The sequence below is a fragment of the Sporolactobacillus sp. PKPK-6 genome, assembly GCF_056678885.1.
The window spans coordinates 1,612,980-1,728,322 of sequence record NZ_JBWXPA010000001.1 but is presented as its reverse complement, the minus strand read 5'-3'; the positions used below and the strand labels follow the sequence as shown (position 1 = coordinate 1,728,322).

Genomic DNA, 115,343 nt, shown 5'->3' with positions numbered 1-115,343 from the left:
GTATAAAACGCTCTTTATACTATAATTATATCATAAATTTATAATTTACTCAAAAGAGCTACCTTGTCAGACATTATTATTTGTTGAGTTCATGGAGCTTTCTGAATGGCACTCCTTTTCGTCCAATAATGAGTGAATACGGATAGTAGTAGGGCAACGACGAACATGATGATCGTTCCCGTTATTACGACCGCTCTTATTGAAAAATAGTCTGCTGTCAGGCCAAAAATGATCGTTGTCATGATGACGAGGACGGCTTCGATTAAGTCATATAAGCTGCCGACCCGCCCCATAATTTGCGTTGGTATGCTCTTTTGATAAAAGGTTAAGAACCCGGCATTCGCGAAAGCCATGAAAAAGGAAAGAACAAAAAACCCTGCTGCGGCAACAGAAAACGAGTGAGAAACAGCATAAAGAATGTAACCCAATGAGAAAAATAGAGCACCTATTTGAATTAAAAACGAAATCGAAAGTTTCCGGGCAAAAAGTGAAGTGACAAACGCGCCGCAAGCAATGCCAGCTCCGGCAATGCTGACAAGGAAACCATAACGTGTATTGGAAAGGCCTAAAACGGCTTTTGCAAAAGCTGCTTCAAGTGAATCAACAGATGCCGCCATGACCATCATGCAGCTGAATAAGAAATAGACAGTCATGACTAGTGAATTTTTTAGGCTGAATTGAATGACAACCTGCCAATCCATTTTAATGACCTGAAAAGACATTTTCTCTGCGATGGCAAAACGGGTATGCTTTTCTACATTAGGCAGGAATAGGATGACCAACGCTGATAGAACAAAGGACAGCCCGTTAATATAAATTGCGAACATGGGAGAACCGATTAGAAACAGTAATCCGGCAATAGCCGGACCAATTAAGAACCCTCCGGATTCGATTAAACCTCTTAGAGAATTAAATTGTTTTCTTTGCTCCGGTGGCGTGACTTTTGTAATGTAGGTCATAGAAGCCGGGTTGAACATTGAACTTGCCATGTTAATCACAAAGACGACGAGGAACATAAAGAATAGTGATGGTATGCTGGGCAAAAGGATAATTAATCCCGCGCGCGCCAGGTCGAGCGTAATCATCAGTTTACGCTTATTCAGCCGATCAATGAAACTACCCGACCAGAAATTTGTCAATAAAGTTGCTGTCGGTTTCAGTATATAAAGAATAGTTACTGCCAGCGGTGAGTGGGTCATGTCAAGAACAATTAGGTTGAGGGCAATAAGATAGATCCAGTCTCCGATATTAGAAATGCCGATGCCAAGTAACAGGAGCGATGAATTTCTCCAAAGTGTCAACCTTTTGCTGATTTTCATAACGATTACCTCCGTTTAACCTATTAATAATAAATGCGGTTAATCGAGGCCAGGAAACATCGTTTCTTCATGAAAAAGCTCACCTCCAAGACAATCCAAGTCTTGGGGACGAGATTAACTTCGTGGTGCCACCCCAGTTTGCAAATAGGTCACCCATATTTGCCTTATCAGGTATTAACTACCTGCGCTCGATAACAGGAGCATCTGTTGCATGATCATTTTTTAGAATCCCATGAACAGCTCGGAGGCTTGTTTCAGCACGCTGCTCTTGGTCCTTTTCACCCAACAGGACCTCTCTGTAAAGAGCAAATATTGCTTACTTTTCTCGTCATCGCTTTTCGTGTTTAGCAACGAATGTAGCATAATTTTATATGCGTGTAAAGGGACACCGCGTAACACCTCAAAGGTGGTATTCTCATTTTCCAAGTCTTCTTGCGTGAGTTATGGAAGTTATTCAGGTATATTAGTTGATGCATCAATTAGTTTTCGGGAGGAATGATTATTAAACGGTGTTCGGAAGCAGATGAATTATTTTATCACTTGCATGTGGTCAGCAAAGAGATGAATCGGGCGTTTGAGTCGATGGCACAGACCAGTTTAACGAAACTGGAAATCTTGTTTCATATTGATTTATCGGGCGAAATCGGGCAGATGGAGTTGATCAATAGGTTGAAACTCGATGCAGCGGCGGTCACGAGGCATCTAAAATGTTTAGAAGCTGAGGGGTTAATCAGCAGAAAAAAGGTAGACCGAGATAAACGACTAATCGTGCTCCGCTTAACAGAGCAGGGACGGCTGGAACGAGAACGTCTGACAAAAGTTAAGGGAAAGCTTCAAGAACAGATTTTAGCTGAGTTTACCAATAGTCAAATCATTGAAGTATCAAAACTAATTGAGCATATTTCACAGAAGATAAGAGAGGTTTAATAAAATGGAAAAAACACAATCAACGGATTTTTTTGATGTTATGAATAATAGGCATTCTGTAAAAAATTATGATCAATCGGTAAAAATTTCACATCTGGAAATGACTGAAATGTTAATGGAAGCGGCTAAAGCACCCTCTTCAGTGAATCTCCAGCCTTGGCGTTTTGTCGTTGTCGATGAACATAAGGAGCGGCTGGAGTCGCTTGTACGATTCAATCAGAACCAGCTCAATACATCCTCAGCAATGATTTTAATTTTGGGGGACATGAATCATCCGGATTATGCTGAGGAAATTTTTGCCGATGCGGTGGAGAAAAACCTAATGTCCCAAGAGGTTAAGGACTATTATATGAATGCACTTCCCGGTGTATTTTCCAAGATGACAAAGCAGCAAATAAGAGAAAATACATTAATTGACGGCGGTTTAGTGGCGATGCAACTGATGCTTGTGGCAAAGGCTCATGGCTATGACACAAACCCGATCGGCGGTTTTGAACGAAAAGAAGTCATGCAGGCATTAGGTGTGGATACGGAACGCTATGTACCGATCATGCTGCTTGCCATTGGCAAGGCGGCAAAGCCGGCTCATCCGAGTGTCCGTTTGCCAATCGAAAAATTAGTTTCTTGGAATCATGCAGATGGTGTTGTGGGAATGCCCGCTAAGAAAGTTGAGGCGCGTAAATGATGATACAAACTGCAGCGTTCACCGTTGCCCTGCTTGTTGCTTTAGAGCATTTTTATATAATGGGACTTGAGATGTTCTTTTCAAACAGCCATTTAGCACAAAAAACATTTCATTTAGATCAAAAATTTGTTCAAGATCAACGAGTTCAAACTTTATTTAAAAACCAAGGCTTATATAATGGATTTCTGGCTGCGGGTATTGTTTGGGGGATTTTTTCAGCACAGCTCCCTGTCGTTCTGTTTTTTGTTGTATGTGTTGTCATAGCGGCAGTGTATGGCGCAGTCACTGTATCAATAACCATATTGTGGAAACAGGGACTTCCGGCACTACTCACGCTAATTCTATTAGCAGCGGTCTGATGAGACGATCTATTTTTGTTAAGAGAGGCGGTGAACGTCTCTTTTTTTTACACAACTATGAAACATCCGTGACCATCGCAACGGCGGCTTCGTCTTCACCGGAGACTTGGCGAAGATAAGTTTTCTAAGCAAACAAAAAAGCACCGAATGGCCGGTGCCTGGAAGAGTTGAAGACGGATTACGATTGAATCATTTTGCCGATCTGTTCTCTTTTTTCTTCAAGCAGGGTGAACCGATCGCTGTCGATGCAGCGTGAACCGGGAACAGAACCGGTATCTGTATAATAGCCGTGAAAGTCCGACCCGCCGGTTTGAGCGAGATGATAGGTTTCGGCTAATTGCAGTGCCTTCTCCTCGTTAGCTGCGTCATGGAGCGGATGAAAAACCTCAATGCCCTCTAGGCCAGCCTCGACAAATTCGGGAACAGCGGAGAAGTTGTCGAATTGGCCGGGATGAGCAAGAACCGGAACGCCGCCGGCTTTTCGAATCGCGTGAATCGCATCAATTGCATCAAGGTAATGAACAGGGACAAATGCAAGCCCCGGAAGCGTCTGGCGATCGCCTCTGAAAAATAACTTTTTATAGAGCGGGCCATAAATGGAGTCGGTATAGCCATTCAAAATAAGTGCGTGCATGATGTGCTGCTTATAGACGCCGGTTCCGTTTTCAGCCAGCTTGGATACTTGCTCCCAAGAAATGTGGTATCCCGCTTGAATGAGTTTCTGAGTCATGAGACGTGATGCGTTGTGCCGCTCCTCCCGCATCGGGCGGCAGAGTGCTTCAAGTGCCGGATGTCCGGGCGCGACAAAAAGGCCGAGAATGTGCGCGCGGCGATGACGCTTATAGTCATAGGCGGAAATTTCAATGCCGGGAATGATGCCAATGCTCAGTTCCTCGCCAAGAGCGATTGCCCGTTCAAGACCGATTGTTGTGTCGTGGTCGGTGATGGCCAGCTTGTTGATCTTATTTTGCAAGGCCAGCTTGAGTACTTCCTCGATTGAGTACGAGTTGTCGGAACAGTTTGTATGGCAGTGCAGATCGATAATCATGGGTTCAACTCCGTTCTAAAACTGATACCGTGCTGCTGAAATCCGAGGCGTTCATAAAAGGCGTGCGCGCCTTGCCGCTTCAAATCGCTGGAAAGCATTAGCTTGTAGCAGCCTTGATCGGTCGCACGGTTCATCGCGTCATGCATCATTGTTGTACCAATTCCCAGCCCCTGAGCTTCAGGCGCGACGACGACATTTTCCACAATCGCAATTTTTAATCCGCCATGGCCGAAATTATCAAGGATAATCAATGAGTACGTGGCAAGCAGTTTATTTTCAGACCAAACACAAAAAATTTTGTAGTAAGGATATTGATCCATTTTTCTGAATAACGTTTGAGCATCTTTCATGGTCATTGAATGCTGCGCGTCAAGCTGCTGCAACAGGTGCACATAACGGTCGATATCTGCCAATGTCAATTCCTGAATGGTGACAGTCACTTTACAAGACCTCCTTGAGCAATCCGTGTTCAAGTTTATACGTACAATCAACAACCGATTCCATAAAATCCAGGTCGTGAAAGATGCCGATCATTGTGGTTCCGGATTTTTTAAGTTCATAAATGCGTTCTTTAACGGTTTCTTTAGATGCTTCGTCCAGTGAAGCGGTCGGTTCATCGAGTAGCAGCAGTCGGGATTTTCGAGCCATGGAGCGTGCCAGATTCAGTCGAAGTTTCTCGCCGCCACTGAAGGTTTTCGGATAGGTATCCCACAGTGTTTCACGCAGATTGAAATGGTCGAGCATATCCTTCGCACGCAAACGGGCTGTGGATTCATTTTCGCCCATATCCAGCAACGGTTCCATCACAAATTCCAAGGCGGTCATGCGTGGCATGATGCTGAGAAATTGAGAGACATAGCCAATTTCTTCTTTGCGAATTGCAAGTACTTCGCGCTCCGGCGCATCGGCAAGATCAAGCGGACCGAAGCGTTCGGACTGATAACGAATGTGACCGCTGCTCGGGAGATAGGTGCGGTAAATACACTTAATAATGGTTGATTTTCCGCTTCCGCTCTGGCCGGTAATGCCGAGAAATTCGCCTTCATGCGCAGTGAAACTGATCCCACGGCAGCCGGTAATTCTTTTTTCTCCAAACTGGTGCATCAGAAATGTTTTTTCTAATTGATCGACCTGAATCAGTGCGGTCATCGTGTTTCCCTCCATTTGCGAATGAGGCGGATAAAAGCCTGGGGATCGCATAATTCTTCATAATGGTTCTCGATCGTTTGTCGATCCCAGTCCCACCAGCGGCTGTCTGTGATTTCCTTGATCAATTCATCGCTGAATCGTTTCCGAATCGGTTTAGCAGGGACACCGGCGACAATAGTGTAGGGTGCCACATCCTTGGTGACTACAGAGCCGGCACCGATCACCGCACCGTTCCCGATTGACACACCGGCCATAATGGTTGCCGAATGGCCGATCCAGACATCATTCCCAATCGTTACCCAATGAGCACGGCGCCAATTGAAGACGCGCTGATCGTTCGTGTCTGCCAATTGGTAGCGGACCCGGCGGTAGGTCAGATGATGCTGGGTGACGCGATCCATCGGATGGTTTCCCGGGTTGATCCGGACATGCGAAGCGATCGAACAAAATTTACCGATGGTTGAATAAATGATATTCGCGTCTCCGTCGGTATAACTGTAATCACCGAAGGATGTTTCCTCTATGCGGCTATTCGGTCCGATGTCCGTCCAGACACCAAGTTTGCTGTTGATGATGATCGCACTCGGTGAAATGGTTGGCCGTTCGGATAATGTTCGTTCCGCCAAATGGTTCACCTTCCCTCGACTGTTTGCTGCGGCTCGGGCAACAGGTAGTGCATGCGGCAGACCTCCGCTCCGTCGACAAAAACATGGGTGAGCTGCGGCCCGTTGGTCTCACTGACGCCGACGACGAGCAGATCGGCTTTCTTGCCTAATTCAATTGATCCGGTCAACTGATCAAGATGCAATGCCTTGGCTGGATTAAGTGTCACCGTGTTAAATGCCTGAGATGCGCTCATTCCAAGCTCATAATGCAATTTGAAGGCGGCATGCAATAGCGATGCCGGATAATAATCCGAGCAGAAGATATCGACAAGCCCTTCATTAACGGCCTCATGGGCGGATAAGTTATTGCTGTGTGATTTTCCAAGTACAAGATTAGGTGCGCCCATCACGGTGAGCATACCGAGTTGACGTGCGTATCGTGCCGCTTCGATGGTTATTGGAAATTCGCTGATGCCTGCATTCCAGTCGCGGACGATCTCAAGCTTTTCGATCGTGTCGTCATCGTGTGAGGCGACGGATACACCGTATGCGTTCGCTAATTGTGTCAGTTTCTCAATACTGTGCGTATCGAGCTTTGGAAGCTTTTTCGTTTCTTCAATAATCTGTTCCGCTTCTTGCTCGGTATAGTGGCGATGATCGATCAACAGGCGCCGCTGGACCTCCAGATCACGGTACTGTCCTTGGCCGGGTGTATGATCAGTCAAAGATAATTGATCGATTTTGCCGTTTTGGATTAATGCGGAAACAGCATCCAGTGCGTTGATGTTGGCAATCTCGTAACGCAGATGCGTTTTGTGGCGGATCAGATGCGGTCCGTTCGCTAGACGATTTAGTGAGTTGATCAGGGCATAAACGGTCTCGTTATCACGGCCTTTACGCACGGTATTCTGTTTCATTAAAGAAACGGCGTGGAAAATGGTTGTGATCCCTTCGGCAGCTAATTTTTTTTCCAGTTCGGCAAAAGAGAGTTCAACGGTAAAGCGGCTTGTCGGACGCGGCTCGATCTCTACTTCAATCGCATCACTGTGCGAATCAATCAGGCCGGGGGTCAGCCATTTGCCGCCTGCATCAAGATCCGCACTCTCCACAATGTCCGGTTCACCTTGCTCAATTTGAACGATCCGATCCGCTTCAATTGATACATAACCATTCTCAATGACTTGGTCGGGCAGCACGATTTTTGCATGATAAATTTTCATTTTGACACCTCACAATAAAGAGTGGACGAGCAGTTGCGTGTAAGCGTGATGCGGATCTTCGAGAATCTGGTCGGTTAACCCCGCTTCAATGCAGCGTCCTTGTTTCATCACCATTGTCCGATCACACAACATACGGATCACACCGAGATCATGCGAGACAACAATCATCGCTGTTCGACTCTCTCGCTGAATGCGTCGTATCAGATCAAGGACACGTGCTTGAACCGACAGGTCAAGACTGGTGGTTACTTCATCCAACAGTAGGATCGGCGGATGATTGGCCAATGCTTTGGAAATCTGAACGCGCTGCTGCATGCCGCCACTGAAATGGAGCGGCGCCTCATCCATTCTCGTGACCGGAATCTCAACATGCTCAAGCAGTTCCTTGGCGCGTGCGCGTATATTGTGTACATTGAACTGCCCGGCGGCAATTAGTTTTTCAGCAATATTGCCGCCGCTTGAGAATTGCATTCTCAGACCGATCCACGGATTTTGGTAAACCATCCCCATTAAATGATTGCGAATATAGCGCTTTTGCTGAGAAGATGCACAAAATATATTTGCCGCTCCCTTTTCATAGGTTGCGATGGTCGCTGAGCCATCGGTGACCGGATTGTCAAAATAAAGACATTGGACTAGCGAACTTTTCCCTGATCCGCTTTCACCAACGATGCCAAGAATTTCTCCTTCATAGAGATCAAAGGAAAGGTCATTGCACGCCCAGACTGTGCCGCAGTGCGGGCAATGGTTGCTCCCTTCAGGTAGCTGTTCCGGATGGCTGCAGGCAGCGCAGCCTTTCCCGAACCGCTTTGTCAAATGCCGAACGCTGAGCAGCGGTCGGCTTGCATCATGGATCATGGTGTATGCCTCTTTTCTTGTCGTTTTCGGCAATTGCCGGTATCCGAACATTGGTAGAATTTCTGACCGGTTTTTTCATCAAAAAGTTCGTCAAGAAAGGTATCGCTGCTGCCGCACAGCCGGCAGGAGCATCCCTCGAAATGTTCGACCTCAAACGGATAATCGTCAAAAGCAAGCGGCTCTATTTCTGTGTAAGGCGGAATGGCATAGATCTTCTTCTCGCGGCCGGCACCGAACAGAAACAGCCCATCCGCATGATTCAGCTTTGGCAGATCATAGCGGGGAATCGGGCTTGGCGCGAAAATGTATCGTTTGTGCGCGAGTGCCGGATAGTCGGCACCGATGCTGATTTTCCCCCATTTGACAATGTCTTCATATAAGCGCAGCCAAATTCCACTGTAATCCATTTCCGCATGCAGCTGCTTCGTTTTGCGCTCCTTGGCTTCAACCATCCGAAGCGGTTCCGGCAGCGGTACTTGAAAAACGAGAATTTGATCGCTGCGAATCGGCACCTCGGGAATCCGGTGGCGGGTTTGAATGATGGTTGCACGCTCTGAGTCGGTCGTGACCTCGGCTTTCGTGCAGGACTGGACCAACTTTTTGATACTGACGGCATTGACACTGTCGTCGTTTCCTTGATCAATCACTTTAAGACAATCCTGATCACCGATCAGTGACAGAGTTAGCTGCAAGCCGCCGGTTCCCCAGCCGCGGCCAATCGGCATTTCTCTGGAGGCAAACGGCACTTGATAACCGGGAATGGCAATGGCCTTAAGCGTTGTGCGACGAATTTCTTTTTTGGATCCCTCATCGAGAAAGGCATAATTGTATGTTTGTTTCAAATGTGCCTGCATGGTTGCGTCACTCCTTTCGCATCTCTTTCTTTTCGGATTCAGCTATTTTCTGTGTTTGCCGCAGGACATCGAGTTTTGATTGAAAGGTGATATAATGCGGTAATTTTAAGTGAGACACGAATCCATTGGCTTCAATGCTGTCGACATGGAGCAGAACGAATTCTTCATCTTGAGACGGGATTGATCCCTTTGTCTCCAGACCTTGCTCAAGAATCGCCATGGCGATTGCTTTAGTTTCGTTTTGCCCGAAGGTCAGCCCGTAGCCAAGCCGCAGTTTTACATCACCTTGATCATCACGTTCGAAGGCATTGATCGTTTCGATCTCGGTCAGCATGATTTCGCCAAGACAGAGACTTTCATTGGAATCAAGCGGATAGGCAATGGTTAGTTCTGTATAGCCGACGCGCAGTTCGCCGATCGTCGGATGATTGGTGATATGGCCGCGCATGCTGCTGTAGGCAAGTGCTGTCATGGCACCTGTCTCTCCGCGGGCCAAAATCTGAAGCTTGGCGGATCTCGGAGCCGGGAAGGTCAGTTTGTCGCGTGTGATATCAAACAAAACGCCTGACGACTTTGGCGGAAACAGCAAGCCTTGTTCCCGAAGTAAACCGGCAACTTTTGGGAAGGAAAGCGGCTGATCTGCGTTAAGCTCCGGTATTTGTTCTTTCAACAGGTTCTTTAGGGCTTGTGCATTTTCATTCTCAAGGGCAAAGTTGAGCAGCCGATGGGTGTAGTCCATGGTTGGTCCGAGCATTTGACCGCCCGGGATATCTTTGAAGGCGGAAGAAATGCGGCGGATGACGCGCATTTGACCCGGATCTATGACTTCTGACTCATAATTTCGTTCGAGTGTGGATCGATAAGCACGCATGAGAAAGGCCGCTTCGCAAAGATCACCTTCTGCCTGCTTGATGGCAAGTGCAGCATATTCCGGAGCGTAAAGGCCGCCTTCACTCATCACGCGATCCGTAAGATGACGTAATTGTTTCGCAATTTCAGTGGTCTCCAGGCTATGCTCTGCGTCTTTAATCCGATACCATTGATTGAGCCGGTTGGCAGCCTCGATGGCTTTTTGTCCGCCGGTTACTGCAACATATCCCATTTAGAAATCCCTTCTTTCGATGCGCGTTGTTCTTGGCAGGGCAGCGATCCGTCCATCATCGTCGAATAGGATGAAATCACAGCCGGTCGGATATTCACGGTTACGCTCGGAACGCAGGCGCAGCCATTCGCTGTTCATTCCATCTGCTGAAAGAATATGCCAACCATTGATTCCCGGACCGCGCAGCACCATTGGCAGTGCCAAATCATCGGCACCGGACAGTTTACGGACATGAAGGGCAATCGTTGCACTCTTTTCCGGTTCGGTCAGTGTGCCGATGCGGACGGATTGCATGATCGAATCGATTTCATCGATTTCCGGAGGTGTGTCGATGAATAAATAATCAGCAGCATGCGAAGCCGTATGACGGCTCCCAGTTGTCCATTCGATCGCGTGTTCCGCATCGTCAGCGTTTATCTCCTGTGAATAGTAATAGAAGCTGACTTGTTGGTCCAGCAGGGTTTGTGCAAGTACATAGGTGCCGGTTGAGCACGGACATGTTTCGGGAACTTTGTGCAGAAGGACGGAAATGTCATTGATCTTTCCCGGACGTGCCATACTATCAAGTAAATGGCGATACAGTTTACGTGTGTCATGCACATGATGAAAGGTTTCAGCGTTTGTCATTGTATTCCTCCATCGTATTGAAATGGACTTGGGATTGCGCGTTGCGCGCGTATTCTAAGGCATGCGTCTCCTGAATACGCTGTTCTTCCGCATGGAATTGGGAACCATATTGGTCGAGCAGCGGCAGCCCCGCATTATGTGCCGCGTCGATGACAGCCATGCAATAGGCGCGTATCGGTTTTCTTCCGACAACGATACCGATACCGAACTGTCCATGGACGGATGCAGTACATTCGGTGACGAGTACTTCACCAAGATAAAAGGGCTGACTTGAAACGGAGTCCTTTGTTTTGGTCATGACAAGTGAGGTTTGCGGCTCGCGCTCCACCTGTACCTTTTGTTCCTGTTCGATTTTGTATGTGATTTCTTCTAATAGAGGAAGCGAGCAAGCGCTCATGATTCGACTGAGCTGCTGCTTATTCATCAACATGAAACGTCGACTCCTTTGTTAAGACTAAAGTAGGTAAAACACGTGTCCTGTCCTGTGCTGGAAAAACGTGCGTCTTCAGCAGCCGGAAAGAATTACTTTTCAAGAAAATAAGAATTGGCAAGGTATATAAAGCTCGTTACATGTGTCACTGTAACTTATCGATAAGTACAAATAGTTAATGCACTGTAAAAAGACTGTAAAAGAAGGGACAGATTTGAGATATAATTCATTGAAAAAACAGAAAAATAAGGAGGGATTGGCGCTGCGGGCTCGAAATGTGTGGCAGATATCCGCTTTGGAGTGCCCAAAAATGAACACAATGGAATGGATGGAGAAATGACGGGTGATCCAATCAAACTAATGGTTACGGAAAAACAGGAATTAAAAATCGATAACGTAATGGCATGTATCGCTGCGCATTTTGGATAAGGTGTATTCAAAGGGATGCCCGTTTGGATGATTGGCAAAACTTCTAATTTGAACCAGTGGAACATTTTCAGGGAGTTGCAGCATGAGCACGTCTTCTAAATTAGGAAGGATTGCCTGAACAATTGATTTCGTGCGAACCGGAGAAATCCGGTAATGGTCGGATAATATCTTATACAATGATTTAAAGTTTGTTAAATAGTTCTCGAGATTCGGGATGTCCTTTTCACAAATGATCGTCTTGGACAGTGAGACCGGTGTTTCATTAATAAATCGTTTAATCCGCAGATCATAAATAAATTCATGGGTTTCAAGGTTCAAATAGCGGCATTCTTGCTGCGTGGGATGACGCCGGTCATGGTGCAGTAGCTGTCCGCGGTGAGGGACGGCTTTCTCTTTGAGGTTCTCCGAAAATCCGGTCCGTGCAGATAACTGATAGGGGAACACTTCAGGCCGAGAGATCACAAATGCACCTTTTCCTTGATGAGCGGTGATCCAGCCCATGTTGATCAAACGGGCGACGGCAGTACGAACAATATGGTGATTTGCTTGGAATTTGTCGCATAGTTCGTGTTCCGAAGGAAGTTTATCTCCAATTCGGTACGTTCCTTTTTTTATTTGAGCGATCAGATAGTCTGCAATTTGCAAATGGCGTATGTCTGATTTTGACATTGCATGTTCACCTCGGTGTTCCCTTTTCTATTAAGTTTACCGCGAAGCAAGGATTCTGTATATGAGCGGCATAAGTTTTCGTTTTTTATAGGTATCTTTGTTGGCTCTTCTACTATTTCACCTTCTTTGGAATGTACATAATTCTCAAACTTTAAATTTTCTCAATAGTATATTAACATTCTATAATTATTCGCTCGCTACAATGTAACCTGTGAGCCAAAATGAATCGACCACAGCGTTAAGGGAGCTTAGTAAACTCAATCAAGGTGTTCGTATACTTTTCGAGTTGAAAAATCAAAAGTTGATATTCGTAAAAGATTATGCTGCGAGTAGATTCTCCTTTTTTCGCTCAACCAAAGTATATTTACATAAAATAATCACATATCTCGAGGGGGAAATAGCAAAGTGAAAAAGGTTGCAATGATTCTGTTGCTCGCAATGTTGACCATGGTCTTCAGTGCCTGCAGTTCATCGTCAGAAAATGGAAAGAGCGGCAGCAGCGACAAGAGCAAAGAAACGATTACAGTGGTTTGGTATCCAAACGAGTCTGCTGATGACTTAAAGGATTCGCGTGCAGCGATTGATGAAGTCATTGCTAAGGCAACGGGTAAGAAGGTCGTAGACAAGCTGACGACGGATTACAACATTGCAATTGAAGCACTTGTCAGTGGAAATGCGCAACTTGGACTTATGGGAGGCGAAGGGTACACTGAAGCACATAAGAAAAATGCTGATGTCGTCCCTGCAGTCGTTAATAGTGGTGCGTCTGGAACGCTGAAGGATGCACTCTATCACAGCTGGATTTCCGTTCAAACCAAAGATGCTTCTAAATATATGAAAGATGGCAAGCCTTCAATTGACAATATTGTCGGCAAGAAAATGTCTTTTGTCTCTCCGAGCTCGACTTCTGGATTTGCAATTCCGACAAGCAGAATCATCACACATTTCGGTGATCAAGATAAATATAAAGATTTGAAAGTGGAAGATATGCAACAAGGCGGCAAATTTTTCAGCCAAGTACTTTTCGGTCAATCACATCAAGGTTCTGCGGCAAATCTATTAATGGGTAAAGCCGACGTTGCCGCTTTCATGGATCTGCTTACACCAAATTATTTTTCACTTGTTAGCGGCAAGCTAAATGAAGAAGGTTCCGTACTCAAGGTAAGAGATAATGCAAGTGATCCATTCACTTCACTGAAAGGCAAAGAATTCACAGTACTATCTGTTACTCCGGTACTGAACGGACCGATTGCAATGAACTCGAAGGCATTAAGCAAAGAAGATCAAAAGAAAATTCAAGACGCCTTGACCTCTGATGAAACAGCGAATAATTCAAAAGTATTTGCCCCAGAAGGTGAAAAAGGTATCTTCTCAAAAGATGGTAAATCTCGTTTCGTAAAAGTTGAAGATTCTTGGTACGACGCAATCCGTGACCTTCATTAAATTAAAATCGAATAGAGGGGTTAGCGATGACAACGTTACTGGAAATGAAAAACGTTTCGAAAAAATACGGAAACGGTACTGTAGCGTTATCAGATGTGAGCTTCTCCGTCAATGAGGGAGAGTTTGTTTCCGTTATCGGTCCATCCGGTGCAGGGAAATCAACGCTCCTTCGTTGCATTAACCAAATGATTCAGGCAACAGACGGAGAAATCATTTTTGATGACGTCAATGTAATGGGATTTAAAGGGCGCGCACTGAGACAAATGCGGACGAAGATGGGCATGATTTTTCAAAACTACAACCTTGTCGAACGACTGTCCGTCATTGAGAACGTGCTGCACGGCAGACTCGGCTATAAATCAATGCTGGCAGGATCTCTCGGTTTGTTTACTGATGATGAAAAGCGGCAGGCTTACCGCTTATTGGAAAAGCTCGGGCTCAAAGAACAAATCTATCGCCGTTGTGATCAGCTCAGCGGCGGGCAGAAGCAGCGTGTCGGTATTGCCAGAGCATTGATTCAGAATCCGAAACTGATGCTTTGTGACGAACCGATTGCTTCGCTTGATCCAAGCTCATCGAAGACAATCATGGATCATCTCAAAGATATCTCGGATTCATTGAAAATTACTGTGTTGATTAACTTGCATCAAGTGGATGTAGCGATGAACTATGCAGATCGCATAATTGGTGTTAGTAAGGGAAGCATTGTATTCAATGGTGTTCCATCTGAACTGACGAATGACAATATTAAGGCAATCTATGGTTCCGATGCGGAAAAATTGATGATTAATGTTGAGGATCAGGGCCGGATGAAGGCGGCGGAGAAATAATGAGTCAGACGTTTTTTTTTAAAAAAAGAGTTCGATCGCTCGTCATCTTTTGTGTCGTTGCCTTAATATGCTTTGCTTCATCGGTGATGACTCAATTTGATCTGTCACAAGGAATCGCTGCTATTCCAAAAGCGATTGTATGGGGATTTTCTAGTTTCTATCCGACCGCGGATTCATTTGTCTATCTCTCGGAAATCTGGGTAAAAATGCAGGAGACTCTGCTTGTCTCTATTGCTGCAGCAGCGACAGCAGCCATTTTTGCCTTCGTCTTCGCCGTTTTCGGTTCAAGGATTACAAAGGTGAATGGTTTTATCGCAATGTTGAGTCGCGCTTTTGCAAATCTTTCCCGAAATATTGATGTCAGTGTCTGGTCGATTGTACTGCTGCTTACCTTTGGGCAAACACCGATTACCGGATTTTTTGCGCTTTTTATTGCGTCATTTGGCTTTCTGACCCGTGCTTTTATGGAAACCATCGATGAATCGGGAACCGATCCGGTCGAAGCGCTAAAGGCAACCGGCGCGGGGTATGTCCCGACAATTTTTCAGGCAGTCGTCCCCTCAAGTATTTCACAAATCATGAGTTGGATCTTGTTTATGATTGAGACCAATATTCGAGCAGCAACGTTGGTAGGCATTCTGACTGGTTCCGGTATCGGTTACATCTTTGATTTGTATTATAAACGGATGGACTATCACACGGCGAGTCTGGTGGTCATTGTCATCGTGATTTCAATTTTGCTTATTGAACAAATATCCAACTATATAAGAAGGGCGATGTTGTAATGAAAGCATCACCAAAACTGACTAACGATGTGTTTGCCGCCACGGATCGTTTGCCGCCAATTAAGCTAAAGAAACTGACTAAGTCGAATATCGTCATTCGAACAACAATGATTGTTTTGGCAGTTTTAACGGTTTATGGATTTGTGACTTTCAATAATCAGAAACTAAATTTCTGGCAGAATTTGTTCGCAACATTTGCGAATTTCAGAACAATTTTTTTCCAGCCGCATTTTAATCATTTTACTTTTTCTCAAGCATTCGAAGGTGTGTTGATAACATTGGCACTTGGTTTACTGACAACCATTGTTGGTGCTGTGGTCGCTTTTTTTCTATCGCTGCTTGCTGCTGAGAATTTAACGAATAAAACGATCTCGAATAGTGTGAAGACGCTGGTTGCTATTATTCGTGCGGTGCCAACCGTTCTATGGGTGTTGATCTTTGCCATTGCGGCAGGACTAGGCAGTGTCGCCGCTGTTATTGGCATGTCCTTTCACTCCATTAGTTATTTAACAAAGGCGTATTCGGAATCATTTGAAGAACTCGATGAGGGAGTGATCGAGGCGTTAAAGGCAACCGGTGCCGGTTGGTGGCAGATTGTCTTTCAATCGATTGTCCCGAACTCCCTCACGTCACTAATCTCATGGACCTTTATGCGATTTGAAGTGAATTTTGGTGTCGCAGTTGCGATGGGTGCGGCAGCCGGAGCAGGGGGTATCGGCTATGAGATGTTTATGTCCGGCGTGTTCTATTTTGATATTAGAGAAATGGGGACGATCACTTATTTTATTCTTGCCATTGCGATTATTCTTGAGATTATCTCAATACAAATCAAAGCAAGAATCAGAGCATAATCGATTGTTTTCATTTGTGTTCAGTTTATGTCTAGATACATGCGCTAAAGTGATTCGTGGGTAAAGTCATTTGTTTACCCCCGAGTATTGAGCTGTTTTATTGGCTCTTTTTTTATACCGAAATGTCTTGATCATGGTACAGGTTCAGATGTTCAGATTGCGAGCAGATGGAGCATGTACACTGATTTCGGGTAGTTTTTATGATCTCTATCCCATAATTTGGGCCTATATAATAGGCTCTTTTTTTGTTTCAACATTATATAAAGAAAAATTATTATAATAAAAATATTTTTTGATTATCGTCTAGCCAGGGCCAATTGTTTTTCATTATAATAGAAGCATGTGTTAAAGGAAGAGATACAATTAGAGAGACTCTTCGTAAATCAAATCATCGGACAGGTTGCTGCATATCAGAAGTACCTTTAGGAGCAGGAGAGGATCTATTAATGAGGAATCTGGAACCGTTTCGTTTTTCAAAACGCTTTAACGATGTGCCGTTAATCGGATCAGCTTTTGCCGGTGAACATCCGGGGCTGATCCCGCTTGCTTTTGGCTTTCCCTACCCCGCTTCCTTTCCAATCGACCGATTGGCTGAATCCGCTGTGACCGCATTGAAATCAGAAGGAACAGAGGCACTTCAATATTCGGGAGGTCCGGGTCAGAAGAAAATTTTGGAGTGGATTCGCGAGCGCTCGCGGCTGCGTTCGATTGAGGTTGAAACGGATCATATTATGATCACTTCGGGATCCAATCAAGGAATTGATCTGGTTGCGCGAACCTTGACGGATCCCGGTGATTCGGTGTGGGTAGAAGCGCCGGTTTACTTTGGCGCATTGCGTGCTTTTTATTTGGCACAGAATGAATTATCCGCATTTCCGGTCGACGGTGACGGTCTGCGTGTCGATCTCGTTGAAGAAGCATTGATTGAAGCGGCTGCCGGCAGACGTCCAATGCCGAAATTCATTTATGTGCTGCCGAATTATCATAACCCGGCAGGCGTAAATCTCTCGGTTGAGCGACGTAAGAAATTGGCTGCACTTGCTTACAAATATAATTTTTACATTATTGAGGATGACGCCTATGTGGAATTGAATTTTGATGGCGGCTTTCTGCCTTCCATTTATTCATTCGGGCCGGAACGCGTCATCTATATGAGTACCTTTTCAAAAATTATCGCTCCGGGTATACGAATGGCTTGGGTGATTGGCGATCCGGAAGTTCTGAACCTGATCAAAATTGTAAAAACTGAGGGGCTGACCAGTGTTTTGATGCAGGAAACGGTCAGTACGTTCCTTGAAACATCGAACTTCGATGATCATTTGAAACCGCTTGTTGACGGTTATCGAACCCGCCGCAATGCGATGGTGAAAGCGATCAGCGACTTCTTTGGCAGTGAGGTATCGTTCGAAAAACCGGAAGGCGGTTTCTTCCTGTGGCTGACGTTCCCGCCGGACATTGACACGACTCGATTGCTGCATGACGCTGTTGAAGCCGGTGTCAGCTTTGTCGACGGCAAGTCGTTTTATCTCGACCGCAAGCCGACCAATCATCTGCGGCTTGCCTTCAGTTTTTGCGATGAATCCCAGATTCGCGAAGCCATTCGTATCCTTGCCAAAGTGTACCGGAAACAGAAGAATGCTGTCTGCTGATTGACGCCAACCTGTATTGTTAGGCCGTTGTCACGAGAAATTGCTCCTCATCATATCTTAAGAGAAGCGGAAGCGATGAGGAGGTCGATTTCTTATGTACGGCAATAATCCCGCATATCGAAATGAGAATCAATACGTGAATGGATATCGACAGCGAATTACGGCGCAACAGGCGGCGGAGATCGCTGTAGCCAGAGTTCCCGGCCAGATTATCCATGTTGATCTAGAATTAGATAATCATCTGCTGAAATATGAAGTATATGTGTTGACCGATCAAGGCGTTGTTTATGAGGTGGAAATCGCCTCGAAGGACGGCCGAATTTTAAGTGTTGAAATGGAAAATTAAATTGGGAATAAAAAAGATGCCGGCCCGGAAATGGGTCGGCATCTTTTAGAAATTTATCTGACGTGCGCAGTATTTGTGCCTGCGACAGCCTTAAGCTGCGATTGTTTCTCAAGCTTCGCCTGACGATTGTCTGAGATCAACTCAACGCATGATCCGGCAAGAATCAGTACAATACCTGACAGAACATTCAGCGTGATGGCTTCGCCAAGAATGAATAGAGCGAGAATCGGAGCCAAGGCCGGCTTAATGAAGAAAACCAGCGAGGCTGTTGATGCCGACGTTTCCTCCATCGCGAGAAAATAGAAGCTGAATCCAAGTCCGGTAACAAATACACCAAGGTAGATCAGCGCCGGAACTGTACTCCATGAAATGCCCTGAAGCACCGGAATACGTGCGAATTGACCAAACCCCGCGCTTTGCAGCCAGTTGGCTACGAAACCGATTTTGGTAATCAGAATCAACACGAGCAGTTCCATGCTTCCGGTTAAGAAGCTGAAGCTGCTCTGAACAACGCCGTCAAATCCGTACTTCAGACTGCCCTTACGTCCAATGATGCCATACAGCGCGAAAGTCACTGCCGCAATCAGCGATAAGGTGATACCGGTGACATTCGTCAGATTCTCAGGATTGACGATGAAAATCATACCGATCAGGCTAATAAGGAGTGACACAATGGAAAGCTTCGTCAATTTTTCCTTCAAGAAGAAGTAAGCGAATGGGATTACGAAGACGGCGTTGCAGCTAAAGAGAATGGCAACGGTAGACGCCTTCGAGTAAACAATGGCCATTTGAAAGAATGTCATGCTGACCACAACGCACATAAATCCCGAAAACAGAAAGTAAAGCACCTTGCTTTTATCAAGTGTAAACCCACTTCCCTTTAAATGACGAAGAGCAAGCGGAGCCAGAATAATCGAACCGATTAAGAATCGCAAAAAGTTTAACTGCATCGGGTTAAACTCGGTAGCCACCAGCTTAATGGCAATTTCCATCGTACTAAAGAACAATGTAGAAAAAGCAATAAAAATTAACCCTTTTTTCATGATATAACCTCGATTTCTCACCATATTTTTAACACTATTAAGAAAGAAATAGTGTAAGGCTAACTATAGCTCTGCCCACGCCAAAGGATGGACTTCGCCAAGTTAACTTTAGGTGATCTGATCGCTTTACTAAGAGCCGCGAAAGACCGGCATGCACAAGACTAAATGAAAACGATATCAACTAATACTTGCTGCATCTGTTTCATCACCTACTAATATAACGCAGATATGAGAAAATGGTAAGAGGCGAATGCAAAAATGTACACTTAATATCAGTTTCATCATGATTGCTGCGCTTTTTTTAATGAGGAAACTTGTGGTAAAATAAAAGGGGCAGGGAATGTTCAAGAACAGGGAAACACAGTTTCACCCGTTAATGATGGTCCATGGTTGTTCGTCAAAGAATGACGCATAGATCCCCCCATTTTGAGCAGCTCTGCGTCTAAATGTGAGAGGGGCGGTGACCGGTATGTTATTCTCGAAAATCCTGGTTTCCTATGATGATTCTGATCTGGCAAAGAAAGCATTGCAAAGAGCAGCTGATCTGGCACGGCTCGATGAACGTACGGATCTGGATGTATTAAATGTCGTGACGGTTCCAACGAATCAATTTATCGTCGGCGATGTCTATCGCGAGGTCCGTGAATCAACACTTAAGTATGGACATGAAGTGGTGAGCCGGACAGAGAGTGTGCTTGACGCACTTCCCAATGCGACACATACATTCGTGAAAGAAGGTCAGCCGGTTCGGACAATTCTTGACTTCGCAAGCCAGAACGGCTACGACCTTATTGTAATCGGCAGCCGAGGTTTGAGCGGTGTCAAAGAATTTCTGGGGAGCGTCAGCCACGGAATTGTTCAACGTTCAAATGTTCCTGTATTGATTGTTAAATAAACGGGTACAATCGTTTTAGAAACGAACAGAAGCTCGTATTAAGGAAAGAGGCACTTCCTATGGGGATTTCTAGTCAAGGGAGTGCCTTTTACTTGTTGCACAAAAAAGTAATATAAAAGGATGGTTATCAGTCATGTCCGAGGCGGAAGTCATTCAGCAAAGCAAGCATGCGATTACGCGCTCATTGCTGATTAGGGATTTACGAAAAATCGGTTTAGGGGCAGGAATGACAGTTATCGTCCATTCTTCTCTGAGCCGGATGGGATGGATCTGCGGCGGTTCTGTATCACTCATCTCGGCACTTCAGGAAGTGGTGACATCGGCGGGCACACTGGTCATGCCGGCTCACAGTGCCGATGTGTCCGATCCGGCGGATTGGGAGAATCCTCCGGTGCCATCGACATGGTTTCACAGCATTTATCAAGAGATGCCGGCATTTGATCCGCGCCGGACTCCGACGTTCGGAATGGGGCAGGTCGCAGAGGCCTTTCGCTCGTTTCCGGACGTACGCCGCAGCAATCACCCAATCTATTCCTTTACCGCTTGGGGCGAGGGCCGCGATGCAATCCTTGCGCACCATTCGCTTGACGACGGGTTAGGAAAAGAATCGCCGCTTGGGAAACTATATGAACGAGATGGTTATGTTCTGCTGCTTGGCGTCAGTTATGGTAACAATACATCAATGCATCTTGGCGAATACATGTCCGGAAGGCTTGAACGGGTAGAGCGATCAAGCCCCGTGCGTATAAAAGGACGTCGGCAGTGGGTGACGTACCAAGACGGTGAGTACCATGAAGAAGCGTTTGACGCCATCGGTCAAGCGTTTGAGGAAAGCCAACTTGGAACAGCCGCACTTCACAAGAAGCATGTGGGTCAGGCTCCGTCTCTTTTAATGTCGCAACGTGCCATTGTGAATTTTACTTCAAGCTATATAAGGAAAAATGCTGAATGAAGAAAGCGCCCAATCTGAAAAATAAGCGGATAAATTCCGCTTAATTAGAAAATGAAGGGAAAAGCCGCTTAAATAGACGGAGGAATTCCGCTTATTGAATCGAAAAACGGGAAAATGGCGGGTTTTTCTTTGAATAAGCGGAAAAATTACCCTTATTTACCTATGAAACGAGCGCCAAGATGCAAATAACCGGAAAATCTCCGCTTAATTTATCCTTAATGAAGGACCAGAATGCTTAATGAACCAGAAATGTTTGCTCAAGTACAAGGTTGATGAACCTAAACCGCATTTGGAGTTAAGGAGAGTTTTCGTATATGGTGAGAAACGTTCGCTAAGTACGTCCTCAGTACGCAATGCGTGAGCCTCCGCGTGCTGCGGAAGTATGGACCGTGGCCCGATTTTTCTCAGTTCTAAAAGAAAGTAAAAAGAAACGAAGATCTGGCAGATATCAGAGAAATTGACCGAATTAAGCTTTTTACATGATCTTAAAAAAGACATCATATCTTCTTAATAGTGATGGCCTATGATTAACGTATCAAAAGGAATGATTGAGGAGATGAAAATCATGGATTTTAAACAATCGAATGATTTTTCCCAAAATGAAGCATCCGTCAAATTGAGTCGAAAATTGTTGCTTACCAACATTGCCTTGGTTCTGTCCATTATCATTAATGTAAAGCTTTTCCTTGGCTAATTTTATATATTTCAGCAATAACCCCTATAACTCACACTTGCAGAATCCAAAATTTGGATTCTGTTTTTTATATATTTTCGGCGGAACATTTCATCACGCGAGGGACATTCTCCCGTTCCCATTTTTTCTATATGCCTTGATATTCATGGCCCATTTCGAATACATTAAAAGGTGTACACAAAATTCGACACGATTCCACATAAATTATTCCTTTCAACTTTAAACCAAATACAATAATGGAGTGCTCTATGAATAAAAAAATCTATGCTGCAGGTGCGATAGCAGCTTTATTAGGGTTATCTGCATGCGAACAACTTCCTTGGACACATCCATCGGGATCCGGTTCATCGCAGCAGCAAAAACAAAAGCAAAATTCATCCTCATCTCAAGGCGGGACACTGAAAAAAAGCAGCAACACCGATTCATCAAAAAATACGGTGTCTGCAATGAGTCAAAGCGGTGTGCACGTTGTCGCTGATCCTGAAAGCACGCTTGTTTTGGTCAACAAATACTTCAAGCTGCCGGATAATTATGTACCAAGCGATCTTGTTGATCTTGATATCCCATTTATTTTTTCAGGGAAGTCGGAAAAGAAGAAAATGCGTGCCGCTGCCGCAGAACCGCTAAAAGAAATGTTCACGGCGGCAAAACAGGACGGTGTGCAGCTGGCAGGCGTGTCTGCGTACCGCTCGCATAAAACGCAAGTTGCTTTATTCAATTATTATGTCCGACGGGACGGTGAAAAAAAGGCAGTGAACTACAGTGCGCGTCCTGGGACGAGTGAGCATGAGACCGGACTTGCGATTGATGTTTCAGGGATTAATGGAAAGTATGCTGCCACACAGGAATTCGGAAAAACACCTGAAGCAGCCTGGTTGGCGAAGCATGCACAGGATTACGGTTTCATTGTCCGCTACCCAGAGGGCAAGAAAGCAGTCACCGGATATGAACACGAGGCATGGCATCTCCGGTATGTCGGACTTCCTGCATCAAAAAAGATCGTGGAGAAGCACCAAACGCTTGAAGAATACCTAAATGAAGTGCCGGTGAGCGATTAAAAAATTGGCAGTGATTGACGTTCATTGAATGAGCCGTAGAGGTTAAGCTATATCTGTCCGGATCGAAAGGACAAATTCTTAATGGTGGTGGACAGAAAATGAAACAGGGAAACGGAATGATGCCGCTGATCGCATCGATCGGCATCGGTGCGGCTTGCTATCAGATGATGAAGCCGAACAACAAGGTCGGACAAGCAGTAAAAGGCCGGATGGACAAAATGATGCATCAGAAACAAATGTTTCCTGAGAACAACTGACTTGTGGGAAAAGGAATCCATAAAAATGGGTTCCTTTTTCTTTAGTGATTGAGTAGGTATCAAAGAATAAAAAAACGAATTTTGTGCCATGATGAGAACACATAAAGAGGGAGAATAATGCGAGTCCACAAACAGGAAGGTCAGTAAATGCATTTCAGTTTGGTGACGATTGAACTCAGCTAAAGCTGAATCAGGTAGGCTCATTTGCTGCTTTTTGAGCGATCTCTGGTTCTAAAAAGAACTCGAAACGACTATAAATACTAGGTTTTAGCATGTCGATAAATAGTCTGAATAAAATGGCTTCTTATTTTTGCTTTACAAGGAATGGGATTCTGTATATAATAAAAAACGTCGATTGCGGCGGACAAGCATGGCCCGTTCGTCAAGTGGTTAAGACACCACCCTTTCACGGTGGGTTCATGGGTTCGAATCCCGTACGGGTCACTTTGGAGGATTAGCTCAGCTGGGAGAGCGTCTGCCTTACAAGCAGAGGGTCATAGGTTCGAGCCCTATATCCTCCACCATATTAAGCCGATCTAGCTCAATTGGTAGAGCAACTGACTTGTAATCAGTAGGTTGGGGGTTCAAGTCCTCTGATCGGCACCATTAGCTTTACGTTTTTATTTTTCTGGAGGGATAGCGAAGAGGCTAAACGCGACGGACTGTAAATCCGTTCCCTTAGGGTTCGAAGGTTCGAAACCTTCTCCCTCCACCATAATTCATTAATTTGTGTTGTGGGCCATTAGCTCAGTTGGTAGAGCATCTGACTCTTAATCAGAGGGTCGAAGGTTCGAACCCTTCATGGCCCATTTATTTTTTTCTCTATTTTGGTTTTGCGGGTGTGGCGGAATTGGCAGACGCGCTAGATTCAGGTTCTAGTGGGCTTTACGGCTCGTGGAGGTTCAAGTCCTCTCATCCGCATTTAATTAATTTCATATTTGTTTGTTTTGCGGAAGTAGTTCAGTGATAGAACATCACCTTGCCATGGTGGGGGTCGCGGGTTTGAATCCCGTCTTCCGCTCCATTATATGGGGCCTTAGCTCAGCTGGGAGAGCGCCTGCTTTGCACGCAGGAGGTCAGCGGTTCGATCCCGCTAGGCTCCATCAAAGCTTCATACATACAAAAAGGGATTTTTGCTTAAGAGCAAAGATCCCTTTTTTGTGTATAACAGAGAATAAAATAGTAGTAGTCATTAGAAATTATTGGGGTTCGTTACAACTTTATTATAATCCAGCTGATTAACAATTTTTTTCAATCCTATCTTTATTAATTCCGAACCAGTTCCATAACATCTTGGCGCATACTTTGCGGGACATTTTTCGTTGGTGTTCCGATTCGGACAAGCATTTGAATGGTTTGTCCTTTTGGTGCGTAGCTCTGGTGAATGCCTGTATATTGCGTGTTCATTTCAGGGTACTCTTCTAACGCTTGGCTGACCGGCTGTGCGGCGAGACCGAGGCTTGCAGCGGTCAGCGTCAGCCTGCTGTAAATCATGCCGCTTTTGACCTGGCTGACACGACTGTTGTCATCGGATGAAATCATGGCATATGCGGGTGTGTGCTCAAGTGCCGCCTTCGTCGATTGAATCATGAGATCAGAAGAAGCCTTGGCATTATTAAGGGAAGGAAAAAGTGTGATCAGGCCCTGCATGAAGTAGAGCTTGAATCCGGAGGTACCTTGACCTTCAAATGAAAACCCATAACGCATTTTGTTTTTTTGCGATTCATTCGCACGAAAAATGGCTCCGGCCTCGTCCATGACGCGGCGAGTATCTGCCTCAATTATTGCACTGTCCAATGCGAATTTTCCGAGTGCTTTCACATCGGCTTTGTCTTGATAAATTTTTGTTTCAATTCTACTGTCATTGAGGGCTTCCAAGGCGTCAATCTGTGCGGAACTCAGTTTTGTCGATTTGTAGGGCTCTCGGTTTGTGTCCGGAATATAAATAGCACGGAAAAGCGGGTTCTGCTGCGGTTGCGCTCGTTTCAAGGTAATTTTTGCAACGGGTTTGACGGACATACTTTGTGCGAGCTGCTGTTCGTTGTATGAACCGTCAGGAAACAGGGTAATGGTTGCGGGATAACCAATCGATTGACCCGCGACCGCAACGTAGTCCAAAAAGGTGCCCTGCGTCACCATCATTTGGCGCGCATAAGGATCGGCTTTCGGTGACATTCTGCTCGCGTCTGCATAGAGGTAGAACGTCATGGGATCGTCTTTGTCGAGCTTAATGATCCAAGGCTGCATGTTGTGCCCGTTGGCGGCGAGAAGCCCGTAAGCTGCCAACCGAATACGCGGGTCTTTGAAATGGGCGGCGTAATTTTTGTTCCATGGCTGCAGATACGTCTGATTCTGAAACAAGCCGCCGGCAAGAAGGATGGCAGCGAGCGCCAGTAAAATGAGGATGATGAAGCTCGAAATGCTGATGATGATCATTTTTTTCACGCCTTTTCTTTTCACTTAAGCACCTCCATGGTCATTGCAAATGGACCGGATGATCAATTCAAAAGCGTTGTCAATGAGCGTTCCGGATGATAGGGAATGGTAATTCTCCAAATAATTTGTTTTCAGCTTTGCCGTGTTCAAGACTCCGCTCATACAAGACCATAAGATAAGGGCTGTTTGTTCGGAATCCAAATCGTTACGGAATACACCTTCCTTCTGTCCTTCTTGAATTAAGAGTGCCAGCCTCTGAAAGACGACCTCACCAAGCGCATAGCATTCTTCTTTGGAGGAATCCGGTACACCTTTTTGGAAATCGGCAGCGCTGTTCTCATATGAAAAGATGGCTGTGAAATACTCCGGGAAGCTTTGGCTGAACTGATAAAAGGTATCCGCCATTTGTTTAAGACGCTCAATGACGCCTAACGTTTGATTTTCGTCATCAAGCATAGAGATCAGCTGTTTATAACCGCAAATCATGATCTCAAAATGAATCTGTTCCTTACTATTAAAGTACATGTAAAGTGTGCGTTTGCTGAAATGCGCTTCACGACACAGGTCGTCCATGGTTGTACGGTCATAGCCTTTGGAAAAGAATAGGTGTTCAGCAGCGTCGATGATGGCTGTTCTTTTCTTTTCCTTCTGCAGTGTTCTTTTTGATGGCAAAATATCGCTCCTGATCACATAAAAGTAAACTGTTGGTTTACTTTTATTGTTAAATAAAAACTTGCTCCTGTCAAGAGGAACAAGCCGCTTGTTTGTTTTAGAAGGCTTGAATTATGTTATAATTTTAATGTCTGCAGACTGCAGGAAGTTTTTTGTACAAAAAAAGCATAAAAGATTAAAGATAAGCGGTATCTAGTATAAGAAAAACTAAGGCCTAACCGGAGCTTGAAGACTTGACCTCGTCAAATTCTGTCTTCGGACGAGCCGATCATACTGATTCAATAATTGATCAAGATGATGGCTCATATGCTGGATTTCCGGCGAGGTAAGCGGTTGATAACGAGCAGCTTGTGACATCACATTGCGCAGTGCTTCGATTTTTTTGATGAGTTCTTGCTTGTCCATATGTTCCACCTCCAGGCTTCGGTTCTTGCTTAACTATTGAATTACCCCAACAGAATTTTTTCAAACGAGCGGCAACATTTGAAGGATTGACGGCCGGATCCTTCGTTTTTAAGACGAATAACAGCTCATGAATAAAGTGATAAATAAGCCCTGTCCAGCGACTAACTATATGAATTCAAGAACAGACTGTTTGCGAAAAAGCCTCATGACATCAATGAAACTTGGTACGAATGAAATGCGTAGTAAATAATGCTTCAAATGAGAGGTAAAAATGGATCAAAGTGAGAAGCGACTGATTAAAAAAATCAGAAAAGGGGATCAGCAAGCATTTGCCGAGCTTGTGGAACGGTATAAAAACAGCGTGTTTGCCATCTGCCTGCGCATGGTCGGTAATGCTCAGGAAGCTGAGGATTTATCCCAGGAGGCGTTTATACGCGCCTATAACCATATCGATCAATATGATCACGAACGAAAGTTTTCAACCTGGCTGTTCCGAATTGCGACGAATCTGTCTATTGATTTTTTGCGGCGCAGAAAGAATGTTGTCTCGCTTGATGCTGTCGTTCCAGGTACGGAAGGTCTTTCACTGAATGCAATGCTGCCTGATGAAGGTGAACAGCCGGAAGATCGGATCGTGCGCAAAGAGACTGAAGAAATGGTGCAAGGTGAAATTAAGAAGCTGCCTGAGAAATATCGCTCGGCAGTCGTCTTAAAATATATTGAGGATTTGAGTTTGAAAGAAATCAGTGAAATTATGGAAATACCGGTCGGTACGGTTAAGACGCGCATTCACCGTGGCCGCGAAATGTTAAGAAAAAATATGATGGCTGAAGGGGGAGGGCGAGCGTGAGTTGCGCCAGTAAAAAATATGTATCTTTAATGAATAAGGTTCTGGACCAGGAGGCAACCGAACAGGAGAAACAGGTATTGTTTGAGCATCTTGCCACTTGCGATGAGTGCCGCGTTCATTTCAATGAATTGAATGATTCAACTGAATTGCTGCGCAGGCTGACCCACCCGCAATTGCCGGCCGCTTTTACGAAAAGTGTTTTAGATCATCTGCCGCCTGACAAGCGGAACGTGATTCGCAAATGGGGAAGCCGTCATCCGGTTCTGACCACGGTTGCCATCTGTGCGCTGCCGATGTCGCTGGTCGTGATTGGTGCCAGACGCCAGACAAGAGACAGAAGCGGCTATGCACTTGTAAAAGTATCGGGCGATCAGACCTGAGACTGCCTGTTCATTTTTTTGAACGGCAAGTCATAAGATAAGAAAGACGAGCCGATGCGCTTATTAATTTTTCGAAAATTAGGTTTACACCCAGGATATACAGAAACAATAAGATTGTCGGCGCGGTTAGAGAACTACGGCTGATTTGGAGGATGAAAAGCCATGTCTTTGTGGACTCATTTCAATATTCTAAACTACTTGACAGATATCATTGACGTTTTGATTGTCACCTACGTGATTTACAAAGTGATCATGATTATTCGAGGCACAAAGGCAGTTCAGCTGGCGAAAGGTATTCTTGTCATCATCGCAGTGTGGTTTCTGAGCAGCCTTTTGCAGCTGCGGACGCTGGAGTGGATTTTGAACAATGCCATTACCTATGGATTGTTCGCGATTATCGTCATTTTTCAGCCGGAATTGCGCCGCGTGTTGGAACAACTCGGTCGAGGGCGTCTGTTCTCTAGAGGCGTCGTAGTTGAGGAAGAACATAAACAAATGGCGGACGCAATTGTCAAAGCGTCCTCTTATATGGCAAAGCGCAGAATCGGAGCGTTGATGTCCATTGAACGCAAAACAGGACTTAATGATTATATTGAAACCGGAATTCAGCTTCATGGGAACCTGACACCTCAACTGCTGATTAACATATTTATTCCGAACACGCCACTGCATGATGGTGCGGTTATTATTCGTGGCAACGAAGTCGTTGCGGCAGCATGCTACCTGCCGCTCTCGGAGAGCCCGTTTATTTCGAAGGAACTTGGGACAAGGCATCGAGCGGCCATGGGCGTCAGCGAAGTAACCGATTCTTTAACCGTTGTTGTGTCTGAAGAAACCGGGGGCATCACGGTGACGAAGAACGGAGAAATGTTCCGCGAGATCGGTGAGGAACGCTTGAAAGAAATGCTCCAGCATGAACTGGATGAATCGGAGAATCAGCCGACCGTTCGCTGGAATTGGAGAGGTAAGCACAATGGATAAACTTTTGAATAACAATTGGTTTGTCAAAATTGTATCCTTTGTCATGGCTCTTATGCTGTACGCCATTGTATCATCGGGCGACGGTACATCATCGGGAAGCCCTTCCAATGTGGCTGTGAATCCGTCACAGCAATCGGCAGTGGTGACACAAAAGCTGTCTGTACAATATAATCAGAACAAGTATGTGGTCAGCGGGGCGCCGCAGACGATCAGTGTCCGTCTGACCGGCTCCAATGAATCAATTCTGAAGGCAAAATTGCCGAGCACGAAGAGTGCCTATTTGGATCTGACGGATATGAAGCCGGGCACCTATGATGCCCGCGTCCAGACACGCGGCTTTCCGTCAGGGCTGACTGTCCGCCCGACTCCGAAGACTGTTCGGGTAACGATTCAGAAGAAAACGAGTAAAGAGCTTCCAGTTGCCGTTGATATTATCAATAAGAGTTCGGTTGCAGACGGTTACGCAGTTGGTGATCCGGTTATTGACACTCAGAATGTCACAGTTACCGGCGGTGAAGACTCCGTGGACTCGATTGCGTTCATTAAAGGCGTAATTAATGTTAAAGACGCGAATGCAACGATGGATAAAATGGTTACGCTGCATGCATACAACAGCAACGGTGATCAAGTGAATGTGACGATCAATCCTTCATCGGTTCATGTTCGCGTGCCGATTGATAAAGTGTCGAAACAATTGAGTATCAAGGCAGTGACGACGGGTACGCCGGCTAAGGGATACAGTGTTTCATCGGTCGAACCCTCTGCGAGCGATGTGACCGTAACGGCTCAGGATGCGGCAGCACTTAGCCAAATTACAGCACTCGATCCGTTGTCTGTGTCTGTGGATGGTTTAAAAAAGAACAAGACGTTCTCGGTAACAATTCCTGTTCCGTCAGGGGCAAGCAAAGTAGATCCGGAGAAAATAGATGTTACGGTTCATATTGTTAAAGAAACAGCGGCTGATAGTGACGAAAGCAGCAGTTCCGATTCTGGTTCAAGTTCAAGTACGGACGAACAAACGAAAAAACTGACGAATATTCCAATAAAGGTAACCGGGCTTAAGGATGGCTTGAAAGCGACCTTCAGCAATGAAGATCATGTAAGCGTCTCGGTAACCGGCCCTTCTCAGGATGTCGATCAATTGTCCGAAAGTGATGTCCAGGCGCAGGTCGATTTGAGCGGATTGGATGCGGGTGATCATCAGGTTACTGTTGCAGTTAGCGCAGCGGACGGTTTAACTGCAAAGGCAGATCCGAAAACGGTGAACGTCAGCATCAGTTAACGGTTCACGGCCTGTTACTTTTTGAGGGGTTAGAACATCCCTTTGACAGAATGCGGCACGGAGTTTACAATAAAGCGGCGGAATTTGGACGAGGAAAGATAGGAGCGATCGAAATTATGGCAAAGTACTTTGGAACAGATGGAGTCAGAGGTATTGCAAATCTCGGCTTGACACCTGAATTAGCTTTTAAATTGGGGCGGGCAGGCGGTTATGCATTAACGAAGACGACTGAACATCCGAAGGTTCTGGTTGGCCGGGACACGCGTATTTCCGGATATATGCTGGAAGGCGCGCTGATCTCCGGACTATTGTCTATCGGCGTTGAAGTGATGCGTCTTGGTATTATCTCAACGCCTGGCGTTGCCTATTTGACGAAGGCGATGGACGCAAGTGCCGGCGTGATGATCTCTGCATCGCATAATCCTGTTGCCGATAACGGCATCAAGTTCTTTGGCAGTGACGGATTTAAGCTGAGCGACGAGGTTGAGGAAACCATTGAAGCATTGCTGTCTAAAGAAAAAGATGATCTGCCAAGACCAATCGGCGGTGACTTAGGCACATCCAGCGACTATTTTGAAGGCAGCCAAAAATATCTTCAATTTTTGAAACAGACGATACAGGAAGACGATTTTTCCTCGCTCAAAATCGCACTCGACTGTGCCAATGGATCGACGAGCTCGCTCGCCCCGCATCTTTTTGCTGATCTGGAAGCAGACATTGTCACAATAGGGACATCACCAAATGGTAAAAATATCAATGAAGGCGTCGGCTCGACACATCCGGATGCTTTATCTGCACTTGTTGTGGAAAAGGCAGCCGATTGCGGACTTGCATTTGACGGCGATGGCGACCGCTTGATTGCTGTTGATGAGCTGGGAAACATTATTGACGGCGATAAAATTATGTATATCTGTGCTACCTATTTGAAATCAAAAGGAATGCTGAATAAAGATACATTGGTAACGACCATTATGAGTAATCTTGGCTTGTACAAGGCACTTCAAGCGGAGCAAATTGAAACAAAACAGACGAAGGTCGGCGACCGTTACGTTATGGAAGAAATGCGCGCCGGCGGTTACTCACTTGGTGGTGAACAATCGGGACACATCATCTTCCTTGAACATTCGACAACGGGAGACGGAATGCTGACAGCTCTGCAGCTGGTCAGCATCTTGAAAGCCAGCGGTAAAAAGCTGTCCGAGCTTGCCGCCGGAGTACAAACATATCCGCAAAAATTGGTCAACATCCATGTTGCCGACAAATTCCATGTAACGGAAAATCCGGAGGTCGCTCAATCGATCAAGGATGTTGAGGCCGATATGGCCGGCGACGGACGCGTTCTGGTGCGACCTTCAGGTACGGAGTCACTTATTCGTGTAATGGCTGAGGCACCGACTGAGGAAGCATGCGATGCTTATGTCGACCGAATTGCTCAAAAGGTTGTTGAAGCAGTTGGCGGCGAAATTCAATAAAATAAGACGAAATAAACCAGCGGTCAAAGTCTCCACTTTTGGAAAATAATTTTTCTGAATTTGGGCGGGCATTATGATCGCTGTTTCTGCGAATTTATAACTGTTTGCCATTTTCAACTGAGACGGGAAAAGATGACCATAGAAAATTTAATCCCGTGGTTGCCGGACATGGCTTTGCTGAATAGATATATTGAGTAAGAAAAAGAATCCCACTTCGAAGAAGATTGACGCACAGATCAGATTAAAGTAGTATGTGGGTAACTCGAGAAGGAAAGCGAGGGTCGGATAACTGAATATTAAGCGCCTGGACTATTCTCTCGAACGGAGATTTACGGAATAGTTGACGAGGAAGAGGTTTATCGAAGGATTCGGCGGATACCTCTCGGAATGCTTGCAACCGTTAGCACGCGCACAAACCAGGAAGGCAACTTTCTGTACAGAACCCGTGCTGCAGGCACATAGGCAATAAAAATAAAAAAAACAAGTGGGGCAAGACTGCCCTATCTGATGAATAGAACATCTTTGAAGCACCTTGCCTCACAAGGAGGACGATCCTATGTGTGGTATTGTAGGCTATATTGGCAACGAAGATGCACGTGACATTTTACTTAAGGGACTCAGCAATCTCGAATACAGGGGCTATGATTCAGCAGGAATCGCGCTTTTGAATGCAGATGGTGTCCATGTTTTCAAGGAAAAAGGACGGATCGCCGTTCTTCGTGAATCCGTGGATCCTGCCGTTCACGCAACGCTTGGTATCGGTCATACACGCTGGGCAACACACGGCGAACCGAACAAGCGCAACGCGCATCCGCATCAGAGTGCTTCAGGCCGATTCACCCTTGTTCACAATGGTGTAATTGAAAACTACAGTCAGCTGAAGGCAGAATATCTGTCCGACGTTACCATGAAAAGCGAGACGGATACCGAAGTCGTTGTACAGCTGATCGAAGTTTTCGCAAACGAAGGTCTGAGTACGGAAGCAGCTCTGCGGAAAACGCTGAAGCTGCTTGACGGCTCATATGCGATTGCACTGGTTGACGCGGAAGACAGCGACATGCTCTATGTAGCGAAGAACAAAAGCCCGCTTCTGATCGGACTCGGAGATGGCTTCAATGTCGTAGCAAGTGACGCGACAGCGATGATCCAGAAGACGAAGCAGTACGTTGAGCTGATGGATGAAGAAGTTGTCGAATTGACTCGTGACAGCTACACGATCATGGATCTCGACGGCAACAAAAAGACGCGCGCGCCTTATACGGTTTCCTTCGATGCGCATGACACGGAAAAAGGTGCTTATGCTCATTATATGTTGAAGGAAATCGACGAACAGCCGGCCGTGATGCGCCGTCTGCTGCAGGAATACAGCGGCAAGGACGGAGTCGTTACGCTTGATCCGACGGTCACGAAGGCCGTCAGTGACGCAGACCGAATCTACATCATCGCCTGCGGCACGAGCTATCATGCCGGACTCGTCGGCAAGCATCTGCTTGAGACCGTTGCCGGAATTCCGACCGAAGTGCATATTTCGAGTGAATTCTCCTATAATATGCCGCTTCTCTCGAAGAAGCCGCTGTTCATCTTCATCTCGCAGAGCGGCGAAACGGCCGACAGCCGTGCCGTACTCGTCAAAGTGAAGAAGCTCGGCTATCCGACACTGACCATGACGAACGTCGAAGGCTCGACTCTGTACCGCGAAGCAGATTACAAAATGCTGTTGTTCGCGGGCCCGGAAATCGCTGTCGCATCAACCAAAGCGTATACAGCTATGATCGCCGTCTTTGCATTTATCGCCGTTGCTTCTGCTCAAAAGACAGGCAAGAAACTCGATTTCGACCTTGTTCATGAGATGAGCATCGCCGCACAAGGCATGGAGCAGATGATCGATGAAAAAGCGCTGCTGAAGGAAGTCGCACGCGAATATCTCTCGATCACACGCAACGCCTTCTATATCGGTCGCGGACTCGACTACTACGTCTGCATGGAAGCCTCGCTGAAGCTGAAGGAAGTTTCCTACATCCAAGCAGAAGGCTTCGCCGGCGGCGAGCTTAAGCACGGCACCATTGCCCTGATCGAGGACGGCACACCGGTCTTCGCTTTTGCGACCCAGAAAAATGTCAACAACAACATTCGCAGTAATGTTGAAGAGGTAGCCGCTCGCGGCGCCCACACGTGCATCATCAGCATGGACGGAGTCACGAATCACGCGGAAGACCGCATCGTGCTTCCGAAAGTGCACCATGCCCTGACACCACTTGTTTGCGCAGTTCCCCTGCAGCTGATTGCGTACTACGCAGCCCTGCAGAACGAATGCGATGTCGATAAACCAAGAAACCTGGCCAAATCGGTTACGGTGGAATAAAAATAGAAACAGGCAAGTACACAAAATCGTGTACTTGCCTGTTTTTTATAAAATGTTTCCTGAGGATGATCTTGTTACGCAGTAAAGACGGACTGGCAATTATAGAGCGGGAAAAGTTAAACAGGTGAATCGATTATCTAGCAGGTGAGGCGGTTATTCAGCAGGTTAACGATTTATTTAGCAGGTGAGGCGGTTATTCAGCAGGTGAGCTGGTAATTTAGCAGGTGATCGATTCAAACGCATTTTATTCAACTCCAGGCTCCTTCCTAATTAGCATTTTCTAATAGTCGTTTGTATTATTTTGGCATATTTTTTAACCATGAGGTTTAAAAACAACAGTTGATAAGAGTTTATAAAAAAGCGAGTTTTAATCCTGCCAACAGTCTTTTCTCTCACTTTAAGGCTTGAATCCTAAGTAGGGGATGGATCAGTCGCTTGTTGTGTCTGTGAAGCTCTAAGGCTTGCTGTCCGTTTATGCGGAGATTGCTTAGGCTACTTTTATATATCACAAAGTTATCGTATGATTTAATTTTTCACATACCAAAAAAAAATCATTTTGTCGACAAATTACGACAGATTTTTTTTTTTGAATAATATAAAATGTTTCTAAGCATTAACATTACTTTTTTATTGACCACAATAAAAAAGGTCCACAATGTAATAATGCCTAAAAAACCGTCCAAACATGCCTAGAAGTTCAAAAATCTCTTAGACTCATAAATGAAGTGTAGAGAATACGTTGGGGGGTGTTATGGCAAAAAAGCTAAAATGAACTATTTCCAGAATCATTTCTAGTCAATCTTCCTGTGAATTCTACTTGATTCAGAACAAATGATCCGATAGCTTTACCTGCCCTGTCTGCGATGTGCACACTTTTTATCAGGCCAACTGAGGGAGGCAAACGTAGACGGGGAACCAAAAAGGCTACGTTGGTCGTTGGGCTGATCCTCAATACCAAAGGTCATCCGCAATACGCCAAAATACAAAGAGTTCCCAATGTCCAAGGCAAAACGCTCAGAGTACTGACAGAAAAAACACTGAAATCTGACACGATGATCCATACGGACGGTTTTAGTTCCTACCAGGTCTTGTCGGGGAGGTGGGGAGAGGTTTAGGTTTAGGGGATTAAATTTGCTCCCAAAAGTAATCGGGATCATCTCCATTGGTTGCACAACATGATATCCAATGCCAGAGCAATTATGAGGGAACCTACCATGGTCTAGACAAGAAACAAATTTAGGCCCATCGCGATGAGTTCAGTTACCTATTTAATCGTCGACACTTTGAAGATGAACTTTTCCATCACCTACTTTCTAACTGCGTAACCACATTAACGGTCACCTATCATGAGCTAGCGGGATAATCAGAATTGATTATTACCTGAATCAATTTCATAATTGCTCTTTGTAAAAAAGCAGAGACCTGCAGAATTTCTAACTTGCTATTTTTTTTTAGTTTCTTTTTGGTTATGCAGCTTGGTATTCTTGATTTAATAAAGCATTGATGCGGTCTGCGGCTAGTTTTGATGCATTGTAAACTAGTGTAACGAGATCGAAATGTACTTTTGCTCGCTTTCCGGTTCGGTAGCGAACATTGTTGAGCTGAAAGAATTCCTTCAAATAGGCATTCACCCGTTCGACAGCGGTTCTGCGTTTAAAAATATTTTTCCATGTTTTGGATCCTCGGGCAGGCGCTGTGTATCTTCGAAGATCTGTTGTTATTTTCACTTTATACACTTTTTGGCAGATGCCTTCATGGGCTAGCGGACAGTCCGGGCATTCTTTTGGTTGCGTATATTTTAATGTTTCATACTTGACATCGTAGCTGTCATAACGATAAGAATGTTCTCTGAAACAGGTAAGCGCGAAGTGCTTATCGAAACCTTCTGGTTTTGATTCGTTTCGTTTGTTGTACGCGATCACAGATTGATGACCCATGCGGTAAATCTGTTGATAGATCGCTTCGAAATCGTAACCGGCATCCATGGTTTCATAGCGTAAAGCGGGCAACGATAAACGTTCTTGAATTCCTTTAAGCAATGGAATGGCTGCTTTTCCATCATTAAGATTGCCCGAGGAGAACAACGACTGCACGATATATTGACTGGTTGTGCCCACAGCTAAATGGCCCTTATAGCCAAACCAAAACACATGCTTGCCTTCACTGTTCTTTTTAATGCCCCACTTCGGTTCCTTCGGAACTTGCGCACGCAGTTCTGAAAGAGGAGCGTCCAGTTGAGCCTCAATTTTCTTTTCAAAAAGGGGCAGATTCGCTTCTTTTTTGGCTTGTTCAGCGAGCCACTCTTCACGCTCTTCTTTGGATTTTCTGCCCCGTTTTTTCGGCTCTTTGTCCGGATTTTCTTCCTTTGGCGGTGCCTGATCACGGGCTTCAAAGTGTGTGGCATCAATGGCAATGGTGTCATCCTTGATGAATCCTTCGGCAATAGCCTGGATCATGACTTGTTCCTGAACGTCTTCCAAGATCTTTGATTCCTCCAGTTTGGTAATCAACCGGGAATAGGAAGCTTCGGAAGGGGTAGGATCGGAAACAAGAAAGCCACAGTTTAGTTTAAAAGCAATGTCTTCATTGAGCCGTTTGACAAGGTCTTTGATCGTTGGAATGCGTTCAACAATCCGAATAAAAACGGAAATAATCATGGCTGAGTAGTTTAAATCTTCAGGTGCTCCAAGATGCGTTTTTTTGCTTACTGCATGGTAGATTTTATCCAAATTCAAAGCTGAAATAATGGCGTCATAGCGATGGGTAGGTTCCATTTCAAATAATTCCTGGACGCCAAATAAACTCATTTGTCGTATAATGGTCACAGGGAGTATCCCTCCGGTCTTTTTTGGTTTTCTACTCAATTACCATTATACAAGACTTGGGGAGGTACTTCCCTTTTTGTGTTTTGAAACCCTTGGGGCACAAGGGCTGAGAAATATGAAATTCATTCACCTATTAATGTTCATTGTTATATCGAAATTTTCCAAGGGGTTGTTAAGAAAAGTCAGAGTTTCAAACTCAATATCAAGTATTCATACAAAACCTATAACAGCAAGATTTTCCATCGAATAGTACATTTTTATTATTCAATTATTTAACTTAATTAAACCTAAAGGAAGGGTTGTTACATGAAAAAAATTCGCCAATTAATCTCCGCACTAATAATTCTCGTTGGGCTCACATTCTTCTTTTCTTTATCATTTCCTGAGGAAACTTATGCTGCCTCATCTAGCATACAGAATTGGAGTTTAATCGACAGTGGACTTCATATGGACTGGGGTGGATCTACTTCATATTTGAGTTATTTTAAAAGCGGAGTCAACACATGGAATAATTATATAGGTAACAAAATCAGACATGATACAGATTGGACTATTAAAGATGTGACGTTATCCGATATATATATAGTAAATGGCACTAATGCAACCACATACCAATATGGAGAATTGAAGTTTAATAAATATAATATGGATCAATTATCAGGAACAAGAAAACAAAATGTCGCAACGCATGAATTAGGTCATACGTTGGGTCTTGCACATAATACATCCAAAGATATTATGTATAAATACGATACTACAAGAACCAGTCTAAGTGCAAATGATAAAGCATCTTATGATCGGTATTTTTATGTAATTACTCATTAAATTAAATCACGGAGAGAATATTGAGCAGTACTTGAGCTGAACAGGGATGACTATTAACTTCAAAACTAATAATACGAGGAGGATTATTTATGAAGAAATACAATTACGCAATTCTTCTTATCTTTATACTTGTTTTAACGGGCTGCTCAGATAAATATACATTTAAGGATGGAAGATCATTCCCTGTTAAACGTGTAGAAGGCTCTTTTATCATTAATCCAGATAATGAACGAGCACTTGTTGGTTATGCTGATTACGTATTTGTTGGCTATGTAAACGAGCAATTAGATACGGACTTTAAGAATCCTGTTGAAACAGAAACTAAGGACGGTGGAACAAAGACCGTTGCAGATCCATTTACAAATTATAAAGTAACTGTGATCCAAAATTTAAAAGGTGAGCTTATCACAAACCAAGAAATTCCTATTGTAAAAGAAGGTGGATTAACTCAAGATAAAAAGAATGTTCAGCTCTATGAAAACGACACACTTCCTGTGGAAGGGAATTATTATACATTTATCGGATATGCACAACCGGACGGTTCAATATTAATATCGGGACCAAATTCGAATAAAGAACTAACAAAAATTAATAGTCTTCCTTCTGTAAAGACATCCTCGCTCATAAATAAAGTGAAGGCAGATGATCAAGTACTCAAAATTAAGAAAGCTGTTGACAATCAAATTACAAAAGACAGAAAACGATTTACCTCTAAATATGAATCAAATAAAAAGAAATAGTTTGTTTAACATCAATGATTGATCTGAAAATTGAAAAAGAAAATTTTTATCTATGATATTGAAAATTACAATGCCGATCTAATGATTTTTGATTACTATGCGAAAAGGGTGAAGTGATCTGATGCAGATCTCTCACTCTTTTTGTATGCCTTTAATGAATACTGTCACAATTGGATTGATATTAGGCAAGCATAATCCTTTTTTCGTTATAAAGGTGAATTTATAATTGTAATAAAAATTATTACAAATTTTATAAAAATGATTCTTACAAGTTAACTCACTACATAAACGAAAGGAATGATGAAGTTGGCAGTATTATCCACCGACAAAACCACCCAGATTTGTTATGAAGAAAAGGGAATTGGGAATCCGCCTATTTTATTAATACACGGTGTAACAAGTAGCCGCTTTACATTTGAGTATGAATTTGAGTGGATGAGTCAAGAACATTTAGTCATACGTTATGATTTACGGGGACATGGTGACTCATCCAAGCCTGAAAGGTATACACTTGACGATCATATCCATGACGGAATTGAGCTCATCACCCGATTGGGTCTCCGGAATGTCATACTTCTGGGCGAGTCTCTGGGAAGCTACATCGCACAAGGGATTGCAATTAAACGACCTGATTTGTTATCAAAGCTGATCCTTGTTGTCCCGGCATCACATGGTGAAGGTTCATCCTATGGCAAATTACAAAAGGAACACGCCAATGAATTAGTTGGCAAAACAAGCGAAGAAGCATTTAAGATTTTATCTAAATATATCATTCATACACCATCAAGATTTGATCCAATCGTAGAGCAGACGTTAAACTATGATCATCTGACTCCTGCTCAAAAACAAGCGGCGACGAAATCAATCACGAAATTTGATTTCCGAGAAGAACTCACAAAAATAAAACTGCCCACACTTGTAATTAGTGGAAAGTTCGATATTTTGAATCCGCCTGACTTGGGAAAAGAAGCTTCTGATCTAATTCCAAATGCACAAATCATTGAATTTGACCATGAAGGTCATTTGCTAAGACTGGAAAATCCTGAACATTTTAAAAAGGTCATAAGTAAATTTTTAAATGTAAGTTAAACAAATCAATGTAACAAAATTCACGACCCATAACATTCTGTTTAACCACCGACAATCATGTGCACATGCATTGACTGAGATGTTTACCAATTGAAAGTGTTCCAAAAGATCACGCCATAAAGTATATTTAATGTAACTTGTGGCGTGTTTTGTATTTCCACTGATCAGAGGTCAGAAGGCTGAACATAAAAGCTCATGGACTAAAATTGAGTGTACCAAGTCTATGGGCGAAAGTACACAGAATCAATAGAGAAGAGGGATTTCTGGGTGTGATCGAAAAAATAGTATGGTGGATCCAATACATAATTAATTTTCTATTTATGCTATATTTATCCAGGTATATTTCAAACGCATTTTATTCAACGCCAGGATCCTTCCTAATTAGTATTTTTCTAATTGTCGTTTGCATTATTTTGGCATATCTTTTAACCATGAGGTTTAAAAACAACAGTTGATAGGAGCTTAAAAAGATGATAAAAGGTGTCGGAGGAATATTTTGGAGAACTAAGAATCTTGAAGTCGTAAAAAAATGGTACAGTGACGTATTGAAGATTGAAATAGAAAATTGGAATGGGACTATGATTAAACCTCAATTAGGAAATGAAACGATTTTTTCTTTTTTTACCGAGAATGACCGTTATTTTCCAACGGAACAGCAAGTCATGTTGAATTTCCAAGTAGATAATCTAGACGAGATGATTAAGCACCTTGAAGACATTGGTGTGCCCCTTGCAAAGAAAAAAGAGACTAGTGAATTTGGAACGTTTATTTGGATTGAAGATCCAGATGGTCGACTGGTTGAACTTTGGGAGAAATAGGACGATTTGCTTATACGGCATTAAAGCCAGGGCGAAACAGACCGACATGTGCATCTGTAGCTGAACTTAATGAAAAACGATTACTATCGATATGAGTACCGTGCTCACTACTGAGAATGATGTCGGTATTTGATGCAAATAGTAGATGAAATGACTAATCGATGAATGGCAAATCAGACTGCATCAGTGCGATGTGGTAAGGATAGAGTTCAGCAGTCATGATTCCTGTTGCAACGGCCGGATCGGATTGCATCAGCATTTGCGCCTCTTCGAACGAAGAAGTTTGTAAGATGACAATGCCAAATGTCTTTTCATCCAGGCCTTCTGTTTTTCCCGCAAGAATGAGCACTCTTTTATTCAGCAATTCTTGTAATCTTGAAAAATGTCGTTCAACCGCATCATTTTCCCGCTTTGTCCAATTTGCTTCATTTAATAAAGAAGGAATTAAACGTAACACATAGATATATTGTTTTCGCTTATCCAGCATCGATGATTACCCCTTACGTTTGTTTTTTGCGGTGGATGATTGCAAATGTTCCCTGTGCGAACGGAATGCATTGTGAATGGGTTCCATCATTGTCTTGATGATTAACTACAATTATCCTTTTCATTATCGAGTTTTTCCTTAATCCACTGACAAATTTTCTCGTCCTCTTCTTTCACGAGAAGTTTTTTTAGTGATTCAATAATTTGCGCATGCATATCGGGCTCAAATCGGTCCCACATTTGCTGCAGTGCCCAGGTAACTGTGCGGCGGATGACGGGACGCGGGTCTTCCTGCAATAGGCGGAGGAGCTCCGGTGCGGCGTCAACTTCTTTATAATTGCCGAGTGCCACAATCGCATTGCGCTGGATCGGCTTCTTTCCCCGCCAGGAACCGGACAATTCCCCGAATATTTCTTTAAAATCACGATTGGACAGCGACAGCAACGGTGCAAGAAGCGGACGGGCAAGTTCCGGATCCGCCTCCATTTCCTCATGAAAATGACTGTCCACATCCCGATTGTACGGACAGACCTGTTGACAGGTGTCGCAGCCATAGAGCCTGTTACCAATCGCTTTTTTGTATTCTTCCGGAAGCTCCTGTTTTGTCTGGGTGAGAAAGGCGATGCATTTCTGGCTGTTGAGCTGTCCGCCTTGAACCAGTGCTCCGGTTGGGCAGTGGTCGATACAAATCGTGCAGTCACCGCACAGGTCGGTCGCCGGCTTGTCCGGAGGAAACGGGATGTTGGTCAGCATCTCGCCAAGATAAACATAAGACCCGAATTCTTTCGTAATCAGATTGGTACTTTTCCCCACCCAGCCGATGCCGGCACGTTCAGCCACGGCCCGATCAGACAGTTCTCCGGTGTCGACCATGCTTTTGCACGTGGCTCCGGGAATTGTGTCAACCAGAAATTCGCAAAGCTTCTGCATGCGGTCACGAAGAATCGCATGGTAGTCCTGTCCCCAAGAGACCCGGGCAAAGGCGCCGCGACGATGACCTTTCGTGTTTGCCGGACGCTCGGCCACTCGTTTCGGATAGGCCATGGCGATCGAGACGATCGACTGCACACCGTCCATGAGCAGAGTCGGCTCGGTTCTTTTTTCGATATCCTTCTCTTCGAATCCGGACTGATAACCGAGTTCTCGCTGCCGATAGAGCCGTGCCTTGAGCTCGGTGAACGGATCAGCTGTCGTGAAGCCGATCTTGTCCACACCTATTTTCTTGCTATATGTGATCAGCTGTTCTTTCAGCCTTTGAAAATCCGTCATTTCTGATAAATCCTTTCATTTCCTGCTGATAAAAGTTTCGCAAGTCGTGCCATGTTTATGAATTGGCACTGAAAATCGTATGATTGATTTTCGAGCTGCTGATCTCATGATAACGTGATTGACTGATGCCCGCAAATTATTGCTGAAGGCCTTTATATTTATTTAGTAGACCAGCTGAGAAAAACCGGCGATTCATTACCGGGATAAATCAGCGTCTAGGGTCTCCGTTCTTTGATTGGCAGCTGTTTTATCATCATGTTTTTTTCAATTTAAGGGATCAAAAAGCAGAACAGGTCACGGGATGACAATGAATCACACAAAACGTAGATGTATATCCATAGTATTTAATGATTAGACTGTGTTATTAGGTAGTAGACTATGCAGTATGTTCTTGTGCTTCACATTTTCAATAGTAGACTTTATAATAGGATTAAAGGTATATAACGCTTAGGATATATAGTTGCTTTGATCTAGTAGATTAAGCATATGGATTTTGCGTCTACATTTGGTTATTCATGTATATAATAAAAACGGCAGTTACCTGTGCGCTTACACAGATAACTGCCTAGGCTTTAGAAGCTGCTTTAAGAGCAGCGCATCACTTTATAGCTGAATATCTCAAAGGATAACCGCTTTCTAGTTTGCCGACCAGAGCGGTTATTTCTTTTCCCTTGAGATATAACTGAGCAAAGCAATAATGAATGTGCCGCCCATAAAGAGCAGCGCAATCATGCTAATTATTACTCCAATTATATCCATTGGTTGAAGAATGCCTCCTTCCGTTCTCTGTCGTCTACAGGAGACCCTACGAGTAACAGGGTGAGACACACCGCTCTTTAAGCCGTTCTATTACCTTGTTTATTATTTTAGCATAATCCGAATTAGTTCAGATAGCCTAATGAATGAATGGTTGAAGGCAGCCACCAATAAGAAAATCTGCTTCTAATTTAACAGCAAAATTCATACCGATTTTGCAATCGGATCAAGGATGCTGATGTCCGTACCGAATTTGCACATGGCGTCACAGTCGCATTGCAAATCGGAAAATAAAAGATAAGACATGACGGACTTTAAGGAGTGTTCTTTAATGAATGATGGACGCATTAATTGCGCTTTGATTTCTTTTTCACGTTTGTTGGGAGCGACAAGAAATAGTCTGCATACTTGATCAACAGACAGCGACAAATCATAAAGCCGGAGAATGCCTGAATAAATGGAGGTACTCTTTTCCACTTCAAATCCGCTGACAATCTCACCATTCTGATTCAGCCAGAGTACGTCAATCAGGGATATGGTATCAAAAACGCTTTTGCTTAGATTCGAGAGCGGCAAGGCGGGAAGCGAGTATTCGCCGAGTTTTTTACCGTTATATTCTCGCTTATGGTCGTTTTGTGCAATCCACACGTGATAACCCAGCGAGTGTCCCAATCGTGCTAAATGGTACTGCATTTCACTGTGCGCATTTTCCTCAATTTGGTCATCAAGGACTTGATGATGTCTTTTTTTCAATACTTTTAAACGCTTTTCGTTTTCCGCATCCAGAATCTGGTCGCTATTTTCGGGCAGGATAAGCCGGCCTGTGCCAATCTCAAACAGTAAACCGGCAAAAGCGCCTAAGTCTTTGGACAAGCGAGATTGTGGATTTGTCGCCAAAATGTCCTCTCTCATTTCAAGATAGGCCATCCAAGACCCAAGCTTCAGCTTCTTATGGAACAATGTATTGTACCCGCGAACAATCGCCGTATTGAAAGGCGGAAACAGGGTGGGGTGAAGGAAGTAAATAATAGTGGCAACTGCCGGGCCAAGGCCCTTAATCTTTAATTGGTCAAGTTTCACGATCTCGTCAAAAATCTGTTCAGCATTGTTGGCATGCAAACATGCATTAAGAAATCTTCCGAAAGCCAGTTGGTTTTCCGGGTTCTCATAAATATCGGGAATGCGCAGTTTTGGTTTCCAGTAAAACGGATGTGCCGCACCTTCAAAAACTTGTTTTTGCTCCGATATCGCCGTAACAACGGTTTCCAAACTCGATCCCTTGAAATCATTGCCAAAGCTGCGTGCTTCAATTTCACTGATGACTTTTTTTAGCCCCTTTTTGATGGTGCGGAATGCTTTGAGGCGATCTTCATTATTAATAAACCAAGTATGGTAGACTGATTCCTGATCGTTTATGTATACCTCGGTGAGCTTATCTAATTCTTCACGAGCCAACGCGTTTACCCCCATCAATCGCTATGAGTCTATTATAGCCTAAAGGTGTCCATGAGAAGGGCGCTTTTTTTGTAACTAGATTGTTATCGAATCATGTCTTATTGTGTCATATTAGGTTGTTATGATGTGAACATAGAATTTTGCTGAGGGTATCCGCCTGAAGCGATACAAACAGAGAAAAGTACTAGAGGGGAAAGGGATCATGAATCGGAAACACATACATACAGCAATAGCACTGGGGCTGATGTTTTCTTTAGTCATGGGCTTCGTCGGCGTTATGGACGTACATGCACAATCGGATCAGCTTTCTGAGAATCAACAGCAACAAGATGTGGTTATTAAGCAGCTCAAGGCCTCGGATCATCAAGTGAAGAAGATTAAGACGGCGGTGGCAGACAAGCAGGAAATACTAGCAGAAAGTCGTGAAAAATCGAAGTGGATGAAGGAAGAGATTAAACGACTGAACAAGCAGATCGACAGCAGGGACAAATTATTGAAAAAGCGGGTTCGAACCATGTATCTCAATCAAGGATCCGCAAACTATCTTGATGTTCTGCTTGGTTCAGAGAGTTTTGGAAATTTCATAGATCGAGTGTTTGCGTTAAAAACAATTTCGGAAAACGATCAAAACATGCTCAATGATCAAAAGCAAGACAAGGCAAACCGGGCCGCAAATCAACAGGCGCTTATTGATGAACAAAGTCAGTTAAAGAACGGCTTGGCAGAATTAAAGGATCTGGAGACCGAGCTTCTTAAAAAGGAAGAGGATCAACGCAGTCAACTCGCGTTATTGAAAAAAGAAGCATCGAAAATAAAAGAAAAAGAAATGGATAAGAATGAAGAAACAGAAGTTGCGGAAGCACAAACGCGTGCACTAAGCAGTCAATCCGCCGACCTTGAGAATCTGTCTGACAGTAAAGCGGATTTTATAAAACCGGCTCAGGGCTATATTTCCTCCGGATTTGGTCAACGTTCCTTTGACAACAGTTTTCACCCCGGAATTGATATCGCGAGTAGTGAGGGGACACCGGTAATGGCCGCTGCGGACGGCGTTGTTTTTAGAGCGTATCATTCGTCCAGTTACGGGAATACAGTCATGATCTCGCATAAGATTAATGGTCACTTATTCACCACCGTATACGCCCACCTTAACAGTTACCATGTTTCTGCAGGCGACCGAGTGAGTAAAGGTCAGGATATCGGCGGAATGGGCAATACAGGTGAATCCTTTGGCTCACATCTGCACTTCGAATTGTATGACGGACAATGGAATCCGCCGCCGCATAACGGTGCCGTCGATCCGATGAAGTTTATTAAGTGAAAAATTTGGGAAAACGAGAGGAATTTTTTCATTCCTCCCTTTTTTCGTTACTCAAAGGAAATAGACGTGGAAATCAGTGATTTAATGGTAATGGTTTGAGGATCTTTTTTCATGGGTATAATTTATACTCTAGGAGGGAATAGCATGGACGTTTTCGCAGACTTTTTAGCACGTATTGATAATCTTCAGCATCGAGATCGGACGGAAGAAGTTTTAGGCTGGGTTGTTGAAAAATTCCCCCATTTAGTTCCGGTTATTAAATGGAATCAGCCAATGTTTACTGATCACGGTACATTTATTATTGGTTTCAGCACATCCAAAAAACATTTGGCTGTTTCGCCGGAACTTGCAGGGATTGAACACTTTTCTGCTGACATTGTGCAGGCTGGTTATGATCATACCAAGATGTTAATGCGCTTTCCTTGGGATCAGCCGATTGATTACACATTACTTGAGAAAATGATCGCATTTAATATTGCCGACAAAGCAGACTGTTCAACTTTTTGGCGGAAATAAAAATAGGATGAGCGAACGGAACCCAAATAAATTCACTTTTTTAAGTCCAATATCAGGGGATGTTTTTAAAGACTCTTTTCTGAGTGATATAATTCAAAACGATAAACTTGTCCCGTTGGATTTTCTTTGCCTTCTACTTCAGATAGAAACATTGCTTTAGGTCTGACCCAAAGTTTGTTTTCCCCATAGAGCGCTTGATAAACAACCATTTCTTTTTGCGTTTCCGAATCCAGTGCAACGTCAATTACGTAATAAAAATTGCCTTTGAAATGGCGGTATAGCGAACGCGGATGAACATTTCTCATAAAATAGTTTCCCTTCTTGTTTCGTCAATTGCGACCTATTTAATCTTGGTGCTCTCCAGATTGTAACTTATCTGATTCGCCGAATCATCAGAGGAGCTTATTTCTCAGCAAAGTGAGTTCATCCGGATGCAGTCCGACTTTCTGAAGATAGTCTTGGATATTGCCGTAGGTCTTGAAAAAATGATCCAGGGCCACTTCCATATATTCCATATCGGATCGGCCAGTGAAATCAGGAAGTTCCGGATGTTCATGCAGCAATTCACGTATTCTGAGCCGCAAATAAGTATAGGAGACTTGGTAGTCAGCCAGAATGTCGCTGATGCCGACGCCGGCAATAAGCAAAAGCAACGCAGCTACTACACCTGTGCGGTCTTTGCCGACATAGCAGTGGATAAAAATTGAACCCTCTTGCCGAGCGATAATGCTGAGAATCCGCTTGATTGCCGGAAGATCATCGATCATTTCCGCGTACAGCAGGGGAACTTCTGCCTTAGAGGCTGGATTGCGATTGCCAAATGCAAACGGGCAATGAAAGTAATCAAAATCAGCAGATTGTTCGAAGGCACTTGGTAATTTTTCTGTTTCCGGTTTGGAACGGAAATCGAGTGCTGCTGTAACACCTAATTTCTTCAATAATGCAAGATCTTCTCGGGTTAATGCTTGCGGTGCATCGCTGCGGATGATTCTTCCAAATGCTGTCGTTCTGCCGTCAAGGGTTGGATAACCACCTAAATCTCGTGTGTTGACCGTGCTGGAAAGAGTAATTCTTCGTGTTGGCATGAGTGCACCTCACTGATTCATTTCATAAATTGAAGTCTGCATTCCGTGCTCATTATAGCATGGAGAGAAAATGGGCAGGTATGTTGTTGAGATTAATAGGGCCTTTGTTGGAAGCAACTGTAACTTAATAAAATGTAGGGTACAATTGCATTTGTGCACTCACATCCATAGCAAATGAATAACCCAAAAGCATAATGCACCACTTAAATGAAAGAATTGATTATACTAGTTGGTAGACTAACAATAAGTAAGCAACAGAGAAGGAGCTGGAGACATGGCTTTAAAAAAGAAACAGTCCTCCAAATTAAATGCAGCCATAAAAGCAGGAGTTGTCGCCGGGCTCATTTCCGGACTCGTCAAATTTGGCTGGGAAAACGTTCTGCCGCCGCGGACTCCAAAACGTGACGCAACGAATCCGCCTCAGAAATTACTGCAGCAAATGGGTGTTCCTGAATCAGCCACACACGCTGCATATCGATATTCAGAACAAGATATGCCATGGGTCAGTTATTTAGTCCACTTCGGTTTTTCCACGTCATTTGCCGTACTTTATCAGGTGCTTGCTCAATATGAACCGAAAATCAAAGCAGGCGGAGGATCGGTATTTGGTCTCACCGTCTGGGCAGCTTTTCACCTGGGTATTATGCCGGCAATGAAAACCGTACCGTCAGCGAAGGAGCAGCCGACGGAGGAACATATTTCCGAAGCGTTGGGACACATCGTCTGGATGTGGACTAATGACGTTATAGGCGATGAAGTTTACCATCGGCTGACCAAGCACATACAATGAAATGAAACGGCACCAAGTGGCGCTGACCATTTGGTGCCTTCTTGTTTTCTTTGGAAAGAAGATGGCTTATGAAACGAAAATGGCAAACGGCCTGGCCGGAACGCATCAGCTATGGATTAAGCGATGCGGCCGACAATCTGGTCTTTCAAATGTTAACCACGTACCTGTTGTTCTTTTATACCGATGTTTATGGATTAAATCCAGGGGCGGTAGCGATTTTGTTCATCGTTGCCCGGATTGCCGATGTTGTGGAAAGCTTTATTATTGGGGTGATGATCGACCATACGCATTCTCGCTGGGGCAAAAGCCGACCGTTCTTTCTTTGGTACGCTCTGCCTTATGTCATTTTTGCCGTTTTGACTTTTATGACGCCTGATTTCTCGCAGTCAGGTAAACTTGTATGGGCCTACGTAACCTATCTGGGATTAGGCTTCTTTTATACGGCGGTCAATCTGCCGATTACGTCCATTTTGCCTGCTTTGTCAGAAAATGAGCAGGAATTGACACTGCTTGGGGTCATTCGACAATTTTTCGGCAGCTCGGTCCAAATTATTATTGCGGTTTTCACATTGCCGCTCGTTGCCTTCTTTGGACGCGGCGATCAGCAAAAGGGCTTCCTGCTGACCATCTGTGTGTTTGGGTTGATTTCGTTATTGTTGATTCTCAATACATTTTTCAACGTGCATGAGCGGATCAGCAAGCCTGACGTAGCACATCAGCCGTTTAAGGTAGTGATGCGCATGCTCCGCAAAAATCGGCCATGGCTAATCATTTCCGCGGTGATTTTCCTTTACTGGCTTGTTACTGCATTGAAAAATCAGACCACGATCTACTATTTCAAATATACCTTGGGTCGCGAAGACTTAGTCCCGCTGGCAAACAGCTTTACGTTGGCGGCCCTGATTGGAGTTATACTGATTATACGATTGGCCAAACAGCATGGTAAGAAGCAGACGATGCTGTCCGGAATCGTTACTGCTTTTATCGGTCAGGTCATTTTGACTGTCGGGGTTTATGCGCATTCTCTGGCAACTCTGTTTGCCGGAACGTTTATTAATTCTGTCGGGCACGGAATCATCATCGGTCTTGTTTCCATTATGATTGCCGACACGATTCGATACGGTACGGCTATGGGTGTCCAGGCTGAAGGTATTCTGGCTTCTACCGATGATTTCGGGGTCAATATGGGACTCGGAATCGGCGGCATGATTACTGCAGGACTGTTCCATCTGTCCGGTTATGTTTCCAATCATGCGCAAAACGCGGCGACGTTGTCGATGATCAATGTGAACTACGTTTGGATTCCGCTCGTGCTCTACGTCATTATGTTTCTAACCTTGCAGGCCTATGACCAGCAGCAAATCACTGATGCTGTGGCTGATAGGTAACAGCTTCACGGTTCCACAATCAGATATCAAGCAACAGAACGGCTCGCAATGTGTTGGGCGGTTCTGTTTTTTATTAATGGGCAAATACCTTCTTCGCATTATTCAATAGAAGGAACACTTGGGCGGCAGCAGATATCATGCAAAAAAAGAGTACGACAAATAGTATCGTTCCTGTTGTTCCGTTTAGATTGGGTTCCAGTGATTCCTTTGCGACGAAAAGAGCGGTCGTGTTGAAAATCACGGTTACGATTTGGTATGAGAAGAAGAATTGGTAGGTCCACGTTGATTTGGAAGCGAGTTCGGTATTTCCAACACGCCGGGCTTCTTGTTCAATGCCCTTGCACAAATGATAAATACTGAATGCAAGCAGGACGGTTGTAACGATAAAATAAATATAGGAAAACAGCCTGCCGCTTAGTTGTGCGTTGTCAATGACGCCATCTAGAACCGCGGAATGATGGATAAAGAGATCGATCGCTGATAAAATGATGAGCAGCAGACTTGACCATTTTACATTCATGAACCGATCATTATGAAAATGGGATAATAAGTTACGCGTTCCGTAAAAGATAAAGGCGTAGCCAATGACATCAGGCAGAATATCAATCGTGCTAATATTGAAACGGAAGAAGACAAAAATGCATCCTATGATTATTTGGTTAAATCCCACGAAATAGCTCCCCAATCACATTCGATTTTTAATGCAATGCTTGGTATTATTATACTAAACATCAGCTATCCTTGAAGGGAGAGTTACCTGATTAATAAGAAAATATTAATAGGTTGTACTGCTGTTACCGTCTTACTGCTTATCTATACGTGCTATACCTACCTAGATCAACTTGTTCAATCCTCCATTATTGTAAATCCAGAAACATTGCAGACAAAGCACCAAGCGTTGCGCTCAGAAAATCAGAGTACCACGGATTTGAAAAAAATCGGGTTCTCAGACTTTGCGGTTGCAAATATGTCCGATGCAGAACAGCAGCGGCTCGAACAGTTAAAAGGTAAAGTTGTCGCTCATTCAATGGCCTATCTGAAGGTTACCTCAAGTGATGTACAGAAGCTGTCAAAAAAGAAGTATGCTCAGGCGTTGTCTCAAGCGACTCATTCGAAATTGCCACAGCGAGTAAAATTCGTACGCATCAGTTTGGATCTCATCTCTGAAGGACAACGAAAATTCGCATTTGTAGGGAGCGAGCGGATTGACTATAGTCCCGCAACCATGAAGCCGACATCGATCTCAATACAGTACCGGCAGGAATTTCAGCAAATATCGAGCGATGCCGTGCAGACATGGGCCGGTGTGTCGGCATTTAATCCTCAACATCTTTCCATTGGCAGCCGATCCTACAAACCATCTGCTTTGTCTGACAATCAATCTACGGACTTCATGGAAGACAGTTCAGATTCACATACATCCCATTCTTATCTTGTTCATTGGAAGCAGGCTGGACTATTTCACGATATAGTTGGGCTGGATTTTTCGCATGTGACCGAATTTGAAGTACCTAAAGATACCCAGCGAGTAGATGTTTATATTCAGATTAACCAGCCTCATGTGTCGGATCAATTAACGTATGAATTTCAGAATTCCTAAGACGATGGCATTTTTCAAATGAAACAGCCGACCTTTCTGTATTCAGGAAGGCCGGCTGTTATGAGTACACATTATTTTGTCTGTGAACTTTCTTGAACGAGTTTTGCGATGGCTTCTTTAATTGGTGCGAGCGGACGTCCGAGAAGCTTTTCAAAATCATTGCTTGATACTTCAAGACTGCCTTCACGGATATCCTTTTGAATACCTTCAAGCATCGGTAAAAGAAATTCGGGCGCGCCGGCTTGTTTCATGAGCTTCGTGTAGGTGCTGTCATCGACGTGCTCCACTGAAATTTTCTTGCCGAGCACTTCGCCAACAGCGGATGCAAGCTCTTCTTGAGTCCTTAGTTTGCCGGACAGTTCATAGATTGTGTTTTCATGGCCGCTGCCGGCGAGTACTGCTGCGGCAGCATCGGCATAATCTTGCTGCAAGGCCCAGCCTACCTTGCCGTTGCCCGCGGAGGTTACCCATGGCGCGCCTGCCATTACACCCTGAATTGACGAGAGCTCATTTTCTAAATACCAGTTGTTGCGCAGGAAGGAGTACGGAATGCCGGTTTTTAAAATGGCCTGTTCCGTTGCCTGATGGGTCGGTGCCAGTGCGTTGGAGCTTTTCTGAGCATTAGCAATGCTTGTGTAAGCGATAAATTTTACACCTGCACGTTCAGCGGCAGCTACGGCATTCGTATGCTGCCGAATGCGTGTTTCCGTGTCGTCGGTTGTAGAAATGATCAATAACCGATCAATGCCTGCAAAAGCATGATCCAAGCTTTCCGGTTGATCGAAGTCTCCGTAGCGGACGTCCACACCTTGAGCCTGAAGATCGGCTGCTTTTTCCGGATTACGTACGCTGACAGCAATTTGATTTGCCGGGACATTCTTCAAGAGTGTCGTAACAACCTTTGAGCCAAGCTTTCCGGTGGCACCGGTAACTAATAGTTTCATAGAAAATACCTCCAAATTTAATAAGATTCATCTGTAACTTATATTGTTACAACCGATGCGTAATAAATAGTATTTTATAAAATTACTTGTTTCATTTGATGTAATCATTTTAGTTACAACTCGAAGCAATGTCAACAAAAATGCATCGTAAAAAAATTGACAATCGTTGGGTGGCCGTTAATAAGGACATGAATTGTAAACGAAGAGATCCTTTGGTATTGTTGAAGAAAATCCTCGGAGTTCTCCACAAATGAACAGAAGGAGTCTTTTCTTTGAAAACGATCTTAATTAGTGTGTGCGGGTTCATGATCATCGCTCTGATCATGACACTATTTAATTATGAAAATCTGATCCGCTTCATACCGACCCGCAGTCACAGTCAGGTCACTGGCGCGCAGGGAAGGCCTAAGCAACCGCAATCTGAGCTGCTGCGTCCTGTCACGAATGACGCGATAAGCTACACGTTACAGAAAAATGCGTTGAACATAACATACGACCATGGGAAGAACTGGGTCAAGGTTCCTGTTGAACAAGATCAATTATTCGCCGGAGAATACAACGGAAACAAGCAGGAATTGATTGACGGCAGTTATATGCTGACTGAACATCGGGCAGCATTCTTGCATTCAGACGGTGCGAATACGGAAAATAAAAGCGTTGTACTCACTTACTCCCTTGATCACGGAAAAACATGGCAGAATGCTACTGTGACGACTTCCTTTACCGCCCTGCGCTTTAGAAAAGTAGGGTTTATCAATGAACACTTCGGCTATGTCATTTTATCCGGCGATCGAACGATGTCTCAGGAAGCCTCAAGAGTCTTTTTAACACAGGACGGGGGCCACAGCTGGAAGGAGACTGCATCTACGGGAGTTACACAGTTGATTTCGGACGGCGGCTTTGTCAATGAATCTACCGGCTTCCTGTCTTTTGGAACGATTAATCCTGAAAATCCGGAGCTTTATGTGACGGAGGACGGGGGAAAGTCCTGGTCGAAAGCGGTGTTTACAATTCCCGAAAAATATCTCAAGATCTTTGTTACGGCGGAAATTCCAACAATAGAAGGGAACCACTTGGCCGTTTTCGTGAACCAAGGCCCAAATGGCGATTATGAAGGAGGAAAAGTGAAAGGAAAATTCATTTCAAAGGATAAAGGTAGAACATGGGTCTTTTCTGAGGAGGTGCAGCCGGATGAAAGTCAACAGGAATAAATGGACGACGGTCTTGGGCTGGTGCTCATTATTGCTCGCCTGCAATTTTTTTTGTTTGCAGATTGGCTATTTACTCACACATCGTTTTTTTCAAGTGGAGTATATTGACAATCAACTCTTCTTCATCGTCAACAGCCTGTGTTTATTTTTCATTACACTGTCCCTTTTATTTTTACTTGTATTCACGCGAAGAATGATATGGATTCTTGCCGGAGGGGTCATTCTTGTTCTCGTTGTAAATGGGATTCTGCTTGTTGAAAGCAGCAGGGAAGTTAACAACATAACCAGCATATCACCGGATTGGAAGCATGTGTTTGTTGTTAAAGAAAATCCGGCGACCGGCGTGGCCATTTATTATCGGAGCTACTATGGAATTTTTTGTCGGCCAAAGCAGGTCATTCCCTATAGAGCGGATGACCGGTATAAAGTTAAATGGTTGGCGAACGATGTTGCCGCTCTGACGTATACGGATGCAAATGATAAGGTTCAGCAGTTCATCGGTACGTACGGTGATCGCGGAGGAGGCAGATCTTACTATTATGTGGGTGCGGAAATTCATGGAAAATGGCAGGATGGGGACGTATTGGTGATCAGCAACACAAAAGGCATTTCAGTTACTGAAGCTGGAACGACCGAATTATTTGAATGGAACAGTATCGTTCAATATGGGACACTGGCTGTTGTGCTGAAGAGAGATGATCAAGCCGTGTGGACGCTGTCACTAGACGAAGATTTTGTGGTTCATTCGGACGCTTCTGAACCGACCACCGGAACCATCCGTTTGTATCGTGCCACGATGGGAAACAATCAACCACTAACCCTGCACAATGTGCCGTTAAATTAGTTTTGGTGAAAAATTACATAAAGAGCAGGAAGTCTTTTCATGAAAAAAGGACTTGCTGTGAAACGATTATTTCAGGCAAGTCCTAAATCACTTTTAGTGAACCTTTGTGGATGGTCAGCGCTAATGGTGCTACTTATCTTCGAAGTGTCATTTAATCAGTTTCTCTGCGCGGTCGGACGTATGATGACTTCATTAATCGACACATCATCGGGCTGACTGATCGCGTAAGCAACGGCATTGGCAATTGCTTCCGGCTTAATGCCGTTGAATTTTTCCTTATCCTCGACTTGTTTCTTAAGTTCCGGATCGGTAATTGTGGTAGGAAGCTCCGTTTGAACTGCGCCGGGTGAAACGTCGGTGACACGAATACCGCTGTATGGGGATTCCTCCAGACGCAGGCCCTCGGCAATCGCTCGGACGGCAAATTTGGTACCACTGTAAACGGCCCAGCCACCTGGATTGACAGCGAAACCGGCAACTGAGTCGGTATTGATGATATGTCCTGACTTTTGACGACGCATGATTGGAAGTGCAGCCGCAATACCATAAAGGACGCCTTTGATGTTAACATCGACCATGCGCTCCCATTCATCAACCTTCAAATCGCGAAGCGGGGACAGCGGCATTAAGCCTGCGTTGTTGTAGAGCACATCAATTCGGCCATATTTTTCAACGGCAAGATTGATCAGTGATTGAACCTCTTCTTTATTTGCTACATCTGTTTTTTGAAAACAGGCGTCGCCGCCATTGCCGATGATTTCAGAAACTAACGCTTCAAGCTTTTCCGTTCGGCGCGCACCGAGAACGAGCTTGGCACCTTCGTTGGCAAGCTTTCGAGCAGTGGCTTCGCCGATACCGCTTGAAGCACCGGTAATGACAACAACCTTATCTTTAATCTGTTCCATTTGTTTGACAGCCTCCAGTTTTCATGTGTTTAGTGACAGAGCATTGATTACTAACAATTATGATTTTTATGAACCGGGGTGTACAGAATCAATTTTGGAAAAGTTGTGGTATCAGGGAGTGAGGATGCTACAGTTTTCTTGATTTAAATGGACTCGGTTTCGTCATCACTTGCTTTTGTTTTCTTTATTTGATACGATAACTGACGAACGTTCGTCAAGTGGGAGCTGATGTTATTGAAAAGCGATGAAATTAAAGCGGCGGCTGTAAAATATTTTACGATTTATGGTTATGAAGGAGCTTCGCTTGCTCAGATAGGCGAAGAAGTCGGCATGAAAAAACAATCCATTTATGCACATTTTAAAGGAAAGGACGATCTCTTTCTGCATGTTTTGCAAGAAGCGAAGGAAGAGTATCTGTATTCAAAAATCAAGTATTTTCGCGATATTGATGCACAACATCCCGAAAAAGATCTCTATGGATTTCTGACGATGATGATCGATCTGTTCCAGAAAAATGAACAATTAAAGTTTTGGCTGCGCATGACTTTTTTTCCTCCCGTCCATCTCACTAAAGTGATTGACAAGGAAGTAAACGATGTCGAGTCGCAGGTACGGGTCGTACTGGAGGAAAAATTTCAGGGCTGGATTGATCATAAAAAAGTCGTTGATGATTCAGCGAAACGATTGACGCTTGCTTTTTTAGGTGTCGTTGATTCTATTTTAGTGGAGCTTGTATACGGAAACGATGAGAAAACACTTAAGGAAAAATTAGACGCCTCTTGGCGTGTATTTTGGCAAGGAATTCAGTGATTTAAACAGAAGAGGGTGTTGCTGGGTGAAAAAGCAGGAAAAAAAACAGAAAACGGTTTTCATTATTTTGCTGAGTAATATATTTATTGCTTTCTTGGGAATTGGTCTCATTATTCCCGTTATGCCGTCTTTTATGGATGCCATGCATTTATCAGGGCAAACAATGGGTTACCTTGTGGCAACGTTTGCGGCAGCACAGTTCTTGATGTCTCCGCTCACCGGCGGCTGGATTGATCGCTTTGGTCGAAAGAAAGCAATTATTATTGGTCTATTCTTTTTTAGCATTTCAGAGCTAATTTTTGGATTGGGAACCAACATAGGGATGCTTTATTTTTCAAGAATTTTGGGAGGTGTGGGTGCCGCCTTTATTATGCCGGGAGCCACGGCTTATGTTGCAGATATTACAACTATTGAGGAACGACCGAAAGCGATGGGTTATGTTTCTGCGGCGATCAGCACTGGTTTTATTATCGGACCGGGTATTGGCGGCTTTCTTGCCACATACGGCGTGCGCACGCCATTCTTTTTTGCAGCGGTCGTTGCTTTTCTAGCCTGCATCTCATCGCTGCTTATGTTAAGTGAGACAATGCCAAGAGAGCAGTCTGCCGAAAATCCTGCGCATATTCAAGAGAACACAGGCTTTATCAGCGATGTAAAAAAATCTTTTCATCCGCTCTACTTGATCGCGTTCGTTATTGTATTTGTGCTTTCATTCGGCTTGTCTGTATATGAAACGATTTTCAGCCTGTTTACTGATCATCGATTTGGGTATACAGCACAAGATATTGCTATGATCTTTACCATCAGCTCAATCGTCGGCCTTATTGTTCAAGTATCGATGTTTGGGAAAATGGTCAAAGTACTTGGTGAGAAGAAACTCATACAGCTGTGTCTCGTTGCGGGTGTGCTTTTGGCAGTGGTATCCACGATGGTTTCCAATTTCTTTATCGTGCTCGCAATCACTTGTGCGATTTTCCTCGCATTTGATTTGCTTCGTCCGGCATTGACAACGTTATTGTCAAAAACAGCCGATGACCAGGAGCAAGGATTTGTTGCGGGAATGAACTCAACCTATACGAGCTTAGGCAATATCATCGGGCCGGCGATGGGCGGACTGTTGTTTGATTGGAACATTAATTTTCCGTACCTTTTTGCTGCGATTATTATGGCCATTGGTTTCGGAATGACATTCAAATGGAAAAACAAACACGTACAGCCCCTTAATCACATAAAGAGCAGTGAGCGTCAGCGGATTTAATTGGTCCGCATGACGTTCTTTTTTTAGTCTGACAGTAAGTCGTCATGACTAATGTTTTATAATATAAGTGTGTTCTTAAGAAGAGATGATCACAACTTTTAAGGGAGAAATTATGAGATCATGACTAAAATAGACTACAAGAAAGACTTTAAAGACCTGTATCTGCCCAAACAAAAACCGGCCATCGTGCGCGTTCCTAAGATTGATTATTTCATGCTTGGGGGCAGCGGTGATCCCAATGGTGAGACATTTGCTCAGGCGACAGCCGCTCTCTACAGCATGAGTTATGCGGTTAAAATGTCTTATAAGAAGGACACGGTTCCTGATGGTTATTATGAATATGTTGTTTTTCCGCTTGAAGGTGTCTGGGATTTGGTGGATAAAACATTGCCGCCGACTGTAAAAAGTAATTTTAAATATACATTGATGATCCGTCAGCCCGACTTTCTTACGACTGAATTATTTGAGCGATTTTTATCCGAGACGAAAAAGAAGAAACCGAATTCTTTTCTAGACCAAGTGACGTTCTCGACACTGGAAGAAGGACTATGTTGTCAAATGCTTCATAAAGGAAGCTATGACGATGAGCCGGAAAGTTTTGAACGAATGGCTGAATTTTGCAGCGAACAGGGCTACAGGAGAGTCTCCAAAACACATCGCGAGATCTATTTGTCGGACCCGCGGAGGACTGAACCTGAAAAACTAAAGACGGTTCTTCGGTATCGGGTTGAGAAAGAATAAGCAGGGTACAAAATGTAGATGGTTTAATTAGTGCAGATTGAAATGATAAAAACATAGAGGCGTTTCAAATGGTAAAGGTTACTCGTTTTCCGGAAAATCCGCTGATTTGTCCTGAAGAGGTCAAACCGTATCATGAAGGCTACGAAGTGATTGGTACCTTTAATGCGGGCGCGGCAGAGTATCAGGGAGAAACACTGTTGCTGCTAAGGGTTGCGGAGCGTCCGATTATAAACGATCCGGCAATCGTTCCTTCTCCTTTTTACGATGTCAGTCAGCAAAAAATTCGAGTCAAAAATTATCGTCGAAATGATCCGGACTACAATTTTGAAGACAGTCGCACGATCCGTCCTTCGACCAATCTGGATACATTTGTCGGTCTCACCTCATTGTCCTACCTTCGACTGGCGCGAAGTCAAGATGGGCATCACTTCACGGTGGATGACCGGCCGTTCATCTATCCGTCCAATCGTTATCAGACATTCGGCATTGAAGATCCGCGCATAACGAAGATCGGAACGACGTACCTCATTTATTTCAGTGCTGTTTCGTCGCTAGGCATTGGCGACTATTTGGTGACGACCAAGGATTTCAAATCATACGAGGATCAAGGACTTATTTTTTCACCGGAAAATAAGGATGTGGTCATTTTCCCCGAAAAGATTCACGGACTTTATTACGCACTGCATCGTCCTTCTTTGAAAAGCGTCGGCAGCCCGGAGATTTGGATCGCTGAATCGAATAATCTCAAATACTGGGGCAATCATCGCCATCTGCTGGGCGTGCGCAAACATTTTTGGGATGAAGGGCGGATTGGAGCCGGGGCTGTGCCCATTCGGACAAAGGATGGGTGGCTGGAAATCTATCATGGCATGGATGCGCAAAGTCGCTACTGTCTCGGCGCACTGCTGCTTGATTTGGATGATCCTTCGAAGATCGTCGCTCGATCAGCCGAACCAATCGTTGAGCCGGAGGCTGACTATGAGAAAAACGGCTTTTTCGGAGCCGTTGTCTTTACCTGCAGCGGCGTTGTCAAAGGATCTAAGCTTCGGCTTTATTACGGAGCTTCGGATCGCGCGATGGCCGGCGCAGAAATGGATCTTAATGACCTTTTGTCAGAGTTGAGTGCGACTGACTGATCGACTGATTAGAAACCGGGAGTACAATGATAATGAACTCACACACGATGCCAAAAAATACGTTCGTCCTCGCAGAATTTTTTCCATCGTTCATCCGGCTCGGCATCACAGATAATGTGATCAATGCTCGAGGTCGGTTTTATTGTGCAGAAGTTTTGTTTTCCCAATTTTGTCGCGTCGGTGAGTAAATAGCTTTCATCTGCCGCCTCAATCATCATTGACGAAATTTGGCATTCCTCTAAGTCATAATCACTAATGACCTGTTCATTAATACCGCCGCAGGAAATAAAAGCCTTATTAACTTTAAATGAAGCGAGCATGCGCTCGGTTAATGTCCCTTTTATTGATCGTTGTTCGGGGTAAACAGTACCTCCTAAAACGATTAATTGGCAATTAATCAGCTGTTTCTGCTCGATTTTTTTGTTGAGACACCAAGCGGCAGCCAGAGAATGAGTCAAAAAGGTGACATCACTAACCTGCTGAAGACATTCGCACAATGCGAGTGTTGTTGTTCCCGAATCGAGGACGACTGTGTCTCCATTCTTTATTATTTTTGCGGCGAACGTACCAATTCGCCGTTTTTCTTTTTTCTTAATGTTTGTTTTCCTGACGAATAGAGGTTCAGTAACTGGGTTTTCATAGCAAATTGCGCCTCCGTGCACGCGGAGCAGTTGTTTTTGTTTTTCTAATGCGGATAAATCACGACGAATGGTTTCGGGAGTTACATCAAGTGTTTCTGCGAGCTTATTGACACTGACACGTTTGGAAGCTACCAAGGTATTCAAAATAAACGCTTTTCTGTAATCAAATGACGAGTTCATAATGTTCATCTCCTACTCGTTTTTTATTATTACATCATTTTCCATGCTTGTCTTTGACATTTACATAATTTTAATCTGCGTAACGATGTTTGTTTACATTCTGTATGTATGATTAAAGTGTTAATACAAATAAAACAAATATAAAAACAAAAAGGAGCATGATGATGGGCAACGATTGGAAATCATTCAAGAAGATTCGTAAATTTGCTGTTGGGTGTACGGCGAGCGTTCTGCTTGTGTCAAGTTTAGCTGCTTGTGGAAATTCAGAAACTGCTTCAACAGATAATAATCAATCCCTTTCTTCAATTACAAAGGCGGCAAAGAAAGAAGGAAAAATTTCGAGCGTCGGTATGCCTGACGCATGGGCAAACTGGAAAGATACTTGGAATGACATAACCAAAAAATACGGCATTAAACATACGGATACAGATATGTCCAGTGCTGAAGAATTGGCCAAGTTTCAAACACCGAAATCAGACAGTTCGGCGGATATTGGCGATGTCGGTCTGAATTTTGGGGTAATGGCAAAGGATAAAAAATTGACCATTCCCTATAAAACGACAACTTGGGACAGCATTCCTTCCTGGGCGAAGGACAAAGACGGCTATTACGCTGCCAGCTACACAGGAACACTCGCTTTCTTAACGGATACGAAAAACGTGAAAAATCCTCCGAAAACATGGGATGATCTTCTAAACGGAGATTATAAAATATCAATTGGCGATGTAACGAAAGGCGCAATGTCGCAGATGACGGTACTTGCCGCAGCATTAGCAAATGGAGGCAGCGCAAGCGACATTCAGCCGGGTATTGATTTCTTCAAGAAGATCGCAAAGCAAGGCCGGTTGTCTACGATCGATTCATCAATCCCGAATTTGGAAAAAGGCGAAGTCGATGTTGCGGTTATTTGGGATTTCCTTGGCCTCGGCTATCGTGATCAAATTGACAAGAACCGCTTTACCGTCAGCATTCCTGAAGATAAGTCACTGATGTTCGGTTATTCATCGATTATTAATAAGAATGCTGCACATCCGAATGCCGCAAAGCTCGCACGTGAGTACATTCTTTCTGATGAAGGACAGACAAACTTAGCGAAAGGATATGCACGGCCGATTCGATCTGATGTAAAACTTCCTGAATCGGTTAAGAATAAACTGCTTCCAGAAGATGAATACAAGAATGTTGTTCCGCTTCAAGATGTAGCGACATGGACAAAGACAGCTGAAACCTTGCCACAGAAATGGCAGCAGGAGGTTCTCGCGAATGCAAAGCAATAAGCTGATCATGATCACTCTGGATGGATGCCGATACGATACAGCGGTGGAGGAACTCGGTTTTCTCGGACATCTCGTTGAGAAAGGACAAGCGGCGCGTTATCAGGTGCTTTCTGAGTTACCGAGTAATTCGCGCCCGATGTATCAAGTCCTGCTGACCGGCACCCCTCCTTATAAAAGTGGGATTGTGTCCAACCTAAGTGTTCGTTTGTCTCAGCAGGATAGCCTGTTTCATCGTGTTCGGGAAGCGGGAGGAGTCACTGCTGCATCTGCCTATTACTGGGTTAGTGAACTTTATCAGCATGCACCGTTTTCTTTTCAAAAGGATCGTATTCAGCATAATGACGAACTGCCGATTCAACATGGAATTTTCTATTTTGAAGATCAATATCCTGATTCACATGTTTTTGCAGAAGCTAACTATCTGCTTGAAAACTATCAGCCGGATTTTCTTTACATTCACTCAATGAATATAGATGATACGGGTCATAAGTTTACATCGGATTCCAAGGAATATCGCGCGGCAGTTGATAAGGCCGATCTGATTCTTGCTGAATGCCTGCCTGCATGGATGCAGGCCGGTTATCAGATCATCGTGACGAGCGATCATGGAATGGATGAATTCGGACATCACGGAGGAACGCGGCCGGGGGTTCGCCAAGTACCGCTGTTCATTATGTCAGACAAAGTTGTTCCGCAAATTGTAGAGGAACAAATTCCGGAACTGATGGTCGCTCCGCTTGCCTGCCATTTAATGAACCTAGAACCTACGCAGGACATGGAGCGTCTTGAGTTTCCCGGATTGCGTACATCTTCAGAATCTATTTAATTAAGGAGTGGAGAATTTTGCAGCAGCATTGGAAAAGACAAGCTCAAGCTTGTCTTTTGCCGCTTGCGGCCGTATTGCTTTTATTTCTTGCGGTTCCGCTTGTTATCATGATTCGGCAAAGTTTCGGTGATCAAAATGGTGATGGATTTTCGTTTGCAAATTTCATGCAGATTTTGAGTCAGCCGTTCTATTATGATGCGTTTCGCAACAGCTTCTTTATTTCCATCTATTCTGCACTTGCGGGTCTTGTTTTGGCGATGTTCGTGGCTGCGGCACTTGCCCGGATGAATGAAAAGGCACAGGAAAAAATCACTTTATTTATTAATATGACGGCAAACTTTGCCGGTGTTCCGCTTGCCTTTGCCTATATAATTTTACTGGGCAATGCAGGACTCGTGACGTTGATTCTGCAGCATATGGGCATTTCTTTACAGAGCTTCTTTAATCTTTATTCATGGCAGGGACTTGCATTGACGTATGTCTATTTTCAAGTACCTCTGGGTGTGTTATTTCTGTATCCCGCATTTAAAGGAATGGACCAGCGCTGGGGAGAGGCAGCTGCATTGCTGGGAGCCAGCCATTTTTCTTTCTGGGCGCGTATTGGCATTCCGCATATTCTGCCCAGTGTATTGGGGACATTCATTATCCTGTTTGCCAACGGAATGGGAACCTATGAAACAGCTTATGCCTTGGTTGGCGGCACGGTTAGTTTGGTCACAACGCGCATTGCCAGTTCAGTATCCGGTGATATTTTTGCCCAGCCTCAAATCGGCAGTGCAATGGCCGTTCTGTTTTCCATCTTGATGATTGCTGTGCTGCTGGTCAATCAGTATTTACTGCATCTTTTCCGGAGGGATATCAAATGAAAAAGATGAACCGATGCATCATCACACTATTTGTTGCCTTCATGTGTCTTCCCATTTTGGTAACGCTCGTCTATTCATTTGCCACTGAATGGGGAAAATCCATTCTTCCTTCTGGATATACATTGAAGTGGTATGCGCAGCTTTATCAAGATCCGCAATTCATCGCGGCAATCTCTCGTTCGTTAATTCTGACCGTAGTCACGTTGGCGGCTGTGCTCGTGATTCTGGTTCCAAGTATTGCACTCGTTGCCATTTATCTTCCTAAGTTTGATCACTTGTTCAAGCCAATTGTCCTGTTGCCGTATGCAATTCCGGGTGTCGTGCTTGCAACCGGTTTGATGCGCACCTATACAAACGGCCTTGTCCCGCTTTTTGCCGTATTGTCGGGCGGACTATTTATTTATTCGCTTCCCTTCATGTATCAAAGCGTGCGCAGCAGTCTGCAGGAGATTGACGGAACACGATTAATGGAGGCCGCGGAAATGCTGGGCGCTTCAAAGGTTTATGCATTCATCCGCATTCTGCTCCCCAACATCAAGATTGGCATTATGGTGGGCAGCTTACTTACATTTTCTGCCTTCTTCGGTGAATTCCAATTAACAAATATGATTCTTGGCGGCGACTTTGAAACCATTCGTATTTATATGCTTCGCGTGATGAAAGTCAATGGCCATCTTTCAAGTGCTGTGGTCATGACCTATTTGATTCTGCTCGTGATCATCAGCGCCCTTATTATCAAATTGACGAATATGAATCGAAAGCGTTCCTCTATGATGCGTGAAGAAGCAGCATTTAAACCAATTGTAAAAGGGAGCCCTGCTCATGAGCTACTTAACCATTGAAAACTTGAATCTGGAGCTTGGCGGAAAAATGATTCTCAAGGATCTGAATCTATCGATTGAAAAGGGTCAATTAATTTCGCTTCTCGGTCCAAGCGGTTGCGGAAAATCGACCTTGTTGCGGGGAATCTCCGGTCTTAACTCAATTAAAAGTGGAAAAGTTATGATCGATGGGCGGGACATAACGAAGCTCGCACCTAAAAAAAGAGAAGTGGGGATGGTTTTTCAATCCTACGCCCTGTTCCCCAACCTTACTGTAGCCGATAACGTAGCGTTTGGCCTGGCTATGAAAAGGATCGATAAGGATACGGTGAGCAAGAAAGTCGCTCAAATTTTAGAATTAGTAGGACTTGAAGATAAGGCTAAGTCATATCCGGGCGAATTATCAGGTGGACAGCAGCAACGCGTAGCTCTGGCCCGATCCATCGTTGTAGAGCCTAAGGTGCTTCTGCTTGATGAACCATTGAGTGCGCTGGATGCGCAGATTCGCAAGCAATTGCGGCTTGAATTGTGTCGCCTGCAAAAGAAGCTAGGCATCACCATGATTTTTGTTACCCATGATCAGGAAGAAGCCATGGCAATATCTGATCGTATCTTTGTCATGCACGATGGGCAAATCGCTCAAGAGGGTACGCCAAGTCAAGTATACTTCCATCCATCGAATGAGTTTGTTGCCGGGTTTATCGGTAATTACAACAAGCTAAATAAGGAACAAATTGAGCACTTGTTTGGTCCTCTCATTGAGGAGGGGAGCACTTATGCTTTGCGCCCGGAAGCCATTGAATTCACGCCGCAAGATGACGCTGTTTCTGTGGTAGGACAAATTATTGAGCGGCATATTCTTGGCAATGTGGTCCGCTGCACGGTTCAAACACAATATGGAACACTGTGGGTGGATCGAATGAATCAAGGCCAAGCAGTATTGAATGATTTAAAAGATGTCACACTCTTTATTCGTCAAGAAGATGTTGTGACGCTGCATCAATAATATGCAGCAAAATTATAGGCCGAGTTAGGGGAAAGACAGTTATGAAATGGGATGGACATACACATAGTGAATTTTGTCCGCATGGATCCGGTGAAGATACAGAGTTATTCATTCGATCGGCGATAAAACAGGGAATGACGGATTATTCAATTACTGAACATGCGCCGCTTCCACCTGATTTCTTGGCTCGATGCGCCGGTGCTCAACAAGCGATTGATACAGCGGGTATCGCTATAAACGATGTAGAGCCTTATTTAAACAAAATGAATAAATTAAAGCAAAAATATCGTTCACAGCTGAACATTCATATTGGTTTTGAAGTGGATTATCTTAGTGATTACGAAAACTGGACACGTGATTTTTTAAACGAATATGGCTTGTATAGTGATCATAGTATTCTATCCCTGCATTTCCTTCCGGGCAGCGGAGGCTATCGAGCGATAGACTATAGTGCGGAAGACTATCAGCAGGGCATTGTCTCTTTTTATGGCAGCTTTCAATTCGCCCAAGAGGCGTATTTCGGGATGATGCGTCATCTGGTAAAATCAGATCTCGGTATTTATAAACCAACGCGAATCGGTCATATGACACTTTGCCGAAAGTTCAAAAATTACTTTACAAAAGAGGATACCGGCTTTTCTGCGAAGACAGAACAGTTGATTGATTATTTTTTAAATGAAGTTGTCATTGGCGAGTATGCATTGGATTACAACACGTCCGGTATGTTTAAAGATTGGTGCAGAGAACCCTATCCACCCGATGAAATCGCATCGTTAGCCGTAAAAAAACAGATCCCGTTTGTTTTTGGATCAGACGCACATTTTTCGAAGGATGTCGGGAGAGGTTATGAGCGTTTTGAAAGGTGGACGGCACCGGATACTCAGAACTCATGAAAATCGTATTTAATGTGGAATTGAAAAAACATAGATTAAATGTGAAGCCCCGAAAAATGGACCTAATTGTCCAAATGACGGGGCTTTTTATTGCTTGAGACCGCGATCCATTTGGTTAAAGAAGCCAGTTAGTCAGCTGGATTGATGGATCTTTCCAAACGCCAATGCACGAATCGGATAGAGATCCAGTCATGCACAAGAACGGCAATCCAATGCATGAAAAATTGGGCTCAATGCATGAAAACAGGTGGCCAATGCACGAAAACTGAGAATCAATGCATGAATCAAAGCTAGAGATCAGGCCATGCACAAGAACGGCAGTCCAATGCATGAAAAATAGGGTTCAATGCACGAAAATAGGTGGCCAATGCACGAAAACTGAGAATCCATGCACGAATCGAAGATAGAGATCAGGCCATGTACAAGAACGGCAGTCCAATGCACGAAAAATAGGGTTCAATGCACGAAAACAGGTGGCCCATGCACGAAAACGGAGAATCCATGCACGAATCGAAGATATAGATCAGGCCATGCACGAGAACGGTAATTCAATGCACGAAAAATAGGGTTCAATGCACGAAAACAGGTGGCCAATGCACGAAAACAGAGAATCCATGCACGAATCAAATATAGAGATCAGGCCATGCACGAGAACGGTAATTCAATGCATGAAAAATAGAGTTCAATGCACGAAAACAGGTGGCCAATGCACGAAAACTGAGAATCCATGCACGAATAAAGGAAAATATGTAATCCAACTGTTCAATGAGGAATTCCATCAACAGTAGAAGTAGGGAAGTATCCACTTTTTTAGCATTTTTCTTAAGTTAATTGATGGACAAATACATAGGAGACCTGAGTGCTGCATCGTTGAGTGATATAATAACTGCAGTTACTTACTGAGGAGTTTTGTCGATGAAAAACAATCAATTTGCACGAATAACTGCCGATCACCAAACAGTGATCGAAGAACTACAACGGATTCATTTTCTGGATGATCAAATCAACCACGCGCAGACGCCTGCCGCAGCCTATTGTTCGCTGCTCAAAAAAGCGTTTGTAAAGGTGCGTGGCGAACATGAATTTGATACGAAACTGCGAAACTATTTAGCAACACCAACTGCCGATCTCAAAGACTATTTGGATGCCGGTGATCCGATTACGGCGGATGTCTTCTATTTAGTCGCGTTGCAGCTATGCGGATTTTTGCCGGAGGAAGATTTTTCGCTTGCTGAACCGCTGGCCGCGATGAAAAAGATACAATTGCCGATGCTTGAAGCCGCGGGCGCGTGGACTAAAGAGCAGGTTCTGGATGCTTGGTATTTATTGCTGACTACCCACACTAAGGATGGACAGACATTTCTCGATCTGTTGACGAATCAAGGCTATTTTGTTCCGTTTTATGACTTGTCCACGCAGCAGAAACCGCTCTTTTTTAATGGCAAATCCCAGGCCGTTTTTGATACAGCCAAGCTGATTCGTGAGGTCGTTTATGTGGAATCTTCCGTTGATTCAGATGGTGACGGCAAGCGCGATCTGCTGAAGGTTCAAATTATACGTCCGGCTGACACAGAAGATGGATTAAAGGTTCCGGCACTTTTCACCGCTAGTCCATATAATCAAGATACAAATGATGAAGCCGGAGAAAAAGCAATGCACAACATTAATGTCCCTTTGACGGAGAAGCAGCCGAATAACCTCAGCTACGAGGATATTGCTTACCATGATGAGAAACTGGAACTGCCTGTCCCGCGTCCGGTCAATGGAGAAACGAAATATGCAACGGAGACGTTCAGCCGTGAATATTCCTATACATTGAATGATTATTTCTTGGCGCGAGGGTTGGCGGCTGTATACTCTGCGGGCATTGGCACGTTAGATTCGGATGGTATTCAAACCTGCGGTGATCCGCAGCAGACCGAAGCCACCATTGATGTGATTGAGTGGCTGAACGGCAAACGGCGCGCGTTTACGAATCGAACAGATAACATAGCAATCACTGCTTGGTGGTGCAACGGTTCTGTGGCAATGACCGGTCGTTCTTATCTGGGGACCTTGGCGACTGCCGCCGCTACAACCGGCGTTGAGGGCCTAAAGACGATTATTTCTGAAGCGGCGATCTCTTCATGGTACGGCTATTACCGCGAAGGCGGGTTAATGATTGCACCGGATGGTTTTCCGGGTGAGGACGCCGATGTTCTGGCAATCGAAACGATGAGCCGCATGAAGGCTGCTGCTGATTATCATCTGCATATCAAAGATTATTTTGACGCACAGATGGAAAAGATGGCAACCGACATGGAACGTGAATCGGGTAACTATAATACGTTCTGGGACGCACGCAACTACCTTAAAAAAGTGAGAAACATTAAATGCGATGTGCTGATGATTCATGGCTTGAATGACTGGAATGTGAAGCCTGGTCAGGTGGAGCAGCTGTGGCAAGCACTGCGTGACGTGCCGGTATCGAAAAAAATCATTCTGCATCAAGGGCAGCACATTTATATTAACGCCTTCCGTTCGATTGATTATACGGACATGATTAATCTTTGGATCAGCCATGAGCTCTATGGTATCCAAAACGGGGCAAAGGAGCTTTTGCCCAACGTAATCGTGCAAGACAATGTAACTCCGGAAACCTGGACCGCTTATCAAGATTGGTCCGAACCGACCGCTGCAAGGAAAACCTATCATTTTGCTGAGGGAAGATTAACTACTGCAACTGCGGGTCACGAAGTGGTGTCTTTCAAAGATAGTCTTCCGAAAGCCATTTTTGATCGTTATGCTGCACACCATGATCAATGGGCACAGGATCTTCTTGCGGATGAACCGAACGCTTTGAGCGAGAATTGTCTATTGTTCAAAACAGATCCGGTGGATGAGGACAAAATCATTGACGGCCGGGTGCATGTTCATGTTCAGGCGGCATCAAACCATTCATTTGGTATGCTTAGCTTTCAACTGGTCGATTACGGAGAAGCAAAACGATTCAACGTTTCGCCAACGCCAAACTCTATGAGAAAAATAGATCTAGGCTATCGCTGGCGTGAGGATCAGCTTCGTGAATTTACTCTGGCCAATTTTCCTACGCCGTTTAAGATGATCTCAAAGGGTCACATCAACTTGCAAAATAGAGAAAATGCCTGGAAGGTTGACGAATTACAGCCGGATCAATTCTATGCTATCGATGTGGAATTACAGCCGACGTTCCACCGATTAACCGCCGGACACCATCTTGGGCTTGTTGTTTACGCCACCGATTTTGGAATGACGGTGCGCGGCAATCAAGATTTGCGTTATTCACTCAAATTAGGTGGTTGTCATTTAGACGTGCCGTTTCGATTAGAAAACTTGGCTTCGCCAAGTCTCTGAAGAAGGCGAAGACTTAGTTGAACTTACACTAAATTCCTCTAAATCTTTATACTTTCTTATTTGTGTAAAAAAGGAGGATCAGCATGGATGTAAATATTTTGCTTTTTCCTGATTTTGAAACGCTGGACGCCTTTGGCCCGGTTGAAGTACTGGGAAGGATCAGCGATTATGCGCTCCATTTTGTATCAATGGACGGCGGATTGGTGGTCAGCAGGCAGCAGATGCAAATCATGACCGAGCCGATTGATCAAGCTGATCCGTCAGGAATCCTTCTGATTCCAGGCGGACAAGGTACGCGGCCGCTTGTTCATGATGAAGAGTTTACAAAAAAGTTAAAGCATGCGGCAGAACAAGCAGCCTTTTGCTTAACAGTATGCACCGGATCAGCTCTCTTGGCACGGACAGGACTGCTTGACGACCGGAAAGCGACCTCTAATAAAATCGCGTTTGATTGGGTAAAAAGTGTAAATTTGGCGGTGCACTGGGTGGAGCGTGCTCGGTGGGTCACTGACGGGAAATACTATACATCCTCCGGCGTCTCAGCGGGAATCGATATGACTCTGGGATTCGTTGCCGATCAATTTGGGACTGAGCAAGCTTCTGATGTTGCTCACGGCATTGAATATGTCTGGAACAACGATAAAACCAGCGATCCATTTTCGAGAAAGAAGCATTGAAAAAGTGAACATCGCTTTTGCCTAGAGGGTTTGCTGTTTGACAATAGCGAGTAAATTGATTACATTGAAAGTAATCGAGTGAACGGAAGGGGTGAACCAACGGCCGATGAAAAACTAATCCTATTTTTTGAAACCGCCAATTGAAGGTAGTGAGAAGCAGGGGAACCGTACTGCCACTATGCCTTCAAACGGAGTTCAGAATAGGATTGGTGATTTGTAGTCGGCTTGAGAAGACCGGGTGTCTTTTTGGTGTTCGCCTATATTTTTACAGCAGCCTCCTATTCTGACAACAGATAGGGGGCTATTTTACGTCCCTGATTATGAAAAAATGGGGATGATTTTATGATCTTGTTAGAAGCTCTAAAAATAAAACACTATGTTAAGGATCGTTTGTTACTCGATATTGATCAACTGCACATTCATCGCAACGATCGAATTGGACTCGTTGGACGAAACGGGTGCGGTAAAACAACACTGCTCAACATCTTAGCAGAGAAAATCGTACCTGAAGAAGGAACAGTTATTCAACACGCATCGTGTGAGCTGCTGCCGCAGTTGAAACGGACGGATACAACAAAAAGCGGCGGTGAAGTCACCCAAGAGTATATCCAAGAAACGCTGGTACGGGATTCTGAGCTTTTGCTTGCAGATGAACCCACGACCAATTTGGATACCGATCACATTGAATGGCTGGAAAAGAAGCTGAAGGCATGGCAGGGTGCGCTGGTCATCGTTTCGCATGACCGTGCGTTTTTGGACGCGCTTTGTACAACAATATGGGAAATCAATGACAGCAAAATAAGTGTTTATACAGGCAATTACAGTGATTATGAGCAGCAGAAGGAAGCCATGCATGCCGAGCAGCAACACGCTTACGAGAACTATGAAAAAAAGAAGAAGCAGTTGGAAGACGCTTTGAAATTAAAAGAGAAAAAAGCGGAACGGGCGACAAAAAAGCCCAAAAACGTAAGTGGATCAGAAGCTCGAATTACGGGAGCGAAGCCGTACTTCGCCAAAAAACAAAAGAAATTGCAGACAACAGCGAACGCCATTGAAACACGATTGGAAAAACTGGAAAAGGTAGAAAAAGTGAAAGACATTCAGCCGCTTAAAATGAATCTGCCCAACGCAGAAACATTTAAGAATCGGATCATTCTTCGGGCGGAGGATGTATCTGCACAATTTGACAAACATGTGCTTTGGCGTCGGACCAGCTTCTTTATTCGGGGTGGGGATAAATTCGCCATCATCGGTCCCAATGGCAGCGGAAAAACAACGTTAATCAGGAAGATCATCAATCAGAAAACGGGACTAACGCTGTCTCCATCTGTAAAAATCGCCTATTTCAGTCAAAATTTAAATATCCTGGATCAGGATAAATCGATTATTGAAAATGTCCGTGCAACGTCAAAGCAGGAGGAAACACTGATTCGAACGGTGCTTGCGCGGATGCATTTTTTCCAAGACGATGTTTATAAGCCGGTTGGAGTACTGAGCGGCGGAGAACGAGTAAAAGTGGCGCTAACCAAGCTCTTTCTAAGCGATATGAATACGCTGATTTTGGATGAACCGACAAATTATCTTGACATGGAAGCGGCTGCTGCATTGGAATCGCTGCTCAAAGAATTTGAGGGAAGCGTGATCTTTGTCTCCCATGACCGCCGATTTATTGAAAACATTGCCACCCGGATATTGGAAATCCGAAATCAGCAAATTCGCGTGTTTGAAGGAAGCTACCGACAGTTCAAAAATGATAAACCAAAAAAGAATCGAGATTTCGAAAAGGACAAACGCCTCGTACTCGAAACAAAAATAGCAGCAGTACTCAGTCGCTTAAGTATTGAACCATCTGATGAATTGGAGCAGGAGTTTCAAGAGCTGTTGAAAGAGAAAAAAGAATTAGGTCGATAATCCTATTCTGACCAGCAGATAGGGGGGCCATTTTGTACAAATTAGATTGTACAAAAGATTAGCGGAAGCTAGTAAAAGAAAAATCTAAGGATCAGCCTGTGTCAGACACAGGTATTTTCAAAATTTTTCTTATGTCCTTGATTATGAAATAAGTGGGGATGATCTTATGATCCTGTTAGAAGCTCTCAAAATAAAACACTACGTCAAGAATCGTTTGTTACTTGATATCGATCAACTGCAAATCCATCAAAAGGATCGGATTGGGCTTGTTGGACGAAACGGATGCGGAAAAACAACACTGCTGAACATAATCGCAAAGAGAATAGTACCCGAAGAAGGGACGATTATTCAACACGCATCGTGTGAACTGCTGCCGCAGTTGAAGCGGACGAATACAACTAAAAGTGGTGGAGAAGTGACACAAGAGTACATCCAAAAAGCTTTGATGCGGGATCCTGAGTTGTTGCTTGCCGATGAGCCAACAACTAATCTAGACACGGATCATATAGAGTGGCTCGAAAAGAAGCTGAAGGCGTGGCAAGGTGCTCTGGTTATCGTTTCGCATGACCGTGCGTTTTTGGATACGCTTTGTACAACAATATGGGAAATCAATGACGGCAAAATAAACGTATACACAGGGAACTACAGTAATTATTTAGACCAAAAAAAAGCCGCCCGTACCGAACAACAACATGCTTATGAGAGCTACGAGAAAAAGAAACGACAGCTCGAGGAAGCGCTGCGATTAAAGGAGAGAAAGGCTCAAAAGGCAATCAGGAAACCGAAGAATGTCAATCTGTCGGATTCAAATGGAAAAGATTTTGCCATAATACAAAAGAAATTGCAGACGACTGCGAATGCAATGAAAACGCGACTGGAAAAACTAGAAAAGGTAGAAAAACTGAAAGACATTCAGCCGCTTAAGATGAGTTTGCCCAATGCAGAAACGTTTAAGAAGCGAATCATTCTTCGGGCGGAGGGTGTATCTGCAGAATTTGGTAAACGAGTGCTTTGGCGTCGGACCAGCTTCTTTATTCGGGGTGGGGACAAATTAGCGATTATCGGTCCCAATGGCAGTGGGAAGACGACACTGATCAAGAAGATCATCAATCAGGAATATGGGCTAACGTTATCGCCATCTGTGAAGATTGCCTACTTCAGTCAAAATTTAAATATCTTGGATGAGGATAAATCGATTATCGAAAATGTACGTTTTACGTCCTATCAGGATGAAACGCTGATTCGAACGGTGCTCGCACGGATGCATTTTTTCAAAGACGATATCTACAAGACTGTCGGGATGTTAAGCGGCGGAGAGCGAGTAAAAGTGGCGCTAACCAAGCTCTTTCTAAGCGATATGAATACGCTGATTCTGGATGAACCGACAAATTATCTTGACATGGAAGCGGCTGCCGCATTGGAATCGCTGCTCAAAGAATTTGAGGGAAGCGTGATCTTTGTCTCCCATGACCGCCGATTTATTGAAAACATTGCCACCCGGATATTGGAAATCCGAAATCAGCAAATTCGCGTGTTTGAAGGAAGCTACCGACAGTTCAAAAATGACAAGCCAAAAAAGAATCGAGATCTCGAAAAGGACAAACGTCTCGTGCTCGAAACAAAAATAGCAGCGGTGCTTGGTCGTTTAAGTATTGAACCATCTGATGAATTGGAGCGGGAATTTCAAGAGCTGTTGAAGGAAAAAAGGGAATTGGATTAATTATTGAGTACAAATGAATCGTATACAAACAAAGCAGATTATCCCTGTTCGGAGGAATAGTCTGCTTTGTGCTTTCATTATAAATAATCAAAAACGAAACCCTTTTGTTATAGAAATGGTTTCGATTAATAATCTAAGGGTATAGAATATTTAATTCGATTCATCATTAAACTTTTCAACTCTTCGTGATCTCCTCCTCCACATGCCATATTTTGCTGCTTATAACTGAAGACACTGAAGAAAATTCAATAATAGAGCGGGACCAAAATCGTAATTGAAGAGGTGCTGGTAATGAGTAAGTTGGAAAAAGAAACAACCGAAATAGCTCAAGATAGAGATCCGGGAAACTTTTCAGGACGCAAGCCTTCTGAGCTTCGCAAGGTAATTATCTCCAGCTGGATTGGAAATACAATTGAGTTTTATGATTTTCTCGTCTATGGGCTTGCTGCGGCTTTGGTATTTAATACGATCTTTTTTCCCAATATCAGTGCTTTGGCGGGAACTTTAGCAGCCTTTGCAACTTTTGGTGTCGGATTTATCGCGCGACCGCTTGGCGGAGCCTTTTTCGGGCATTATGGCGATACTCTAGGAAGGAAAAAGGCGCTTGTGATTACGTTGCTTGGTATGGGCGCGGCTACGATGCTTGTCGGCATTCTGCCAACCTATCAGCAAGTCGGAATCATGGCGCCGATTCTGCTCGTCCTTTTACGTTTCATGCAGGGCTTTGTGGTCGGTGGCGAATGGGGCGGCGCGATGCTTTACGTTGTTGAAAGCGCATCACCGAGCAGACGCGGCTTGGCAGGTGCTCTTCCTCAGACCGGCGGTTTTTCCGGACAGCTGCTGGCAACAGGAATGTTCGCACTTGTGACAATGCTGAATCGGGAACAGCTGCTTTCATGGGGCTGGAGAATTCCTTTTCTCTTTAGTGGCGTGCTTGTAGCTGTGGGCCTTTATATGCGCATACATCTTGAGGAGACACCGGTCTTTGAAAAATTGAAGAAAAAAGAAAAAATCGAAAAAAGCGGTTTGCAGGTTGTACAGAAAAGTCCCGTTTTTCGGGTTGTGAAAAAGGGATGGAAGAAGCTTCTGACCATTATGGTACTGCGCTTTGCGGAAAGCGTTCCCTTTTTTCTTGCCACTGTTTTTGCAGTTTCCTATGCTACCGAGCAGCTCGGTGTAAGCAACGGGATGATGCTGTCTGTTGTCATGCTGACCTGTGTCATTGCATTTCCAGCTCACGCACTGTTCGGGTATATTTCAGATAAGATCGGCCGTCGTCCGGTATATATTTTTGGTGCGCTGTTCGCAGCGGCCTTCGTCTTTCCATTTTTCTATCTCGTCGAAAGTGGCTCCTTTGCCTTGTTGATGCTAGCTTATTTTCTATTTATCAATGTTGGGCACAACTCGATTAATGCGGTTCAGCCGGCCTTTTTTACCGAGATGTTTGGCCCTTCCGTCCGTTACAGTGGGGCATCCATCGGCGCACAATTAGGTGCGATTGTGGCAGGGGGGTTCACTCCGTTTATTGCCAAATGGCTGACTGCTGTTGATGGAGATCAGTGGTACTATCTCGCATTTTACGTTATGATCGTTTCACTGCTGTCCGCTTCCGCTGCCTTTCTGACATCTGAGACAATCAATAAAAATATATATGGTTCAAAAATTCACCGTTGATGTCCTTCATTTGAATGTTGGTAAAAAAAGGCTGCTCATCGTCGTATCATGACGTGTGAGCAGCCTCTGTTTCTTTGCTTTAATCTTCTTTTTTTTCTGCAATAGTTTCAGACGAATTTTTCACGTCAGAGGCAGTTCCTAATGCCTTGATTTCAGGCACTTCTGGGCGCTCGTGACCATATAGATTGACATAGAGTGCATCAATTTCTTCTCCGGTGAGATCACCGCGTGTCAATAGTTCTCTCGCAATGGCATGAACAAATTCCGTCTGTTCTTCAATTAATGTTTTTACTTGGTTCATCTGATCTTTTAATAATGTGTTGATTTTAGGACGGAGCTGTTTGAGTGCGTCCGTTAGTGAACCAGTAGAAAGCCAGCTGAACAATTCGTCACCCATACCGACTGCACCAAGATAGGCACCGGCGAGCTCGGTTGCTTGCTGCAGGTCGGAGGTGACGCCGTTTAATTTTTTTCCCAAAAAGAGTTCTTCGGACGCGCGTGATGCGAGGCATACTTGAATTTCCGCCAGCATCTCACTGTCGCTTTGATTATAGCGTTCGTGCGTTGGTTTCGTAGCCGCCAGACCGAGCGCGCTGCCTCGACGGATGATGGTTACTTTCCAGACGCGTTCATGAGGCTTCAACAAATATTGGGCAACGGCATGGCCGGCTTCATGATAGGCAACATTTCGTTTTTCATCGTCGCTCATTGAGCGAAGCGGCTGCTTCAAGCCCCATTCATAGGTCTCCATGGCAGCTCTGAAGTCTTCATAATTCGCGCCATTCGCGCCGCGCTGATGTGCAATGACGATGGCCTCGTTCACAATATGCTTGATTTGTGCCGGACTATAGCCGATGGTGTCTAATGCCGCTTTTTGCGCAGTCAGTGATTCATCTCGGTTAACCTTTGCGAGATAGTAGTCAAATACATCTACGCGGCCGTCATAGTCAGGAGGATAGACCCAGAGCTTTCGATCAAATCGACCGGGACGAAGTAAAGCGGAATCCAGGACGTCCGGTAAATTGGTTGCACCGATGGTCAATACAGCGCGGCGCTCTGCTTTTTTGTGCCTGAGCCCAAGCGCACGGAACAGCTTGGCAAACCGTGAATGATCAATATTCGGCGGGTCCATTTGCAGCAGAAGTTCGTTGAGCAAACCGGAGCCGCCCATACCGAACATCGCGCCAAGTCCTCCACCTCCGCCTCCGTTTGCTTGCCGCGACATGCCGATCGCATCGATTTCATCAATGAAAATAATGCAGGCACCATAGGTTTTTGCTAGCTTTCGAGCTTTTTTATAGAGGCTCATTACTTTAAGATTACCAACACCGAAGAACATATTTTGAAAGCTTGGTGCCGAAGCATAGGCGAAAGGAACCTGAGCTTCATTTGCGACAACCTGTGCGAGATAAGATTTTCCTGTTCCCGGAGGCCCGCAAAGCAGCATCCCGCGGATGGCCTGACCGCCCATTTTCTTGAAATCTTTGACACCTCTGAGCAAGGTAACGATGCGTTTGGCATTTTCAACGACTTCAGGATTGCCTCGATAATCGTCCCAGCTCGATCCTGTTTCGCCGGGCATGATCCAATAGGTTCGTCCCCGGGCAAGGAACCAAAAGAGGGCAACAAACTGAATGATCATAAAGAGTACGGCAAAGAATAGTTGGAAAATCAGGTTAAATGCTGTCACAGCGATATTCTGAGCAACCTGTCCTCCTGCCCAAATCGCTGTGGCAATGATTACGGCAATGATGAAGAAAATTAGTACTTTTCGCCACATGAGCCAGCGGTATTTTTTCATAGTCTCACTCCTCACCTATTTTTTGTTCGTCCATTCTCAAGGAATGAGATGATGGCAGAATAATCATTTCTTTTGAAACTATTTATGAGCGCATCGTTTGGAAGGAACACCGAGCGAGGCGACATAAAGGACAAAATCAAAGATCAATTTATTATAATAATAATAGCTTAAGGAATGATTAACACAAATTGAAATGAAATACATGACTGCAAATGATAGCCATCCGAAAGCAGAGAAAAGGAACGTTCGCAGGCAACTGTTGGTAAAAAGTGAGGAAAATGAAGAACAAGAAAAATATTTACGAATACTCATCATGTTGCGAGATTGAAAAAAGTTAGGAATACTATGAGATGCTGGATTCAGCAAAAAATAACTGTGGAAAAGATAATGATGAGACTAACCCAAGAACGAAATAAATAATCTTTCACAAACTATCCCCTATAATTGCAAAAAAAAGGAGAATACGATGAAAATAATAAGTCGTCATAAAACGGTGTAACCGTCAAGTAGTTTTGAACACTTTTTGCTAATTAATTTTGAACACTTTTCTCTTTGAAAATTGTACTTCGGTGTTTAATTCTATAGCTGTCTTCGTTTAGGTGAATGACTTCTACTCTATGGAGAATTCTGTCTAATATAGCTGTTGTGATCCCCTGATCGCCCATTAATTCTCCCCATTGTTTCGGCCCTTTGTTCGATGTCAGGATGACCGAACTTCGTTCGTATAGATGGTTAATCAGGTGAAAAAACAAGTTGGCTTCTCGCTGATCCATTGCTAGATACATCAGGTCATCAATGATGACAAGGTCCGATTCCCGTAGCCTTTTCAGCTGCGTTTTGGATTTAGATAGGTACTCCTCTGTCTTGAGCAGATGGACGAGCTCCCCCATGGTGATAAAGCTTACCTTGAAGCCTTTGTAGATAGCCTCAAGACCAAGACCAATCGCAATATGGGTTTTACCCACTCCTGGCGGGCAAAGAAGAATCAGGTTATATTGTTGTTCTAGCCAATTCAATTCCCTTAACTGGTTGATCTGCCGACTGCTAATGGATTGTTGTTCGTCTATGCGAAATTCATCCAGTGTCTTTTGATAAGGGAACTTGGCCCACTTCAATCTTCTTTCTACATTTTTTTCTTCTCTCCGCTTTAATTCGAAAGTTAAAAGTTCCTCTAGTAATTCTTGATAGGTCCAAGAAGATTGTTCGGCTTTTCGCAAGAGATGCGGTAGCCCATTGGCTGTCTCCGCCATCCGAAGATGGCGGAAGTGCTCTTGTATCTCTTTGACTGTACTGTTCATTGCCCCATGCCTCCGAGTATCTGGATATAATCGTCCATTTCTCTCACCGTTGCAGCAACTTGGCGTGTTCGTGCGACACGATCATTTTGTGATCCCTGAGTTTGGCACGATGCTTGTACGACTTTTGTTTCTTTTTGGCGAGCCAGATGTTGGGAAACATCTCGAAGATCGTTGGCACTCCAGAGTTGGTCTTTTATACAGATAGTCAAGGCTTGTTCCATTTCCTGACGGAAATGATGAAGGGCATACTGGATGATTTGAAGCTGATCACGGACATATCTCGGATACCGCTTACTCAATTCTTGAATGAATAATGCCGCTTGATCGCCATCATTGAATTGACGGATAATCGTCTCCTTATAGGCTTGAATTCCTTTTGAGCGATCACGAGCATGTTGCCTGTTTTTGATGAGCTCGCCTTTTCCTGTGCTTAGGATGTGCCGAGCAAGGACTTCACCTTGTGATTGCTTTTTGATGATCAATTCACTTTCTTTGAGTTCAATGAAAACTTTATTATCACCATTTCGACGATACGTTCCCAAGGGCACGGAATAACGATTGGATTTATATTTGATGACATTGTCTGGACAGACAGTTCTTGTTATACTGGAACTATAGTCGCTCTCAATGGAGAGCAGCGGAGAGACTGGTTTCAAGTGTTGCTTTTCGAGGGCGTGCACTTCAGCCGGTCTCTTTTTTGTTGTATTGTGTACATTATAATTCCCTGTCCGTTCTAACCAAGCGATGCCTTTTTCATTCCATGTATCGATGTTCGTAAAGACCCTGTTCTTGGCAAAATTATACTTAACATACTTGACAACATTTTCTATTTTCCCTTTACTTTGGGGATCTGCTTTTCGACATAGATGTAAACGAAATTTACGTTGTTCTTTATAAGCCTGAAATTCACCGGTCAGAATAACGTCACCCGCATTTTCACTGACCGTGATTAAGTGATCTTGGTCATAAACCAATTCCTCCGGCATGCCCCCGAAATAAGCAAAGGCATTTTCATGGCATCGAATCGTATCTTTTGTGGTGAAAGGTCTTCCCAGCCATTCCACATATTTATATCGAGAATGAGACAGAACGAATGTGATAAAGTAGAGCTTCACCTCCTTGTTCAGTACGTTTTTAAGCGTTATTTCTCCCCAGTCCACCTGAACCTGATATCCCATTGGAAGTTCATCAACCGCTTCATGACTACGAGCATGTATCTCTTTTGAGATATGGTAGATTTCCCTCAGATCTTTGACGAATAATCGAATGGTGCTCCCTCCAATGGTTAGACCCGGATGTTTTTCCTTCAACCAATCCTCAATTTGGGCGGAAGAAAGGTCGGGATGTTCTTTTAACCAACTTATCATTTGATCCCGATAGGGATCGAGCTTCTTCCTCCTTTGACTAAGAGAATTCGCCCAATCACTGGCTTCCTCAAAAGACATTTTCAAAAACTTATAAACAGTATTTCTTGAAATACCCAGTTTTTTGGCGATTTTCGCCACTTTGAATCCTTGTTCACTCAATTGATGAACCTGTACATACAAGAGTAATTTTTCCACCTTTCGAATCCTCCAGACAAATCATGTTGAAAAACTATCATAACTTATCTGGATTACTATTTAGCGAAAAGTGTTCATTTCTATTTAGCAGAATCTGTTGATTTTAGTTTAGCAGTTACAAACGGCCATTTTTATCTCGCTTATGCTAATTGTTATTATTGGTATAGGTTATTATGCATTTGAACTTGGAGACTCAGAAGATTGGGAGAATAATGTAGTAGATAAAGAAATCAATCAACTACTTGCTTCCAAAAATAAAATGACCATAAATGCAGTTGCTGCAAACAGAAAAACTCGACGTTTTCTCTTAAACTTAAAAAAAGGAGAGAACGCTAAACATACATCTGGATTCCAAGGATTAACACCAGATAATCTACACTATTACGGAACAGAAATAAACAAACAAGATGTTGAACTATATATTCAACCTGGAAAAAAAGAAAACATTATCGATTACATTTTTCCAAAATTCAAGATAAAAAAAGTTAGACTTCTCACTCAACAGTAAACAGCGTCAAATCTTTACTGAGTTTGAGATTAAGGCACTAAAAAAATTACTCAGGGCATACATGCGGGCAAAAATCTGATCCATAGCACGATTAAGTTTATCCTGGATGAGTTGTCAAAAGAGATCCAATTGATACTCCTGGTCTGGCTGCAATCTCGACAATGTGGTACCGATGCTGCGAACAGGCTGGCCCCAAAGTTCATCTAATAGCGATGTTGCGGTGTGCTATATATATCCACGTTTGAACTAGCTGCAAATACGTTACAGGAGTAAAATAATAAAAATGAAAGAGTTATTCACCAAAAATCTACTACGGAAATCTTACTTCTGCCTGTTAATTGAAAAGACATTAATATCCCCCCTCGTATTGTAAACAATCTTATGTTTTTAAATTTTTGAATTAATAGTGTGCTTTTTACACGAACACTATTCAAAATATTTTTCTGCAAATTTCGATAAAGGGAAGCGATTTGATGAAAAGTAGAATAATCAATACGCTAAATATTCTATGGTTACAGTTACTACGTCAACCTTTATTCTTGGTTCTTTTGCTAGGTGGAATGATTTATGAGGGGCTGGGTTTACATCAGATTGTTAACCCAGGAGAATTTATGCCTAGGTCTAGTTTCTTGGTTCAAGGGGGAATACTTGCCTTCCTTTTTATTGGAATCTGGAGTGTGCGAATGGATACCGTTCATCGTGTTGATGATCTCTATCTCAGCATACATCATGCATTTGTTCCCAGGCTATTTGCAAAATGGATCTTTGGGGCGCTCATTTCAATCTTTGTTGGTGTCATTTTATACATAGAATATGCCATTGTTTATTTGGCTGAAGGCTTTTCGTTGAATCATCTATTCTTCAGTGCTTTTCTCTATGTCATGCTTTACTTTTCTTTTACCTTTTATATTAGTTATTTACTCGGCTTTATGCTTGCTTTCCTTACAAAAGATCGCGTGGTCTATCTGTATTCAATAATTATTTGGGGATTGATCGGACCGGCAAATTTTATTTTTCTTGGACGAACACTTCAACGGGCTGCGGAAATTTTAAATCTTGGAGAACCGAATCCAACGATTGGTTATGATGGCCTTTATGGGTTTGCTAATGACAGTGTTTATTGGCAAAAACACCTCTTATGGTTTGTTATTCTTCTTGGAATTTTTTTGCTTACTCTTTCATTGAAGTATCGTGTGTTTACGCGAAGAAAAACAAATGTGCTTGTGATTAGTTTGAGTGTTATTGTATTGATCCTCACAATTTCTTTGAACTTGGATCGACAGGTTTATTCAGCAGGGAATGCACGCACAAAGCCAAGAGAAATGGTGGAACAATACTATTATTTTAAGAAACAAGTAGTTCCGAAACAGTACACTATAAGAGCGACCTCATACACGATCGATCTGCGCGTAAAAAGATTGGTAACTGCACAAGTCAACATGACACTTAAAAATCAAGAGCAGCACTCTTTACGTCATGTGGATCTATCTCTCTATCATGGATTTAAGGTCAAAACAATCCGGGTCAATGGAAAATCAGCTTCTTTTTCACAGAAGAAGGATCTTCTTCATCTTACGTTGAAAAATAAATGGATACCAGGCCGCAATCTTAAGGTTGATCTCAACTATCAAGGGCTAAGTTCACCGCTCTTTTATGCGAATGGACAATCCGTTTATCTGCCCTATTATTTTAATTGGCTTCCATCCACACAATTAAGTCCTTCGTTTACGCTCGATAACGGGAATTTAACGCGAATGAATCATCAAAACAGGCAAAAGATCTCTTATGTGCTGCACTACAGGGGCAGAACACCGCTTTATACGAATATTCCAGAACGAACCCATAATGAGTGGTCAGGAAACACGCACGGTCTCACACTTGTGTCCGGTGAAGTGCAGAGCGAAAACAAGAATGGAGAACGCTACGTTCATACAACAAACTTAAAAAATCCTCAAATGAATGACATGCAGAAACAAACCGAAACATTTATTAAAACGGCAAAAAAGGATTTAGATCTAGGACATCGAGCAGTTCCAAAAACGATTTTTAGAATACCGATCCTTTCCATCTCGGACTTATCTTCCGAAGAGTTTGCTTGGTATACCGATGACACCTTGATTGTTAGCGATGCTTCCGAGTATTTGCTTAAAGAAGGATTGGATTCTTATGTGAACTGGCTGGTGCCTGCAGTCACTTGGAAATATGATGGTATCCACGTGAGTGACCTAGATTATGTACGAGCATTCGACATGACCTATGCCTATCTGTATAATCAGTCCGCACATAGTCGCAATGATTCAGAAGTATTGGATTGGTATCAAGGCGTAAAGAGTACAGGGGAAAAGCAGGAAGTTCTTGAATGGTTGTCTCATTGGATGAAGGGACAAGTCGCGAAAAACATAGATACCAGCGTGGCTAAGAAAAAAGACTTTTGTCGCTCTTGGTATCGGTTAATGAAATCCGGTGACACATCGTGGGACTCTTTAAATCAGTTGCTCAAGAAAGAAATGGGGAGATCTTAAATGGCTACATTAAAAATCAACAGTATCGCTAAAACCTTCGGTAAAAAATGCGCACTTAATGATGTAACACTAAGTATTACTGGAACATTTGGACTTTTAGGACCTAACGGGGCTGGGAAGACAACGTTGATGCGCTTGATCGCTACATTGGATACTCCGGACAGCGGAGAAATAAAGTTAAATGACTTATCTTGGAAGCAGCCTCACCAGGTTCGAAATTTATTGGGCTATTTGCCGCAACATTTCTCCATTTATAAGTCGCTAAACGTTTATGAAGTCATGAATCACTTTGCTGTCTTAAAAGGAATCAGTGAGAAAGACGAACGCAAGAGGGAAATCAATTATATTCTGGAAGCCGTTAATCTGCAGGATCAAAAAAACATAAAGATTCACGCGCTTTCCGGGGGCATGCTTCGTCGTCTGGGTATTGCACAGGCCATTCTCGGTGATCCAAAATTAGTGATCGTTGATGAGCCCACAGCTGGCCTGGATGTACAGGAGCGTGTCCGGTTTTGTAAGCTTCTGCGACGGCTAGCAGAAAATCGAATTATTATCCTATCCACGCATATTGTCGAAGATCTGGAAGCCACTTGTGATCATATTGCCATTATTAATGAGGGGAAAGTGATTACATCAGGGACAAGGCGTGAACTGACAAAACATGCTGACGGACATATTTGGGAAATGGACAGCCCGATAGATGCGGATCCGCCTATTCCTGAGCAGGCAATCATTTCAACAGTGCAGCAGGGGGATCATTACCGTATTCGTTTTTACCATGATACGGAACTGCCGGGTGCCGGACAGGTGGAACCTAATTTGGAAGATGCCTATCTTTATTACATGAAGGAGGCTGATCATGTTTAAACGAATGGATTGGCCGTTTGAAATAAAGGCGATGGGTTACAATTTCTATGTTCCTTTTTGTCCGTTTCTTGTGTTTCTCGCTACGTACTTTTTTGGTGATCAGACGCTTCCGGACACGTTGCTGCACCAAATGGAATTTATTGTTGCTCCTTTTTCTGCATGGTGGATCTCATTTTTATTTTATGGGTATTTTGAGGAAGGAGGGAGTACGTTCTTGTTCAGTTATCCGCTAAGGACCATAGAGCATGGATTTTTCAGGGTACTGCTCTTTTTCCTAGCTTATGTTGTACTGATTTTCGTTTGCAGCTTATTATTGGCAGTGAGGCTTTACCACGTACCATTCATTGCCTTGTTCTTTCAATTTGTATCTGAGGCTTTGGTCTACACGTCACTAAGTTTTATGATCATTATTTTGTTTAAGCTGATTTGGGTCCCCTTGCTTTTTATAGGCTCCTACGTTTCAACAGAATATTTGACAGGAGGGCAAATCATTCCCTATTATCATGTGATGCTGTTTCAACCTGCTGCATCCATTCAAGCCAGTGTTTCTCCGCAAACATTAATAAATCTAGGTATCTCACTCATTTTTTTCTTAACTGGTCATTACTATTTGAAATATAAATTACATGCTTAATTTTCATGGAAGCAGCTGGCATTTAAATTTCCTTTTTTGGAATCTAGAAAACATCTTTACCAAAAAGCATTCTTCTGTGTTATTTTAACTTTATGGAAAAAATTTCGGAAGCTATTCTTTCAACATCATAGAACAGGAGGTTGCAGCTTTGAAGTATTCAAATAAAGTGGCGGCGATTCAGTCTTCGCCCATTCGAGAGATGATGGTGCGAGCAGCACAGATCGACGACGTGATCTCTTTTGCCGTTGGTGAGCCGGATTTCATTTCGGCACCAAATATTATTGAGGCGGCTAAGCGATCCCTTGATGAAGGGGAGACAAAATACGCACCCGGTGCGGGCATGACCAGACTCAGAGAGGTCTATGTGAACTATTTAGAGAAGACGATCGGCGTTTCCTATAATATAGAAAATTGTCTTGTCACTACAGGCGGTATGGGCGCCCTTTTCCTCGGTCTGACCACGCTCTTGAACCCTGGCGATGAGGTTATCTTCAGCTCACCATATTGGACCAATTATGGCCAACAAGTCGTCCTTTGCGGAGGCACTCCTGTTTGTGTTGATGTGACAGAAGAAAATGAGTTTAACATGTCGGCCGATCAACTGCGCAAGGTTATCACACCAAAATCCAAGGTCATTCTTTTAAACGCTCCAAGCAATCCGACCGGCAGTGTGATGGATAAGAAATCGCTCGGTGAGATCGCAGAAATTGCTAAGAAGCATGACCTTTTTGTCATCAGTGATGAGGTGTACCGTCACATCCTGTTCGATCATCAAGAATACACGAGTATTGCTTCTTTCCCTGGCATGGAGGAACGGACCTTAATCGTGGACAGCTGCTCGAAAACGCATGCCATGACCGGATTTCGTGTTGGTTTTGCCACGGGTCCGATTGATCTTATCTGTGAAATGACCAAAATTACCGAAGATGTCTGGAGTTGCGTCAATTCTTCCGCTCAGTATGCCGCAATCGAGGCACTGACCAATGGTGCAAAGTATCGGGAAATGATGGTGAAGGAATACGAAAAACGTCGTAATTATATCTATAAACGCATAAATGCGATCAATAGAATTTCCTGCATCAAGCCGATGGGAGCTTTCTACATTTTTGCGAACATAAAAGAGACAGGTCTTTCAGCCAAAGAATTCTGCGACCGTTTGCTGGATGAGCAGCATGTTGCCGTGGTGCCTGGAGACAACTTCGGCAGTAACGCTTCCGGATACGTCCGCATCTCCTATGCCACATCCATGGAGAAAATCAAGGAAGGCATGGATCGGATTGAGAAATTTATTAAGAGTTCACAAGTTATTTGAAAGAAAAATAGTAGGTCATCACTCGAAGCATTAGGGTGATTTTTTTGCCTATGTATAAATATATTTATCGATAGACTATAAAAACATAATTTGTTTTATCAGTTTGACGCGATTAGACTAACAGGGTACTAGATAATCCATTTAGGAGGTCATGATTGTGTCCAAAAGTATTTTGATGGTTGTCACGAATCATACGGAACTTACAGAAGGCAAAACCACGGGTATTTGGTTATCCGAGTTTGCTGAAGCATATAGTGAATTCATAAAGAAAGGGTATAAGGTTACGGTTGCAAGCCCTCTTGGCGGAAAAAGCACCGTTGATCCCGGAAGTATCGATGAGAGCACACCGCAAGAGATCCTGGATACGGAAAAGTACCTGCAAGATACTGTGAAACTCGATGATGTGTCTTATGAGCGTTTCGATGCCATTTTCTTACCGGGCGGACATGGAGCAATGTTCGATCTTCCTGGGAACAAAAAGTTGCAGGAATTGCTGCGCGATTTCTATGAAGCAGACAAGATTGTAGCTGCTGTTTGCCACGGACCGGCAGGATTGACCGGAGCAACGCTGTCCAACGGCGAGCCGCTTGTCGCCGGCAAGCGTGTGAATGCATTTACGGACAAAGAAGAGGCACAGACGGGACTAGAACCGGTACTGCCTTTCTTGTTGGAAAGTAAGATTCGTGATCTAGGCGCTATTTTCGTTGCCGCGCCAAACTGGTCGACGCATTACGAAGTGGACGGTAACCTGATCACCGGCCAAAATCCTCAGTCTACTTTAGCTGTAGCTAACGCAGTGATCGAAAAACTAGGTTAATCAACGAAAAGCTGGTATCTTATAGGGTATCAGCTTTTCTTTTAGGAAATGAGGCGGACACTATGGAAATGGCACTTGTTACAGGCGTATCAAAAGGGCTTGGGTTTGAGGTCAGCAAAGCCTTAGCGGAGCAGGGTAAAGAGGTTATCGGGTTGTCCCGGAGCATCAATGAACAGGTGCGAAATCTTATCGCAAAGAGCGACGGGAGATTTTCACATGAATGTATCGATCTTAGTCATGTGGAAGAGATTGAGCCCTTTATTAAGAAAATATGCCGGCAAATCGCTGCGCGAAAGCCTCAAAAAGTGTATGTGGTGAATAATGCGAGCACGGTGGAGCCCATTGAGCGCGTCGGCTTTCTAGACAATAGCGCGATTCAGCGAGCAGTCCATTTAAATCTGTTGGCCCCGATGCTTATAAATAATACATTGTTGAACGAATTAAAGAATGAAGCGATTGAGGTGGTAATTGTCAACGTAACCTCCGGCGCGGCCGAGCGACCGATTCATGGATGGAGTGTCTATGGGGCAACGAAAGCAGCGGTTAATATGCACACAAAAGTAGCCGGTCTTGAGCAGGAACAAACAGAAGCTTCTCATAAAATGATCGCATTCAGCCCCGGCATTATGGACACAGACATGCAGGGCCGAATAAGAGATTCTGAAAAAGAAGCATTCACGGACATTGATCAATTTAAACGGTTTAAGACAAGTGGCGCCTTGCGCAATCCCGTCGAGGTAGCACATGCACTAGTTCATTTGATATTAGATGAGCAATTAGTGAACGGAACCGTTTATTACGTTGATGAACTTATCTGAAAAGGAGATTTTGTCATTTGGTGGATTTTGAATGGTATCGAAGCTTTGTTTCGATTTATAAGTATCATTCGGTGTCTGAAGCTGCCAACAAACGAATCATGACACAACCGGCGATGAGTCAGCACTTAGCTGCTTTAGAGGCTGAGGTTGGAGAGCCTTTGTTCATAAGAATGCCAAGGAAAATGGTGCCGACTGAGCGAGGCAAGGCATTATATTCACAGCTCGCGCCTCTTGTCGAGTCATTGGAGAAAGCCACATTGAGCTTCAAAGCAACCTCGTTGCCTACACGTTCTATGGTGAGAATTGGATCGGCGATTGACTATTTTCAGGAAAACATTCTCCAACAGCTTCAAGCCTATCAAACAGACACCGTCTCCTATTTTGGAACGGCTGATCAATTATTGGATTTATTAAAAGAAGACAAAGTGGATCTCATCATTACGTCGCAAAAAGCGCAAGTGCCGGGCATTGAATTCAGCAAACTATGTGAAGAGAAATTTGTCCTTACTGCACCAATACGAATAGGAATACCCGTTAATAATGATTTAAAGGCGACGGAAAAATGGCTGCTGTCACAAGATTGGATCAGCTATGGTCTGGACTTGCCGATCATCAGAAGGTTTTGGCGGGTACACTTTAAGAAGCGCCCGGTGATGAAACCGAAGCATATCATTCCTAATCTGCACTTAATGTTAAAGGCTATTGAAAATGGCGATGGGATCAGTTTAATCCCAACCTATATACTCAATCATTCTATGGATGAAACAAAAGCCAAGGTAATCTTTGAATCGCTAAGCGTTAAAAATGTTATCTATATCGCCTGCAAAAGCAAAAATAAGCATCTGCCTGTATTGAATCGTATCGTGAAGATTATTCAGGAGCAATCCGCGAACTGATCCGATCATTTTACGGATATTACTTGTGGGTACAATAAAGACCGTTTCATCGCGGTCTTTATTTTTTTAGGATCTGCTCATCTTGACATAGGCAGTCGATCATTATACAATTATCTCGAATTCGAGATAATTGAGAGGAGCGTGCTTATGAGCAGTTCGCCAAATACCGGGGATCAGGATCTATCACTCAAATTATTTGTTGTTCTTTCAAGGGCGATGCAAACCATTGCGAAACGTGATGAGGATAATATTAAAAAGTATGGACTCAATCCTACAGAATTTGCAGTGCTTGAACTGCTTGATCATAAAGGGGCACAGCCGATACAAAAAATTGGTGAGCGCATTTTACTTGCAAGCAGCAGTATTACCTACGTCGTAGATAAACTAGAAAAGAAGAACTTCATTAAGCGCAAGCCATGTCCGGAAGATCGCCGTGTCACGTTTGCGGAGATTACGCCACAAGGAAAAGAATTTATGGATGATCTTTTTCCCAAGCATAAGAAAGCCATTCATGAACTATTCAGCGGCGTCACTGATGAGGAAAAACATCAGTTGATTGATCACTTAAAGAAATTAGGCAGGTATGCGGAAAAGCACTGACATTTTTCTGCCTAATATCTCGAATTAAGAATATATGAATTAGTAGTATAAAAAAGGGAGATTATTTATGTTTAGTGTCGGTTTGTTCGTGATTCGTTTGGTTATTGGTATTTTGTTTATCGGTCATGGTGCTCAAAAATTATTTGGCTGGTTCGGCGGTCATGGATTAAAAGGAACAGCGGGCTGGATGGATTCGATCGGAATGAAACCAGGTGTCGTTATGGCTATTCTTGCAGGCGGATCAGAGCTCGTCGGCGGACTTTTCTTTGCTCTGGGATTTCTGACTCCCTTAGCAGGGATCATGATTGCAGGTACGATGGTTGTTGCCATTGTTAAGGTGCACGGTTCCAATGGCTTGTGGGCAACACAAAATGGTTTTGAGTATAATTTGGTCTTGCTTGCTGTCACGATTGGTATAGCAATCGCTGGTCCTGGATACTATGCGGTCGATGCATTCTTATTCTAAAATTTCGGAGAAACGTTGTTCGATTGAGAATAAAAAGGTAAAAAAGAAAGGGTGAAATGATTCATGAAAAAAACAGCAGGTATTCATCACATCACGGCCATCGTTGGCAATCCTCAGCAAAATGTTGATTTTTACGCGAGCATTCTTGGGTTGCGCTTAGTGAAAAAAACCGTTAATTTCGATGATCCGGGAACCTACCACCTCTATTTTGGTGATGAAGACGGCAGCCCGGGCACGGCGATTACCTTTTTCCCATGGGATGAAGGGCATCGCGGAAAAGTCGGTGATGGTCAGGTCGGGCTTACATCATTTGTTATTCCTAAGGGGGCAATGGCATTCTGGGAAAGTCGTCTGGCTCAGTTCAAGGTTGTTTTTTCCAAAGCGGTGCGCTTTGGCGAGCAGAGTCTGCAGTTTCATGATCCGGATGGAATCGCGCTGGAATTGGTTGAACGGGAAGAAGGGAAGACCAGTACCTGGCAATTCGCCGGCGTCACAGCCGATACAGCAATCAAGGGATTCGGCGGGGCCGTGTTGCGCTCCATTCAGCCGCAGCAAACCACTAGGCTGCTTGAAAAAGTGATGGGTTTTGCGCGTATCGGTGAAGAAGACGGCTATATTCGTTTTCAAAGTGAGGCAGATCTTGGCAATGTGATTGATGTGGTTAAGACGCCTTCTGAGCGCGGACGCATGGGCGTTGGAACGGTTCATCATATTGCCTTCCGGGTCGAGGATGATTCGGATCAGCTTGAATGGAAGCAATATCTTGAAGCAAATGGGCTCGGCGTGACCCCTGTCCAGGACCGTAATTATTTCTATTCAATCTATTTTCGGGAATTTGGCGGTATTCTTTTTGAAATGGCTACCGATGTTCCGGGCTTTGCCATCGATGAGCCTAAAGAAAAATTAGGTGAAAACCTGATGCTGCCGCCGCAATATGAAGAATTGCGGCCGCAACTGGAGAAAATTTTACTGCCGATCACCGTTCGAACACGCGACTGACGGCCAAGAAAGCGGGCACTGTTGCTTTCCATCAATCCGTCATCAGTGACGGAAAAAGAACATGATAAGTTGCTAATTGGAGAAATCGTTCCGAGACCGATTGCTTTTGTGACGACTCTGTCCAAAATAAACGCAAAGAAGGAGATTCAGTATGCGCCATCTCTTTATTAAAGGAACCGATCTGTCGAAGCCGACATTGCTGCTTCTCCATGGAACCGGCGGCAATGAAAAGGATCTGTTGCCGTTGGCGAGGCTGATCGATCCTGATGCATCAATTCTCGCCGTGCGGGGAACTGTTTTGGAAAATGGCATGCCTCGCTTTTTCCGCCGCTTAGCTGAAGGAGTTTTTGACGAGGAAGATTTGATCGTTCGTACGTATGAGCTTCATCGGTTTATTGACCAGGCAGCAGAAACCTATTCCTTCGATCGGGAAAATGTGATTGCGATCGGCTATTCAAACGGAGCCAATATCGCTGCAAGCCTGCTTTTTCATCTTCCCAAAGCGCTTCGAGGTGCAGTGCTTCATCATCCGATGGTACCGAGGCGTGGCATAAGATTACCGGATCTTACTAGGACACAAGTATTCATTGCTGCCGGATCGAACGACCCCATCTGCTTAGTGGACGAAACATTAGAACTGCAAACCTTGCTTGAATCCGCACATGCAGAGACCGTTTTGTACTGGGAGAATCAAGGTCACCGGCTCACGCAAAAAGAAGCGGAAGCTGCGGCAAGCTGGTACCATAAGTACATTGATAATTAACGCCTTCGAATGCCCTTAACGAAAGGATGCGAGCAACCAGGTCAAAGCCTGGTTTTTTCTTTTGATTCGTGACCGCCGTTATTGATTATTCGGAAAAAATGTAAAAAAAGTTTGATTCTTATTCAGAAATAAGTGATACTAGGGGTACATTTTCAGTCATTTATAAAGAGTAGGGGTTGCCGGAATGAAAGTCGTTAAGTTTGGCGGAAGCTCACTCGCTTCCGGAGCACAAGTCGAGAAAGTCTATCATATTATTGCAGCTGATCCTGAGCGAAAAATCGTAGTTGTTTCAGCTCCGGGAAAGCGTTATTCGGATGATATTAAGGTTACCGATTTACTAATCAGCTGTGCAGAAAAATATCTTAATGGGCAAGATGCACATCAGCTGGTTGAAACGATACTGAGCAGATATGAAAGCATCGCTCAAGAACTGCATCTTTCAAATAAAGTTATTGGGAAAATATCAGATGATCTTCTAACCTTGCTGAGCGGTGACAAATCGAATCCCGCATCGTTCATCGAAGCGGTGAAGGCGAGCGGTGAAGACAATAATGCCAAGCTGGTTGCAGCTGCTCTGAAACATAAAGGGCTGGATGCACATTATGTTTCCCCTAAAGAAGCCGGACTTTTAGTGAGCAACGATCCGGGGAATGCTCGAGTACTGCCTCAATCGTATGAGCGGCTATATGAGTTAAGAAACAGATCGGGCATTATCGTTTTCCCGGGATTTTTCGGCTACAACACAGACGGCGATGTCGTGACTTTCTCCCGCAGCGGATCGGATATTACCGGATCAATTCTGGCAAATGGTGTTAAAGCCGAACTCTATGAGAATTTTACCGATGTCGATGCGGTATACGCAGTCAATCCACATGTTGTTAAAAATCCGAAAGAAATTCGCGAACTGACCTACCGTGAAATGCGCGAGCTTTCCTATGGGGGATTTTCTGTTTTTCACGACGAAGCACTTATTCCGGCGTTTCGTGCGGGTATTCCTGTCAATGTGAAAAATACGAATAACCCGGAAGCGCCAGGAACAAGAATCGTAAGTGCCAGGAAGAATATAGACGGTCCCGTTGTAGGGATTGCAAGCGATGACAAATTTTGTAGCATCTATGTAGGTAAATATTTAATGAATAGAGAAATAGGATTTGGCCGTAAGATTCTGCTGATTTTAGAGGAATTCGGCCTATCCTTTGAGCATATTCCGTCAGGCATTGACGATATGACGGTCATTGTCCGGCAAAATCAAATGGAAGAAAAGATCGAAAAAAGAATCATGCAAAGGATTATGACCGATCTTGACGCGGATGAGGTCAGGGTTGAGCATGATCTGGCCCTCATCATGCTGGTTGGTGAAGGAATGCGGAAAAAAGTTGGAACGATGGCAAGAGCATCACGGGCGCTCGCTGATGCAAAGATTAATATTGAAATGATCAACCAAGGTTCATCCGAGACGAGCATGATGTTCGGGGTAAAGGAAGCCGTTGAGAAAAAAGCCGTACAAGCGCTTTATGAAGAATTTTTTGCGTCTGTAAGAGTATAAGACGTTAATGGAACAGGGCTATTGGATTCATGCAGTTAAGCATAAAAACAGTAATGGGAGAGGCTTCTTATGGGGACTTTCCCTTTATCTTTTTATGGGATCATCTTTTCGTTGGCGCTATAACCGAAAATGAGCATTTACGTTGCACAATAAATAAGTGTATCATAATATAAGTGTATGAAAATATAAATGGAGGCGAATATATGATAACCGAACTGGAACGTGTATCTGAACTTTCTTCTATGCTAAAGCTTCTTGGTGATAAAACACGGCTAACCCTCCTTTCTTATTTAAAGTACAAAGAGTTGTGTGTATGTGAATTAGTGGACGTATTGAACGTTTCTCAACCGGCGATTAGTCAACATCTCAAAAAGCTGAGGCTCGCAGGGATTATTCGGGAACGGAAACAAGGGACATGGGTCTATTACAGCTTGAATGAAAACATACCGAATTACGTGTCCGTAATTATGGATGCCCTGCCGGATCAACATGTCGAAAGCTGCGGAAGTCCGGAATGTTGTTAATTGAATCGACTGTCTGCAGCTGATACAGACCAAGCAAAAGCCAAAAACGGAAGGAACAGTGACGATGACCAAAAAAATCATTTACTTTCTCTGCACGGGTAATTCCTGCCGCAGCCAAATGGCTGAAGGGTTCGGGGAAAAATATTTGGGAGAAGATTATGACGTGCGTTCAGCCGGCATTGAAGCCCACGGATTAAATCCAAATGCGGTTAAAGCGATGAAAGAAGTCGGTATCGATATTTCGAACCAAACATCTAAGCTGATTGACCAGGATATTTTAAACCGCGCCTACCTTGTCGTGACGCTTTGTGGTGACGCTGAAGAACGATGCCCAATGACGCCTCCGCATGTGAGACGCGAACATTGGGGATTTGATGATCCGGCGAAGGCAGAGGGAACCGATGAAGAAAAATGGGCGGTATTCCAGCATGTCCGTGATGGTATTGGTAAACGAATCAAACAATTTGCAGAGGAAGAGAAGGCATTGAACATTTGAAAAAGGAGATGAATCCAATTGAAAACGATTCAGATTTTTGAACCTGCTATGTGCTGTTCAACCGGTGTCTGTGGACCAAGTGTTGATCAGGATCTCATTCGCATTACTGGAGCTGTAGGTAATCTAAGAAAGAATGGATTTAATATTTCGCGCTTTAACTTAACAAGTGATCCGGCAGCTTTTGTTCAAAATCAGGCGATTCATGATTTGCTGGAGGACGAGGGAATGAGTGTTTTGCCCGTAACAGTAGCTGATGGAAAAGTTGTTAAAAAGGGAACTTATCCGACTAATCAGGAACTGGCTGAGTTGTCTGAAGTATCCATTGACGAAATCAGTAAAAAACAGCAGTTTCAGATCAAGCTTAACGTGAGCAAGTAGGGGAAAGAAGGAGATTCTTTTGACGCGTCTATTTAATCCTCAATCTATGGAGTTGACGCCCTTCCTGTTTTTTACGGGAAAAGGGGGCGTTGGCAAAACCTCGATTGCCTGTGCGACGGCGACCGCTTTAGCAGACATGGGAAAAGGGGTGCTGCTTGTCAGTACGGATCCTGCTTCCAATTTGCAGGATGTTTTTGGTACAGATCTGACGATGGATAACAAAGAAATACCTGATGTGCCTCATCTATTTGTGTCCAATCTGAATCCGGAAGAAGCAGCCGGGCGATATAGAGAAAAAGTAGTTGGTCCATACCGTGGTATACTGCCGGATGCAGCTGTTCAGCAAATGGAAGAGCAACTGTCCGGAAGCTGCACCGTTGAAATTGCAGCCTTTGATGCATTTTCTTCGATGCTGACGGATCAGTCCGTCACTCAATCATTTGATCACATCATTTTTGACACGGCACCTACCGGCCACACACTGCGACTCTTGCAGCTGCCGACCGCTTGGAGCGGCTTTCTCAATGAGAACACCCATGGCGCTTCTTGTCTTGGCCCGCTCGCTGGCTTAAATGATAAAAAACAGCAGTATGCAGAGACTGTTCGCGCACTTTCAGATGGGAAGAAAACAACGCTGATGCTAGTTACAAGACCAGAGAGATCGGCCATAAAAGAAGCTGCTCGGGCATCAAGTGAACTAAAGAAAATAGGCATGAACAATCAATGCTTGGTAATGAATGGTCGGATGAGGCAAACCGACTCCGATGATAATTTAGCCGCTGCTTTTATGAAACGTGAACATGAGGCATTGGCGAATCTGCCGGAAAATTTGAAGGACGTGCCGACATTTGATCTTTTCCTCGCGCCATTCAACATGACCGGTATCCGAAACATCCGACAATTGCTGTCTGATCAAGTGTCGGACAGGGAAAGAAAGAACGAGCATCCGGCGGAAGAAGAGGTTACGGCTAAGTATCCAGAACTTCACGATTTAATTGATGATCTGCTAAACAAAAAGCAGCGTGTGATTTTTACAATGGGCAAAGGCGGCGTTGGGAAGACAACGATTGCCAGACGCATTGCACAAGAGCTTGCAGCACGTGGGAATAAGGTTCATTTAACAACGACAGACCCGGCAGGCCGCTTCGATTCAACCGAATCAGGGGAAGACGGACGGATTACCGTCAGCCGTATTGATCCGAAAAAAGAAGTAGAAAACTATCGGCGACTGGTTATTGAGCGTTCTCGCGATCAGCTGGACAACGAGGGATTGGCTTATCTGGAAGAAGACCTTCGCTCACCATGTACCGAAGAAATTGCCGTTTTTCGTGCGTTTGCCGATGTCGTTGAAAAAGCTAAGGATGAGATTGTGGTCATCGACACGGCGCCATCCGGGCACACTCTGCTGCTTTTGGATGCAACGGAGGAATACCATCGCGAGATTGCGCATTCAGCTGGAGAAGTACCCGTTTCTGTTCAGAAACTTTTGCCCCGATTGCGAAATCCGGAAGAAACGGCCGTTGTTATTGTCACACTCGCGGAAACAACGCCTGTTCTTGAGGCAGAGCGCCTGGCTGCCGATTTGAAAAGAGCCGGTATCCTTCCGTCATGGTGGATCGTAAATCAAAGCTTGATTATGACCCGTACCACGAATTCGTTACTGAAAAAACGTGCGGAAAACGAACGCGACTGGATTGAACGCGTTGATCAAGACGCGAACCATCGATTTGCTGTTATCCCCTGGCAAGAAAGTCAGCAGCCAGGTCTTAAAAAAGGAGTTCGATAAATCATGAAAATAACCGACGAAGCAAAGGACTTACTCGAAAAAAGTATGAAAGAGCATGATTGTGATTGCCTGCGGATTACAGCTGAGCCCGGATGCTGCGGTGCCTCGCTTAATTTTACGCTCGATCAGTTGAAATCAGGCGAACTGCCGATCGTAATTAATGGCATTCCTGTTGTCATGGATCAGCAAGCCCAGGAACAGACGGATGCCCTGACGATCAATGCCGACGATGGCGAGCTTGTCATTGACGGGGGAAGCTGCGGCTGTGGTTCTTCCGGTTGCTGTTGAAGCAGAGCATTTTATGTATCGGAGTTAGAGAAGATAGTATTCTAACTCCATTTTTATTTTGACTTTATCTTTATAGGGGAAAAGGAGAAACGATGATGTTTGCACTCTTAGCTATTGTTGTCTTTTTGCTGACGCTGACGCTTGTGATCTGGCAGCCAAAAAATTTATCGATCGGCTGGTCGGCATGCGGAGGCGCACTCGTTGCACTGCTTGTTGGTGTCGTTCATTTAAATGATGTCTGGACAGTTACCGGTATTATCTGGAATGCCACTCTCGCATTTGTGGCGATTATCATTATCTCATTAATTTTGGACCATATTGGTTTCTTTGAATGGGCGGCTCTGCACATGGCTCGGTTGGCTAATGGGCATGGCATACGCATGTTCATCTTTATTTCGATTTTGGGTGCCTTCATCTCTGCACTTTTTGCGAACGATGGTGGTGCTTTGATTCTAACACCAATTGTATTAGCGATGGTTCGAGCACTGAAATTTGATGAGCGGCGTGTGTTTCCTTTTGTGATTGCCAGCGGCTTTATTGCCGATACGACGTCGTTACCTTTAGTTGTGAGTAACCTGGTAAATATTGTTTCCGCAGACTTTTTTGGCCTATCATTTGGTCAATATGCATTGCATATGATCATACCGACAATTTTCTCACTGATTACCAGTATTGTTGTGCTTTATCTTTATTTTCGAAAAGACTGGCCGCAAAACTATCAGATGGCTGATTTGAAAAAGCCGTCATCTGCACTCAAGGATATCCGAATGTTCCACATTTCATGGTTTGTCTTAGCCGTCCTGGTCATCGGTTATTTTGCCAGCAGCCTGGTTAAGATTCCAGTGTCTTTTATTGCGCTCGCTGTAGCCTTTGTTTTCCTTTTTCTCGGAAGTCGGAGTACGGCCATTCATACCAAAGCGATTTTAAAAAGTGCGCCATGGAGTATTGTGTTCTTTTCTTTAGGTATGTATGTCGTGGTTTATGGCTTAAGAAATGCAGGTATTATTCACCTCCTTTCTCAAGTCATTGAATTCGGAGCGCATGGAGGCCTGTTTGCCGGCACGCTCATCATGGGCTTTCTTTCTGCAGTTCTGTCTGCGCTCATGAACAATATGCCAACCGTCATGATCAATGCGTTATCTATTGACGCGGCATCAATCAACGGAGTCATGCATCAAGCACTAGTTTATGCAAATGTTGTCGGTGCAGATCTCGGACCGAAAATGACGCCGATCGGCTCACTTGCAACCTTGCTGTGGCTCCATGTGCTTTCCGAGAAAGGCGTGAAGATCAGATGGGGAGAGTATTTCAAAATCGGCATTGTGATTACCATTCCCGTTCTGTTTGTGACCTTGATTGGCGTTTATGTATCTATCATTCTCTTGGGGTAAAAGATTGTGATTCATTTTAGCTTTTCGTTTCTTTTGTAAAGATTATATAAAGGTATTGGCGGATGGCTTGTTTTATATAATTATCCACTTATATAATGAAATAAGCATACAATGATAAGCTTAATGAGCTGGAGGGAAACAATGAGAGTTGTCGTTATAGGATCGGTAGCAGCAGGAACGAGTGTTGCAGCGAAAGCAAGAAGAAATACAGAAAATGCTGAGATTGTGGTTTATGACCAAGATAAAGATATTTCCTATTCCGTATGTGGTATTCCCTACTTTGTTGGTGAAGAAGTGGAATCAATCGATAAGTTAACACCGAGAAACGCGGCATGGTTTAAGAAACGTTATAACGTTGATATTTTTACAGAGCATCGCGTCACCCATATTGATCCTTATAAGAAAGAATTGCAGATGACAAATTTACAAACAGGCCAGGCAATCACCGACACTTATGACGTACTTGTTCTGGCAACGGGGGCCGCGCCGGTTACTCCGGAAGCCTTTATCGATCAAAAATGGGACAACGTGTTTCAAGTAAGGTCTATTCAAAATGCCCGATCTATTCGTTCTTATATTGAAGCGCGTCAACCGAAAAGAGCGGTGATATTGGGGGCAGGTTTTATTGGCTTAGAGATGGCGGAACAACTTTTTAATGAAGGCATAGAGGTTACTCTGATCCAGCGCGGGAAACAAGTCATGAAGCATATGGACCCGGATATGGCTTTTCGAGTTGAGCAACTTTTGCGAGATAAAGGTATTCATGTGCTCCTCGAAACAACCGTCGCAGAAGTGGTTGGCACACCGTTGGTGACCGCTGTGAAGACGAACACCGGTGAGATTATTGATACGGATATGGTTATCCTTGCAACTGGGGTCAGGCCAAATACAAAACTGGCCAAAGAAGCGGGCATAACTATAGGCGGCACAGGAGCCGTGCAAGTTGATAAGAAAATGCGGACGAACGTGAGCACTATCTATGCGGTTGGTGATGTCGCGGAAAGTTACTCATTAATCACTGGAAAGCCAATTTATCGCCCGCTAGGATCGACCGCAAATAAAATGGGCCGAATTGCAGGCGATGTGATAACCGGAGGCCGTCTGGAACATCGTGGCATTTTAGGTACGGGTATTGTCCGTGTGTTTGACATGGCTGTCGCTCAAACAGGGCTGACAGAAGAAGAAGCTAGGAAAGCAGGTTACGATCTAGCGGTTTTATTTAATATCAAGCCAGATAAAGCGGATTATCTGGGCGGAATCGAACTGACGATTAAAGCGATTGCGGATAAAGCAACGGGACGTGTACTGGGTGCCCAAATTACAGGGATAAATGGTGTTGATAAACGTATTGATGTGCTCGCAACGGCGATTTCTTTTAAGGCGAAAGCGGAAGATCTGTTTCATTTAGACCTTGCTTATGCGCCGCCGTTTGCGACAACGAAGGATCCTGTTTTGTATACTGGAATGGCTTTAGACAACGCATTGAGAAGGAATCCATTAATCACCCCTGAAGAATTGATAAAAAAACAGCAAGTGAATGAGCGTTTACAAATTATTGATGCGCGCTCACCTAAGCAATATGCGGCTTCTTCTGTAGAAGGTGCGATCAATATTCCACTGGCTGATCTCCGGGAAAAAGCACAAACTTTGGATCCGTCAATTCCCACGATTACTTATTGTAATAAAGGGGTAACAGGGAACGCTGCTCAAAATATTTTGCTGAATTTAGGATTTAAGCAGGTTTTTAATCTATCTGGTGGGAATAAAAATTATCAGATGTACCGTCAATTGAAGAAATGATGCCGATAAAGAAAAGAGGAAACAATCATGCTGACGAACATGATTGTTTTTTTTGCGGGAAATAGTATATAAAAATAATAAAGTTCATGAATTAATAGTTGCATATTGCAAATACATGATTTATAATTTGAATCAATGGAGGAATAGCTATGGAAAACCTTAGAGAACCCTTTCAAATTATGGTCAGACGTTTCGGTTTGCTGGCCAAGTACTGCTGCTCCACCGACGGATACAATATATCGCTTGTGCAAAGCCATATTCTGTACGAGATCGAGCGTAAACCCGGTCAGTCCATGCAAATGGTTGCTGAAACACTCGGTATTGATATTACGACATTCAGCAGACAGATCCAGACACTCGTCAAGATGGATCTTGTGAAAAAGTCGCCAAGCCCGGATGACGGAAGAGTATTCATTCTTACCTTGACAGACGAAGGCCATCAAACGGCTGAAAGCATTGACATGCAAATGAATGCGTTTCTTGGAGATGTTTTTTCGAGGATGAGCAGTTTTGAAAAGGATACGGTCATGCACTCCATTGATTTGCTAAACCGATCAATGGCTGAGTCCGAACATTGCTGCTCCCCATTTTTGTGCAAAAAAAATCAAGACTAATTCTGTTTGGAAGTTGGATGATGACGAAGCACATGGTTTTTTTTATTTTCTTCATTCACATCATATATTTGCATTATGCAAATAAAAGGAGGGCTTCAAAATGCTCTGGACAATTTTTCAAAGTTTCCTATCAATTGCTTTGGAACTTACCGTACTGTTTATTGGCATCTCTTTACTTATTAGTTTGATTCAGGGATTGATCCCTTATGAAAAATTGAATGGTTATTTAAGCGGAAGAAGCACTGCTTTGGGTGTGCTGGCTGCTCTGATTCTCGCTTTTGTTACCCCTTTTTGTTCCTGTTCTACGATTCCGGTTATCGTCAATTTGTTAAAAGAAAAAGTTCGATTCGGAATTGTTATGGTTTTTCTCTTTTCTTCTCCGGTTCTCGACCCTACGATTATTACGCTGATGGGCGCAATGCTGGGCGTTAAAGTTGCTGTGACGTATACGTTGATCACGGCGATTTTGTCAACGGTCATCGGCCTGCTGCTCGAAAAATTAGGTTTTGAAAAGTCGGTGAAGCAAATAATCATGACAGGATATGAGGAGAGCGCACAGAAATTTAGTTTAAGAAGGGCACTTCAGGAAACAATCGGGCTTATGAAAACAGTTTACCCGTACTTAATTATCGGAGCGGCGATCGGTGCAGTGATCCATGGAGCCGTACCCACTGAATGGATTTCTTCTACTTTTGGAGGAGACCAGTGGTGGATTGTTCCGATAGCAGCAATCATTGGTATTCCGTTATATATTCGGTTATCAATGATGATCCCGATGTCGCAAATGTTAATTGTTAAAGGCATGGCGGTCGCTCCGGTGATGGCTTTGATGATCAGTTCAGCCGGTGCAAGTTTGCCGGAACTTGCGCTGCTCAACTCAATTTTCCAAAAAAAATTGGTGACAGCTTTTGTCATCTCGGTCTTTGCCATGGCAACAATTTCGGGCTTCCTGTTCTACCTAATATAGCAATCAAAGCCATTTATTAAAGGAGGTGAGATCAATGAGTTTCAAAATAAAGTTATTCGAAAAGAAGAAAGATCACTCCTGCTGCAACATTAAGATTGAAGAAGTTAAGGCTGAGGAGCAAACAAAGTCTTGCTGCCATTCTGAAAAAGCGGATGCTGAAAAATCTAAGTAAACATCGTTTATTCTCTAGGAAGAAGTGAGTCTCATTGACGTTTAATAGAGCAAACTTTCAGATTGATTATATGAAAGAATCCGATTGGGATCAGGTGAAACAGATTTATTTAGACGGAATTAGAACAGGAATTGCAACCTTCCAAACCGAGGCACCTGAATGGGAAGGTTGGGACAAGGCTCATGTTCCGTCATGCCGAATCGTTGCGCGTTCGGAAGATCTTATTCTAGGATGGGCCGCGTTAAGTCCCACTTCCAGTCGCTGTTGTTATAAAGGAATTGGTGAAGTGAGTGTTTACGTTAGCGAAAGGTGTAAAGGCAAAGGAATTGGGAGCGCACTTCTGCAGCGTTTGATTAGTGAATCAGAAAAAAATGGTTTCTGGACATTACAGTCTTCAATTACTAAGGAAAACAGAGCAAGCCGAGCGTTACATGAAAAGTGTGGATTTAGGGAAATAGGGTTTAGAGAAAAAGTTGCTCAAATGCCTGATGGAGCTTGGCATGATGTTGTTCTCGTTGAACGGAGAAGTTCTGTCATTGGCAAGTGAAAGATTTCTTACTGTTACCGTACGTGTCTGTTGCCAAAAAGAGCTTGGATCCCTATCGCAAGCTCTTTTTGTATCCTAAGAAACATTTCACTTAATAAACGATCTCCATTTTTTGTTGTATAATACGATACAAATGAACGATGTCGTAGATATGGGAGGGCACATTGAAAAAGATACATATTTTCGCTATTTCTGCTTCGGCACTTCTCGTGGTTTTTGCACTCGTGGGCTTATTTCTCTATCAATTTCACGGCTTTCATGATCAAAAGGTCTTTTCAGGCAATATCGATCAAGATCATATCAGCAATGAATTTGATGCCGACACGGATGGAGACGGTGTTGCTAATTTGAAAGACAGTGATGCCAATGAAAATGGGAAATCGAATAAACAGGATGTTGTCTCCGAGGCAAAACGTCTCGTAGGTGTCCTCTATGATCCGCTTAAAGGCGGACATGGAAATATAGGTGGGAAGATGGGGTTTATTGTATGTATTGATGTTCCGCGGATCGCCTATGCAGATGCGGGAATTTCTTTGGATCAGCTGCTTAAAGCGGATTACGCGCGGCATCCGGGCCATTACGAGACTCAAGGTGGAACCAATACGCCTGCGACGCCTTACTTTTATCGCCGCGTGCGCAATGTCTATGATTATGCACGTGGCAATGGACAACTTGTCCGTCATGCATCAACACCAAAAGTGGGCGATATTGTTTTTTACAGCAGGTATCATGCGACACTTGTGATTGGTACACACAAGGACGGCACGTATGATGAAGTATCGGCGAGTCCCAAAAAGATTTACACCAGAGAGACTCTGCATAAAAAATGGAAGATTCGTGATGTTGCCCGATTGCTGAACTGAGCACACGGGCTCGCTTGGTTTAATCAGCGCGATTTGCTTGGAAAAAAGTCACACTAATGAAGAGTGCAGGAACGCTGACGGCGGCGAGCACCCAGGTCAGGATCAGGAAATCCGTTGATGTGATGGTTGTTGCAAAGATGACGCCGAGTACGGCTGAAGCGCTGATGGAACCGATAAAACGACAGGTTTGGAAAAGTCCGGCGCTTGTACCGACCATTTCTTCAGGAGACTCGCGCAGCATCATCGTTTGCAGGGCGACATTTCCGATGCCGTAACCGCAGCCGATCAGCAGCAGAAAAAGTCCGATGAGAAGGAGTGATCGTTCAAAAGCGACGATCATGAGAAGCAACGAACCGATCGCGGTCAGAAATGCACCAAGCTTAAGCGGTACGGTGGGTCCGGAATGATCGATTCGGTGGCCGGTAATTAATGATGCAATCACACTGGCGAGTGACATGGACAGCATCATGACTCCGCTTAAGCGGATACCCAAGTGCATACCGCTTTGAAAAAAAGTAGGCATCCCATAAAAAAGGCAGTAGTTGGCGACGTTAAGCAGGATAAACAGCAGATAGACAAGGGTTAAGCGATGATTTATTTTCAACAGATGCAGGTTAACAAATGGAGCGCGTGTTTTGCATTCTCTCCAAACAAACAAACCGCCGGAAAGTAAACCTGCTGCAGCAGCCCAAATGTTCACGCGCTCCTTGATCGTGAGTAAAAACCAAAGCAAGCTGACAATACTGATGGAAAAAAGGATAATTCCCGGAATATCCAAGTGTTTCAGCAAGCTTTTCAAACGATGCGACCGATTATTGATGTCCTTGGGAAAGATTATCAGACCAAGCGCGAGGCTGACAACGATAAAGGGAAAATTCACGTAAAAGATACTTGGCCAGCCGCCCCAGACAATTAATAATCCGCCGACTGACGGCCCGCACGCGGTCATGACTGAAGCACAGATCGCCAGAGCGGCGAGGGTCGAACCTTGACGTTCTTTATTGACGGATTGATGTACCAGTGCGACACTGGACGGATAAATGGTGCTGTTGCCAATGGCTTGAAGCAGACGCATCAAGAGCAGCACGAGAAAGGTAGATGCCAGCGGGGCAAATAAGCAGGCAACCGCGGAAAGCAGCAGTCCACCGATAAACAGCTTTCGGCGTCCGATGAGATCACCTACTTTTCCTGCAACCGGCTGACCGACAGCGCTGACCAGATAAAAGGCGGAGACGAGCCAAGAAACCGTTGCAAATGTGAGATGAAAATCTTGCTGAATGCTGTGCAGTGCGAGCGCAATCATTGATGAATTCAACGGATTGAGAATCGCTCCGGATAAAACGGCCGCCATAAAGGCCATATGACTTTTTTTCAACGTATGCATTTTCCCGCCTCCGACTCCAAGTATATCTGCTCCGGCTTATTCACAAGTGACAGGTTTATCCGGCGTGCAACGAATCATTGATTCTAATCTATAGATATGCAGCCTCAACGTTTTCGACTGCAGTTTCATCGAGTCTATAAGTTCATGGAATACTCCGAAAATACTTTTGGTCAGACCAAAAGCATTGTATAATAAAAGCAACCAAATAAAAGGAGGCGATTAAATGCCGAATAAGGAAAGCGAATTTCACCAATTGTTTGAGGTGCTCACGGATACAAGAAAAATTATGCTGGATTTTAAGGAGGATGTAGACCAGCGCTTAGACTCAATGGATCAGCGTTTTGATTCGATAGACCAGCGCTTAGACTCAATGGATCAGCGTTTTGATTCGATAGACAAGCGTTTAGACTCAATGGATCAACGTTTTGATTCGATGGACAAGCGCTTAGATTCAATGGATCAGCGTTTTGATTCGATGGACCAGCGCTTAGATTCAATGGATCAGCGTTTTGATTCGATGGACCAGCGTTTAGACTCAATGGATCAGCGTTTTGATTCGATAGACAAACGTTTGGATGATTTGAGTGCCCAGCAATCGGTCATGAATCACCGCATTGGCAATTTGGAAACGGCTCAAATTGAAACCAACGTCCGGCTCTCAAAGATTGAAGCGGCTCAAGATAAGACAACGAAAGCGTTTATGACGATGGCGGAATTATTTAATGAACATTCCCATTAAAGGAGTGAACCGTTATTAAGTATATCGGGCGTTTCCTGATCACACGTTTTGACTTAATGTCCCCTAACATGTATTTCTTCTTGTTCCCTTCATTCACAGCTGAAAACAGATAAGTTAAAAGGATCGTTGATTTCACGATGTGGCTCGGATTATGAATAATAGGGCAGCCAGGTTTTATGCAAAAGCTTTATTCCCTGCTTTATTTCTTCCGGTGAAAGTCCTCCGAACCCGAGTAAAAGTGTTGTGCTTTTTATATTTTCAATAGACCAAGCGGGTTCATACACGTGTATACCCGCCTTTTTTGCTTGCTTGATCAGTGTTTCCGACGGGTACCGGCTTTTGACATGAATGACGATATGCAAGCCCGCATCCTGTCCGCTGACACGAACATGACTGCCCATTACCAATTTAATGGTATCAAGAAGCAGTATCTGTTTTTTCTTGTACAGCGTCCGCATTTTGCGAATATGGCGGTCCCATTGTCCGCTTTCGATAAATAGCGCCAATGTCTTCTGGTGCAGCCGTGAAGCAGTTTGTCTCCACTCAAAGCTTTGGTAGGCTTCAAGCAGAGCGGGCGGCAGAACCATATAGCTTACTCGAATCGCAGGCATAAGCGATTTAGAAAAAGTTCCGATGTAAATGACACGATTGTGTTCATCGATCCCTTGCAACGAAGGAATCGGTTTCCCTCTGTAACGGAATTCGCCATCATAATCATCCTCGATAATCCAGCTGTTATGCGCATAAGCCCATGAAAGTAGCTTCATTCGTTTTGCAATCGGCATCACCATGCCAAGCGGATATTGGTGCGAAGGTGTGATATAGACCGCGTCTGCTTGACTTTTACTTAGCTCATCTATGGATAGTCCGTCTTCTTCAACAGGAATGGGCACTAAGTGAATCGACCATCCTTGCAGCGATCTGCGGACGCCTTGATAACCCGGATCTTCCATTGCTAATCGATGATTTTTCCATTCAATCAGATGATAGAGTAGGTCAAGGATCGATTGGGTGCCGGCAGCGATAACGATTTGTTCCGGTATGCACTGGACACCGCGAGAATGATGCAGATAGTCGGAAAGTACCGCTCTTAATCGCGGTTCACCTTGAAAGTGACCGTATTTCAGTATCTCTCTATTCTCATGGTTCAGCAATTTACGTTCGCATTTTTGCCAGGCATCCAGTGGAAATTGTGCAGTATCAATGTCCGACATAAAGAAATCGTATAAGATGGGGGTTGGTTTCTGTTTGGGAGAATATCCGGCAGAAAAATTCACATCTCGATTTACGTTGTAATCAATGTAATCTCCTTCAAATTCTGCGACAAAATAACCGCTGCGCGCGCGGCTTTCAATATATCCTTCGGCAAGAAGCTGTTGATAGGCCATCTGCACGGTTGTCTTACTTACCTTCAGATTTTCCGCAAGATAGCGGATGGATGGAAGACGTGTACTTTTTTCAAGGACGGAGTGTTCAATCTCATTTTTAAAATAACGATATAACTGAATATATAAAGGATCCTTTGAATCTTCATCCAGCCGAGGAATAAGTTCCATTTTCATCCCACCTCTGTACTTGCTCAAAACTCATAATCTGTACCTTTTAAAAGGCACAATCGCTTTTATAATTAGAATTATAAACAATAAATGACAGAAAAGGTGGAAAATAATATGCGCCCTTTACGGAAACAGATGCTCGAATGCCGCGACCCTGAGAAGATTAGTGATTTTCTGACACAAGCACGGATTGGATTTTTGGGCCTTTCTGATGAGGACTATCCCTATGTTGTGCCGCTTAATTTTGTTTGGTACAGCAATAAGTTTTATTTTCATGGGGCGGATGAAGGCAAAAAGGCAGATTTAATGAAGGCGAATGCGAACATCTGCTTTACGGTTTGTGAAGAATACGGAACAATGGCCCATCCTGTACCGGCACACACGGACACGGCTTATATGAGTGTTATGGCTTTTGGCAAAGTGACACATCTCACCGATTGGGATGAAGCGACAGTGGCGATGCAAAAATTGTTGGATAAATATGTTCCCGGCTATTATGATCGAACGTTATCGCGAAATCATTTGGAAAAGTATCGTTCATCCATGGGTAGTGCGACAGCAGTATTCTGTCTTGATCCAGAGGCTTTGACTGCAAAAGAAAAACCGCTTGATCAAACCCGAAAATTTGAACCGGGAATGAAGGCAGGAAAGCATGAAGGTGATTAAGAAAGGGCAATCAGGTGATGAGAAACGAATGGATACTCGGTACTACATTTCTGAGATAAGTCAACGTTTAGGGATCTTTTTTGACAATAGCAGAACATATGTGCTATATTTTTGAAGTGCTTAAAGCAGAAATTAATGATTCACTTGAACGTCGATTATGACCGTTTCTTTTTGGCGGACAAGCTTTGGCAAATTTATCGCAGAAGGTGATTTGATGAACGAGTATTTTGTGAAAAAAGCGAATGCAGTCCTTCGCTATAACGATTTTCCAGGTACTGAACAACCTATTTTGTTTATTCATGGACTTGGTTGTGCCGGTTCTTTTGACTATCCGCAAGTGGCAGCCCAGGAAGCGTTAGCGAAACATCGCTGTGTAATTGTCGATCTTTTGGGCTCCGGCTACAGTGACAAACCAAATGACTTCGGTTATACCGTTCAGGAACATGCAGAGTATCTTAAGGAATTTGTTGAATCGATAGGACTCGAGTCGTTTATCTTGTTTGGACATAGCTTGGGAGGAGCAGTAGCTCTGTCTTTAGCGGATCAATGCAGAGAACGAATCGATCGAATCATTTTGAGTGAAGCAAATTTAGATAAAAGTGATGAAGGATCGTCCAGCAAATATATTGCGGATTTTGATCGAAATGAATTTTTGAAAAATGGATTTAGAGAGTTAGTAGAGGAAAGTCGGAATAGCGGAAATCAAATGTGGGCGGCATCTTTATCTCTATGGTCGCCCAGGGCAGCCTACTTAATTTGTAAATCTGCAGCAAAGGGGCAACAACCTTCAGGAAGAGAAGTTTTATACTCACTTGACTGTCCGAGGACGTTTATCTTTGGTGAACGCTCACTGCCGGACGCGGACGTACAGGTACTCCGAGCGCACGGTGTCACAATTGAAATCGTTGAAAATGCCGGACACTCAATGGCGTGGGAGAATCCGCAGGGCCTGGCCGAAGCCATTCAAAAAGCTATTCAAGCGTGAAACTTGGACCCTTTCTTCGTTCATTCATCTGAATGGAAGTGCAGCTCCAGCCAACGAGCGACACCATCTTCATCGTTTGATTCAATGATTCCGGTCGCCTGCTCTTTTAATTCATCTACCGCATTTTCAACAGCGTAGGATTCATTCGATATTGAAAACATGGACAAGTCGTTCACTCGATCGCCAAATGAAACGATGCGATCAAAGCCCATGAGTTCTCTAAGTCGGACAATGGCATTGGCCTTCGTTGCCTGTGAGGGCATCACTTCGCACCAGTATTCCTCACGGTAGAGCTCTTGTTGGAAAATACACTGATATCTGCTGTCTTGGTCAAACCATTGATGAATCTTAGACATAGGTTTCTGCTCACCGATACAGGTAAAGTAGAATACATCCCCGGCATACAGATCGCTGATCGTGTCTACACTGCGAAGGCGAGGGTCTCCTCTTCTTGAATGAAGATAATGGAGCATCCCGTCATTTTCGTATCCTTTTAGCCAACTCACACGCTCCACTTCGTTGACGAATGAGTAGACAAGCGGATAAAGGCTTCGCTCCGTGAGCCATTCCGCGACATTGCGTATGTCTCGCTCATTGAATGAGGCAGAGTCCAGCCGTTCGCCGGTTTGCGCATCGACAATGAATGCACCGTTATAGATAATGACCGGAATCGGTGTTCTCAGTCTCTTCGTAACAACAGAAGCTGAGACAAGTGAACGTGCCGTGGCATAGGAAAAAGACATTCCGGATTCGATCAATTGGTTGATGGTGCTCATGCTGTATTCGGAAAGCTTGGATTGACTGTTTAGCAGCGTACCGTCAAGGTCCGATACATAGAGTGTTTTCATGGAACACCTCACAGGAAAAATTTTGATTGCGAAAGAATCTCAAGTTGAGGACGTATAGTTGTGTAAATTAGAGTTATCTATGAGGTAACAATGAGGTGATGAGAAGTTCGTTTTCACTGTGGTGGGCCGCGCTCCACCACAGTGAAAACGCAAAAATTTGATCTTCGCCTTCTTATTGAGTTCCCATAGAAAATGAACCAAAGTCCATGATCCCAATTAGAATTGAGTGAACCAATAACTTTTTCTAAAAGGAGAGATTCATAGGACTCAAGTACAGATTACTCTAAATGATCAGATCTTGCATCAACTTTTTCTAGGATATTCTAAAGAATCCCTGCTGTTAATGTACTTTTGGAGGCGATTCTCAATCAGGCCCAAATGAAACAATGATCGATAAAAAATTAGTTGCGATATTGGTGTTTCTATTTAAGATGGATCATTAAAACTTGAATGTTTTAATGATCCATCTTTGAAGCTTAAGTCTTAGTTTACATTTTTATGAAAGTTGATTAAAAGTCACTTTTGGGTACTGTGAAAATTACTTTAGAACTATCGCTATGCAGAGATACATTTAAATAAACATAATCCCCCTTTAACTGAATCCCTTCAGTTTCAACCTCATTACCAACTGGATTGTTTAAGACGCTACCTTCAGCCCCTTCAACAGCAACAGCGTATGGAGTAAAGTCAGTTGTGCCCCAGTTGCCCTTTTGAATAACTGGCTGATTACCAACGCCACCACTTGAAATATAAATGGCTTGTCCGTCAGAAAACTCAATCCCTTGAACAGATTGATGTGCAACTTTATTGTAAAAATCACTTGACGTATATGACTTTACACATTGAGCCACAACAGAAGCGTCACCAGCTGAAATATACTTTGAAGCTTGAGCTTCCTGAGTATCCAAAATATTATTTAGTCCAGCAGCATTGTAATAAGCAAATTGAACCGTATTGGACGTATTCATTGACCAGATCATTAAATAGTTACGAGAGCTATCTAAAGCCGCTTCACAACGCTTTAATGTACCAAAAGATGAACCTGATTTATTGGCATGATTGATGCTCGAGAAACGAGGAACATCCGTGTAATCAATCGAAGCGCCGGCTTGATATTGAATCCGGGCAATTTGTGTTCCCCAGTCGATACCAGAAGCATCTGGGTTATCTACCTGCGTAGCCTTTGCAACTACCCAAAAATAATCTTTTCCATTGTGATCCCCCCACTGTAACGTTTCACCATGCCCAAATCGCCTGAGAGTCATGTAATCTTTCGCATTTAGTGATGAGCCGTTCAATGGAAAACGTGTAATGATTTGGGTGGCTCCCACACCACTATTATTAATTTGTTGAGTGGTGTAAACGTATTGAGTTCCTACATAGGCAGTTTGGACAACATTTTTGTAGTGTAAACCATTTAATGTAAAAACCGCGGTACCAGTTGCCGCCTGAGAGGAAACAGTTACTTTTTGTTGATGACCTGCTGATTTTTCTTCTTTATACGCGTCATAGGCCTGCCGAGGGGCTTTAGGGTGATCCTTAAAATAGTGCTCCATGGCTTCATCGGAATCAAAATCGTCTCGGTTCATAACTAATTGGTCGGTCGGAACAGGTTCACCAGCATCAAATCGCTCATCTAATGGGACGGCTTTATCATTTCCACTCATAACAAATTTCTCCCCGTCTAAAAATTCGGTTTGTAATAATATTCGCATTATTAAAACCTCTTTCATTATAACACTATTGTGGGTTGATTTAAGCAATATAAGCTTTTCTTTAAGAAAAAGGAAAACCGCAAAGGCGTTTAGTCGATGCGTGACGTTATGTTATAATGAGGCAAAATAAGAGGATCATCACGCGGTCTCTGAACTGGGCGTTACGATTAAGTCCAAAACTTATTAGCCGAGGGGGATTAAGGTATGAACAAACGGACAAAATTATTCATGATTTCAGTCCTTGCCGTAGCGAGCTTACTGACTATAACCTCATGCAATAAAACTAATGCATCAGCAACAATTAAAGTGGGCTACACGCCTTTAAAGACAGCTGCATCAACCCGTAACGTGGTTGCTACGGGTAAATACGCCCTTTATACAAAACCCGGCACGGTAAAGGGGGCTAAACGAGTGGCTTCCAAGAGCCAAATGAAAAAATTTGCTTCTTATACTCGTGCAGATACTGATTATTACGAGTTAATAGGGAGGAACCACGCTTATAAGGGTTCAACTTATTATTTTCGTGCCTATGGTTATAAAGTCACCTACACCGGTTCAGTTTATTATCGGGTCGTGACGATGAATGGTAAATATCGGGGGTACGTCTATGGAGGTAAAAAAGTTGGTTCCTTTGCTGGTGGAGTTAAAAAAGCAACAACTACCCAAGCGGCAGCAATTCCTGCTAACTTTAAAGATTACGTCGGAGTTATCATTCCAGGTAGTGTTTGGAATTATCCTCCCTACACGCAATACAAGACTAAGCGATTAGGTAAAGTAAACTGGACGATTCCAAGTCTGGCTAAATTTAAAGTCACTAAGGCTGTAAAACGGACTCGGGAACAAGATACTTACTACTACCTTAAATCTCAAAAGAGCTCCGTACCTTCAGGTTGGGTCAGTAGCCGTTACGTTATTTCTTACAGTGAAGTTGAAAGCAATGAAGGCATTACTCATAATTGATTGCTCTAACGCGTCATTATATGTCACTCATCAACGATCAAATAAAAAAGAGGTTGCTCCGTAAGCAGTCTCTAATCAAAGAATGGTTCATGAAAATCCTTGGGATTTCATGGACCATTTTTAAGTCAATGAGCTTCTGATCTAAACCCACTCCAGTAGACCCTTTTAGGACTCGTGGGAACTTCTTTGTCCTCTGAAAGGTCTGCTATAATAAATCCAGGTGAGTAAAACGGGATATATCCACTATGGAAGCCACTATTTCACCTAGCTAACGACTTGTTCCAACTGAGATATTGACACACAAAAAGGACTTGACCGGTTTATGCGTTATAATGGAGCAAAATAAGAGGATCATCACGCAGTCCCTGAGCTGAACTGGGCATTACGATTAAGCCCCAAACGTATTTGACGAGGGAGATTTAGGTATGAACAAATGGACAAAATTATTCATGGTTTCAGTCCTTGCTGTAGCGAGCTTACTGACTATAACATCATGCAATACATCCAATAAACCCAATAAAACCGTTAAAACCAATACGGCAACAATTAAAGTGGGCTACACGCCTTTAAAGACAGCTGGCTCCACTCGTAATGTGGTTGCTACAGGTAAATACGCCCTTTATACGAAACCCGGCACGGTAAAAGGGGCTAAACTAGTGGTTTCCAAGAGCAAGATGGCAAAATTTGCTTCTTATACTCATGCAGATGCTGATTATTACTATGGTAGTCTGAGGAACCACGCTTATAAGGGTTCAACTTATTATTTCCGTGCCTACGGTTATAAAGTCACCCACACCGGTTCCGTTTATTATCGTGTCGTGACGATGAATGGTAAATATCGGGGTTACGTCTATGGGGGCAAAAAAGTCGGCTCATTTGCTGGCGGAGTTAAAAAAGCAATGACTACCCAGCCCACAACAATTCCTGCTATCTATAAGGATCACGTCGTCGGGATTCACACTCCAGGTAATATTTGGAATTATCCTCCTTACACGCAATATAAGACAAAGAGTTTAGCTCAAAAATCTGATTTTATAAACTCAACAATTCCAAGCAAGGCTGAATTTAAAGTCACTAAGGCTGTAAAACGGACTCGGGAACAGGATACTTACTATTACCTTAAATCTCAAAAGAGCTCCGTACCTTCAGGTTGGGTAAGCGCCATGCGCATTCTTTCTTATTTTGAGATTCAGTGAAATGGAAGGTAATGAAAGGCGTTATTGATAATTGATCGCTCTAACGCGTCATTCATGTACGATCAACGATCAAATAGAAAAAAGAGGTTGCGCCGTAAGGATCTTCGCACAACCATTAGAGCAGTTTTTTTGAAGTATATACTGAATGTTTCTCCCATCTTATTCTTAGTGATCTATTGTTTTTTCATAGGTTTGATCTGGGTAGGTACATGTTTCTTTGTATCTCCTCAGTCGGAAACGTTATGATTCCAAATAAAATAAATGATTTTTGGAGGCAATGAATGGAGATCAAAAAGGATGATTTGACCGGAACCACGGTCATTGAATTGATCAGCGAGCATCTAAGGGATGGCAAAAAATTCGCCGCCCGAAAGTATTCATGCTCCTGATCTTGCCGCATTGAGAGGCCCGAAAATCACATTCTGGAGTGCGTGGAAAGGAGAAAAACTGCTTGGCTGCGGCGCACTGAAGGAGCTTGATGATCAACATAGAGAGTTAAAATCAATGCGAACATCCTTGCTGCATTTGAGGAAGATGGTCGCAAGGAATATTCTTCAGCACATCATTGACGTCGCAAGGTAGCGTGCCTATCGGCGAATCAGTTTGGAAACCGGATCAATGGATGCTTTTGAACCAGCGAGAAGACTTTGCGAATGTTTTGGAATTGATGAGTGTCCTCCGTTTTCAGAATACAGGGCAGATCCAAATAGTGTTTTTATGACAAAAATGTTATAAACGATTGTTGGCAGGCAAACGTTCAACGTGACGAGGCATTAGTGATAAATGCTCTGAGTTTCGACAGCGGGAATTCCTTTGCCCACAGTACATAATGCGCACCAGGAACCTTTACGATGTCACAATTTGATTGAGCAGTAAATGCTGCACTATTTTTTTGCTCAAATTGTGCTCTTTTTTGATTAATGCCTTCATAGGAGGCGTAGCAGAGACAGACGAAGCCTCCGGCCGAGTGCCCAATCAGATGAACCTGATCTTTTTTTTCTTCATCTAGAAAGTTGATTACCCAGTCGGCAATAGCTCTCGGCTTAATGGAACGATCAAAGCCCGAGCTCTCTCCGTATCCCGGCGAATTACAGAGATAGAATTGATAATCCTCCTGAAAAAAATCGGCAATCATTTCGCCCTCCATTCCGGAAAAACCGGCAGCAGGAAAAAACAGGATCGTTTCCGTTCCTTTTCCAAATTTCTTGAATGCGCAGTGTCTCATCAAAACAGCTCCTTTACCTAATTTTAGTCCAATGAGTGGATCAGTTCATCTGTTTCGAAATGGAAATGATCTATTTTTTTTGCTCTTGATAGACGAACAATTGAACGATGGATCCTGTATACTTGTACCATGCGAGTTATATGAACGGAAGTGTTGATTGTGCCTGAGACCCGTAATAACCAGATGATTCGAAGTATGCTGCGACCAGAATGTGAAAAATGTTTTGGCCTCTGCTGCGTGGCGCTGCCCTTCTCGAATTCTGCGGATTTTGCTTTCAATAAGCAGGCGGGTGTGCCCTGTTCAAATCTGCAACAAGACTTTCGCTGCCGTATCCATAGTGGACTGAAGGAAAAAGGATTTAAAGGATGCACAGCTTTTGAGTGCTTTGGCGCGGGGCAAAAAGTGTCCCAAATCACTTTTCATGGAGTAGACTGGCATGAGGACGCGGAAACTGCTCGCAATATGTTTGCTGTGTTTCCAAAAATGATTATGCTGCATGAACTGCTTTGGTACCTCCAAATGTCGATGCTACGGACTGCGTCAAAGCCCATTTATAATGAGATTTACCAAGCATTCGATGAGATCGAACAACTGACTCAACTCAGTTCAGATTCAATGATGAACTTGGATCTTCAATTACAGCATGCAAAATTGAATGATCTTTTTTTGAGAACGAGCGAACTTGTGTGGCAGGAAGCACAGCGACAAGACATGAAGCTTAGTCGGAAAAAGCGGAAAAATTACCGGAGCGCCGATCTTATGGGGAAGAAGATGAGTGGCGCTGATCTAGTAGGCGCGAATTTCAGAGGTGCTTACTTAATCGCTGCCGACTTGAGGAATGCAGACCTAAGAGCCGCCGATTTTATTGGCGCTGATCTGCGCGATGCCGATCTAAGAGGTGCCGATTTAACGGGCAGCATTTTTCTGACGCAGGCGCAGTTGAATGCTGCAAAGGGTGATGCGGCTACCAAGCTGCCGTCCGAGCTTGATCGCCCCCATCATTGGCAACAAAAAGTCATCATAAAAAGAGGCTAAGAACATGAAAAAATTAATCATGATCAATGGCACAATGGGTGTCGGAAAAAGTACTGTATCCGAACAATTATCTGATCAGCTCATGCCAAGTGTGTATCTAGATGGCGATTGGTGCTGGAAGATGAATCCGTGGGTGTTCACAGAAGAAAATAAGCGGATGGTCATCGATAACATAACACATCTGCTTAATGCATATTTGGCGAATTCCGGCTTTCGCTACATTATTTTTTGCTGGGTGATGCATCAAGAACCAATCTTCGAAGACATCTTGAGTCATCTTCACGGTGACTATGAGCTGCACAAGATTTCGCTCATCTGTTCCGAGAATGTACTTAGATCCCATATCATGCAGGACGTGCAAAAAGGAATACGAACCGTTGATTCAATTGAGGGCAGCATTGCTCGTTTAGAGCTGTATAAAAAAATGGACACCACCAAAGTGGATGTCAGTAATTTGAACGCATCGCAAGCGGCTGAACAAATAGCGGGGATAGTGAAGTGAGAAAAGAATAACCTTTTTCTGTTTAAAGGTACATCGGGATTTAGGGTTAATTGTCGATCGAGAACTTCTTGAAACGAATAATCGGTAAACAAACATTTATTTAGTACACTGATTCGTTAATTAGCATTGTTCATTAAGGGATACATGAGTAAGTATGTTCCTCTACAAGTTATCCCAATGCTACATCCAGTACCATCATCACGGCAAAACCCAGCATTGTTGCGGCTGTGGCTAGATCGGTTGAGCCTTCGCGTTGAGACTCCGGGATGAGTTCTTCAACAACAACGAAGATCATCGCGCCTGCTGCAAATGCAAGGGCATAGGGGAGGACTGGGGAAACATGGACAACTAAATAAGCCCCAATGACAGCAAAAATTGGTTCCACTATGGCAGATAATTGTCCGTACCAGAAACTTCTCGCTCGTGAAAGGCCTTCGCCTCGAAGTGGAATAGATACCGCCGCACCCTCTGGAAAGTTCTGAATACCGATGCCGAAAGCAAGAGCAAGTGCCGCGATTAATAATTCCGTGTCTCCGGTGACGATGGCGCCAAAAGCAACTCCGACCGCTGCGCCTTCCGGAATATTGTGAATAGTAATGGAAAGAACGAGTAAAATGATCTTCCGCAGTTTAGTCTTTGGCCCCTCTTTTTGAGCTACAGGGAAACCAAAATGCAAATGAGGAATGAGACGATCAAC

114 protein-coding genes, 8 tRNA genes, 3 pseudogenes and 1 other annotated feature (1 of these 126 only partly in view) are annotated in these 115,343 nt (G+C 43.9%); of the genes and pseudogenes, 89 read left to right on the top strand and 36 right to left on the bottom strand.

Annotated features, from left to right (window positions below; genetic code table 11):
• Nucleotides 1-89: 89 nt before the first annotated feature.
• The gene (locus AC1MBV_RS08420; RefSeq protein ID WP_480948276.1) at nt 90-1,313 is read right to left on the bottom strand and encodes an MFS transporter; all 1,224 of its coding nucleotides are present in this window, start codon (nt 1,311-1,313) and stop codon (nt 90-92) included.
• Nucleotides 1,314-1,420: 107 nt separating this feature from the next.
• Nucleotides 1,421-1,660, bottom strand: a binding site (T-box leader).
• Nucleotides 1,661-1,814: 154 nt separating this feature from the next.
• Here AC1MBV_RS08420 and AC1MBV_RS08415 point away from each other — a divergent pair.
• The 3 genes from AC1MBV_RS08415 to AC1MBV_RS08405 are packed head-to-tail and all read left to right on the top strand — an operon-like array spanning nt 1,815 to nt 3,290.
• Nucleotides 1,815-2,246, top strand: coding sequence for a MarR family winged helix-turn-helix transcriptional regulator (locus AC1MBV_RS08415; protein ID WP_255749298.1), 432 nt, complete (start codon nt 1,815-1,817; stop codon nt 2,244-2,246).
• Between the two features lie 4 nt (nt 2,247-2,250).
• On the top strand, nt 2,251-2,931 hold the full coding sequence (locus AC1MBV_RS08410; protein WP_255749299.1) for a nitroreductase family protein: 681 nt from the start codon (nt 2,251-2,253) through the stop codon (nt 2,929-2,931).
• A 2-nt stretch (nt 2,932-2,933) separates the two neighbouring features.
• Nucleotides 2,934-3,290: a DUF1304 domain-containing protein gene (locus AC1MBV_RS08405; protein WP_255749347.1), complete on the top strand. Its 357-nt coding sequence runs from the start codon at nt 2,934-2,936 to the stop codon at nt 3,288-3,290.
• 178 nt (nt 3,291-3,468) lie between these two features.
• On the opposite strand, the gene AC1MBV_RS08400 is transcribed toward AC1MBV_RS08405, so the two are convergent.
• The 11 genes from AC1MBV_RS08400 to AC1MBV_RS08350 form a co-directional block, all read right to left on the bottom strand.
• Nucleotides 3,469-4,338, bottom strand: a complete 870-nt coding sequence (locus AC1MBV_RS08400) for a PHP domain-containing protein (protein WP_255749300.1) — start codon at nt 4,336-4,338, stop codon at nt 3,469-3,471.
• Complete coding sequence (locus AC1MBV_RS08395; protein ID WP_255749301.1) at nt 4,335-4,778, bottom strand: GNAT family N-acetyltransferase; 444 nt, start codon at nt 4,776-4,778, stop codon at nt 4,335-4,337. The genes AC1MBV_RS08400 and AC1MBV_RS08395 overlap by 4 nt, the downstream gene beginning before the upstream one ends.
• A gap of 1 nt (nt 4,779) precedes the next feature.
• Complete coding sequence (gene phnL, locus AC1MBV_RS08390) at nt 4,780-5,487, bottom strand: phosphonate C-P lyase system protein PhnL (RefSeq protein ID WP_255749302.1); 708 nt, start codon at nt 5,485-5,487, stop codon at nt 4,780-4,782.
• Nucleotides 5,484-6,122: a DapH/DapD/GlmU-related protein gene (locus tag AC1MBV_RS08385; protein ID WP_370646151.1), complete on the bottom strand. Its 639-nt coding sequence runs from the start codon at nt 6,120-6,122 to the stop codon at nt 5,484-5,486. Before AC1MBV_RS08385 ends, phnL begins: the two co-directional genes overlap by 4 nt.
• Nucleotides 6,119-7,312 carry an alpha-D-ribose 1-methylphosphonate 5-triphosphate diphosphatase gene (locus AC1MBV_RS08380; protein WP_255749304.1) on the bottom strand — a complete coding sequence of 398 codons (1,194 nt, stop codon included), beginning with the start codon at nt 7,310-7,312 and terminating at the stop codon, nt 6,119-6,121. Before AC1MBV_RS08380 ends, AC1MBV_RS08385 begins: the two co-directional genes overlap by 4 nt.
• Before the next feature lie 9 nt (nt 7,313-7,321).
• Nucleotides 7,322-8,170: an ATP-binding cassette domain-containing protein gene (locus tag AC1MBV_RS08375; protein ID WP_480948094.1), complete on the bottom strand. Its 849-nt coding sequence runs from the start codon at nt 8,168-8,170 to the stop codon at nt 7,322-7,324.
• A complete protein-coding gene (locus tag AC1MBV_RS08370; RefSeq protein ID WP_255749306.1) occupies nt 8,167-9,024 on the bottom strand; it encodes an alpha-D-ribose 1-methylphosphonate 5-phosphate C-P-lyase PhnJ in 858 nt (285 codons plus the stop codon). The genes AC1MBV_RS08375 and AC1MBV_RS08370 overlap by 4 nt, the downstream gene beginning before the upstream one ends.
• A 7-nt stretch (nt 9,025-9,031) precedes the next feature.
• Nucleotides 9,032-10,126 (bottom strand): carbon-phosphorus lyase complex subunit PhnI, encoded by a 1,095-nt coding sequence (locus tag AC1MBV_RS08365; protein WP_255749307.1) that lies wholly within the window; start codon nt 10,124-10,126, stop codon nt 9,032-9,034.
• Nucleotides 10,127-10,753: a phosphonate C-P lyase system protein PhnH gene (gene phnH, locus AC1MBV_RS08360; protein WP_255749308.1), complete on the bottom strand. Its 627-nt coding sequence runs from the start codon at nt 10,751-10,753 to the stop codon at nt 10,127-10,129.
• A complete protein-coding gene (gene phnG, locus AC1MBV_RS08355) occupies nt 10,740-11,183 on the bottom strand; it encodes a phosphonate C-P lyase system protein PhnG (protein WP_255749310.1) in 444 nt (147 codons plus the stop codon). The genes phnH and phnG overlap by 14 nt, the downstream gene beginning before the upstream one ends.
• A 381-nt stretch (nt 11,184-11,564) precedes the next feature.
• Nucleotides 11,565-12,281 carry a GntR family transcriptional regulator gene (locus tag AC1MBV_RS08350; RefSeq protein WP_255749312.1) on the bottom strand — a complete coding sequence of 239 codons (717 nt, stop codon included), beginning with the start codon at nt 12,279-12,281 and terminating at the stop codon, nt 11,565-11,567.
• Nucleotides 12,282-12,686: 405 nt separating this feature from the next.
• Between AC1MBV_RS08350 and AC1MBV_RS08345 the strand changes: the two genes are divergently transcribed.
• The 6 genes from AC1MBV_RS08345 to AC1MBV_RS08320 all read left to right on the top strand — a co-directional run bounded on the left by AC1MBV_RS08345 (nt 12,687) and on the right by AC1MBV_RS08320 (nt 18,185).
• Nucleotides 12,687-13,724, top strand: coding sequence for a phosphate/phosphite/phosphonate ABC transporter substrate-binding protein (locus AC1MBV_RS08345; RefSeq protein WP_255749313.1), 1,038 nt, complete (start codon nt 12,687-12,689; stop codon nt 13,722-13,724).
• Nucleotides 13,725-13,750: 26 nt separating this feature from the next.
• On the top strand, nt 13,751-14,554 hold the full coding sequence (phnC, locus tag AC1MBV_RS08340) for a phosphonate ABC transporter ATP-binding protein (RefSeq protein WP_255749314.1): 804 nt from the start codon (nt 13,751-13,753) through the stop codon (nt 14,552-14,554).
• A complete protein-coding gene (locus AC1MBV_RS08335) occupies nt 14,554-15,339 on the top strand; it encodes an ABC transporter permease subunit (RefSeq protein ID WP_255749315.1) in 786 nt (261 codons plus the stop codon). The genes phnC and AC1MBV_RS08335 overlap by 1 nt, the downstream gene beginning before the upstream one ends.
• On the top strand, nt 15,339-16,190 hold the full coding sequence (locus AC1MBV_RS08330; RefSeq protein WP_255749316.1) for a PhnE/PtxC family ABC transporter permease: 852 nt from the start codon (nt 15,339-15,341) through the stop codon (nt 16,188-16,190). Before AC1MBV_RS08335 ends, AC1MBV_RS08330 begins: the two co-directional genes overlap by 1 nt.
• Nucleotides 16,191-16,636: 446 nt before the next feature.
• Complete coding sequence (locus AC1MBV_RS08325; RefSeq protein WP_480948093.1) at nt 16,637-17,839, top strand: aminotransferase-like domain-containing protein; 1,203 nt, start codon at nt 16,637-16,639, stop codon at nt 17,837-17,839.
• A 94-nt stretch (nt 17,840-17,933) separates the two neighbouring features.
• Entirely contained in the window at nt 17,934-18,185 is a 252-nt protein-coding gene (locus AC1MBV_RS08320) for a PepSY domain-containing protein (protein ID WP_255749318.1), read from the top strand.
• Nucleotides 18,186-18,238: 53 nt separating this feature from the next.
• On the opposite strand, the gene AC1MBV_RS08315 is transcribed toward AC1MBV_RS08320, so the two are convergent.
• Entirely contained in the window at nt 18,239-19,228 is a 990-nt protein-coding gene (locus AC1MBV_RS08315; protein ID WP_480948092.1) for a DMT family transporter, read from the bottom strand.
• Between the two features lie 469 nt (nt 19,229-19,697).
• Between AC1MBV_RS08315 and AC1MBV_RS08310 the strand changes: the two genes are divergently transcribed.
• The 13 genes from AC1MBV_RS08310 (at nt 19,698) to AC1MBV_RS08250 (ending at nt 24,187) form a co-directional block, all read left to right on the top strand.
• Nucleotides 19,698-20,123 carry a universal stress protein gene (locus tag AC1MBV_RS08310; protein ID WP_255749320.1) on the top strand — a complete coding sequence of 142 codons (426 nt, stop codon included), beginning with the start codon at nt 19,698-19,700 and terminating at the stop codon, nt 20,121-20,123.
• A gap of 133 nt (nt 20,124-20,256) precedes the next feature.
• Nucleotides 20,257-21,075: an AAC(3) family N-acetyltransferase gene (locus tag AC1MBV_RS08305; protein ID WP_255749321.1), complete on the top strand. Its 819-nt coding sequence runs from the start codon at nt 20,257-20,259 to the stop codon at nt 21,073-21,075.
• A 565-nt stretch (nt 21,076-21,640) separates the two neighbouring features.
• On the top strand, nt 21,641-21,769 hold the full coding sequence (locus AC1MBV_RS08300; protein ID WP_255749323.1) for a hypothetical protein: 129 nt from the start codon (nt 21,641-21,643) through the stop codon (nt 21,767-21,769).
• Nucleotides 21,770-22,017: 248 nt separating this feature from the next.
• On the top strand, nt 22,018-22,827 hold the full coding sequence (locus AC1MBV_RS08295) for a M15 family metallopeptidase (RefSeq protein WP_480948091.1): 810 nt from the start codon (nt 22,018-22,020) through the stop codon (nt 22,825-22,827).
• A 98-nt stretch (nt 22,828-22,925) separates the two neighbouring features.
• Nucleotides 22,926-23,084: a hypothetical protein gene (locus tag AC1MBV_RS08290; protein ID WP_255749325.1), complete on the top strand. Its 159-nt coding sequence runs from the start codon at nt 22,926-22,928 to the stop codon at nt 23,082-23,084.
• A gap of 372 nt (nt 23,085-23,456) precedes the next feature.
• Nucleotides 23,457-23,528 (top strand) — tRNA-Glu (locus AC1MBV_RS08285).
• 4 nt (nt 23,529-23,532) lie between these two features.
• A tRNA-Val gene (locus tag AC1MBV_RS08280) sits at nt 23,533-23,608 on the top strand.
• 6 nt (nt 23,609-23,614) lie between these two features.
• Nucleotides 23,615-23,690 (top strand) — tRNA-Thr (locus AC1MBV_RS08275).
• Between the two features lie 24 nt (nt 23,691-23,714).
• A tRNA-Tyr gene (locus AC1MBV_RS08270) sits at nt 23,715-23,799 on the top strand.
• A gap of 21 nt (nt 23,800-23,820) precedes the next feature.
• Nucleotides 23,821-23,893 (top strand) — tRNA-Lys (locus tag AC1MBV_RS08265).
• A gap of 26 nt (nt 23,894-23,919) precedes the next feature.
• Nucleotides 23,920-24,005: transfer RNA gene (locus AC1MBV_RS08260), tRNA-Leu, on the top strand.
• A 28-nt stretch (nt 24,006-24,033) separates the two neighbouring features.
• Nucleotides 24,034-24,108 (top strand) — tRNA-Gly (locus tag AC1MBV_RS08255).
• Between the two features lie 6 nt (nt 24,109-24,114).
• Nucleotides 24,115-24,187, top strand: a tRNA-Ala gene (locus AC1MBV_RS08250).
• Nucleotides 24,188-24,350: 163 nt separating this feature from the next.
• Here AC1MBV_RS08250 and AC1MBV_RS08245 read toward each other — a convergent pair.
• From AC1MBV_RS08245 to AC1MBV_RS08235, 3 genes are all read right to left on the bottom strand, one after another.
• Nucleotides 24,351-25,544 carry an Acg family FMN-binding oxidoreductase gene (locus tag AC1MBV_RS08245; RefSeq protein WP_480948090.1) on the bottom strand — a complete coding sequence of 398 codons (1,194 nt, stop codon included), beginning with the start codon at nt 25,542-25,544 and terminating at the stop codon, nt 24,351-24,353.
• Complete coding sequence (locus AC1MBV_RS08240) at nt 25,545-26,192, bottom strand: TetR/AcrR family transcriptional regulator (protein ID WP_255749337.1); 648 nt, start codon at nt 26,190-26,192, stop codon at nt 25,545-25,547.
• Between the two features lie 207 nt (nt 26,193-26,399).
• Nucleotides 26,400-26,597 (bottom strand): aspartyl-phosphate phosphatase Spo0E family protein, encoded by a 198-nt coding sequence (locus AC1MBV_RS08235; RefSeq protein ID WP_255749338.1) that lies wholly within the window; start codon nt 26,595-26,597, stop codon nt 26,400-26,402.
• 271 nt (nt 26,598-26,868) lie between these two features.
• Between AC1MBV_RS08235 and sigW the strand changes: the two genes are divergently transcribed.
• From sigW to AC1MBV_RS08200, 7 genes are all read left to right on the top strand, one after another.
• Nucleotides 26,869-27,447 carry an RNA polymerase sigma factor SigW gene (gene sigW, locus AC1MBV_RS08230; RefSeq protein ID WP_480948089.1) on the top strand — a complete coding sequence of 193 codons (579 nt, stop codon included), beginning with the start codon at nt 26,869-26,871 and terminating at the stop codon, nt 27,445-27,447.
• Entirely contained in the window at nt 27,444-27,827 is a 384-nt protein-coding gene (locus AC1MBV_RS08225; protein ID WP_255749340.1) for an anti-sigma factor family protein, read from the top strand. The genes sigW and AC1MBV_RS08225 overlap by 4 nt, the downstream gene beginning before the upstream one ends.
• A 162-nt stretch (nt 27,828-27,989) precedes the next feature.
• Nucleotides 27,990-28,808, top strand: coding sequence for a diadenylate cyclase CdaA (gene cdaA, locus AC1MBV_RS08220; RefSeq protein WP_255749341.1), 819 nt, complete (start codon nt 27,990-27,992; stop codon nt 28,806-28,808).
• Nucleotides 28,801-30,090: a CdaR family protein gene (locus tag AC1MBV_RS08215; protein WP_255749342.1), complete on the top strand. Its 1,290-nt coding sequence runs from the start codon at nt 28,801-28,803 to the stop codon at nt 30,088-30,090. Before cdaA ends, AC1MBV_RS08215 begins: the two co-directional genes overlap by 8 nt.
• A gap of 116 nt (nt 30,091-30,206) precedes the next feature.
• Entirely contained in the window at nt 30,207-31,562 is a 1,356-nt protein-coding gene (gene glmM / locus AC1MBV_RS08210) for a phosphoglucosamine mutase (RefSeq protein ID WP_255749343.1), read from the top strand.
• 556 nt (nt 31,563-32,118) lie between these two features.
• The gene (gene glmS, locus AC1MBV_RS08205; RefSeq protein WP_480948088.1) at nt 32,119-33,924 is read left to right on the top strand and encodes a glutamine--fructose-6-phosphate transaminase (isomerizing); all 1,806 of its coding nucleotides are present in this window, start codon (nt 32,119-32,121) and stop codon (nt 33,922-33,924) included.
• Between the two features lie 863 nt (nt 33,925-34,787).
• Entirely contained in the window at nt 34,788-35,039 is a 252-nt protein-coding gene (locus AC1MBV_RS08200) for a transposase (protein WP_370646159.1), read from the top strand.
• Between the two features lie 351 nt (nt 35,040-35,390).
• Here AC1MBV_RS08200 and AC1MBV_RS08195 read toward each other — a convergent pair whose 3' ends face one another.
• On the bottom strand, nt 35,391-36,749 hold the full coding sequence (locus AC1MBV_RS08195; RefSeq protein WP_480948087.1) for an IS1182 family transposase: 1,359 nt from the start codon (nt 36,747-36,749) through the stop codon (nt 35,391-35,393).
• 306 nt (nt 36,750-37,055) lie between these two features.
• Here AC1MBV_RS08195 and AC1MBV_RS08190 point away from each other — a divergent pair, with 306 nt between their 5' ends.
• The 4 genes from AC1MBV_RS08190 (at nt 37,056) to AC1MBV_RS08175 (ending at nt 40,221) form a co-directional block, all read left to right on the top strand.
• Nucleotides 37,056-37,574 (top strand): matrixin family metalloprotease, encoded by a 519-nt coding sequence (locus tag AC1MBV_RS08190; RefSeq protein ID WP_480948086.1) that lies wholly within the window; start codon nt 37,056-37,058, stop codon nt 37,572-37,574.
• Nucleotides 37,575-37,663: 89 nt separating this feature from the next.
• On the top strand, nt 37,664-38,314 hold the full coding sequence (locus tag AC1MBV_RS08185) for a hypothetical protein (protein ID WP_480948085.1): 651 nt from the start codon (nt 37,664-37,666) through the stop codon (nt 38,312-38,314).
• A 306-nt stretch (nt 38,315-38,620) separates the two neighbouring features.
• Nucleotides 38,621-39,403, top strand: coding sequence for an alpha/beta fold hydrolase (locus AC1MBV_RS08180; protein WP_480948084.1), 783 nt, complete (start codon nt 38,621-38,623; stop codon nt 39,401-39,403).
• Between the two features lie 470 nt (nt 39,404-39,873).
• Complete coding sequence (locus AC1MBV_RS08175) at nt 39,874-40,221, top strand: VOC family protein (protein ID WP_480948083.1); 348 nt, start codon at nt 39,874-39,876, stop codon at nt 40,219-40,221.
• Between the two features lie 154 nt (nt 40,222-40,375).
• Here the strand turns inward: AC1MBV_RS08175 and AC1MBV_RS08170 are convergent, their stop codons facing one another.
• From AC1MBV_RS08170 to AC1MBV_RS08160, 3 genes are all read right to left on the bottom strand, one after another.
• Nucleotides 40,376-40,708 carry a YciI family protein gene (locus AC1MBV_RS08170; protein WP_480948082.1) on the bottom strand — a complete coding sequence of 111 codons (333 nt, stop codon included), beginning with the start codon at nt 40,706-40,708 and terminating at the stop codon, nt 40,376-40,378.
• 101 nt (nt 40,709-40,809) lie between these two features.
• A complete protein-coding gene (queG, locus tag AC1MBV_RS08165) occupies nt 40,810-41,976 on the bottom strand; it encodes a tRNA epoxyqueuosine(34) reductase QueG (protein ID WP_480948081.1) in 1,167 nt (388 codons plus the stop codon).
• Nucleotides 41,977-42,936: 960 nt separating this feature from the next.
• Nucleotides 42,937-44,187, bottom strand: a complete 1,251-nt coding sequence (locus tag AC1MBV_RS08160; RefSeq protein ID WP_480948080.1) for a hypothetical protein — start codon at nt 44,185-44,187, stop codon at nt 42,937-42,939.
• 202 nt (nt 44,188-44,389) lie between these two features.
• Here AC1MBV_RS08160 and AC1MBV_RS08155 point away from each other — a divergent pair, with 202 nt between their 5' ends.
• Both AC1MBV_RS08155 and AC1MBV_RS08150 read left to right on the top strand, forming a co-directional pair.
• The gene (locus AC1MBV_RS08155; RefSeq protein ID WP_480948079.1) at nt 44,390-45,508 is read left to right on the top strand and encodes a murein hydrolase activator EnvC family protein; all 1,119 of its coding nucleotides are present in this window, start codon (nt 44,390-44,392) and stop codon (nt 45,506-45,508) included.
• Between the two features lie 144 nt (nt 45,509-45,652).
• A complete protein-coding gene (locus AC1MBV_RS08150) occupies nt 45,653-46,024 on the top strand; it encodes an iron chaperone (RefSeq protein WP_480948078.1) in 372 nt (123 codons plus the stop codon).
• Nucleotides 46,025-46,089: 65 nt separating this feature from the next.
• Here AC1MBV_RS08150 and AC1MBV_RS08145 read toward each other — a convergent pair whose 3' ends face one another.
• The gene (locus AC1MBV_RS08145; protein ID WP_480948077.1) at nt 46,090-46,329 is read right to left on the bottom strand and encodes a DUF1653 domain-containing protein; all 240 of its coding nucleotides are present in this window, start codon (nt 46,327-46,329) and stop codon (nt 46,090-46,092) included.
• An 87-nt stretch (nt 46,330-46,416) separates the two neighbouring features.
• Nucleotides 46,417-47,109: a tyrosine-protein phosphatase gene (locus AC1MBV_RS08140; RefSeq protein WP_480948076.1), complete on the bottom strand. Its 693-nt coding sequence runs from the start codon at nt 47,107-47,109 to the stop codon at nt 46,417-46,419.
• A gap of 274 nt (nt 47,110-47,383) precedes the next feature.
• Between AC1MBV_RS08140 and AC1MBV_RS08135 the strand changes: the two genes are divergently transcribed.
• Both AC1MBV_RS08135 and AC1MBV_RS08130 read left to right on the top strand, forming a co-directional pair.
• Complete coding sequence (locus AC1MBV_RS08135; RefSeq protein ID WP_255749519.1) at nt 47,384-47,899, top strand: YagU family protein; 516 nt, start codon at nt 47,384-47,386, stop codon at nt 47,897-47,899.
• Between the two features lie 68 nt (nt 47,900-47,967).
• A complete protein-coding gene (locus AC1MBV_RS08130) occupies nt 47,968-49,287 on the top strand; it encodes an MFS transporter (protein ID WP_255749518.1) in 1,320 nt (439 codons plus the stop codon).
• Between the two features lie 73 nt (nt 49,288-49,360).
• Here AC1MBV_RS08130 and AC1MBV_RS08125 read toward each other — a convergent pair whose 3' ends face one another.
• Nucleotides 49,361-49,957 carry a hypothetical protein gene (locus tag AC1MBV_RS08125; RefSeq protein WP_255749517.1) on the bottom strand — a complete coding sequence of 199 codons (597 nt, stop codon included), beginning with the start codon at nt 49,955-49,957 and terminating at the stop codon, nt 49,361-49,363.
• A gap of 297 nt (nt 49,958-50,254) precedes the next feature.
• On the opposite strand from AC1MBV_RS08125, the gene AC1MBV_RS08120 reads away from it, so the two are divergent.
• Nucleotides 50,255-50,887, top strand: a complete 633-nt coding sequence (locus tag AC1MBV_RS08120) for a hypothetical protein (protein ID WP_480948075.1) — start codon at nt 50,255-50,257, stop codon at nt 50,885-50,887.
• A 71-nt stretch (nt 50,888-50,958) separates the two neighbouring features.
• Here the strand turns inward: AC1MBV_RS08120 and AC1MBV_RS08115 are convergent, their stop codons facing one another.
• Entirely contained in the window at nt 50,959-51,831 is an 873-nt protein-coding gene (locus tag AC1MBV_RS08115; RefSeq protein ID WP_480948074.1) for an SDR family oxidoreductase, read from the bottom strand.
• A gap of 272 nt (nt 51,832-52,103) precedes the next feature.
• Between AC1MBV_RS08115 and AC1MBV_RS08110 the strand changes: the two genes are divergently transcribed.
• Nucleotides 52,104-53,042 (top strand): WD40/YVTN/BNR-like repeat-containing protein, encoded by a 939-nt coding sequence (locus tag AC1MBV_RS08110; protein ID WP_480948073.1) that lies wholly within the window; start codon nt 52,104-52,106, stop codon nt 53,040-53,042.
• Nucleotides 53,023-53,886, top strand: coding sequence for a hypothetical protein (locus AC1MBV_RS08105; protein WP_480948072.1), 864 nt, complete (start codon nt 53,023-53,025; stop codon nt 53,884-53,886). Before AC1MBV_RS08110 ends, AC1MBV_RS08105 begins: the two co-directional genes overlap by 20 nt.
• Nucleotides 53,887-54,041: 155 nt before the next feature.
• Here the strand turns inward: AC1MBV_RS08105 and AC1MBV_RS08100 are convergent, their stop codons facing one another.
• The gene (locus AC1MBV_RS08100) at nt 54,042-54,791 is read right to left on the bottom strand and encodes an SDR family oxidoreductase (protein WP_480948071.1); all 750 of its coding nucleotides are present in this window, start codon (nt 54,789-54,791) and stop codon (nt 54,042-54,044) included.
• A gap of 234 nt (nt 54,792-55,025) precedes the next feature.
• Between AC1MBV_RS08100 and AC1MBV_RS08095 the strand changes: the two genes are divergently transcribed.
• The 4 genes from AC1MBV_RS08095 (at nt 55,026) to AC1MBV_RS08080 (ending at nt 58,736) form a co-directional block, all read left to right on the top strand.
• Nucleotides 55,026-55,601: a TetR/AcrR family transcriptional regulator gene (locus tag AC1MBV_RS08095; RefSeq protein WP_480948070.1), complete on the top strand. Its 576-nt coding sequence runs from the start codon at nt 55,026-55,028 to the stop codon at nt 55,599-55,601.
• A gap of 25 nt (nt 55,602-55,626) precedes the next feature.
• Nucleotides 55,627-56,859, top strand: a complete 1,233-nt coding sequence (locus tag AC1MBV_RS08090; protein ID WP_480948069.1) for an MFS transporter — start codon at nt 55,627-55,629, stop codon at nt 56,857-56,859.
• 120 nt (nt 56,860-56,979) lie between these two features.
• Complete coding sequence (locus AC1MBV_RS08085; protein WP_480948068.1) at nt 56,980-57,600, top strand: GyrI-like domain-containing protein; 621 nt, start codon at nt 56,980-56,982, stop codon at nt 57,598-57,600.
• A 68-nt stretch (nt 57,601-57,668) separates the two neighbouring features.
• Nucleotides 57,669-58,736 (top strand): BtaManbiosPhlase, encoded by a 1,068-nt coding sequence (locus tag AC1MBV_RS08080; RefSeq protein ID WP_480948067.1) that lies wholly within the window; start codon nt 57,669-57,671, stop codon nt 58,734-58,736.
• 38 nt (nt 58,737-58,774) lie between these two features.
• Here AC1MBV_RS08080 and AC1MBV_RS08075 read toward each other — a convergent pair whose 3' ends face one another.
• Entirely contained in the window at nt 58,775-59,557 is a 783-nt protein-coding gene (locus AC1MBV_RS08075; protein ID WP_480948066.1) for a DeoR/GlpR family DNA-binding transcription regulator, read from the bottom strand.
• A 164-nt stretch (nt 59,558-59,721) separates the two neighbouring features.
• Here AC1MBV_RS08075 and AC1MBV_RS08070 point away from each other — a divergent pair, with 164 nt between their 5' ends.
• From AC1MBV_RS08070 to AC1MBV_RS08020, 11 genes are all read left to right on the top strand, one after another.
• A complete protein-coding gene (locus tag AC1MBV_RS08070) occupies nt 59,722-60,834 on the top strand; it encodes an ABC transporter substrate-binding protein (protein WP_480948065.1) in 1,113 nt (370 codons plus the stop codon).
• Nucleotides 60,821-61,660: an alkaline phosphatase family protein gene (locus tag AC1MBV_RS08065; protein ID WP_480948064.1), complete on the top strand. Its 840-nt coding sequence runs from the start codon at nt 60,821-60,823 to the stop codon at nt 61,658-61,660. The genes AC1MBV_RS08070 and AC1MBV_RS08065 overlap by 14 nt, the downstream gene beginning before the upstream one ends.
• A gap of 17 nt (nt 61,661-61,677) precedes the next feature.
• A complete protein-coding gene (locus AC1MBV_RS08060; protein ID WP_480948063.1) occupies nt 61,678-62,526 on the top strand; it encodes an ABC transporter permease in 849 nt (282 codons plus the stop codon).
• Nucleotides 62,523-63,368, top strand: a complete 846-nt coding sequence (locus AC1MBV_RS08055) for an ABC transporter permease (protein ID WP_480948062.1) — start codon at nt 62,523-62,525, stop codon at nt 63,366-63,368. Before AC1MBV_RS08060 ends, AC1MBV_RS08055 begins: the two co-directional genes overlap by 4 nt.
• Nucleotides 63,349-64,353, top strand: coding sequence for an ABC transporter ATP-binding protein (locus AC1MBV_RS08050; protein ID WP_480948061.1), 1,005 nt, complete (start codon nt 63,349-63,351; stop codon nt 64,351-64,353). Before AC1MBV_RS08055 ends, AC1MBV_RS08050 begins: the two co-directional genes overlap by 20 nt.
• A 41-nt stretch (nt 64,354-64,394) precedes the next feature.
• The gene (hisJ, locus tag AC1MBV_RS08045; protein WP_255749500.1) at nt 64,395-65,246 is read left to right on the top strand and encodes a histidinol-phosphatase HisJ; all 852 of its coding nucleotides are present in this window, start codon (nt 64,395-64,397) and stop codon (nt 65,244-65,246) included.
• Nucleotides 65,247-66,161: 915 nt separating this feature from the next.
• Nucleotides 66,162-68,618: a Xaa-Pro dipeptidyl-peptidase gene (locus AC1MBV_RS08040; RefSeq protein ID WP_480948060.1), complete on the top strand. Its 2,457-nt coding sequence runs from the start codon at nt 66,162-66,164 to the stop codon at nt 68,616-68,618.
• Nucleotides 68,619-68,701: 83 nt separating this feature from the next.
• A complete protein-coding gene (locus AC1MBV_RS08035; RefSeq protein ID WP_480948059.1) occupies nt 68,702-69,295 on the top strand; it encodes a DJ-1/PfpI family protein in 594 nt (197 codons plus the stop codon).
• 342 nt (nt 69,296-69,637) lie between these two features.
• A complete protein-coding gene (locus tag AC1MBV_RS08030) occupies nt 69,638-71,206 on the top strand; it encodes a Vga family ABC-F type ribosomal protection protein (protein ID WP_480948058.1) in 1,569 nt (522 codons plus the stop codon).
• Between the two features lie 166 nt (nt 71,207-71,372).
• Complete coding sequence (locus tag AC1MBV_RS08025; protein WP_480948057.1) at nt 71,373-72,926, top strand: Vga family ABC-F type ribosomal protection protein; 1,554 nt, start codon at nt 71,373-71,375, stop codon at nt 72,924-72,926.
• Between the two features lie 291 nt (nt 72,927-73,217).
• Nucleotides 73,218-74,600, top strand: coding sequence for an MFS transporter (locus tag AC1MBV_RS08020; RefSeq protein ID WP_255749493.1), 1,383 nt, complete (start codon nt 73,218-73,220; stop codon nt 74,598-74,600).
• Nucleotides 74,601-74,679: 79 nt separating this feature from the next.
• Here AC1MBV_RS08020 and AC1MBV_RS08015 read toward each other — a convergent pair whose 3' ends face one another.
• The 3 genes from AC1MBV_RS08015 to istA form a co-directional block, all read right to left on the bottom strand.
• Nucleotides 74,680-76,401, bottom strand: a complete 1,722-nt coding sequence (locus AC1MBV_RS08015) for an AAA family ATPase (protein WP_255749491.1) — start codon at nt 76,399-76,401, stop codon at nt 74,680-74,682.
• 530 nt (nt 76,402-76,931) lie between these two features.
• Nucleotides 76,932-77,699 (bottom strand): IS21-like element helper ATPase IstB, encoded by a 768-nt coding sequence (gene istB / locus AC1MBV_RS08010; protein WP_480948056.1) that lies wholly within the window; start codon nt 77,697-77,699, stop codon nt 76,932-76,934.
• Nucleotides 77,696-79,261: an IS21 family transposase gene (istA, locus tag AC1MBV_RS08005; RefSeq protein ID WP_255749772.1), complete on the bottom strand. Its 1,566-nt coding sequence runs from the start codon at nt 79,259-79,261 to the stop codon at nt 77,696-77,698. The genes istB and istA overlap by 4 nt, the downstream gene beginning before the upstream one ends.
• 142 nt (nt 79,262-79,403) lie before the next feature.
• On the opposite strand from istA, the gene AC1MBV_RS08000 reads away from it, so the two are divergent.
• Nucleotides 79,404-79,769, top strand: coding sequence for a hypothetical protein (locus AC1MBV_RS08000; RefSeq protein ID WP_480948055.1), 366 nt, complete (start codon nt 79,404-79,406; stop codon nt 79,767-79,769).
• 114 nt (nt 79,770-79,883) lie between these two features.
• Here AC1MBV_RS08000 and AC1MBV_RS07995 read toward each other — a convergent pair.
• Nucleotides 79,884-79,979, bottom strand: a pseudogene (locus AC1MBV_RS07995) (DinB/UmuC family translesion DNA polymerase); the annotation flags it as partial.
• A 473-nt stretch (nt 79,980-80,452) separates the two neighbouring features.
• Between AC1MBV_RS07995 and AC1MBV_RS07990 the strand changes: the two are divergent.
• The 25 genes and pseudogenes from AC1MBV_RS07990 (at nt 80,453) to AC1MBV_RS07870 (ending at nt 101,835) form a co-directional block, all read left to right on the top strand.
• Complete coding sequence (locus AC1MBV_RS07990; RefSeq protein ID WP_255748206.1) at nt 80,453-82,291, top strand: hypothetical protein; 1,839 nt, start codon at nt 80,453-80,455, stop codon at nt 82,289-82,291.
• Nucleotides 82,292-83,158: an ABC transporter ATP-binding protein gene (locus AC1MBV_RS07985; protein ID WP_255748207.1), complete on the top strand. Its 867-nt coding sequence runs from the start codon at nt 82,292-82,294 to the stop codon at nt 83,156-83,158.
• The gene (locus AC1MBV_RS07980) at nt 83,151-83,792 is read left to right on the top strand and encodes a hypothetical protein (RefSeq protein WP_255748208.1); all 642 of its coding nucleotides are present in this window, start codon (nt 83,151-83,153) and stop codon (nt 83,790-83,792) included. Before AC1MBV_RS07985 ends, AC1MBV_RS07980 begins: the two co-directional genes overlap by 8 nt.
• 148 nt (nt 83,793-83,940) lie before the next feature.
• Nucleotides 83,941-85,104, top strand: a complete 1,164-nt coding sequence (locus AC1MBV_RS07975; RefSeq protein ID WP_255748210.1) for a pyridoxal phosphate-dependent aminotransferase — start codon at nt 83,941-83,943, stop codon at nt 85,102-85,104.
• Between the two features lie 157 nt (nt 85,105-85,261).
• Entirely contained in the window at nt 85,262-85,921 is a 660-nt protein-coding gene (locus tag AC1MBV_RS07970) for a type 1 glutamine amidotransferase domain-containing protein (RefSeq protein WP_255748211.1), read from the top strand.
• A gap of 62 nt (nt 85,922-85,983) precedes the next feature.
• Nucleotides 85,984-86,739: a (S)-benzoin forming benzil reductase gene (locus AC1MBV_RS07965; RefSeq protein WP_255748212.1), complete on the top strand. Its 756-nt coding sequence runs from the start codon at nt 85,984-85,986 to the stop codon at nt 86,737-86,739.
• A 20-nt stretch (nt 86,740-86,759) separates the two neighbouring features.
• Complete coding sequence (locus AC1MBV_RS07960) at nt 86,760-87,635, top strand: LysR family transcriptional regulator (protein WP_370646021.1); 876 nt, start codon at nt 86,760-86,762, stop codon at nt 87,633-87,635.
• Between the two features lie 147 nt (nt 87,636-87,782).
• Nucleotides 87,783-88,235 (top strand): MarR family winged helix-turn-helix transcriptional regulator, encoded by a 453-nt coding sequence (locus AC1MBV_RS07955; RefSeq protein ID WP_255748214.1) that lies wholly within the window; start codon nt 87,783-87,785, stop codon nt 88,233-88,235.
• A 67-nt stretch (nt 88,236-88,302) separates the two neighbouring features.
• Nucleotides 88,303-88,701, top strand: coding sequence for a DoxX family protein (locus tag AC1MBV_RS07950; protein ID WP_255748215.1), 399 nt, complete (start codon nt 88,303-88,305; stop codon nt 88,699-88,701).
• A gap of 63 nt (nt 88,702-88,764) precedes the next feature.
• The gene (locus tag AC1MBV_RS07945; RefSeq protein WP_255748216.1) at nt 88,765-89,700 is read left to right on the top strand and encodes a ring-cleaving dioxygenase; all 936 of its coding nucleotides are present in this window, start codon (nt 88,765-88,767) and stop codon (nt 89,698-89,700) included.
• A 21-nt stretch (nt 89,701-89,721) separates the two neighbouring features.
• Nucleotides 89,722-89,826, top strand: a pseudogene (locus tag AC1MBV_RS07940) (flavin reductase family protein); the annotation flags it as partial.
• 25 nt (nt 89,827-89,851) lie between these two features.
• Nucleotides 89,852-90,463 carry an alpha/beta hydrolase gene (locus AC1MBV_RS07935; protein ID WP_255748217.1) on the top strand — a complete coding sequence of 204 codons (612 nt, stop codon included), beginning with the start codon at nt 89,852-89,854 and terminating at the stop codon, nt 90,461-90,463.
• Nucleotides 90,464-90,647: 184 nt separating this feature from the next.
• Entirely contained in the window at nt 90,648-92,009 is a 1,362-nt protein-coding gene (locus AC1MBV_RS07930; RefSeq protein WP_255748218.1) for an aspartate kinase, read from the top strand.
• Nucleotides 92,010-92,212: 203 nt separating this feature from the next.
• Nucleotides 92,213-92,533, top strand: coding sequence for an ArsR/SmtB family transcription factor (locus tag AC1MBV_RS07925; RefSeq protein WP_255748219.1), 321 nt, complete (start codon nt 92,213-92,215; stop codon nt 92,531-92,533).
• Between the two features lie 64 nt (nt 92,534-92,597).
• Nucleotides 92,598-93,029 carry an arsenate reductase (thioredoxin) gene (arsC, locus tag AC1MBV_RS07920; protein WP_255748220.1) on the top strand — a complete coding sequence of 144 codons (432 nt, stop codon included), beginning with the start codon at nt 92,598-92,600 and terminating at the stop codon, nt 93,027-93,029.
• Between the two features lie 18 nt (nt 93,030-93,047).
• Nucleotides 93,048-93,407: an arsenite efflux transporter metallochaperone ArsD gene (gene arsD / locus AC1MBV_RS07915; RefSeq protein WP_255748221.1), complete on the top strand. Its 360-nt coding sequence runs from the start codon at nt 93,048-93,050 to the stop codon at nt 93,405-93,407.
• Nucleotides 93,408-93,426: 19 nt separating this feature from the next.
• Nucleotides 93,427-95,193, top strand: a complete 1,767-nt coding sequence (arsA, locus tag AC1MBV_RS07910; RefSeq protein ID WP_304654841.1) for an arsenical pump-driving ATPase — start codon at nt 93,427-93,429, stop codon at nt 95,191-95,193.
• A gap of 3 nt (nt 95,194-95,196) precedes the next feature.
• Nucleotides 95,197-95,481, top strand: coding sequence for a hypothetical protein (locus tag AC1MBV_RS07905; protein ID WP_255748223.1), 285 nt, complete (start codon nt 95,197-95,199; stop codon nt 95,479-95,481).
• 92 nt (nt 95,482-95,573) lie between these two features.
• Complete coding sequence (locus AC1MBV_RS07900) at nt 95,574-96,872, top strand: arsenic transporter (protein WP_370646023.1); 1,299 nt, start codon at nt 95,574-95,576, stop codon at nt 96,870-96,872.
• 141 nt (nt 96,873-97,013) lie between these two features.
• Nucleotides 97,014-98,672 carry an FAD-dependent oxidoreductase gene (locus tag AC1MBV_RS07895; RefSeq protein ID WP_255748225.1) on the top strand — a complete coding sequence of 553 codons (1,659 nt, stop codon included), beginning with the start codon at nt 97,014-97,016 and terminating at the stop codon, nt 98,670-98,672.
• Nucleotides 98,673-98,821: 149 nt separating this feature from the next.
• Nucleotides 98,822-99,286, top strand: a complete 465-nt coding sequence (locus AC1MBV_RS07890; protein ID WP_255748227.1) for a MarR family winged helix-turn-helix transcriptional regulator — start codon at nt 98,822-98,824, stop codon at nt 99,284-99,286.
• 100 nt (nt 99,287-99,386) lie between these two features.
• Nucleotides 99,387-100,253 (top strand): permease, encoded by an 867-nt coding sequence (locus AC1MBV_RS07885; protein ID WP_480948054.1) that lies wholly within the window; start codon nt 99,387-99,389, stop codon nt 100,251-100,253.
• A gap of 34 nt (nt 100,254-100,287) precedes the next feature.
• Nucleotides 100,288-100,425, top strand: a complete 138-nt coding sequence (locus AC1MBV_RS07880; protein WP_177184760.1) for a hypothetical protein — start codon at nt 100,288-100,290, stop codon at nt 100,423-100,425.
• Between the two features lie 34 nt (nt 100,426-100,459).
• Nucleotides 100,460-100,972: a GNAT family N-acetyltransferase gene (locus AC1MBV_RS07875; protein WP_255748233.1), complete on the top strand. Its 513-nt coding sequence runs from the start codon at nt 100,460-100,462 to the stop codon at nt 100,970-100,972.
• 164 nt (nt 100,973-101,136) lie between these two features.
• Nucleotides 101,137-101,835: a DUF1287 domain-containing protein gene (locus tag AC1MBV_RS07870; protein ID WP_255748235.1), complete on the top strand. Its 699-nt coding sequence runs from the start codon at nt 101,137-101,139 to the stop codon at nt 101,833-101,835.
• A gap of 19 nt (nt 101,836-101,854) precedes the next feature.
• Here AC1MBV_RS07870 and AC1MBV_RS07865 read toward each other — a convergent pair whose 3' ends face one another.
• On the bottom strand, nt 101,855-103,219 hold the full coding sequence (locus AC1MBV_RS07865; RefSeq protein ID WP_255748237.1) for an MFS transporter: 1,365 nt from the start codon (nt 103,217-103,219) through the stop codon (nt 101,855-101,857).
• Nucleotides 103,220-103,442: 223 nt separating this feature from the next.
• On the opposite strand from AC1MBV_RS07865, the gene AC1MBV_RS07860 reads away from it, so the two are divergent.
• Nucleotides 103,443-103,958: a DUF16 domain-containing protein gene (locus tag AC1MBV_RS07860; protein WP_255748239.1), complete on the top strand. Its 516-nt coding sequence runs from the start codon at nt 103,443-103,445 to the stop codon at nt 103,956-103,958.
• Between the two features lie 149 nt (nt 103,959-104,107).
• Here AC1MBV_RS07860 and pdxR read toward each other — a convergent pair whose 3' ends face one another.
• Nucleotides 104,108-105,514: a MocR-like pyridoxine biosynthesis transcription factor PdxR gene (gene pdxR, locus AC1MBV_RS07855; RefSeq protein WP_255748240.1), complete on the bottom strand. Its 1,407-nt coding sequence runs from the start codon at nt 105,512-105,514 to the stop codon at nt 104,108-104,110.
• 114 nt (nt 105,515-105,628) lie between these two features.
• Here pdxR and AC1MBV_RS07850 point away from each other — a divergent pair, with 114 nt between their 5' ends.
• Complete coding sequence (locus AC1MBV_RS07850; protein ID WP_093673182.1) at nt 105,629-106,180, top strand: pyridoxamine 5'-phosphate oxidase family protein; 552 nt, start codon at nt 105,629-105,631, stop codon at nt 106,178-106,180.
• Nucleotides 106,181-106,394: 214 nt separating this feature from the next.
• Nucleotides 106,395-107,165 (top strand): alpha/beta fold hydrolase, encoded by a 771-nt coding sequence (locus tag AC1MBV_RS07845; RefSeq protein WP_093673184.1) that lies wholly within the window; start codon nt 106,395-106,397, stop codon nt 107,163-107,165.
• A 20-nt stretch (nt 107,166-107,185) separates the two neighbouring features.
• On the opposite strand, the gene AC1MBV_RS07840 is transcribed toward AC1MBV_RS07845, so the two are convergent.
• Nucleotides 107,186-108,013, bottom strand: a complete 828-nt coding sequence (locus AC1MBV_RS07840; RefSeq protein ID WP_093673186.1) for an HAD family hydrolase — start codon at nt 108,011-108,013, stop codon at nt 107,186-107,188.
• Between the two features lie 509 nt (nt 108,014-108,522).
• Nucleotides 108,523-109,728, bottom strand: a complete 1,206-nt coding sequence (locus AC1MBV_RS07835; RefSeq protein ID WP_480948053.1) for a helveticin J family class III bacteriocin — start codon at nt 109,726-109,728, stop codon at nt 108,523-108,525.
• Nucleotides 109,729-109,932: 204 nt separating this feature from the next.
• Between AC1MBV_RS07835 and AC1MBV_RS07830 the strand changes: the two genes are divergently transcribed.
• From AC1MBV_RS07830 to AC1MBV_RS07820, 3 genes and pseudogenes are all read left to right on the top strand, one after another.
• Nucleotides 109,933-110,688, top strand: a complete 756-nt coding sequence (locus AC1MBV_RS07830; RefSeq protein ID WP_093673190.1) for a hypothetical protein — start codon at nt 109,933-109,935, stop codon at nt 110,686-110,688.
• Nucleotides 110,689-111,113: 425 nt separating this feature from the next.
• Nucleotides 111,114-111,884, top strand: a complete 771-nt coding sequence (locus AC1MBV_RS07825) for a hypothetical protein (RefSeq protein ID WP_093673194.1) — start codon at nt 111,114-111,116, stop codon at nt 111,882-111,884.
• 281 nt (nt 111,885-112,165) lie between these two features.
• Nucleotides 112,166-112,619, top strand: a pseudogene (locus AC1MBV_RS07820) (GNAT family N-acetyltransferase).
• 22 nt (nt 112,620-112,641) lie between these two features.
• Here AC1MBV_RS07820 and AC1MBV_RS07815 read toward each other — a convergent pair.
• A complete protein-coding gene (locus AC1MBV_RS07815; RefSeq protein ID WP_093673196.1) occupies nt 112,642-113,109 on the bottom strand; it encodes an alpha/beta fold hydrolase in 468 nt (155 codons plus the stop codon).
• Between the two features lie 195 nt (nt 113,110-113,304).
• Here AC1MBV_RS07815 and AC1MBV_RS07810 point away from each other — a divergent pair, with 195 nt between their 5' ends.
• Both AC1MBV_RS07810 and AC1MBV_RS07805 read left to right on the top strand, forming a co-directional pair.
• Entirely contained in the window at nt 113,305-114,144 is an 840-nt protein-coding gene (locus tag AC1MBV_RS07810) for a pentapeptide repeat-containing protein (protein WP_255748246.1), read from the top strand.
• A gap of 4 nt (nt 114,145-114,148) precedes the next feature.
• Nucleotides 114,149-114,646, top strand: coding sequence for an AAA family ATPase (locus tag AC1MBV_RS07805; protein ID WP_093673198.1), 498 nt, complete (start codon nt 114,149-114,151; stop codon nt 114,644-114,646).
• Nucleotides 114,647-114,815: 169 nt separating this feature from the next.
• Here the strand turns inward: AC1MBV_RS07805 and AC1MBV_RS07800 are convergent, their stop codons facing one another.
• On the bottom strand, nt 114,816-115,343 hold the 3' portion of the coding sequence (locus AC1MBV_RS07800) for a ZIP family metal transporter (protein WP_093673200.1). Its footprint extends 282 nt past the window's final position; only the last 528 of its 810 coding nucleotides appear in the window; its start codon lies off the right edge, out of view — the gene reads right to left on this strand; the stop codon is at nt 114,816-114,818.

Bases quoted from the DNA above. Each gene is read 5' to 3' on its own strand.
- AC1MBV_RS07825 (WP_093673194.1), top strand. From the start codon at position 111,114: ATGAACAAATGGACAAAATTATTCATGGTTTCAGTCCTTGCTGTAGCG.
- AC1MBV_RS08310 (WP_255749320.1), top strand. From the start codon at position 19,698: ATGTTATTCTCGAAAATCCTGGTTTCCTATGATGATTCTGATCTGGCA.
- AC1MBV_RS08350 (WP_255749312.1), bottom strand. From the start codon at position 12,281: ATGTCAAAATCAGACATACGCCATTTGCAAATTGCAGACTATCTGATC.
- AC1MBV_RS08000 (WP_480948055.1), top strand. From the start codon at position 79,404: ATGCTAATTGTTATTATTGGTATAGGTTATTATGCATTTGAACTTGGA.
- AC1MBV_RS08315 (WP_480948092.1), bottom strand. From the start codon at position 19,228: ATGAAAAAAGGGTTAATTTTTATTGCTTTTTCTACATTGTTCTTTAGT.
- AC1MBV_RS07840 (WP_093673186.1), bottom strand. From the start codon at position 108,013: ATGAAAACACTCTATGTATCGGACCTTGACGGTACGCTGCTAAACAGT.
- AC1MBV_RS08380 (WP_255749304.1), bottom strand. From the start codon at position 7,312: ATGAAAATTTATCATGCAAAAATCGTGCTGCCCGACCAAGTCATTGAG.
- AC1MBV_RS07890 (WP_255748227.1), top strand. From the start codon at position 98,822: ATGGAAAACCTTAGAGAACCCTTTCAAATTATGGTCAGACGTTTCGGT.
- AC1MBV_RS08075 (WP_480948066.1), bottom strand. From the start codon at position 59,557: ATGAACTCGTCATTTGATTACAGAAAAGCGTTTATTTTGAATACCTTG.
- AC1MBV_RS08330 (WP_255749316.1), top strand. From the start codon at position 15,339: ATGAAAGCATCACCAAAACTGACTAACGATGTGTTTGCCGCCACGGAT.
- AC1MBV_RS08295 (WP_480948091.1), top strand. From the start codon at position 22,018: ATGAATAAAAAAATCTATGCTGCAGGTGCGATAGCAGCTTTATTAGGG.
- AC1MBV_RS08120 (WP_480948075.1), top strand. From the start codon at position 50,255: ATGTCCGATGCAGAACAGCAGCGGCTCGAACAGTTAAAAGGTAAAGTT.
- AC1MBV_RS08410 (WP_255749299.1), top strand. From the start codon at position 2,251: ATGGAAAAAACACAATCAACGGATTTTTTTGATGTTATGAATAATAGG.
- AC1MBV_RS07985 (WP_255748207.1), top strand. From the start codon at position 82,292: ATGGCTACATTAAAAATCAACAGTATCGCTAAAACCTTCGGTAAAAAA.
- AC1MBV_RS08170 (WP_480948082.1), bottom strand. From the start codon at position 40,708: ATGCTGGATAAGCGAAAACAATATATCTATGTGTTACGTTTAATTCCT.
- AC1MBV_RS07805 (WP_093673198.1), top strand. From the start codon at position 114,149: ATGAAAAAATTAATCATGATCAATGGCACAATGGGTGTCGGAAAAAGT.
- AC1MBV_RS08370 (WP_255749306.1), bottom strand. From the start codon at position 9,024: ATGCAGGCACATTTGAAACAAACATACAATTATGCCTTTCTCGATGAG.
- AC1MBV_RS08145 (WP_480948077.1), bottom strand. From the start codon at position 46,329: ATGAGAAATGTTCATCCGCGTTCGCTATACCGCCATTTCAAAGGCAAT.
- AC1MBV_RS07980 (WP_255748208.1), top strand. From the start codon at position 83,151: ATGTTTAAACGAATGGATTGGCCGTTTGAAATAAAGGCGATGGGTTAC.
- AC1MBV_RS08080 (WP_480948067.1), top strand. From the start codon at position 57,669: ATGGTAAAGGTTACTCGTTTTCCGGAAAATCCGCTGATTTGTCCTGAA.
- AC1MBV_RS07930 (WP_255748218.1), top strand. From the start codon at position 90,648: ATGAAAGTCGTTAAGTTTGGCGGAAGCTCACTCGCTTCCGGAGCACAA.
- AC1MBV_RS08175 (WP_480948083.1), top strand. From the start codon at position 39,874: ATGATAAAAGGTGTCGGAGGAATATTTTGGAGAACTAAGAATCTTGAA.
- AC1MBV_RS07925 (WP_255748219.1), top strand. From the start codon at position 92,213: ATGATAACCGAACTGGAACGTGTATCTGAACTTTCTTCTATGCTAAAG.
- AC1MBV_RS08140 (WP_480948076.1), bottom strand. From the start codon at position 47,109: ATGCCAACACGAAGAATTACTCTTTCCAGCACGGTCAACACACGAGAT.
- AC1MBV_RS08050 (WP_480948061.1), top strand. From the start codon at position 63,349: ATGAGCTACTTAACCATTGAAAACTTGAATCTGGAGCTTGGCGGAAAA.
- AC1MBV_RS08415 (WP_255749298.1), top strand. From the start codon at position 1,815: ATGATTATTAAACGGTGTTCGGAAGCAGATGAATTATTTTATCACTTG.
- pdxR (WP_255748240.1), bottom strand. From the start codon at position 105,514: ATGGAACTTATTCCTCGGCTGGATGAAGATTCAAAGGATCCTTTATAT.
- AC1MBV_RS07815 (WP_093673196.1), bottom strand. From the start codon at position 113,109: ATGAGACACTGCGCATTCAAGAAATTTGGAAAAGGAACGGAAACGATC.
- AC1MBV_RS08025 (WP_480948057.1), top strand. From the start codon at position 71,373: ATGATCCTGTTAGAAGCTCTCAAAATAAAACACTACGTCAAGAATCGT.
- arsC (WP_255748220.1), top strand. From the start codon at position 92,598: ATGACCAAAAAAATCATTTACTTTCTCTGCACGGGTAATTCCTGCCGC.
- glmS (WP_480948088.1), top strand. From the start codon at position 32,119: ATGTGTGGTATTGTAGGCTATATTGGCAACGAAGATGCACGTGACATT.
- AC1MBV_RS08070 (WP_480948065.1), top strand. From the start codon at position 59,722: ATGGGCAACGATTGGAAATCATTCAAGAAGATTCGTAAATTTGCTGTT.
- AC1MBV_RS07990 (WP_255748206.1), top strand. From the start codon at position 80,453: ATGGATACCGTTCATCGTGTTGATGATCTCTATCTCAGCATACATCAT.
- AC1MBV_RS08320 (WP_255749318.1), top strand. From the start codon at position 17,934: ATGTACGGCAATAATCCCGCATATCGAAATGAGAATCAATACGTGAAT.
- AC1MBV_RS07935 (WP_255748217.1), top strand. From the start codon at position 89,852: ATGCGCCATCTCTTTATTAAAGGAACCGATCTGTCGAAGCCGACATTG.
- AC1MBV_RS08300 (WP_255749323.1), top strand. From the start codon at position 21,641: ATGGATTTTAAACAATCGAATGATTTTTCCCAAAATGAAGCATCCGTC.
- AC1MBV_RS08115 (WP_480948074.1), bottom strand. From the start codon at position 51,831: ATGAAACTATTAGTTACCGGTGCCACCGGAAAGCTTGGCTCAAAGGTT.
- AC1MBV_RS07810 (WP_255748246.1), top strand. From the start codon at position 113,305: ATGCTGCGACCAGAATGTGAAAAATGTTTTGGCCTCTGCTGCGTGGCG.
- glmM (WP_255749343.1), top strand. From the start codon at position 30,207: ATGGCAAAGTACTTTGGAACAGATGGAGTCAGAGGTATTGCAAATCTC.
- AC1MBV_RS08215 (WP_255749342.1), top strand. From the start codon at position 28,801: ATGGATAAACTTTTGAATAACAATTGGTTTGTCAAAATTGTATCCTTT.
- phnG (WP_255749310.1), bottom strand. From the start codon at position 11,183: ATGTTGATGAATAAGCAGCAGCTCAGTCGAATCATGAGCGCTTGCTCG.
- AC1MBV_RS08200 (WP_370646159.1), top strand. From the start codon at position 34,788: ATGTGCACACTTTTTATCAGGCCAACTGAGGGAGGCAAACGTAGACGG.
- AC1MBV_RS08190 (WP_480948086.1), top strand. From the start codon at position 37,056: ATGAAAAAAATTCGCCAATTAATCTCCGCACTAATAATTCTCGTTGGG.
- AC1MBV_RS08185 (WP_480948085.1), top strand. From the start codon at position 37,664: ATGAAGAAATACAATTACGCAATTCTTCTTATCTTTATACTTGTTTTA.
- AC1MBV_RS07895 (WP_255748225.1), top strand. From the start codon at position 97,014: ATGAGAGTTGTCGTTATAGGATCGGTAGCAGCAGGAACGAGTGTTGCA.
- AC1MBV_RS08030 (WP_480948058.1), top strand. From the start codon at position 69,638: ATGATCTTGTTAGAAGCTCTAAAAATAAAACACTATGTTAAGGATCGT.
- AC1MBV_RS08065 (WP_480948064.1), top strand. From the start codon at position 60,821: ATGCAAAGCAATAAGCTGATCATGATCACTCTGGATGGATGCCGATAC.
- AC1MBV_RS08055 (WP_480948062.1), top strand. From the start codon at position 62,523: ATGAAAAAGATGAACCGATGCATCATCACACTATTTGTTGCCTTCATG.
- AC1MBV_RS08400 (WP_255749300.1), bottom strand. From the start codon at position 4,338: ATGATTATCGATCTGCACTGCCATACAAACTGTTCCGACAACTCGTAC.
- AC1MBV_RS08325 (WP_480948093.1), top strand. From the start codon at position 16,637: ATGAGGAATCTGGAACCGTTTCGTTTTTCAAAACGCTTTAACGATGTG.
- AC1MBV_RS07900 (WP_370646023.1), top strand. From the start codon at position 95,574: ATGATGTTTGCACTCTTAGCTATTGTTGTCTTTTTGCTGACGCTGACG.
- AC1MBV_RS08375 (WP_480948094.1), bottom strand. From the start codon at position 8,170: ATGATCCATGATGCAAGCCGACCGCTGCTCAGCGTTCGGCATTTGACA.
- hisJ (WP_255749500.1), top strand. From the start codon at position 64,395: ATGAAATGGGATGGACATACACATAGTGAATTTTGTCCGCATGGATCC.
- AC1MBV_RS08135 (WP_255749519.1), top strand. From the start codon at position 47,384: ATGGCTTTAAAAAAGAAACAGTCCTCCAAATTAAATGCAGCCATAAAA.
- AC1MBV_RS07830 (WP_093673190.1), top strand. From the start codon at position 109,933: ATGAACAAACGGACAAAATTATTCATGATTTCAGTCCTTGCCGTAGCG.
- AC1MBV_RS08020 (WP_255749493.1), top strand. From the start codon at position 73,218: ATGAGTAAGTTGGAAAAAGAAACAACCGAAATAGCTCAAGATAGAGAT.
- AC1MBV_RS08035 (WP_480948059.1), top strand. From the start codon at position 68,702: ATGGATGTAAATATTTTGCTTTTTCCTGATTTTGAAACGCTGGACGCC.
- AC1MBV_RS07880 (WP_177184760.1), top strand. From the start codon at position 100,288: ATGAGTTTCAAAATAAAGTTATTCGAAAAGAAGAAAGATCACTCCTGC.
- AC1MBV_RS07950 (WP_255748215.1), top strand. From the start codon at position 88,303: ATGTTTAGTGTCGGTTTGTTCGTGATTCGTTTGGTTATTGGTATTTTG.
- AC1MBV_RS08085 (WP_480948068.1), top strand. From the start codon at position 56,980: ATGACTAAAATAGACTACAAGAAAGACTTTAAAGACCTGTATCTGCCC.
- AC1MBV_RS07965 (WP_255748212.1), top strand. From the start codon at position 85,984: ATGGAAATGGCACTTGTTACAGGCGTATCAAAAGGGCTTGGGTTTGAG.
- AC1MBV_RS07885 (WP_480948054.1), top strand. From the start codon at position 99,387: ATGCTCTGGACAATTTTTCAAAGTTTCCTATCAATTGCTTTGGAACTT.
- AC1MBV_RS08015 (WP_255749491.1), bottom strand. From the start codon at position 76,401: ATGAAAAAATACCGCTGGCTCATGTGGCGAAAAGTACTAATTTTCTTC.
- phnH (WP_255749308.1), bottom strand. From the start codon at position 10,753: ATGACAAACGCTGAAACCTTTCATCATGTGCATGACACACGTAAACTG.
- sigW (WP_480948089.1), top strand. From the start codon at position 26,869: ATGGATCAAAGTGAGAAGCGACTGATTAAAAAAATCAGAAAAGGGGAT.
- AC1MBV_RS07865 (WP_255748237.1), bottom strand. From the start codon at position 103,219: ATGCATACGTTGAAAAAAAGTCATATGGCCTTTATGGCGGCCGTTTTA.
- phnC (WP_255749314.1), top strand. From the start codon at position 13,751: ATGACAACGTTACTGGAAATGAAAAACGTTTCGAAAAAATACGGAAAC.
- AC1MBV_RS07845 (WP_093673184.1), top strand. From the start codon at position 106,395: ATGAACGAGTATTTTGTGAAAAAAGCGAATGCAGTCCTTCGCTATAAC.
- AC1MBV_RS08335 (WP_255749315.1), top strand. From the start codon at position 14,554: ATGAGTCAGACGTTTTTTTTTAAAAAAAGAGTTCGATCGCTCGTCATC.
- AC1MBV_RS08100 (WP_480948071.1), bottom strand. From the start codon at position 54,791: ATGGAACAGATTAAAGATAAGGTTGTTGTCATTACCGGTGCTTCAAGC.
- AC1MBV_RS07860 (WP_255748239.1), top strand. From the start codon at position 103,443: ATGCCGAATAAGGAAAGCGAATTTCACCAATTGTTTGAGGTGCTCACG.
- AC1MBV_RS08290 (WP_255749325.1), top strand. From the start codon at position 22,926: ATGAAACAGGGAAACGGAATGATGCCGCTGATCGCATCGATCGGCATC.
- AC1MBV_RS08130 (WP_255749518.1), top strand. From the start codon at position 47,968: ATGAAACGAAAATGGCAAACGGCCTGGCCGGAACGCATCAGCTATGGA.
- AC1MBV_RS08155 (WP_480948079.1), top strand. From the start codon at position 44,390: ATGAATCGGAAACACATACATACAGCAATAGCACTGGGGCTGATGTTT.
- AC1MBV_RS08305 (WP_255749321.1), top strand. From the start codon at position 20,257: ATGTCCGAGGCGGAAGTCATTCAGCAAAGCAAGCATGCGATTACGCGC.
- AC1MBV_RS07945 (WP_255748216.1), top strand. From the start codon at position 88,765: ATGAAAAAAACAGCAGGTATTCATCACATCACGGCCATCGTTGGCAAT.
- AC1MBV_RS07905 (WP_255748223.1), top strand. From the start codon at position 95,197: ATGAAAATAACCGACGAAGCAAAGGACTTACTCGAAAAAAGTATGAAA.
- AC1MBV_RS08105 (WP_480948072.1), top strand. From the start codon at position 53,023: ATGAAAGTCAACAGGAATAAATGGACGACGGTCTTGGGCTGGTGCTCA.
- phnL (WP_255749302.1), bottom strand. From the start codon at position 5,487: ATGACCGCACTGATTCAGGTCGATCAATTAGAAAAAACATTTCTGATG.
- AC1MBV_RS08040 (WP_480948060.1), top strand. From the start codon at position 66,162: ATGAAAAACAATCAATTTGCACGAATAACTGCCGATCACCAAACAGTG.
- cdaA (WP_255749341.1), top strand. From the start codon at position 27,990: ATGTCTTTGTGGACTCATTTCAATATTCTAAACTACTTGACAGATATC.
- AC1MBV_RS07835 (WP_480948053.1), bottom strand. From the start codon at position 109,728: ATGCGAATATTATTACAAACCGAATTTTTAGACGGGGAGAAATTTGTT.
- AC1MBV_RS08235 (WP_255749338.1), bottom strand. From the start codon at position 26,597: ATGGACAAGCAAGAACTCATCAAAAAAATCGAAGCACTGCGCAATGTG.
- AC1MBV_RS07955 (WP_255748214.1), top strand. From the start codon at position 87,783: ATGAGCAGTTCGCCAAATACCGGGGATCAGGATCTATCACTCAAATTA.
- AC1MBV_RS08150 (WP_480948078.1), top strand. From the start codon at position 45,653: ATGGACGTTTTCGCAGACTTTTTAGCACGTATTGATAATCTTCAGCAT.
- istB (WP_480948056.1), bottom strand. From the start codon at position 77,699: ATGAACAGTACAGTCAAAGAGATACAAGAGCACTTCCGCCATCTTCGG.
- queG (WP_480948081.1), bottom strand. From the start codon at position 41,976: ATGACGGATTTTCAAAGGCTGAAAGAACAGCTGATCACATATAGCAAG.
- AC1MBV_RS07850 (WP_093673182.1), top strand. From the start codon at position 105,629: ATGCGCCCTTTACGGAAACAGATGCTCGAATGCCGCGACCCTGAGAAG.
- AC1MBV_RS08365 (WP_255749307.1), bottom strand. From the start codon at position 10,126: ATGGGATATGTTGCAGTAACCGGCGGACAAAAAGCCATCGAGGCTGCC.